An 85,668-nucleotide genomic window follows, 5' to 3' on the forward strand; every position below is an offset into this window, starting at 1 on the left:
TGACCGTCTGTCCAAGAATATTCGCGATTTCCTGATAGTCCAACTGGTCGTACTCCCGCAAAATAAGGGCAGACCTCTGTTTCTCCGGGAGATTGTTAATGGCTCTGCGGACCATCGAAACCTTCTCATTGCGAAGAACCGTCTGCTCGGGAAGTGTTTCCGAAGCAGCTTGCGGAGTATGTCCGCTTTGTTCCAGCGAAACCTTGACATGCTTATGCCTGCGAAGCTCGCTCAATACGGTATTCCGCGCAATGGTATATAACCAGGTGGAGAAGGAAGCTTCTACTTCGCGAAAAGTGGACAAGCTTCGATAAGCTTTGTAGAACGATTCTTGACACAAATCGTCTGCCATCGCTTCCAAGCCGGCGCTCTTGAGCATGTGAAACACAAATGTAAAAATCTTCCGTTCATAACGCTGCATTAATTCGGAATAAAGTTCCACATTTCCATCTTTAATTTCTCTAATCAACTGGGAATCGGTCATCACAAACGATCCTCCTTGCGATCCTCGTTCGTTAATCCCAGCCTCCTATCCTGTTGTACTCTGCTGGGGAGGAAAAAGTTGCGCACCACGATCAAAATTTTACGTTCATAGCTTCTGAAAAATGACAAAACTTCCGAAGCCCTGCCATTACTGTATGCTGACAGGGATCGGAGGATGTATAAGATTGCCACGGACAAATACATGTTGATATAGTTATTCGCGGTAAATTCAATAATTCCTTCTTTTTCGCCAACATTTTCAAAAAAAATGTAGAATTATATTGATTAAGCTTGCTGTAGATTAAACGCCTTTCCTCACGATGTGACCGAGATTCCCTTTGATCATGCACCAAGCCTATTTTCGACACTTTTATTAAACAAAAAAAAGAACCGCCGATTGAATCGGCGGCTGCACATCGTGCAAATATTCGGATAGGAGTGGAGAGAAACCATACTGTACTTTTATTATATGAATCCGTTTTCATTTTGTCAATGGTTTTTTTGAAAACGTTTTATATTTTTTTGTAATTAAAATAGCGCAACCTTCCAAGAACTTATTTCCCATGGAAAAAGCAGGCTTGTCCAAAGCCTGCTTTCTACCTATCCGGAAAACTATTGATGAACCGTATATTGCTCTTTGAGCAAATTTGCCGCTTTCTCATAATCCTTCTCATTATCGAAGGAAAGCCTGAGTACCCCGGGGACATCCGCGCGGCTTTCGATAATTTGAATGTTGCGCAGGTTGATTCCTTCATTACCGAGCTGTGTGGCTATACTGCCGACAATGCCCGGGTGATCGGGAACGTCCACATACAGATCATAGAGAGAGGTTAGAACTCCCTTGCGCCTCTCCGGAAGCTGCCCGCGAAATTGTCCGGCACGGATAAACTCCTGCTCGATCCCCGGCCCGTCCGCCGCCTCCAGCAATTGAACAAAATGCTCCATCTGCCGATTCCAATCCTTAAGCAAGTCCAGCAGAACCTTCCGATTATGAACGAGAATGTCCCTCCACATGACCGGATCTCCGGAGGCAATCCGGGTAATATCGCGGAATCCCCCGGCGGCCAGACGCTCATAATAAGGATTGTCCTTATTGTAGGCCGCAATTTGATTCACTAAAGCAACCGCAATAATATGCGGAAGATGGCTGATGGCGCCGACGATATCGTCGTGAAGCCCGGAATCCATCCGGACAACATGAGCCTTCGTCCAGCGCAGAAGGTTCTCCAGCCTGCCGTAAACCTCTTCAGGAGTGGATTCCAGGGGAGTTAGTACATAGAAAGCATTCTCGTACAAATAGCTGGAAGCGGCCTCCACCCCGGACCGCTCCGAGCCGGCCATCGGATGGCCCCCTATGAAATAAGCGTCCTTAAACTGCAGCTTGCGCGCGTAATCCATAACCGATGCTTTGGTGCTGCCTACATCGGTAATGATGCAGCCCGGCTTCAGCGGCAGGTTGCTTAAACGCTCCAGATAAGGCTCCAGTTGACCTACGGGAACGCATAGAAAAATATAGTCGGCATCGCAGGCCGCCTGCTCGAACGAAGTCGTTGCTTCATCGACGACTCCCCGTTCCAAATATTTGTTCACGGAGGCCGGATTGGGGGAATGGCCCACTACCCGCAGGCCCGGCTTTCCTTTAAAGCAAAGAGCCAGCGATCCCCCCATTAATCCGACGCCAAAGATCGAAATGGTCTTAGCTTCGTCCTTTATAAAGCCCACTTATGCTTCCACTCCGATTTCCGCCAATACGTTCTCGAGCGCCCGGATGAATTTCTCATTCTGCTCTTGGCTTCCTACGGTCACTCTAATTTTGGTCGGGAAATCCAACTGATGGCCCCCACGGACAATGAACCCTTGGCGCAGCAGTCCGTTGAATACGTCCGCAGCCGACCGCTTGACGTCTACCATGATGAAATTTCCATGCGCCGGATAATAGGACAAGCCCATCCGGTCAAATTCTCCGGTCAAATAACGAATGCCTGCCGCATTCTCCTTGCGGCAGCGGTCAATGAAAGCTTGATCCTTAACGGCAGCCAGAGCGGCCGCTTGACCGAATCGGGACGTATTGAAAGGCTCTCTCACTTGATTGATCGAACGAATGACATCCGGATGACCTACGCCGTATCCGATTCTTAGTGAAGCCAAACCGTATATTTTGGAAAAAGTGCGAAGCAAAATAAGATTCGGATAGGTCTTCAGAAGCCGGAAGCCGTCCGGGTATTCCGATGTCGTATTGTATTCGGCATAAGCTTCATCCAGCACAACCAATACGTTGGAAGGCGCCTTCTTCATAAACGCTTCAATCTGCTCATGCGTAACCATCGTTCCGGTCGGATTATTCGGATTACAGATCCAAACGACTTTCGTCCGCTCCGTAATCGCTTCGAGCATGGCTTCCAGATCATGGGTCCCGTCTTGAAGAGGAACCTCGATACAAACCGCTCCCTCGATTTCCGCATTGTGCTTATACTGCGGGAAGGTATGGGAAGCCATGACCGTTTCATCCCCGGCTTCAAAGTATGCGCGGGAGATCATCAAAATGACTTCATCCGAACCGGCGCCGAAAATGATCTGATTCGGCTCGACCCCGAGATGCTCGGCCAAAGCCGCGGTTAATTCAACAGCACCGCCGTCCGGATAAAGGCTTGTGTTTGCTATTTCCGAAGCTATCGCTTCCTTAGCTTTCTCGGAGCATCCGAACGGATTCTCGTTGGAAGCCAGCTTGATGACTTCCGTGAGCCCCAGTTCTCTCTTCACTTCTTCAATAGGTTTACCCGGCTGATAGACCGGTAAATGAACGATATTCTTCTTCGGCTGCACGGCCAACACCCCAATATGAAAAAATAAGTTACGCTTTTAATTGTCGCACAAATTCACGAATTTGCAAGAGACCGGCCGATTTTGTCTCTTCCTGGCTTAAAAGCGGGAGTGTTTCTTCGATTTTGCGGACAATCGCACTTCCGACCACGACTCCGTCACACTTTTTGGAAAAATTGTCGACCTGCTCCCGGGAAGAGATCCCGAACCCGATCGCTATCGGCACCTCGGTGGATCGCTTAACCGTATCAAGGAATGAATCAATACCCTCGAAAAATTGCGAACGGGTTCCGGTAACGCCCAGCGAAGAGACGCAATAGATAAAACCGGCGGCTTGCGAAGTAATTCGCTGGATCCGGTCATTGGAGGTCGGGGCGACGAGCGGAATCAGATGAATGTTATACTGTCTCGACAGCTCCAGCACCTGCCCGTTCTCTTCCAGCGGCAGATCCGGGATAATGATGCCGCTCACGTCGTTCTCGCGCAGCAATTCGAAAAATCTTTCCAGCCCAAGCTGCAGCACCGGATTGTAGTAGGTGAAAATAATAAACGGCAGCTTGCTGCCTCGATCGCGGCATTGCCGTGCAATGCGAATGCAGTCGACAATTGTGACCCGGTGCTGCAGCGCTCTCAGCGAGGAACGCTGAATCACCGGCCCGTCCGCCAACGGGTCTGAATAGGGGACACCCAGCTCGACCATATCGGCTCCCGCTTTTTCCAGCTCGAGAATAATGTCCACCGAAGTGGCCAAGTCCGGATCGCCAACGGATATGAACGGCATGAGGGCAGTTTGTCCCTTTTCCTTAAGTGACGAGAAACGTTCGTCGATAAGATTCATTGTCCATCCCCTCCCAAGTATTTCATGATCGACTCCACATCTTTATCGCCCCGGCCGGAGAGGCTGACAATAATCGTTTGATCAGGGGACATCGTCGGAGCTATTTTTACCGCCTGGGCTACTGCATGGGCGCTTTCCAGGGCGGGAATAATTCCTTCCTTGCGGCTGAGCAATTGCAGGGCATCCAATGCCTCCCGGTCCGTGATCGGCACGTATTCCGCCCGGCCGCTGTCCTTCAAGTAGGCATGCTCCGGTCCGATTCCCGGATAATCCAGTCCGGCGGAAATCGAATGAGCGGGCTGCACCTGGCCATATTCATCCTGAAGAACGAAGCTCAGCGAGCCCTGGAAGACCCCCGGCGTACCATTGGTCATCGTGGCCGCATGCTCATCGGTATCGATCCCGGCCCCTGCCGCCTCAACTCCCATCAAGCGAACCTCCGAATCCTGTACGAAAGGATAGAACATCCCCATCGCATTGCTTCCGCCGCCTACACAGGCGATGACCAAATCCGGAAGCCTTCCTTCCGTTTCCAATATCTGTTCCCTGGATTCATCGCCAATAATTCGCTGAAAATCGCGCACCATCTTCGGATACGGATGAGGGCCCGTGACGCTGCCCAGCACATAATACGTATCCTCTACATTTGCCGCCCAATAACGAAGGGTTTCGTTGCAGGCATCCTTCAACGTTCTCGAACCGGAAGTGACCGGAACGACCTCTGTGCCGAGCAATTTCATCCGGAACACATTCAGCTGCTGGCGCTTGGTATCTTCCTCGCCCATGAACACCTTGCATTCCAGCCCGAGAAGTGCGGCAATAGTCGCCGTAGCCACCCCGTGCTGACCGGCTCCCGTTTCGGCAATGATTTTCGTCTTCCCCATTCGCTTCGCCAGAACGGCCTGACCGATCGTATTGTTGATTTTATGTGCGCCGGTATGGTTCAAATCCTCGCGCTTCAAATAGATTTTGGCTCCGCCCAGATGTCCGGTTAACCTTTCCGCAAAGTACAGAGGTGTAGGTCTACCCGAGTACTGTTTAAGCAAATATCGGACCTCGCTTAAAAATTCGGGATCCTTCATGTAATGTGTAAAAGCTTCTTCCAGCTCCAGCAGTGCGTTCATTAATGTTTCGGGAACATAGCGTCCTCCGAATTTGCCATACCGGCCATATTGATCCGGGACCTGAGTCATCGGCTTTTCACCCTTTCCACAAACTGTTTGATTTTAGCTATATCCTTCTGTCCTTCCGTCTCCACCCCGCTGGAAACGTCCACTCCGTCAGGTTGGTATGCAGAGATCAGCCCGCTCACATTATCGGTGGTTAAGCCTCCTGCAACGATCAATTTCATTCCTGCGGCCCGGGTCAGCTCCAAATAGTCGGGAATGACCTTCCAGTTGAAGGTTTTCCCGCTGCCTCCACCATGTACAGGATCATATGTGTCCAATAATATGGCATCCACCGAGCCGGCGAAGGGCAATACGAAATCTGCGGGAGAAGCGGTCTGCGACATGGAAATCGAGACGGCTTTGAACAATCCTGTCCCGAATCTCTCCTTCACTTGATGGCAATATTCGGGGGATTCCCGTCCATGGAGCTGTATAACATCCAACGGAACGATCTTCAGTATCTCTTCAAGCTCTTCCGGTTCAGGATTGACGAAGACTCCAACAGATGCGGGAGCCGGTCTTCTCTGTTCCCGCTCCCTCACCAATTCCCCGGTCATCTCTGCGGCCTGGCGGCCGGTCACTCTTCTCTTGCTCGGGGCAAAAACAAAACCGATATACTCTATCGGCAAGGAAAGAATCGAGCGGACCGCTTCGATCGTCTGCAATCCGCAAATTTTAACCGCTGGGCGGATCATCTCGCCACCTCTTCGGTGCCGGGCTCTCCCATCAACTGTTTCACGGCCCATCCGATATTATGCTGCCTCATAAAATGCTCGCCCACCAAAACGGCATGAGCGCCGGACGCCAGCAAATAACGGATCTCCTCCGGACGGGATATGCCGCTTTCGCTGACGATTGTCGCTTCCTGCGGAATGTGGCGAATCAGCGACTCGGTCGCCGCCAGATCGGTAACGAAGGTCTTCAAATTGCGATTATTGATTCCAATCAAGGAAGCATCCAGCTCCAAGACCCGCTCCAGCTCTTCCCGGTCATGCACTTCCACCAGCGCATCCAATCCCAGGTCGCTGCTTATTTGCAGCATCTCCTTCATCTCTTCCGCTGTCAGAATTGCAGCTATCAGAAGGACCGCATCCGCACCGATCAGACGGGCCTCGTAAATTTGGCGGTAATCGATCGTGAAATCCTTGCGCAGGATAGGAAGCCGGACCGCCTCTCTAATCTCCTGCAAATAACGGTTGCTCCCTTGAAAATACTCTACATCCGTCAGAACGGACAAGCAGTCCGCCCCGGCCTCTTCATACGTCCGAGCTATATTAACAGGATGGAAATCCTCCCGGATCAGTCCCTTGGAAGGGGATGCCTTCTTCACTTCCGCAATCAAACCCATGGGACGGTTACGGCCTCTGGCAAGCTTCTCCCCAAAGCCTAAACAAGCAGGCAGTTCCGCTATTTGTCTCTCCGCTTCGGTAAGGGAGAATCGCTCCTTCAGCGCCGCGACTTCCATTCGTTTCGTCTCAACGATTCGATCAAGATACATGGCTCAATTCTCCTGTGCAATGAATTAATTCGTCCAGCTTGCGGCTGGCCCGGCGCGAATCGATAACCTCCGCTGCCAATTGTACACCATCCCGCAGGGAGGAACAACGCCCGGCCACATAGAAGCACGCTCCCGCGTTGGCCAGCACAATGTCCCGGTACGCTCCTTGACGACCATCCAGAATCGAATGGATAATCTGCGCATTCGTCTCCGCATCTCCTCCGGACACTTCTTGCAGCGGATAGGTCCGAAGCCCGAGCTCTTCCGGAGAAATCGTATAAGTCCGAACCTCTCCTTCCAATAACTCCGTTACCTGGGTCGGAGCGGAAATGCTGATTTCATCCAATCCATCGTAGCTCGCAACGACAAGTCCGCGCTTAAGCTGCAGTGCGTTCAATACATGTGCGAGCAGCTCGGTCTTGGAGCGGTCGAAGACACCGAGCAGCTGACGGTCGGCCCCCGCCGGGTTCGTGAGCGGCCCCAGAAGATTGAACACCGTTCTGACCCCGAGCTCTCGTCTCGGCCCAGCTGCATGCTTCATAGAAGGATGAAAATCCTGCGCAAACATGAAGCATATTCCGATCCGATTCAAGCAGTCGGCGGCCTGTACGCTGTTCAACTGTATGTTTACGCCGAGCTTCTCCAGCACATCCGCGCTTCCGCTGCGACTGGACATAGCCCGGTTGCCGTGCTTCGCCACCCGAATTCCGCCTGCGGCAGCGACGATCGCCGATGCCGTGGAAATATTGAACGTATTGGCGCCGTCTCCCCCCGTTCCGCAAGTATCGAGCAGATCGAATTGCTCCGTACGTACCCGGTTGGCCTTGCTGCGCATGGATTCCGCAAATCCGGTAATTTCATCGATCGTTTCGCCTTTCATCCGCATGGCGGTCATCAAGCTGCCGATCTGCGCGGAAGTGGCTTCCCCATCCATAATAGCCGACATGACCTCACTGGCTTCGGCCCGCTCCAGATGCTGGCCCGAAATGACTTTGGCTATCGCTTTCTTAATCTTTGCTTGATTATCCATCAACTCAATCCCCCCGCCTAATCGGATTATAAATTACTTCCGGAAGCATTCCCGGCATAATAATAGTCTTGGTTGGCCGCTGTTTCCCCGCCTCCGCCGCCGAACATCTCCTCCGCCATACGGATAGATTTCAGCAGCGCTGTAGCTTTATTCACCGTTTCCACATATTCGTTCTCCGGCACCGAATCTCCGACGATGCCCGCTCCGGCCTGCACATAAGCCTTGCCGTTCTTGAACACGATCGTCCGTATCGTAATGCAGGTATCCATGTTGCCGGCAAAGCCGAGGTAGCCGATGGCCCCTGCATACGTTCCCCTGGCCTCATTCTCCAGCTCGGCGATAATTTCCATCGCCCTTATCTTGGGAGATCCGGACACGGTTCCGGCGGGAAGGCAGGAGATGAAGGCATCGAAGAAATCTTTATCCCGGCGCAGCTTACCGGTGACATTCGAAACGATATGCATGACATGGGAGTAGCGCTCCACTTCCATGAAGGAGTCGCATTTCACCGACCCGAACTCCGAGACCCGGCCCAAATCGTTGCGTCCGAGATCAACGAGCATCAGGTGCTCCGCTCGCTCCTTCTCGTCGGCCAGCAGCTCCTTCTCCAGCGCCTGGTCCTCCTCTGGAGTAGCTCCCCTCGGCCTCGTTCCGGCGATCGGGCGCGTCTCCACCTTGTCTTCCTCCACCCGGACCAGCAATTCCGGAGAGGCACCGACGATGATCTCATCCTCCATTTTCAGATAATACATATAAGGGGACGGATTGACAGTTCGCAGCACCCGGTATACCTGCAAGGGGGAAACGTCCGTTTCGATTTCAAACCGTTGGGACAGAACTACCTGAAAAATATCTCCCGCACGAATGTAATCTTTGGCCTTCTCCACATTGTCCATGAACTCCGCTTTAGTCACATTGGATCGAATCTCTCCCAGCTCGACCTCCCGGACATTTACGTTCCGGGATGCCGGCAGTGAAGGAGACGGCCTCTGCAGTTTGCGGACGGTCTCGTCGATCTTGAGGCATGTCTTTCGATAGGCCTCCGCAATGTCGGACTCCGATGCTTGAGGAGGAATATGCACGTTCGCAATCACTTTGATTTGCTGTTTAAAATGGTCGAAAGCTATAACCTGATCGCAGAACATGAACTGAATATCGTTCATCTGTAAATCGTCCCGCCGATGTGCCGGAAGCTTCTCGTAATACTGAAGCAGATCGTAGCCGAAAAATCCGATCGCCCCTCCCGTGAAACGGGGCATATCCTCGAAATAAGGACTGGAAAAGGAGGATAAACATTCTTTCAAAACTTCCAGCGGCTTCTCCCTTAAAATCTCAGTCTCTTGGCCCTTGGTCACCCGGACCTTGCCGTTTTTCGCCTTTACGGTCATGAACGGATCGGTTCCAATGAAAGAATATCTGGCCCATTTGACCCCTCCCTCCACACTTTCAAGCAAGAAGGCATTCGGTTCGTTGACAAAATGCTGAAATAACCGGATAGGGGTTTCCACATCGGCCAACAGGCTGCGCGCGATGGGTATCAGGTTGAATTGCTCGGCCAGACGGGTAACTTCTTTCAATTCCGGACTATACATTCTCGATCTCTCCTCCGTTCATGTGTTAGGAACGACTCTGACGCCCAGTCATGCCACTTCGTACCAAGCTTGGACTGCTTACCGCTGTAATCTTTAGACAAAATAAAAACAGCCTTCTACTCACCGTAGAGGCTGTTAATGTACAATTTAAGCAAATGGAAGCGAACAAAGAATAGCAAACAAACATAATGAATCCAACGACTCATTATAGATGCGCGGCTCATTCTTGCTCTCTACTCAACTCTTCTCGGCTCAAACTGTTCTCAACTAGTCTCTACTCAATCTCTTCTAAGGTCTTTCCCAAAACTGGTTATCTCTCAATATACAGGAGAGCCGCTTGACTCGTCAACCCTTATTTTTTCCCGACAATATCCGGACGAAGCGCTTTGGCTCCGTTCAGGAACACGTGCCGGATTTCATCCTGCCGCTTGGTAGTGTTGACATGCACCATTAGACGGATACACATCGGCAAGCTGGGCTGAACCGGTATTTCAAGGCAGCACATCAAAGGAACGAGCTCCCAGCCCGGCATTTGGCGGATCGCTTTGGCCGGAAATGTAGCAGTCAGATCATGAGTCGTCGTGACCAGAATGCTGCCTATATCCTCGGGATGCACATCATTCTCGGCAATGAGCTCATTCATCAGCTCCGCCGTAGCCTGCAAAATTTCTTCTTCGTCGTTATTGTTTACGGTTGTCGCACCGCGAATTCCCCTAACCCACATCATCGTTTTATTCCTCCCGTTTCAATTGTTCCACTGTTTCCCTTACCCATTCGACCGAAATCTGGTGATTGATTTCGACCTTGCCTATCGCGGTAGGAATGATAAAGACCATCTTACCTTCTTTAAATTTCTTGTCATGCATCATGGCTGACATGATCTGTTCCGTGTCCATATGCTCCGGCAGTCTGACCGGCAGTCCGAATCGCGATAAAATCTCCTTGGTCTCGCGGTAGATCGATTCCGGATGGCCCAGCTTCATAGCCAGTCTGGCGGCCCCTACCATTCCTATCGATATGGCTTCGCCATGAAGAAGCTCATTATAGCCCGCCACAGCCTCCAGCGCATGCCCGATCGTATGCCCCAGGTTAAGGATAGCCCGCAAGCCGTTCTCCTTCTCATCCTGTGACACTACAGCCGCTTTGACCTTACAGCCGGTATAGAGTGCCGTCGCCAAAGCTTCCGGTTCGAGCGCCAGCAGACGATCGGCATGATCGCGACACCAATCTACGAACGCGGCATCCCAGATCAGGCCGTGCTTGATTACTTCCGAGAAGCCTGCACGAACCTCCCGATCCGGCAGCGTATTCAACGTTGACGTATCGTAGAGGACGAATTCCGGCTGGTGGAAAGCTCCGATGACGTTCTTGGCCAGCTTGTGATTGACGGCTACCTTGCCGCCGACACTGCTGTCGTGAGCCAGAATCGTTGTCGGTATCTGGACAAAGCGGATTCCGCGCATATAGCTTGCAGCCGCGAACCCGGCGAGGTCGCCGACAACTCCGCCCCCCAATGCGACGATACAGGAGCTGCGGTCCAGTCCCGCTTGTAAAGCATCGGTCACAATATCCTCCAATATGGCCAACGATTTGGATGTTTCTCCAGAGGGAACGATTTTGGTGACTACTTCAAATCCTCCAGCGCGCAAACCGTTCGCTACCGAATCCAGATGCCTGGCGGCAACATGCTCATCCGTAACGATCATAAGCGGCGAAGCCTTGCGGATTCCGTGCTTCTCAAAAAATCCGGAAATTCCGGATATCATTCCTTCACCAATATATATCGGATACGACCGTTCCCCTAAATCGACGATCAGCTCTTTCATAGCTGCCCCTCCTTGTCTCCCATGCTGTGCGCTCTTGCGCTTTAGCGCTTTTATGTGCTAATTATAGTACAGGGCACCCGCTTTGACAAGAAAAGTTCGTTTAGATCCAACGAACCTAAAATCATAGGAAAAGCCTGCTCCGATAGATTACCATTCCCTTGATTCTTTGCGGTCCGTCCGTTTCATTTGCAGTGCGACTGTCGGACATACCGCCGACCCAACATCCTTCCGCGAAAAAAAATAGCACGCCGGAATGACATATGGTCACCGGGCGTGCTGGTTAGCTGATCGCAAGTTTAAGACGTTCAACTGTTCATCGACTGCCTTGGAACGGGACGGGGCCGTTCTCCCCCGTTAGGAGCGCCAACCATTCCCATAATTTCCAAGGAATCGATCCCCAATATTTGAGCACATTCTTGTATCGTTATAAACCCTCTTTGATAGGCTTCGATAACTTTCCTTTTATCCAAGCGGATACCCTCCTTATCGTTCTGCCGTGGCAGAAACGGCTTTGTAAGCAAAGCGGACGCTTCCGGGAAAGCTGTTCTGATGCAAACATAGGCTGGATTCTTCACAAATCCTATAGACTTAAGAAGATTGGGCCCATACCTTCCGGAAACCAAGCCCGGAGCCGTCATGTGAACGGCTGCAGCTTGCCTGTCAGGAGCCTTTGCTCACAGTATTGGAGAGATTGGAAAAAATTATACTTAAAATCTTACAGTTTTTTTCGATAGAAGAAAGTGTCGGCCGGCTCCAACCCGAATTTGCCCGGTGAGAAAATTTGCTCCGTGCTGCCTACGAACAGGATGCCCCCCGGTCTGAGCGCATCCGAAAACTTCCGGTAAAGAAGCTGCTTCGCTTCCTCCGTGAAGTAAATCATGACATTTCGGCAAATAATCAAATCGAAATCGGGCTCAAACCGGTCTTCCAGCAGATTATGCCGGCGAAATTCCACCGTCCGAAACCGGTCCCTGATCAACCGGTAGCCCCCATTCTCCTTGACAAAATATTTATCCAGCAATGGCGCCGGAACCTCCCGTACCGATCGTTCGGAGAAGAAGCCCTCCCTGGCCTTGGCCAGCACTCCCTCATCCAGATCGGTAGCCAGAAGCGAAGTCGACGCCAAAGCGTTATGCTCGCTCAGGATCATGGCAAGCGTATAAGGCTCTTCGCCGGTAGAGCAAGCGGCGCTCCAGCATTTCAAGCGTCTTCCCTGCTTAAGCATCTCAGGCAAAAATTTGTGCTGTAAAGCGTCCCATCGGTTCGGATTACGAAAAAATTCCGATACATTAATCGTCATTCGATCAAGGAATTCGTTCAGAAGCCCCTTATCCGAAGACATCGCCACATACAGCTCCCGGAAGGTTGGAAAGCCCTTCTTCATCCGAAAGGTGGTCAGCCTGCGTTTCATTTGAGCTTCTTTATACTGCGACAAGTCTATCGCAGTCAAGCTTTTCACGTTTTCCATAAAGAGCGTAAAGTCTTTGTCCTCCAAGTCCGGCTCCTCTCCCATGGCCTGATGATTACAGATAAACCTTATCTTATATCCATTTATTCAATACTTTATCGTAGCCGGCGATTTCCTCAGGCTTAAAGAAGTTGTTGATTTCCCGTTCCGCACTTTCCGGCGAATCGGATCCGTGAATCAGATTCATTCCGGTATGGACGGCGAAATCTCCGCGAATGGTTCCCGGCTGCGCATCCAGAGTATTGGTCTTGCCCATCATGAGACGGGACAGGGCGATGACCTGATCTCCCTGCCACACCATGGCAAATACCGGTCCCGAAGTAATGAAGCTTACCAGGTCCTCGTAAAACGGCTTGCCCTTGTGCTCCGCATAGTGATATTCGGCCTGCTCACGGGAAATGACCATCAGCTTGCCGGCCACCAGTTGAAATCCTTTCTGCTCAAAGCGCTTAACGATCTCCCCGATCAATCCGCGTTGGACCCCATCAGGCTTTACCATCAAAAATGTTTTTTCCATTTCCATCACTCCTGTTTTGTATTATCAATCATTCAGTAAGAACGATTCCCAACAAAATGAGCTACTCTGATCAGATCTTTCTTGGCTTGAATTTCGGGAAGCGGGCCAAGCGCCTGTATCGCTCGGTCAATATATCGGGACGCAAGCTCCTCCGCTTGGCGGACTCCTTCGCTTCCCCGCACTATATCAAGGAAGCGACTGACATCGGTCTGGCCTTCCGCGGCGCGGATCCGGTTCAATTCTTCGAGAAGAGGTGCGCGGAGCTTGTCCTCCCTGAGAGCACACAGAATGGGCAAGGTAATGTTGCCCTGCTTGACATCGCTGCCCGGCGGTTTGCCCAGCTCCTTCTCGGTCCCGGTAATGTCCAGCAAATCATCCCGGATCTGGAACGCCATCCCTACGTTGTATCCGTACAGATACAATCGGTTGGAGATCGTCTCCGGAACCCCTGAGGCGATCGCCCCAAGCTGACAGCTAATCGCAATCAGCAAAGCCGTCTTTCTCTTGATCCTCAGCAAATAATTGCGGAGCGTTTGACCAGTATGGAAGAAATAACGAATCTGTTCCATCTCTCCGATACAAAGTTCGACGATGGCCTTGGACATGATTTGATGGATAGTGGGGTTCGACAATTGAGTCGCTACCCCTATCGCTTTAGCAAATATATAATCCCCCGTATACATCGCTATCCGATTATCCCATTTGGATTTCACGGTCAGCTGACCTCTGCGGGTATCGGCATCGTCGATCACATCGTCGTGAACGAGACTTGCCATATGAATAAGCTCCATTGGAATGGCTATGTATTTCAATTTATCCAAATCGTAATCCCCGAACTGCCCGGCCAGCAATACAAACACAGGCCGCAGACGCTTGCCTCCCGCCTTCAACAGGTGGCTGGACGTCTCCCGCAGCTCGGGATGATCGGAATGAACGCTTTTTAACAATTCTTTCTCGAGATAGTTTAAATCCTTCTTGATTCTGGCGTAAATATCAATTATTTTCATTCGTTCACCTGTATGACGGAATTATCGTGCCAGATTTTCAGCGATACGGGCTCCTCCAGCAATCCAAGCTCCCAACCATATTGGTAGTACAGCCGGAGGCCTTCCCATTGAGCGGGGCCAAAGTCGTAGGTTAGCTGCTGGAAATACTGCTTCCAGTACAATTCGCTTCCGCCGATCGACGACTGGGCGTCGCGGATCATCTCTTCCGGGCGGGCCATTCCCTGCTCCTTACTCCAGCAGAACGCCTCATAAATGCGCCGGACCACTTCCGGTCGTTCTCGCAGCGCCTGTTCCCGAACCGCCCAAACGGCGAAGGTCATTGATTTCCCCGTCCAGTGATTCCACAGCTGACCAAGATCAGTGACCTGGTAACCCGATCGGCTCCAACTGGCCCGAATGGCATCGTCTCCGATCAGCAATGCCGCATCGGACTCTTTCATCATATCATCTAACGATGGAGAAGCATAGAAATAGGTCGGCCGGCCCCCATAATATTTCGAAATAATGATTTTCAGCAGATTGACGGAACTTGCCGAAGTCGTGGGCAGCGCTATCGTTCCATGGACAATCTCCTCCAATGGCCGACGATGAAACAGCAGAATCGAATTGACTCTGCCGAAAGCGCTCACGGACAGATCGGGAAATAACACGCAGTCTTTAAAGTATTGCCCATAAGCGAAGGAAGAAATCGGCCCCATATCGATCTTACCTTCTGCCAATGCTTTATTCAAGCTCGTCGGCACCTGCAGAAGCTGCTCGGCCTCTTCTTGAAACTGCTCCATCGGAAAATAATAAAAGATCGGCCAAACATTCGTATAATTAATTCTGCCTATCCGAATTTTCTTTGTTTTGTTTTCCATTGCCTTCTCCCCATCTTATATACAGATCGTGTTCTATCTCCATGGAGTCCAAAACTTTGCCCACCATAAAATCGACCACTTCATCCAAAGATGAAGGCTTCTGGTAAAATCCCGGCATGGCCGGAATGATCCGGATCCCCATTCTCGCAAGAGTCAGCATATTTTCCAAGTGTATGGCGTGCAGCGGAGTTTCGCGGGGAACGAGAATCAGCTTCCTGCCTTCCTTCATCATGACATCGGCCGCTCTCTCCAGCAAATTATCGGATGAACCCCGGGCAATCCCAGACAAGGTTCCCATCGAGCACGGGATGACAACCATGCCCTTCGTCAGGAACGTTCCGCTGGCTACACTTGCTCCAATATCCTGTATGGGATGATAGATCAGTTCCCCCGGCAAATCTTTAAAGTGCTCCTTCAGCGTATCCCTCCTGCGCGGAGAAGCGCTCCAATCCAATTCATCATGCAGCACCCGCCATCCGGCATCCGTAATGATCAGATGAACCGTCTCTCCCCTTGCCAGCAGTTCCTCGCATAGACGGACTCCATAAATCACGCCACTGGCACCTGTCATTCCAACAATCCATTTCTCCCTGGCCATCTTACATCACCACCAGATCGATTAAAGTAAAGACGAATACAACGACGCTCAATACGCCGTTCATCGTGAAGAAAGCAGTATTTAAACGGGACAAATCTTTCGGGGAGACAATCCAATGCTCATAGAAAAGAATTAAATAAGAAATAATGAGACCGGCGAAATACCACCAGCTTAAGTCGGTAATGAAAAACAATGCGCTTAGTCCGATCGCGGTGATGACATGGAACGATTTAGCTATCCACAGGGCCTTAGCTACTCCAAAACGGCTGGGAATAGAATGCAATCCTTCCTCCCGGTCGAAATCCGTATCTTGGCAAGCATAGATGACATCGAACCCGGCTGTCCAGAAAGCAATCGCAATATAAAAAATAAACGCTGTCCAGGTAATCTCACCGGTGACCGCAACCCACCCGCCCAATGGGGCAAGGGCAATCGTCAATCCCAGGATAATGTGGCAGCTCCAGGTAAATCGTTTCGTATACGAGTAGAAAACAAGAAAAAAGACCGCTATGGGCAGCAGTTTCATCGCAAGCGCATTGAGTTGAGAGGCGGCAATAAATAGCAGGACAAAGGACACCACAATAAAAATATAAACTTCCTTCGACGTCAATAACCCCGCCGGTATGGCCCTTCCTGCGGTACGCGGATTCTTCTGGTCAATCGCTCTGTCGATCAGCCGGTTAAGGCCCATGGCGGCGCTTCTCGCCCCAACCATGGCCAAGGTAACCCATCCGATTTGCGCCCAGCTCGGAAATTCCCCGAACATAACAAAGGCTCCCAGCAGCGATCCCATATAAGCGAAGGGCAAGGCGAACAGCGTATGTTCGAACTTAATCATTTCAAGAAAAACTTTTACTTTATTCAACATTAAGGTTTCACCTGCGATTATTGGGTTTATCCCCTATATGTAAGGCAGCTATGCCTCCGGTTAAAGGATAGGTTTGGACGTTCTCCAGTCCTATTTCCTCAAAGATGGCCGCCAGCTGTTTATAGTCTGGAAAATGAACCAGGGATTCTGGAAGCCATTTGTACTGCTCATGCTTTCCGGCGATTAATTTCCCGAGAAGCGGTAGGATATTCTGAAAGTAAAAATAATAAATGCCCTTGAACGGCTGCCAAGTCGGCTTGGACAGCTCCAGTGAAACCACCTTGCCGCCGGGCTTCACCACCCGCTGCATTTCCCGAATGACCTGCTTGAAATCGGGGACATTCCGCAAAGCGAAGCCGATCGTGGCATAGTCAAAGGTGTTATCGTCAAATGGCAGCTCCATAGCGTTTCCTTGAACGAGCGAAATCTGCTTGTCCAAACCGAGCTTCTCTACCTTGGCCGCCCCATAATCCAGCATATTGCGGCTAAAGTCCAGCCCGACAATCTCTCCGGTTCCGCTGGCTTGAGCCAGACTGATCGTCCAGTCACAGGTTCCACAGCAGAGATCAATGGCGCTGTCTCCGGCTTGCACGTTCAGCTTGCGCATCGTAAATTTGCGCCAATGCTTATGTTGGTTAAAGCTGAGAATGCTGTTCATCATATCGTACTTCGGCGCTATGCTTTCAAAAACGGAATGGACAAATTCTTCCTTCGATTTCACTCTGCCTCACCTCATCTTTCTTCCAACAATTGCGGCATGCCGACAAACCTGTAGTAGGTTTCCTGCAGCCGGAAGAGCTCTTCGGTTAAATTCGACGGCTCCAGCTTCCGGATGATTTCTTTCAGATGCTCCAATTGTTCGTCCAGCATCTGGGAGAGCTTGCCGGCGATATTATACTTCTGCAGCATAGAACGGATCAGTCCTCCGTCGGTTTTGTCCGAGGAAAGATAAGATCGCTCCTCCTTGGTTCCAAACTGCAGCAAATGCCAAAAGCCCCAACTGTTGCGAAATTGGTGCAGCGAATCCGCTCGGAACATTTCTTTCACAAGCACCTCGCACTTTGTAAAGCCGGTTAATATTTCGGGCCAAACCTTCAGATATCCGTCCGAGATCATCTTGTTGAAGGACAGGAACAACTGTGTCTTGATATTGACGGATTGCTGCAAATATTCCTCCGCCGTCAGCTTCAGCTGCTTCATCTGCAGATAGAAATTCATCTTCATGCGGTTAACCTCGCAGATGGATAGAGACAGCTGCTTAATAATATCAATTTGTCCGGCCTGAGACAGAAGATTGTAAAATCTCGAACTGAAATAAGCGCCTGCCAGCACCTTTAATTGGCGTGAACGCGCTTCGTTCTGTTCTTTAAGCTCATTCGATTCCGGAACCTGGTCATGCGTATCCAGACCAACCTGAACGAGAGATGTCACTAGTGCAAATAAATTTCGGTTTTCTTCCTGAATTCCTTTGGCATTTAAAAAGGCTAGCAGCAGTCTTGTCCGGGCTTCCGGAAAGTCAGGCAGGGAAGTATGACTCTGGATCATATCATACTCCATGTACGGCTTCGCCATTTCTTGAATTCGAGATTTCGTCATACGCCGCCTCCGAACATACCAAGTGCATGATAAATACAACATATAATTATAGCATAACCTGACAGAGATCGTACAATCAACCGTCCGGCCAATTATTACGAAAAAGTGAACGAAAGAAAACCGGACGGGGCAGGCGTGCAGCGGCTGTTCTAACGAGCCTGACGACGCCCGCAGGCGATCCTTACTTACGTTATGGGCTGTCAATTTACTTTTATCAGAATGGCCCGTCAGTAGGCGTATACATCCTTCCATTTCTGCGTATAGGTGATACGGTATCGGGATTGCAAATATTGCCGGACATCCTGGCCGCTCAGCTCCTTCAGCGCTTCTTGTCCCTGAACCCTCTCCTTGCGCGCATCCATCGAGACAAGCAGCAGGCCGTTTCGTTCGCGGCTAACGCTGGAAGCTTCCATCACCCGTACTAGCACCTGATCTACATTGGTATGGTTTTGCAACCCGAATTTCGACAATTCGTAAAGATCATGATACACACGGCTGGCTGTCGATCCGGCGGGAGCTCCCAGATCGATCGACAAGATCGAGTTATTCCAATCTACCCGGCGGATGTTAAGCTGTAGAGGAAGCATGGTCATCTTATCTACCAGATTCTCATCGCTCAAGCGCGTTGAATGATTTTCCTTGAACACCGCCAGCTCGTTATCATTCATCAAATTGAACCTCTCCCACTGAGGCAGAGTGCTGAGAAACAATGCTATAGCGGCAGTAATCAGACAAACCGACAGAATGGCGGCTGGCCATTTCATTTGAAGAGACCTCCCTTTACCCGCATAAGGATTTTCAGGCGAATTACCTTGTCTTCATAAATGATTGCCTACCACCATTGTACAATGAAAAAAAGCAGGCTATGCCTGCTAACTGCATTTAATCGTCCGTCTCCATGACTCCGAACTTCGTCATAATGGTTGCTTTGCCCCTCACTTTAACCGCCGATGTATGCTCGGTAAACTGGGCGATCATAACCTCACCCTTGTCCAGCTTCTCCGTGTGGTGGAATCGGGTGTCGTTCCCTCTCGTCAACCCGATAACATGCACTCCATTATCCTTGGCCTTAATAATAAAAAAGTCACCTTGATTATTCAAGATCGGCATCCTCCCAAACATGAAGAATCTCTTCTGTTTCCTAATGATGCTAAAAAAACAGGACAATGTCAACCGGGGAAGTGAATCTTCGACTTCCAATCGATCAGCTCAATCTAGTTAGAGGCATTGCATCAAAAAGAAGCGAAGTGCAGGACATGCTGTTTTCAAAAATAGCGATCAATAAAGCAAAACCACTCTCCCCTGTGTACAAAGTACACTGAAGAAAGTGGTTATGGAACATAAAATCGGAGTAACAGGATTTGAACCTGCGACCTCACCCACCCCAAGGGTGCGCGCTACCAGGCTGCGCTATACCCCGATGCATAAGCTGCAAAAATTAGTATATCGCCTCCCAACCGGTAAGTCAAGACCTTATTCCTTATTTGTTGTATTCCTCCTGTCGGGCGGCTTCCACTGCCGCAGTGCCTAATGATTCGAAGCAAGGATAAACGGCTATCGTCCTTTGGGCAGGCGTGTTTAACGATGAAATGTAAAAAAGCTCCTAACAGAGCCATCTCGAAGATGATTAACCCGGTATTAGAGGAAGCTTTTTATGCCAATTAGAAAGTTTGTTCCATTTTAATGCATTATTGAACTTAAACTTTCTAATATAGTAAGAACAGGTATAGATGAAAATTTATACTTTTATAAGTTGAAAAAACCGTGCGCGACAAGGCGGCACGGTTTATGAAATCGGATATGTAAACAGGAGATTATTGAATTCCATCTCTCAAAGCTTTCCCTGGTTTGAACGCAGGTACTTTGCTGGCTGCGATATCGATTTCTTCACCCGTTTGCGGATTCCGTCCTTTACGCGCGGAACGCTCACGAACTTCAAAGTTTCCAAACCCTACCAATTGGACTTTATCACCGCTTTTCAGAGCTTCGGAAATAGCATCGAATACGGCTTCAACAGCCTTAGTAGCGTCTTTCTTGGACAGCTCCGACGTTTCAGCCACTTTAGCAATCAATTCGGATTTATTCATAGTCTTTCACCTCCTCCAACGATAATTAAATGTCCTTACTCCATGTGTTAACGGATTACTCGCAAAATATACGTATTTACAAGGAAAAACGAACAAATTTATAGTAATACACCTTTGTTGCATTTTCAAGTATTCTACAATCTTTTTTTAAAAAATAAAAATAAAGAACACTCCGGGGAGTGCTCTTTAAACCATGACCTGCTCTTATTTAAAGGATGATTGCGATCAAACCGCCAGAGCCTTCATTAATGATCCGGCCCAAAGTTTCCTGCAGTTTATAACGCGCATTATCCGGCATCATCGCCAATTTTCCTTGAATTCCTTCGCGTACGATGGAATGCAGCGACCGTCCAAAAATATCGGATTCCCATATCTTGAGCGGATTTTCCTCGAAATCCTGCATCAGGTAGCGCACCAATTCTTCGCTTTGCTTCTCGGTGCCGATGATCGGCGAGAATTCGGATTCCACGTCTACCCGAATCATGTGAATGGATGGCGCCGTTGCCCTCAGCCGAACACCGAAGCGAGAGCCCTGACGGATCAATTCGGGTTCGTCAAGCGCCATTTCCGCAAGAGTCGGCGGAGCGATGCCGTAGCCTGTAGTCTTCACCATTTCCAACGCTTCCGCAAATTGGTCATACTCCCTCTTCGCATGAGTGAATTCCTGCATCAATTGCAGCAGATGATCTTTGCCGCGGATTTCCACCCCGACGACTTCCATCAATATTTTGTCATATAATTCGTCCGGAGCGTACAAGTCGATCTCGGCGACGCCCTGACCCATGTTCATTCCGGCCAAAGCCGCCCTGTCAATAAAGTCATATTCCGAGAATTGCCCCACGACCCGGTCTACATCCCGCAGCCTGCGGATGTCCTGTACAGTCTCTCTGACCGAGCTCTCAAAGCTGGTGCGCAGCCAATGGTTTTCCTTCAGAACCATGACCCAGCTGGGCAGGTTGACGTTCACTTCGTGAACAGGGAATTCGTAGAGCACCTCGCGAAGAACGGACATACATTCTTCTTCGCCCATTGTCGCTACACTCATCGCCATAACCGGGATATCGTATTTGGCAGCCAATTCATGACGAAGCTCCTGTGCGGAATCACTGTATGGTTTCATCGTATTGATGATCAGGATGAACGGTTTGCCGACTTCCTTCAGCTCGGCGACGACCCTTTCCTCGGCCTCTACATAGGAGGAACGTGGAATTTCCGAAATGCTGCCGTCCGTTGTAATGACAACCCCGAGTGTGGAATGCTCTTGAATGACCTTGCGCGTGCCGATCTCGGCCGCTTCCTGGAACGGAATCGGATCGTCGAACCATGGGGTCGAAATCATTCTCGGGCCGTTCTCATCCTCGTATCCCTTGGCCCCTTCCACCGCATAACCGACGCAATCCACCAGGCGCACATTGACGTTTAACCCTTCCGTCACGGTGATTTGCACCGCATTGTTAGGAACGAACTTCGGCTCCGTCGTCATAATGGTTCTTCCAGCGGCGCTTTGCGGCAGCTCATCCGTCGCGCGCACACGGTCCGCCTCATTGCGAATATTTGGCAATACTCCTGCTTCCATAAACCGCTTGATGAATGTTGATTTCCCAGTGCGGACCGCTCCCACGACTCCTAGGTAGATGTCACCGCCGGTTCGTTCCGCGATGTCCTTAAAAATATCGATTTTCTCCAAAAAGATCCCCTCCTACAAGGTTTATTGACGAAGCACGCGCTTTGGACGAACCGGAGAACGTTCCCGGATCGGTTCGTGTGCGGCCACACTCGTACATACATTGGACTAGTACTACTATATGTACAGGTTTATGGATTATGACAACATTTAACCCCCTCGCTTCCTTTTCCTAAGGAGTTTTCGACCAACCCCCAATAAAAGAAGGCTACTTCTATCATATATGTGAGAGAGCAACAGGTTATTCTACAAAAAAAACTCTATAGTCATAGATCAATGACCATAGAGTTTATCGGAGCTTGGATTAAGCAGTTCGCGTAACAGCTTGCCTCTCTCAAATCGGCATTCAGCTCTGTCCGAAAGAGTTTACCAATTTGGGCATACCGTCAATCCATTTATAAGGTAGGGACCACGCCGGCACAAACAAGGATTCCGCAACAAGAATTTCGCGCAGATCCGTATCGGGACCGATCGTTTCCGAACCTTTCTTTTCCATTACCTTCATTATATCGAGTGCATAATCAATATAGACGTCACCCGTATCTTCCACCAAAACAGGAAGCGTCTGGCCGGAATTCGGGCTCTGGATCACCGGCTTCTTCATCCGTAACTGCTCAAAATCGAGCAAATAGACGCCTTCCGCAACCTTCTCCCCCTTAGGGAGCTTTCCCTGCTTGTCCCTATAAGCGAATACTTCTCGCTGAATATCCACCATTTGCTGATACAGGGGCAGATCCATCAGCTTCACCTTGGGCTCTGTTTCAACATCCACCAGAACGTAGATGGCGGTTCCTCCGTTCTCGAACGAATTCGTCGGAACCATGCTCAGCAGGTTGGACTGAGTCAGTTTGTTGAAATCAATGAAATACTTTTCGTATATTGGCGTATCGCTTTCCTTATTTTTGATAGGCAGTACTCCGGTTCTTTCTTTATACTGGTCAACGGCATTCTGCACAATGACAATAAATTCCCCCGAGGCCGGAGCATTCCGCTTCTTCACCTCGCCGGAATACATGCAGCCGCTAAGCAGCATAACCGTCAGTATCAGCATCAGACCGGTTAACGGCTGCCTCCAGCGTCTAGACCAACGCAAGTCAGCTATCATCTCATTCATCCTTTCCGGGCACGTTCAGCCCGTCCTCCTCCTGCCTCTCGGCTAACAGCTTGCGAACCGCTGCCTTGAGCGGATCCTCCGGGATATGAACCTCTACATTCCCGGCTACTCTAGCCTGACATGCCAGTCGGAATCCATCCCCAATCAGGGAGCCAAGCTTCTGCTTCTCGTTCAGGTTAGCAGGGGTAAGCCCAGACTGGTCCGGCACCTTGACTTTGCACATCAGGCAGGCGGCTCTTCCGCCGCAGCGTGTGCGTATATGGGCCTTGGCCCTGCGGCCCGCCTCCAGCAAAGTCGTTCCTGGACGAACGTTAATCTGCCTCTCATCAGGCCAAAACCGTACCTCGTTCATCCTATCTTCCTTTCCCGGCTTTATGCGACGGCATATTCCTGCCGAGCTTATCGGAGTGGATATTACCTTATTTTCAAACTTCTGTCAAACGGCTGATTTGCTCAACAACGGACGGAGTCAACCGATTATCTTCCACAATACGTTCCAAGGCGGGAAAGTATTGATCGGGAGCCTGCTTCATTCTCGCGGCAATTGGCTCATACCGATCCTCCCTCGCCCGGAGGACGTTAAAGACCAGCTCATGAGCCAGCGGCATCAAACGTACCTTACATCCGCCCAAGCCAACCTCCGGGCTGTAAGGAAACAAAGCGCCTACATTGACATGATAGCTGCCGGCAGCGGTTAAAATCCGAAAATCCGAGACCAGCTCTAGCGGCATGCCCGCGATATGGAAGTGAGCAAGCCGGGAGGAATAAATTTCCGTCTCACTCGGCCCAAGCTTGTCCGTCGCGAAATCGTTAAGCAGAGAATAAATCTCCTCCGCATCCTTCGAATCTGTGTATACATCAATATCTCTGGGCTGCCGCGATAAATCGACTCCCTGCAGCAGAAGTCCGCTGCTTCCTCCAAGCAGCCACACGGTGTCGTGGCGGGCTTCCTTCAGCTTCCCGGCCATAACTCTGATCGCGTATTCTACATTATCGTCAAGCTTCATCGTATACCGCGCCTTCCGGTCTAATCTCCAAACTAAACTTCTCAGCAGATTCTTACGATGTTAGACAGTATAACCATCTCATCTATAGGTTTCCATTCTTTATTCCGCACCTGCAGCTGAAAAGTGAAATGACCGGGGTCTTTCAGCAAGAGCCCGGGTTCGATTTCAATCATTCAAAATAGGTGGGGTCCGGCGGGATCGGATTTCTCCTCCGTTTCCTAGTGCGGACTTCTAGAAATAGGTCTTGTTGGTGGCCTTAATCGGTCCGATTTCTTTAATTCTGGCCTGACAGCCGAGGCGGAACCCCTCATCGAATTCCTCCGGATCCAGACGGGCAATTTCCGCTTCCGTAGGTTCCTCGAGTAATTCCATTCCTTGCGAAATGTAGCACCTGCAGCGGGCACAAGTCCCCCTTGTACAGGAAAATCCCCAGTCTACATTATTTTTAAGGGCCAGTTCAAGAATGGACAGGCCCGTTTCAGGTTGTACCGTTTTCTTCCCAAAGCGGCCCACAAGCTCGAGCATTCTTCGATTACCTCCAATGTCAGTTAAATCATGGAAAGCAGCATGTACAGCAAAATCGGAACAAAAAGAAGAAACGCAATAAGAGAAAGGATAAATCGGACAAAGCCTTTGGTTTTTTGTCTGGCATACGTAATCAGCACGGTAGCGACCAGCATCAAGCCCATCGCAACGAACGATGCCCACATTTTATCCAAACTGCTCAAGATTTGATAACCTCTCTTTCCAAAATCCGCATCTTATGTATTATATCATTCTGCTAATTGTTTTTGTAATCCGGTCTAACCAACAAATCGGTGACAATTGTGTGGACATCCAAGCTGTATACACGGCAGGGAAAATAAGAGCTCTTCGATTCCATGAGATTTAATAGCCCTGTTATTCCGCAAAAAATAAAGGACCGATTTCTCGGCCCCTATTCCTCAATCAAGATTATTTTTTGGATATCATTTTCATCAATTGCTCCAGGCTGTTCGGATTCACTTTGCTGCTTTTTACCGCTTGAATAATATCATTCATAGTGGATTCCGACACTTTCACATTGACCAGAGACGATACTTGGCGGATCAACTGCCGGAGCTGCTCTTCGCTCTGCAAGGTGGACGGCTTCACTCCACTGGCCAGCTTCTGAATATCTCTCTCGGAAATGGATTTTCCGGTCTTGTTCTTGACCACGTTCAATATGTCTTTGGGGCTTTGTTTGCCGCTCATCCTTTTCCCTCCCTTAGTCCAGTCTTCGTTGCACTAAGGTATAATATGTACGAAAAGCGGCAAATGTGTAGGCGGGGTACTATCTAATTCCAGCGAAGGTGTCCGCTCTGCGCCACTTCTTCCATTTCATGCGTTGGAACGCGGCCCATTAAATCCTCTACCGCATCTTTAGCCTGTTTGCCATTGAACAATACCTCATACAAAGCTGCCGTAATCGGCATCTCGACCTGGTATTTGCCGGATAGTGCGTAAGCGGCCTTGGTTGTCTTCACGCCTTCGACGACCATTCCCATAGTTTCCAGTACTTCTTCCAGAGCGGCTCCCTGTCCAAGCATATGGCCCGCGCGCCAATTCCGGCTGTGCCGGCTGGTGCAGGTGACGATCAAGTCGCCGACACCCGCCAGACCGGCGAACGTGAGAGGACTGGCACCCATCGCCGCGCCGAGCCGAGCGATCTCTGCCAACCCGCGGGTCATCAGCGCTGCCTTGGCATTGTCCCCAAAGCCGAGGCCATCCGACATCCCTGCTCCGAGAGCAATGATATTCTTCAGAGCGCCGCCGATTTCCACGCCGCTGACATCCGGATTCGTATAAACGCGAAAATACGAGTTATTCAGCAAATCTTGAGCCGCATATGCGGTCTCCAGACATTGAGCGGCCACTACCACGGTTGTAGGGCTCTTCTGAACCACTTCCTCGGCATGACTCGGACCGGACAATACGACAATTCGGTCATGGTCGTATTCCGGCAGCTCCTCGCTGATGACAGTGGACATGCGCTTGAGCGAATCCGCTTCGAAGCCTTTGGTTGCATGAATTAATAATGAATCGGGACGAAGCCAAGGACGGATTTGACGAACAACCTCCCGCATGCCATGCGAAGGCGAGACCACAAGAACAGCCCGCGAATCCCGGACCGCCTCTTCGATGGAGGTAGTGGCTGTAATATTGTCAGGCAGCACGGTATCCTTCAGAAACCGGCTGTTGCGATGAGTCCGGTTGATTTCCTCCGCCTGCTGTCCGGACCGGGTCCACAGGACGACCTCGTGGTTATTCGAAGCCAGAACCGTTGCAAGCGCCGTTCCCCAGCTTCCGGCTACAAGGACCGTTGTTTTGCTTTTTCCCATCGTATTCCTGCTCCTTCCTTCACGATCCCAGCGGATCATCGTTTGCTTCCCAGCTTGTTCTCCTGTCCGCGAATCAGCTTCATAATATTCGTCCGGTGACGGACAAAGGAAAATACGGCAATAAGCAAGCTGCCGATCAATACCGGTAGAGGTTCTCCCATTATCCATATAGAAATAGGAAGTAGGCCAGTAAAAATAAGAGAACCCAACGATACGTACCTTGTTATGAATATAGAGCCGATGGCAATAATACCGGCAAACAGAGCGGGCAGGAAGCAGAGGGTCGCCGTCACGCCGATAGCGGTCGCTATCCCTTTGCCCCCTTTAAAGCCGAAATATACCGGCCAGTTATGCCCTGCAATAACGGAAAGTCCGGCCCATACCGGCACCCAATCGTTTTCTCCTCCGAGCCATCGTCCTATCCATACTGCGGCGATTCCTTTAATCACATCCAGAGCAAGCACAGCGATGGCCGGTCCCTTGCCCAATATTCTCAAAGTATTGGTTGCCCCGGCGTTACCGCTTCCATGCTTGCGGATATCGATTCCCTTCAGCAGCTTCCCCGCAAGAAAGCTGAAGCTGATGGAACCAAGAAGATAACTGATAATCAATGCTGCAAAAACTTGCACTCGCGCTCCCCCTTAACCTTATTCATCCGAAGACTTTTTGCGAGTAATGATTCGTACCGGAGTCCCCTCGAAGTTAAACGACCCCCGTATTTTGTTCTCCAAATACCGCTCATAGGAAAAATGCATCAATTCGGGGTTGTTAACGAATATAACGAAAGTGGGAGGCTTGACAGCTACTTGAGTCACATAATTGATTCGCAGTCTTTTGCCTTTGTCGGTTGGCGGCGGATTAATCGCTACGGCATCCATAATGACATCATTCAACAGGTGCGTCGTTATGCGTGCCGCATGATTCTCAGCCACCTCAGACACAACCGGCATCAGCCTGTTCAGCCTCTGCTTCGTCTTCGCCGAAACGAAAAGCACCGGCGCATAAGGCATGAACAAAAAATGATCTCTTATTTTTTGCGTAAACTGCTGTGTAGATTTGTCGTCTTTCTCAATCGCATCCCACTTGTTGACAACGAAGATGCTGGCCTTGCCGGCCTCATGGGCGTACCCGGCAATATGCTTATCCTGCTCGATTATTCCCTCCTCCGCGTTAATGACAATCAGAGCCACGTCAGCGCGTTCTATCGCCTTCATCGCCCTCATGACGCTGTATTTCTCCGTTGTTTCATATACCTTGCCCCGCTTGCGCATTCCGGCCGTATCGATCAGCACATACTGCTGTCCGTCTTTCTCGAACGGGGTATCTATCGCATCGCGAGTCGTCCCGGCGACATCGCTGACAATGACCCTTTCTTCACCCAATATGGCATTAACCAGAGAAGATTTGCCGACGTTGGGGCGGCCGATCAAAGCAACCTTGATAACCTCATCGCCATAAGGATCCTCCGTCTCCGGGGGAAAATGTCGGGCTGCGGCTTCCAGCATGTCTCCCAATCCCAACCCGTGAGCACCCGAGATGGCAATCGGATCGCCGAAGCCCAGGCTGTAAAACTCATAAATGAGCTCCTGTCTCTGGATATTGTCCACTTTATTAACGGCCAGCACAACCGGCTTGCCCGATTTGAACAGGATGCGCGCGATTTCTTCATCGTCCGGCGTGACGCCTGCCTTGCCGTCCACCATGAACAGAATGACATCGGCCTCTTCTATCGCTAATTCGGCTTGAACCCGCACCGATCTAAGGATCGAATCTTCTCCATCCAATTCTATACCGCCGGTATCGATGACATTAAAGGATGTTCCGAGCCATTCACCGGTTCCGTATAGCCTGTCTCTTGTAATCCCGGGTTTATCTTCCACGATGGCCATCCGGTCGCCCACGATCCAATTGAAGATCGTTGACTTGCCGACATTGGGACGGCCAACGATGGCAATAACGGGTTTTGCCATTCCATCCACTCCCTATACTCCATGCTTACTCTTTTTTATCCATTCTCCATCATAGCAAAAATGCTTATAAATGGCTAATTAATGTTTAACGATGATCATCGTCCCGTTCTCTAAATCATGGGCCATGGCATCCAGTATTTTCTCCAGCTTGAAGGCTACCGTCTGCAGCTCCTCTTTATTTTCCGTAATAAATAAAGGGGCTCCGCCCGCGTTGACCTTGTCTTTGTGCATCGTTATAATTGCCAGAATCGGCTTGATGTCCATCGTCTTCATCATCCTTTCCAACTAACCGGTGATGGCAGGCTTTCTTGTCTTTCTTCGTTTTTCCTGCTGTACTTGCCTCCGCAAATCCGGATTATATTTTCGCCTGGTTGGGCATCTTTATCGCACTTTCCAGCAGTGGAACGTTGAGGAATACTTTCTCCGCCTTTGTCCCGTCTCTGTCGATAGGCATGAGGAAGACGCCCAGCCGGCCATCGTTAATGTCCAGCTTCGACAAGGGGATAAGGGACGGCTCTCCGGAATCGCGGTAAATCCCCAAGATGGTTGACAAGTCATGCAGCAGCGCCTGCCGCTGTCCAAGATTGGCCAGAGCTAACCGGCCGTTGGTGCTTCTCGGAGTGGCGATCAACCCCAATCCTCGCTTGGCAATCAGCTTCTGCGATTCCTCCAGGCCCACGTTCATGATATAAATGTCTCCGACATACAGATTGGGGCCTTCCACTCTCACTTCCGCACAGCGGACATCCGCAATAGCGCCTACCGTCTTGCCCGACCGGAACCGGAAGCTTATGAATAATGCCAACAAACCGAACAGAACTCCCCAATACCAGGCGAACAAAACACTGAGCAGCGTCGTCACGAATGCGGTAAAAATAACCAGGTAATTCCTCCCTTCGAATACCATCGCAATGCCTTCGATATAAGATGCTCCCCGTGGTACTAGCTCCATCTCATCCAGCTTGGACAAGGTTTCCCTCTCCATATTGCGGACGTCGCGAAACTGCTGAGCTGCCAGCGAGAGAAATGTAACGGCCGTATAATCTTTGCCGAGCAAAGAAGGGACCGCTACAGCACCAAGGCCTGCCGCAATCACTCCCAACGAAATATGGATTATCCGGCCGTGAGGATAAGTAGGATATTGACGGTAATCTGTACGAAGAAGCATGATACGGGTCAATACTCCGTATAAAACTCCTATGATTACCCCAGTCAGAAATTGGTTCTCGATAATTAAGCGCATGCTATTCTTTCTCCTTCCGGGCCTCTGTCCATTGCTGGAACCACGTTCTTGTCATCATAGCAATGTATCCCAACGCTGCCGTTATGATTCTCGCGCTGAAGGCAAACAGCCACCAATGATCCTTCATATGCCCGAAGCCGAGTCTATAACCGGCCAATGAAGCATGGGAATACATTTGCAGCAAACTGCCGGAAAGAATGCATAGGGTGATGCAGGCCAATTGGGCAATCGGATTTCGATACAGGCTGATGACAAGCAAACCGATGAGCAAGCCCAACCAAAGCTGGGAGCTTCCGGGCAGCCCGGCCAAAGATAGCGATATTCCGTTCGCAAGGAAATAAAACAGGCCGAGTGTAAGTCCGCAGGCCATCAAGTAGAAGACGGATATCTCTTCGGGAAGGGCCGACAGCAAGAAGAAGAACAAGATAACAAGTCCGGCGTAGGGTCCGCTTATTGTCCATTGCCCGAGAGAAAACTTCACTTCGGAAAGGGCAAACCAGCCGATGAAAAACAAAGTGATCGCTCTGGCGGAAACGCCTCTAAGCAGTGCATCCTTCCAACCGCTCACCAACAAGATAACGGTTATACAAATTAATATGTAGGACAAGTATCCCGGATTCATTTCGGCTCACCTGCGCTATATTTTTCCCTGACACTTGCAATTTTAGTATGGATCAATAGGCCGTTTCCCATCCTGCCCTTGTCCGAAATAGAAAAAAGCATCCTGGTACTGATCCAACTTTATGTCGGATCAGTACCAGGATGCTGAATGGCGAACTGCAAAGAAACAGACGGATCCGCAGACCCGTCTGTCGATGGTAGTATTACTTAAACTTGCTCAGCTTGTCGCCGAAACGCTCGCCGAGCGTCAGGCTCAGGCTTTGGTTAGGTTGAGCCACATAATCATTGGCAGAATCTTTCTCCTTGCGGGGCTTCTCCGATTTCGGCGGAGCGGCAGGAGCTTCTTCCGTTTCTTTAATGCTCAGGCTGACACGCTTTTCCGCAGGATTGAGGTCCAGAATTTTAACATTGATTTCCTGTCCTTCTTCCAGTACCTCATGCGGGGTTCCGATATGACGGTGAGCGATTTGAGAAATGTGGACAAGCCCCTCAACTCCCGGAGCAATCTCAACAAACGCTCCGAAGCTTACAAGACGCTTAACCGTACCGGGTACGATGGCCCCTGGTTGAATGTGATCGCCGAGCTGCTCCCAAGGTCCGGGTTGAACAGCCTTCATGCTCAGGCTGATCCGCTCGTTCTCCGGATCTACCTTAAGCACCTGCACCTTCACAATATCGCCTTCCTTAACAAGCTCGGATGCCTGCTCAACATGATGCCAAGCCATTTCCGAAATATGGACCAGCCCATCGATTCCGCCGATGTCTACGAATACGCCGAAAGGAGTCAGACGCTGAACGGCTCCTTCAATTTCCTGCCCTACTTCGATGCTGTTCAAAATTCTTTGCTTGTTGGCTTCGAATTCTTCATCCAGAACATCCTTCTGGGACAGGATGACTTTGTTCTTCTCGCGATCGAGCTCTTTCACTTTCAGGCGCAGGGTGCGTCCTTTATAGTCACTGAAATCTTCGACATAATGGCGCTCCACCATCGAGGCGGGAACAAAGCCGCGAAGTCCTACGTCTACGACAAGACCGCCTTTAACGACGTCGGCCACAGCGGCTTCGATCGTTTCCTGACTGTCCAGCTTAGCTTGCAATTCATCCCAAGCCTTCTCGCTGTCGACAGCACGCTTGGACAAGACGAGCTTCTCCTTCTCGTCATCAATCGTTACTACCTTCAATTCCACCTCTTGACCTACTTCTACGGCAGCAGCCGCATTTTCCAGCGGAATGGAAGACAGCTCGCGCAATGGGATGATTCCGTCATATTTGTAGCCGATATCGACAAATGCTTGATCGTTATCTACTTTAACGACTTTACCTTGTACGGTATCGCCTTTTTTCAGTGCGGTAATGTTGGCATATCCTGCTTCCGCCTCTGCGGTTTGCTCCGCGTTGGCCTCCGTGTTTTCTTCAGGTGTGTTCTCATGCATTTTTGTTTCCTCAGACATTGTCAATTACCTCCTCGTTTAGCAACCCATATATGTAAAGATGGGCATGATAGACAATTTTTTAAAAGCTGTATAATTCCAAGATACCATGTCCATGCGCAGCAATCAATTTTTCGCCGAATTTTTATGATCGGCGATCATCGCGCGAATCGTTGTCATGATCTTCTCGGTCGCTTTTTCCAAATCCTCCGAGCCGCCTTCAGCGAATTCGGTTAGATCAACTGGCGCCCCATAAAGCACGATCATTTTAGAAAAAGGAGCGTAGCTGCCGACGATGCCGACCGGAATGACGGTCGCCTGGGCTTTAATAGCCAGCATGGCGGCCCCTTTCTTCCCCATTCCCCCTGCATTCTTGCGGGTTCCTTCCGGAAAAATCCCGAGGACGTTGCCGTCTTTCAGCAGCTGAATGGACAGGCGGATCGATTCCTTGCTGACTCCTCCCCGTTTGACCGGGAAAGCCCCGAGCTTGTGAATGAGCCATCCGAATCCCGGAATGTTGAATAATTCCTGCTTCGCCATATAGTGGACCTTGCGGTTAACAGGTATGCCGACAACCGGAGGGTCGAAATTGCTGATATGATTGGCACACAGAATCACAGGACCGCTTTCCGGAATATTTTCCAGTCCCTTGGCTTCCAATCGGTACAGGACGGCAAAAATCCCCCTTAATAAGGCTCTGCATACACGATACAGCATTAATTACCTTCCCCCGTCACTTTAGATCGGCATAGCTTGAGCACCGCTTCAACCACCTCGTTCAAATCCATGTCCGAAGTGTCTAGAAGCACCGCATCTTCAGCTTGAACAAGCGGAGAATGTACCCGATTACGATCCATCTCGTCTCTTTGGCAAATTTGCTTCTCCAGCTCGTCCAGGTCGATTCCCGGCTGATTCATTTCCTTGAAGCGGCGTTCAGCACGAATTCTCGGACTTGCAGTTAAGAAAATCTTCACCTCGGCGTCGGGAAGCACTGAGGAACCTATATCTCTTCCATCCATGACGACCCCTTTGGCCGCGGCTATTTTCTTCTGCTTCTCCACAAGCAGCTGCCGCACTTCAGGAATTTGTGCAATGATGGATACGGCCCGGTTCACCTCTTGCGACCGGATAAGCTCTGTCACATTCTCTCCGTCCACATAAACCTGTTGTCCGGACTCGTGAGCGAACAATTCCAGTTTCATATTACGTGCGGTTTCGATAACCGCTTCTGTATCTTCAGGACGAATTCCAAGTTGAAGCGCTTTCCAGGTGATTGCCCGGTACATAGCTCCCGTATCGACGTAAATATAATCCATAGCTTTAGCCACGTGCCGAGCTACCGTGCTTTTGCCCGCTCCTGCAGGGCCGTCTAGAGCAACATTAATTTTCTCCAAAAGTAGTGCCTCCCATAAAATCTGCCAACCGCTTAATACTTTCCTTCTATATTGCACAGGTCCAATAGCAGCCCCGGGCAATAAGAAAGATACCAGACCGTTGACTATAACCTGGCAGATAAAGCTGGAAAAATCTCTTCTCTGCCCGATAATATAACCTGATCCGGTCATCCAAAACAGGCGCAAGAAGCCTGCCAACGCTCAAGATTATACCATAATCAAAGTCATCATTGCAAAAACATCACCTTTTACGGATATCGATCTGCTTTTTGAAGCAATATCGGATGATGCTCTGTCGATCCCGTTCGGCGATTTCCGCAAACTGTACTATAATGATTGGTTTTCCGTTCTCTGACTCTGCTCGCCGCACCATATGGCCTGCAAACCGGACTTCTTCCATTGACTGAGGCAGCTTAAGCCGACCCTCCACTAATCCTCCTTGGGAATAGGACAGTTCACCCGGACAACGGAAGGAAACTCCTCCACCGCTTATATCTTCCGTGATGGCACGAACCGCAGGCCGCCCTTGTACCTCCATAATCAACTCCAGCTGAGCGGGGACGCGAAGGAAGCTGCGCCGCTGAATTTTGCTCACTGTACCCGGTTCGGGTTTCTTCAATCTAATTAAGTCTATGTTATCTTTGCGGTAACCGAGGACGCGGGATGGAAAATAATATTTCATTCCTCCTTCGGCAATAAATACGATTTCCAATTCATCTCCTATATGTAGACGCTTTAAACGGCCGGTTGTTTCGTGAATAGGAATTTGGATATCCAGAGCATCGTCCGAAACATCGGCTATACGCGATTTATATTCTTGTCCGGTTCCATCCTCGCCACAGGACAGAATGTATAACGAAATAACTTGATTGATATCTGGAAGCAAGTCCTCCACCTCCTAATAGGTATTAATACCTAGTTCTATTATACCATTTTGTTCTTGACAAAAAAGCCCTTTACAAGCAAAAAAAAGAAGAAGCCCTGGAACTCAAGGACTCCTTCCCAATATTTACCGCCGGTTTTTATTGAGCTGCTACAACATCTTGCTGGCGCAGGGGCTCCACTTTTTCCTCAACACCGCTGTTTGCATTTATAAATATTTTATAGTTTGAGCCGTTAACTTTTCCAGTAAATTCATAGCTGAGCGTTTCCTGATCCATATCGTTGCGAATGAGACATAAACGGGTTCCCGTCACCTCAAATTGCGTATTTAACGATTTGCGTGCTTCTTCCTCGGTTAAGGATGGCTTCCCGATCTCCCTGTCCTTGTGCTCGAGAACATAATCGGCGGCATGCAGTCCAAGTACTTCCCCGTTGTCCAGGGCCACTTCAACAACCATCTTCTCGGGATACACCACTACGTCGTTAATCCGGTTGGCAAAGGTAAGACTCGCTACATTGGCATATTCGTCTACAGACACCGGAGCCATCGTAGAAAAGCCGTGATGATCCAGAAACTCCAATGCCGAATCGCGGGCCGCCCGAAGGTCTATCGTCTTCTCCGTAACTTCTCTCGGTGCCATATACCAGATCAACTGGCCGCCCTTCTTCGTGTAATCCAGATGAACTTCCCGGTCGGTACCCGGCTTCACGCCGGACACGGAGAAGGTGTTCGCCTCGGTGCCGGCTCCATTCTCATTAACCTGCAGGCTTCCGTCATCCTGAACTCCAAGAAATTGTACGGCCCGTTGCTTCACCTCTTCCGCTGTCACTTCGTCTCCCGATAAAGCGGAGAACGACTTGTCCTGGTTAACGGTAGCCATCGTCGGTCCCCAATCCACTTCCGGATATTGGCTTACCTTCTGGTCCACCAATTGAAAACCGTCCACAATGACGTTGTCCAGCTTCTGCCCTTGCGAAGCTACCGCCACCTCTACATCCATCCAGCGCAGATTGTTGGCGATAATCTGATCCTGGACGCCTCGCAGCTCGTCTCTGATCTCTTTGGCCCTTTCATATAGGGTAAACAAAGCCTTCGATTCTTCCTCATTCAGAGGCTGCTTGGATAGATCTCTTACAGCAGTACGGTACGAAAATTTGGAGATATTGTCCAGAAAAAGAGCCGTTTTATTGAAGGGCAGCAGTGTTAAAGGAAGCTGGCTGATTTCATTCTGCGCCTGACTGGTAATTCTCCAGACATTGACAAGCCCTTTCCGGTACATATCGTGGGATCCGGAATTCACTGCGAGCGTATTGCCAAGCTCGGTATGCAGTTTATCCATGTGAGCGGTCAGGTCATGGAACGCTCTCTGGTATTGATTCTCCGCCTTGATTAATACCGTATTCTTCTCCCGGTTCTCCTGGTAGCCCCACACCCCCGTTCCGATTAGAGCAATGAGTAGTATCGGGAACATTACAGCGCTCAATCGCTTATACATACTTATATTCTCTCCTTTTAAATCAGCATTAGATGCACATAGCTTTCGTTAAAAGGAAAGGCTTTATTCATGCCCGGAGGGATAGATTAATCGCCCTACCCACAGGCTATGGAAGGTCAAAACAACAAAACAGAGGCTTCACAGCCTCTGTTCTCAGTCGTAATCCAGTATGTCGATATCAAAATCTCTTTCATTATCGCACAAACAACGTTTGAACCCGGTTTCGATCCGTCCCTTCTCCCGGTTTCCCTTCAGCACGAACCGCTCACCGCACGCTTTGCAGCGGATGCTTACTTTGACACGTGGATGCAAGCCTCATCCATCCTTCCCGAAAGGTATTCAACTAATTCTGATATCCGTCATTATTAGCTGAATGTGGACATTTTAACCTCTTCCTGCGGATGAAGGTGCCGACGGGAGGATCTGTCATTCGCTTTGCGCACCTTGCGCAAGCTTCTTACCCACAAAAATACCATAAACACAGCGATCAAAAACATCCAGTTGGTTCTCAGCAGCAGGATGTAATCGAATAACCCGTGATACAATATAGGGATACATATGGCAAATAGTAGAAAGCGTTTCTCTCGCTGTTGGGAAAACTTCGCTCTGCCCAGATGATATCCCATGGATACTCCGAACAGAGCATGACCCGAAACGGGGAGCAAAGCCCGAAGGAGCAAATCCGAGAATGTGACAAAATTCAACAGCGCGTAAAAAACATTCTCCACCGTCGCAAAACCTGCCGATACGGCAACGGAATATACAATTCCATCGTAAGGCTCATCGAAAAACGCATGCTTGTATAGAACGAAGTAAAGCACGAACCATTTAAAAAACTCTTCAACTCCGGCAGAATATACGAAGGAATATAATACAGGACTCTCTCCCAATCCAAGGACAAGCGCCCGCTGCAGCACCATGGTCGGAAACACGAGCAGCGCCCCGAACAAAAACATTCTGGCCACCATGTGCACAGGCTCGGGATCATACCGGTCCTTAAGATAAAAGTAAACTAGGAGTGCCATTCCTGGCGCAATCGCAGCCGTCAGAAGCGACAGCCAGAGCATTTAGACCCAGCCCCGGAATTTCGCCGCTTCCGCCATTTTTCTTGCTCCTACCATATAAGCGGCCAATCTCATATCTACTCCGCGTGTCTGATGCAATTGATAAACGTTCTCGAAGCCTTGAATCATAACCTCATGAAGCTTCTTGTAAACCTCTTCCTCCGTCCAGTAATAGCCCTGATTGTTCTGGACCCACTCGAAATAAGATACGACTACGCCTCCGGCACTGGCCAGAACGTCAGGAACAAGAAGTATTCCCCGTTCCGTCAATATTTTGGTCGCCTCGAGCGTTGTCGGTCCGTTGGCGGCCTCAACGACAATTCCCGCTTTGATCAGATGGGCGTTCTCATGAGTAATCTGATTCTCGATCGCGGCAGGAACAAGTATATCGCAAGGCTGTTCGAGAAGCTCTTTATTCGAAATCGTGTTGCTGAATAATTTGGTGACTGTCCCGAAGGAATCTCTTCGATCGAGCAAATATTCTATATCCAGGCCCTTCTCGTCATAGAGCGCGCCATATACGTCTGAAATACCGAGCACTTTGGCTCCCGCTTCGTGCATCATCTTAGCCAGGTAGCTTCCCGCATTGCCGAATCCTTGGATAATGATCCGGGCATCCTTCACATCTATTCCCCGCTTCTTGAGCGCCTGATCGATCATGATGGTAACCCCTTTGGCCGTCGCCGTTTCCCTTCCCTGCGAGCCACCAAGCACAATCGGCTTTCCGGTAATGAATCCCGGAGCGTCAAATTCGCGAATCCGGCTGTATTCATCCAGCATCCAAGCCATGATCTGGGAGTTCGTCATCACATCGGGCGCCGGAATATCCTTGGTCGGTCCGACCAATTGGCTGATGGCTCTGACATAGCCGCGGCTCAGCCTCTCCAATTCGCCGAACGACATCTCTCTCGGGTCACAGATGATACCACCCTTACCCCCGCCGTACGGCAAGTTAACAATGCCGCACTTCAGACTCATCCAGATGGACAGAGCCTTCACTTCGTCCTCGGTCACGTCGGGATGAAAGCGAACTCCTCCTTTAGTGGGGCCTACGGCATCGTTATGCTGCGCCCGGTATCCGGTAAAGACTTTAATCTTGCCGTCATCCATCCGGACGGGAATGCGGACGGTAAGCATACGTAACGGTTCTTTGAGAAGCTCGAACATTTCCTCCGAATAACCCAGTTTGGTCAGTGCCTCTTTCACTACTACTTGAGTCGAATGCAACACATTTAAATTTTCTGTTCCTCCCATGGATTCCACTCCGTTCAAAGAATGATCGTGCTAAGCCGCCCCGCGGCCAATCACCGTCGTCTCTATCCAGCAGTCGCTGTTACTAGCATACCACCAAGCCTCAGGATGTTTCCACAAAATCAACCGGATTTCGACATTTTTTCAGGCTTGTCCACACAGGATGACGGGTCGTGTATAGGATTTGGAATGATGAACGCCCGCCGGTATCTGCCTGGTCCACGAGGATAATAAAGTTCTATATGGATCGAAGCCAAGTCTGGTTATACAGCGCTAAGCCCCGGGATTCCTGACGCAGCAAAAAGCATCCGTCAAAAACAGAAGTTTTTGAAGATGCCTGAAATATTTATGTCACTTGAAATGAGTACACAAAACTTGAATGGCGTCCTGCCGGATGACTGCTTTCCCGTATTCCTCCAATACAGCCGGAGTTACCGAAGCTGCGTCCCCATATTCCGACAAAACAGCAATAATCGCCTGGTAATTACTGTCTTTTTCATCCATTCCTGCAGGATCAAGCTGAAGAATCCATTTATTCTGGTAAGAGTAAAGCGTACCGCCGTCCTTAACGAGCGGGTTAATCACCTTCGCCATTCTGAGCAGCTCTTCAAAGTCATGGAAGACGTAGGAGATCGTATCGCTTTGCTCCAGTGTTACCTCCATCTCATAGATATCTTCCTCTTCATCCAAGAGAGAGTCCTGGGAATCGGAGCCGTTCATCTTCCCTCTCGTAACGATGACCACCATTCCTTGGGCAGGCAGTGCGAACACTTCTACAGCAAGGGGACCTGTCGCGTCGAACCCGAGTTCCGAATAAGCCTGCTCCATCATTTCGCTGAACAGTTCATGAACCTTGGGAATTTCTCGCCACATATCTTCCTTCTGAATACCGCGTTCGGTCAAATCGTCAAAGGTTAGGAAAATTCTTATTTTATCCGAACTTAACCGCTCAATCTTCATATAGGACCCCCCTTCTACTTTCACATCTGTCGTTTGGAACCCTAATAACAGATTATGAAAAATATGATTAATTGTGCTTTGGATTGTATAAAAGTTTATAGCACTATTATTATAGCATGTTCTTCTTCTTTATGGCCAATTTGTTGCAAAAAGATTGAGGGATAATAGTTTATTTCGGCAGCGTATTCCTTTCTTTGGTTTTACAATTGGGAGCCTAATAAATGATCTATAAAAAAAGCTCCTGACGGAGCCCTGAGGGAAAACCAGACGTCACATCCGGGTCGGTAAAGACATCGCAAAGACGAGCAAAACGGCGAAAATACATTAAAATTGTGCCTTTTTCCAAAAAGAAGGCGAAAGACGCTCAAATGTCAGGTCTTTTTCACAAAATGGAGCCATTTCGCAAAAATCGCTCCAAAGACGTGCATTATTGCTCTAGAATCAGGTATGTAGCAACTTTTCTCCAAAAAGATGTGCATTATCGCTTTAGAATAGGGCACTCCTTATACTTTCTAAAATGGCAAGGATAAACGGCTTTCGCCGTCCTTAGGACGGGGGCGCGTTTACCGATGAAATAAATATAGACTTTCTAATGTGGTAAAAAAACCTAGCGGGACAACTGAGGCTGTCGATTCATTATGGGAAAGGCGTTCAACTGATGTTGTACTAGTGAAGAGCCCAACAGCGGGACGGAACTGGAAGACCTTATTTCGTCAACATAGACGGTTTTTTTACGCTAACGGAAACAGTTGCGCTTATTGCTTGGAATTCCCCTGCTTTTGCGAGCATTTCTTGGGAATAAGGTCATCTGGTTCCGTTAAAATGACCGAAAGGCCCTTCTGAAGCGATTAAGGTCTCCAGGTTCCGTTATAACCAAACCATGCAGGGTACTCACATGATCTTAGTTGTACACCATTGATAGACAGCCTCCAACTTACCGCTAGGCTTGTGCTTATGAAGTCAGATTAAGAGCGAATAGGGCTGAATTCCGACTTTTGGTTCTGATTATGCTCCAATATTTCCTGCACCGTCGCTGTAAGCTCGGGATCCTTGCTAACAATTTCCTCAACGTCCTTGAGCTGATACTTGGACGTTAGCGTATGATCAGCGATGCTGCCGGCAGTCTTGGCTTCAGGCTGCTTTGGTTCGCTCGAAGCTCCGGTCTGGCTGGTTGCTGAAGCAAATCCGAAAACTTTGGAATTGGACATCATCTTCTGAGCTGAACCGGCAGCTTGGACAAGTCCGGACCAAACTTTATCGCGGTTGCGGCTGACATAGATGGCTGCCGCTGCTCCTGCAATTCCACCCATTAAAAAAGTGGCCATGCGCATTGATTTCGCCTCCCTAATAGTTACTTGATTCCGGTTCACAATTTATTGTTTGCCTGCTATATCAAACTTATCGCCGTGAAAAACAGGAAACCTCCGCCGGGCTGGGATTTCATGCCGATCTTAGTTACAATAGGGTAATCCGGTTTATTTTTACGCAGTTTAATTACGATTTTAATTAATCATGGGAGAGATATTTATGAAAAAGACTTGGATAGTTCTTACTCTGGGGACGGTTCTCCTCACGGCTTGCTCCGCTCCTTCCGCCGCGAACGGGCCGTCTGCTTCACCTGCGGATCCGATACCGTCCGCTACGCCGGTTCCGTCTCCGGAGCCGCCGGCAGATCCGACACCTGAGCCCGTTCCGGAGGCTCCTGCCATTGCCTATCGGATGAAAGACAATTACGCCCTGACTCCTTTAGATCCCGATGGAAACAAGAAGATGGTGCTGCTGACTTTTGACGATGGCCCGAAGGATAAGGAAATGATTGAATCCATGCTGGACACCCTCGACAAGCATGAGGCCAAAGCGATTTTTTTCGTCAATGGCTATCGGATTAAACAGAACCCCGAGCTGCTCCAGTTGATCCACGATCGGGGGCAAATCATTGGGAATCATTCTTGGGACCATATTGATTTGAAAAACGAAAGCAAGGAAACGATTGATCAGCAAATTGAAGACGTTCAGAAGATTGTCGCCGAGATGGTCGGCAGTGCGCCGAAGTTTTTCCGCCCTCCGTTCGGTTCGGCGAACGACTACGTGAAGGAGAAGGTGAAGGAAGAAGGAGCGCTCTTCATGACCTGGTCCAACGGCTCCCTGGACTGGGACGCATCGGCCAAGAACAAGCCGGAGGTCGTTATTCAAAATGTTCTGGACCAGCTTCATCCGGGAAGCAATATTCTCATGCATGAGCTCCCATGGACCGTTGAGGCGCTGGACACCTTGCTGGACAAACTCGAAGAGGAAGGCTACGGATTCATTGATCCCCGCACAATAGAAACGGATAGCCCTTGAGAGGCTATCCGCTGCCTGATGGCGGATTGCGGCGGAAGACAAGTCCGTTACGCCGCATCCTTCTTAAATCTTATTATACAGCCCATCACCAGATCGATTAGGAAATGGGCGATGATCGGGGTCCACAGCGTCCCGGTATGGATGAAGATCCAGCCCAGGCCGTAGCTGATGCAAAACACGAGGCCCGTCATCAGCCAATGCTGAAGATAGCGGACATGGATAGCCGCAAAGAGTATGCTGGTCCAATAAGGGCCCATCCAATGCTGCAGAGCCCCTCTAAACAGCAGCTCCTCACAAACCGCCACTATGAAGCACAAAATTAGAATATGCCATAGGGGCCTCCTGCCAAACATCTTCTCATTAATCCCGCCATCATCCGTCACTTCCTCCGGCACCCAGCGGGAAATCAGCATATCCGCCGCCAGGACAACCAACGCGAACCCCGCTCCCCAAAGGACGGCCTGAATAGGATCCGTAATACTCAGCAGGGACGACAACCCGTTGTTCTTCTGAAACAGGATAAGAATAAGAGCCAGCAGCAGGCACGCTAACTGAGTGAAATATAAATTTAGCAGAATCACCCGGTCATCCAGCCTGCTGATATCGACCTGCCCTACCTTCCATTTCTTAAATTTTAGCTTCCACTTTTTCATAGAATCCCTTTCGCGCTGTAACAGCTAGTCGTAAATAAAACCGCGGAGACCGGAAACTGCCGCCATCCCCCCAATTACATTAACGACATTCTCCAATCCGTTCTGCAGCAGGTAGCGGACGACCATCTCGCTTCTGACACCATGGGCGCATACAATATAAATCAGATTATCGGATGGAAGCTCCTTCATTCTTTCGGGAATACTATTCATTGGGATGTGTACCGCTTCCTCCAGGTGATAATAATCCCATTCCTCCTGCTCCCTGACATCGACAATAAGATCTGCAGCCAATTCCCCCGCCTTTAGCTTGCGGTCGAAATCTTCCGGTGTTATATTATGGTGAATCATGCGGATCTTCCTTTCTGCCAATGAGCTTTATGAAGCTTATTTGAAGGATAACGAAAAAAAAAGACGAATTCAAGCGGACAATGATTGCTTTTGCCGAGCAGCTTACTATAAAATAATAAACGGTAAGTTTCGGTAAAAGCCTTACATTCCAGTAGGAATGGTTAGAGTTTAAGGAGGAAAGAACATGTCAAATTTAGTCGTAGATGCTTTCATTGAAATTCCAACAGGAAGTCAGAACAAGTACGAGTACGATGAAGACAAGGGAGCCTTCATTCTGGACCGGGTGCTGTATTCTCCAATGCATTATCCGGCCGAATACGGTTATTTGAAGAACACACTGGCGCTGGACGGGGACCCGCTGGACATTCTCGTTCTGACTTCATTCCCGACGTTCCCCGGATGCGTAATCGAAGCCCGCGTGATCGGCGTCCTCATTATGACGGATGATAAAGGACCGGATGAGAAACTGTTAGGCGTTCCCGTGAACGATCCGCGCTTTGACGGCGTAAATTCGTTGGAGGATATCCCTCAGCACAAGCTTAAGGAAATCGCCCATTTCTTCGAGGTTTATAAAGATTTGGAAAATAAGAAGACCGTTATCGAAGGCTGGAAGGATGCCGCTTTCGCCGCCAATCTGTACCAGGAATGCCTGGATAGACACAGCGGGAAGTAAAGCGGAAGCCGGCCGGGAACAAGTTGACACAAAATTGTCTTTAATTAGTTGTTGACCTTTGCGGACTTGCATGGTACATTATGAAAAAATCAATAACGCAACATAACAGTGATGGAACCAAGCGTAAGGAAGCCTTCAGAGAGCCGATGGTCGGTGTGAATCGGCGGTGATAATTATGCGGAGCATTCCGGAGTTGCTGCGCTGAACAACGAGCGGATGAGAAGGATCCTATCCCCCATCATGCTTCGAAGTAGGTGCGGTCGGCAGAAGCCGTTATCTTCAAGGCCAGCGAATGGCCGCTGAGGCTGTCATGCGCAAGCATACAGCGAATAAGGGTGGCAACACGAAAGTTAACTCTCGTCCCTTCTGTACGGAATCCGTATAGAGGAGATGGGAGTTTTTTAATTTAAATACACGGCTGCTCCCAACCGCCGGGTATCTTACTGACTTAGAGGAGGACAATCAACCATGTACAAAGTGTTAGTTTCTGATCCAATCAGTGATTTGGGCATACGCCAGCTAAGTGAGGCTGACGATGTTATCGTAGACAAGAAGACGGGGCTTTCCGAGGATGAGCTGACAGCCATTATTGGCGAATACGATGCACTTCTCGTCCGCAGCCAGACCAAGGTTACCGCTAAAATCATGCAGGCGGCCGCCCGCTTGAAAGTGATCGGACGCGCAGGCGTCGGTGTGGATAATATCGATCTGGAAGCTGCCACCCAACGGGGCATTGTCGTAGTTAACGCTCCTGACGGTAACACCATTGCCACTTGCGAGCTTACATTCGCCATGCTCATGGCGGTTGCGCGGCAAATTCCGCAAGCCTATAAGAAGACCGTCTCCGGCGAATGGGACCGCAAATCGTTCGTAGGCGTCGAGCTGAGGAACAAAGTGCTCGGAGTTATCGGTATGGGCCGAATCGGCAGCGAGGTGGCCAAAAGAGCCAAAGTATTCGGAATGGAGATTGTAGGCTACGATCCGTTCCTTACCCAGGAGCGCGCCGACAAGCTCGGAGTCAAATTGGCCACGGTGGACGAAATTGCCTCGCAGGCTGATTTTATTACCGTCCATACTCCGCTGACGAATGAAACCCGCAACTTGATCGACCGTCCGCAATTCCAGCTTATGAAAAAGGGAGTGCGCATCGTGAACTGCGCACGCGGCGGAATTATTAACGAGCAGGCGCTGGTGGAAGCTATCGAGGAAGGTATCGTAGCGGGAGCGGGCTTTGACGTATTTGTAGAAGAACCGCCGGCTCCGGACCATCCGCTGTTGAACCATCCGAAAATCGTAGTCACCCCCCATCTGGGTGCTTCCACGGTGGAAGCCCAGGAGAACGTCGCTATCGATGTTTCGGAGGAGGTGCTGCATATTCTGCGCAACGAGCCGTTCAAGAACGCGGTGAATATGCCTCCTGTTCCACCGATCGTGCTGAACAAGCTGCAGCCGTACTTCGCGCTGAGCGAGAAGCTGGGCCGTTTCCTGGGTCAAATGACGGAAGGCCCCGCCCAGGAAATCACGGTAGGCTTCACCGGCGAGCTGGCCGACCTGGATACGACCCATCTCAACCGTTACATTGTCAAAGGCCTCCTCTCCAATCACCTGGGCGGAGATGTCAACATCGTCAATGCGATGCATATGGCCAAGCTGAGAGACATCAAAATTGTCGTAAAGAAATCGTCAGCTTCCGAAAGCTTCACTAATCTGATTACCGTAACCTTGAAGACGGATAAAGAAACCCGGACACTGGCGGGAACCGTTCTTGAAGGCTATGGCGAGAGAATTGTGAAGATTGACAAGTATACGGTGGATGCATCTCCGGAAGGCGCCATGCTTCTTATCTCGCATAATGACAAGCCGGGGATGGTCGGCCGGGTCGGAACGCTGCTCGGCATGAACGATGTCAACATCGCATCCATGCAAGTGGGACGGAAGGAAGCGGGCGGCTCCGCAATCATGGTTCTGGCCATTGACAAGCACGCTTCGGCGGAAGTCGTCAACGAATTAAGCAAACTGCCGGAAATTATGAAAGTAAAGCAAATCATTTTGTAAAACGGCACTGTTTGTTTCACGTACAACAAGATTAGTCTCGTTTTTTCAACAAAATCAGGCCTCTTCCACGAATGGAAGAGGCCTGATTTCGATTAATGGCTTACGATTCCGTCGGAAGCAGGATGGAAAAAGTCGTTCCCTGTCCAACGGTGCTTGTCGCGGAAATCGTTCCGCGATGCGCGTCGACAATGTTCTTGACGATGGCAAGCCCGAGACCGGTGCCGCCCGCCGCTCCTCTGGTCCTTGCCTTATCGGCTTTGTAGAACCGCTCGAAAATATAAGGCAGCGCGTCCGGCGGGATACCCTCGCCTTCATCCTCGATCTGGATCCTTACAGCCGAGGCTTTCATATATTCCGCTTTATCGCAGCGTAGAGTAATGGTTGAGCCTTCCGAGCTGTGGCGAATGGCATTATCCAGCAAGTTCGTCAGAACTTGCTCCAGCCGGTCTTCATCCGCACTGCGGAGCACCAAGTCATGACAGCGCAGGTCGGTTTCGAGCCGAATTCCCTGATCTTTGGAAAGCACAAGAAACTTGCGCTGCACACGCTGGATCAGTTCCATAATGTTAACCTCGCGGAGGTTCATCTCCATGTGGCCGTTTTCCATCCGCGCCAAGTCCAGCAAATCTTTAACAAGTCGCCCCATCCGCAAGGATTCATCATGAATTACCTGAGCGAGCTCCTTGCGTTCCTCCGGCGATGCCGCAATGTCATCCACCAGAGCCTCACTGTACCCTTGCAGCATGGACAACGGAGTTCTCAGCTCATGGGACACATTGGCTACGAAATCCGTTCTCAGCTTCTCCAGACGGGTTTCTTCGGTAACGTCACGGATCACCGCAACTACTCCCCGCACCTGCTCCTCCGAATACAGCGGAGCCATGACGACGGACCAGACACCGTTCTTGACATGGAGCCTGGAGCTGATGCCTTTCGTCTCTTTCACCACTTCATTAAACAGCTGGCGCAGAGGGTCCGGAATATGCCCTTTATAAGGGGCCATAGCATCTTCTTCCTGCTCGTCCCAATCCAGCCCGTTCCAATCCTCCATCATCATCTCGCCATGCGGATTGATAAATATGATATTTCCTTCCGGATCAAAGGAAATCACCGCGTCTTCCATACTGTGAAGAACGCTGGCCAGATTTTGCTTCTCATGGTTCAAATCCTTGATCGTCCCCTGAAGCCGGTCGGCCATCAGATTGAACGTTTGGGTCAGCTCGCCGATTTCATCGTTGGAGACGGGAGGAACTCTTTTGTCATACTGGCCGTAGGTGATGGAGTCGGCCGCTTTCTTCAGCTCGGTCAACGGCTTGGTTATCCGGGTAATAAGGAAGAAGGCGAAGAAGGTCGTCAGCAGAAAGCCCATTAAAGAAACGAGGGCAAACAGCCGCTTGACATATACTTGAGTATCCTCGACCGACTGCATGGATTGATAAACGATCATGACCGAGTACGGCTCGGCCTGCCCTTCGATATACAAGGGCATCGCCACATATACATATCCTCCATGCCATGGGTTCATCGAGACCGAAAATCGCTTGCGAATCGTTTCGCCCGCAAATGCTGCCTCCAGTTCTTCGGGCTTCAGCACTTCCTTGAGCTTGATCATTTTGTCGCCCGCCATGAACAGCGGCTCGTCCATGCTGATCGCCCCCCGTTCCAGAAGCTTCATCCCGGAATCCTGGGTTTCGAGCAATTCGGACAAGGCCTCGAAATAAGGGTTGTCGTTATGGTGGGCAGACGCTTCGGACGCGATCTTATTAGCAAGCCTCAACAGGTTCTCCTCTTGATTGCTTACATTCGGAAAGCTGGTATCGATGTAACGAAATAAGAAGAATCCGAGAATAAGAAGAACGACGGCCACCAGTCCGATAATCGTCATCCAAAGCTTGCCTACCACGCTCTTAATGATGAACACTATTTAGGCACCTCAAGCTTGTAACCGACGCCCCACACGGTAGTAATCATGGAAGCCGCCTCGGGGGAGACTTTGTTCAGCTTCTCCCGCAATCTCTTCACATGGGTGTCCACCGTCCGCAGGTCACCGAAAAATTCATAGTTCCAGACATCCTTCAGCAGCTCCTCACGGGAGAATACTTTATCCGGGGAGATAGCCAGGTAGTGCAGCAATTCATATTCTTTCGGAGTCAGTGTCACTTCCTGTCCTCCTGCCGTCACCCGGTGGGCATCATGCTCGATCACCAGATGGGGAAAGACGATATTATTGCTCGAGTTGGCATCCTTGGACAAGTAAGCCGTTGCGGACGAGCGTCGCAGTATCGCTTTCACCCGGTAGATAACTTCCCGCGGGCTGAAAGGCTTGACTACATAATCGTCCGTTCCTACCTCGAAGCCCTGCACCCGGTTGGCCTCCTCCCCTTTGGCTGTCAGCATGATGACTGGGGTCGATTTCACCTGCCGGAGTCTGGCGCATACCTCAATTCCGTCAATTCCGGGAAGCATCAAGTCAAGCAGGATCAGATCATAATCGTGATCCACCGCCTTCTGCAAAGCGATCTCCCCGTTCTCCGCTTCATCAATCTCGTAACCTTCCTTCTCCAGATACATTCTCAGGAGACGGCGAATGCGTTCTTCGTCATCGACCACCAAGATGGTTGTATTCGTTTCTGACATCGGTTGTCACTCCTTCCAGCATGTTCCTCGGCCGTAATGTCGGCCATTCGCTCCCATATATTATACACCGGCATACGAATGAAGTCCCGCAATGATCAGGTTAACCCCGACAAGCGTAAAGACAACCACTATAAAGCCAAGGACGGCGAGCCAGGACGAAGGCTTGCCCTGCCAGCCTTTGGATAAGCGCAAATGCAAGTAAGCGGCATAGAACAGCCAGGTGATGAGCGCCCAGACTTCCTTGGGATCCCAGCCCCAGAAGCGGCCCCAGGCCTCATGCGCCCAGATCATGGCGAAGATCAGCGCCCCCAGCGTAAAGACGGGATACCCGATAGCGACCGCCCGGTAACCGATCTCGTCCAAATCATCCGGATCGAGCCCCTGCAAAGACGGGGCGATCTTCGCTCCGAGCGGCTTGCGCAGAATCAGTCGCAGCAGTCCGTACAGAATTAATCCGCTAATGAAAGACCAGATGACCGTATTGAATTTGCGCCCCGCATCCTTGCCGTTCATCCAGGAAGGTGTGGAGAACAGCGGCTGCTTCATCCCGAGGAAGGGCTTCATCTCTACCGTCTCCATGCCGTGAGGCTTCACGATCGGAGGCAGGACATATACTTCCTTCTGGGTAGTCACCTGCTCTTTACCGGCAGCATCTACGGTCGTTACCTGCTTCTGAAACTCGGCTTTATAACCGGCTGCGTTAAAACCGAACGTGGCTCCGACGAAAGCAATGATCATGATAAGTGAGAAGATAGTGAATTCTACCCCTCTTCTCTCCCAGCGACCAATCTTCGTCTCCGACTTGAAATCGACCGTTCTCAGCAGGTGCATCAAGCCTCCCGCGAAAGCTACCGCGAAGAAGGCGTCCCCCAAAGCGGCCATGGTAACATGAATAGCCAGCCAATAGCTTTGCAGTGCCGGGATCAGCGGTTGAATTTCCCGCGGGAAGATGGAAGCATAGGCCATAATGACGATTGCTACCGGAATGGTGAATACTCCGATAACCGGCTTCTTGTAAATTAAATAAACGATTACAAAAGCAATGATAATCATCATCGCCAGACAAGTCATAAACTCGTACATGTTACTCGTCGGGATATGCCCTCCGGCATACCAGCGGGTGAAGAAAAACAGCAAATGCATGACCAATCCGGCAACTGTAACAATAAATCCCCGTTTGCCCCACCGGCGGGAATTTTCCTCAGGAGTGCGCCCGCTCCATCTTCTGCCTGTCAACCCCATGACGAACAGCAGGAAAGCAACAGTATACAGAATGAACGCGATCAAGAGATAATTGCCGCTATAGGAGCTGATGTTGTCTAAAAGTTGGCTCACGATTTTCTCCCTCCATAAGTATCTAACGATTTCGCGTCGACGGTCACACCGACCTTGCCTAACGCTTGGGCCACTTCATTGCGAAGACCGATCCAGTTCTTGTTCGTATGAGCGCCCAGGTTAAGCTCCCTGCCGTCAATTCGAAGCCATATCCGGCGGTGCTGCCAGTAGAAGTTCATGATGAGCCCAATCATGGATATGGCGGACGCCACCCAAATATAAGGCATGGCTTTATCGACACGAACGTTTAAATAACTGGTAAACTCGGCAATCTCGACATTTTCCATAGAGCCTGCGGAAATCTCTATTTTCTCGGCGATCGCACCGTTAATGTCATCCTGACGGAACGTTTCCTTATCTATCTGGCGAGGGAAATAGATGAATACCTCGCCATCGGGCGCCAAGTCGGGACCGGTAATCGTAAAGATGAAAGCCGGCTGATTGGGATTGGGCGACAGGGAAATCGGCGTCCCTTTGTCATCCAGTCCGAAATCCGGATAATATCCTTTCACCTGCAGGTGGTAAGGACCGGCTTCATAACTTGTCTCCGGCTCCAGCATCGACAATTCGAAGGGGCCGTACGATTCCCCCGTCTTTTTGTTCGTGATCGACGGCCTTACCGACAGTAAGGTAGGCGTCTGGGCGAAATCGAACTGATACATCAGCAAGTCCTTGTATTCCAGCGGCTTATTCACTACAATATCCTGGCGGTGCACTTCCTTCAATTCCGGTTTTGCAAATGGATCATCGTCGCAATTAGCGGTACATTCATACAGAATTCCTTTCGTTTCAAACTTCTTGTAAACGTTAATATCCTTCTCCCGGAACTTTTCCGTCATTTCTTCCTGGTCATAAAAATCGACGGTAAATTTCTCGTTCTTAAAATAATATGGCGTATCCGGAATCCGGACCGTCTGCCCCTCGAGAAAACCCATGTACTTGTCCATATGCCAGCCCGGAATCCCTCTCATAAGAACGGCAAGCAGGAAAATAATGAGGCCGATATGCAAAATGTAAGGACCCCAGCGGCTAAATCTGTATTTCTCCGCCATAAGGGCTGAACCGTCCGTATGGACCCGGTACCTCTTCTTGCGCAGCTGTGCAGCCATCTCGTCTACCCAAGCGGCCGCCGCCGTTTCATCTTCGGATGAAATGGGCAGTTCCGCAGAATAAGAAACCTTCTGCCGTTTGATAAAAATAAGGTGCTTGCGGATTTTCTGCTTGCTGAGCGCTCTGTACAGCGGAAGAACGCGGTCCAGACTGCAGACTACAAGCGAAGTCCCTATCATAAACAGCAAGGTGATAAACCACCAGGATTCATAAGTATGGGACAAGCCCAGCAAATAATAAATATGGCCGAGAGTGCCGTAGTTTTCTTTGTAATAGGTCGAAGGATCAAAATTGATAAATGTACTTTCCTGAGGGTATATCGTTCCGAGAATCGACAGCAAAAGAGTAATAATAATCAGATAGACTGCTATCTTCACGGAAGAGAAGAAATTCCAGATCCGGTCAATCCAGGACGGATTGGTCTTCTGCGACCTTCGCGCGACCCCGTCGTATCTCATCTCCAACGGCGCGTTGCCCGCGTCATCCATTAAAGGCTTCCCGCAAGATTCACAAAGTACGGTCCCCACATGATTCTGGTGACCGCACTCGCATTTCGTATTTTCAATCACCTGTTGCCACCTCCCGAAGCCAATGCTGATCTTTATTGCCGAGTATATAGCTTGGAGACGCTGTGTTCAATGAAAGGCTCGTCCATCATCCCGACCTTGATCTGATCGATCGTTCCGTCCGGCTTAACAAACACGGTGGACGGATACTGGGTGATTCCGTATTGTTTTCTCACCTTCTCATCGCTGTCGAGCAGGATCGGAAAGGTCACCTTGGCCTGATTGACGAAATTCTGCGCCTTGAGCTTGCTCTCTCCGGCGTTAACCCCTAGGACGATAACATCGGATGAAGCCCATTTCTCGTATTGCTTCTGCAGATCGGGCATTTCTTCGCGGCAGGGCTCACAGTAGGTCGCCCAGAAGTTAATCACGATGGCCTTTCCTTTCCAGTCCGCAAGACTCCGTTCATTTCCCTCCAGATCCATAAGCTTGAACTGGGGGGCGGGGCCTCCGGGTTCAGCCTTCAGCCCGCTGTCATTCACAGCAGAATATACGGTCCATCCGCCAAGAACAATAATGGAGCTCAGGATGATCATCTGCATCCATCTTCTATATTTTCCCAAACCGATCACCTTCATCCCGCAATAGCTAAACTCCCCCCTAATTATATCTAAAATGAAGGGAGCAGCTTATTTGCTATTTTGAACATTGTGTGACCGTAAAGCCGCGGCTTTCAACGCTTCCACCTCATGTTTGTCCAGATGGCGGTATTTCCCCCTGGGCAGTCCCGCAAGCAGTATCGGGCCGAATTGAATTCTCTTCAATTTGAGCACAGGAAAATGAACCGCCTCGAACATTCTTCGCACCTGGCGGTTCCTGCCTTCATAGATCGTTATTTGAATAACCGTCTGATTCTTCTCCGGATCTATATCATGATATTCGACTTCTGCGGGCGCCGTAGGGCCATCATCCAGCTCTACCCCCTGCTGCAGCTGCTCCAGAACCGTTCCGTGCGGGACCCCCTTCACCGTAGCCAGATACGTACGCGGCAGGTGATATTTAGGGTGCGTCAATAAATTCGCGAATTCGCCGTCGTTGGTGAGCAGCAGCAAGCCTTCCGTATCGTAATCCAATCTTCCGACCGGATAAACCCGTTCCTTGATGCCTTTAAGGAAGTCCGTGACCACCTTTCGCCCCTCGGGGTCCTTAACACTCGTTATGACTCCTCTCGGCTTGTTAAATAGCAGATACATTTTCTTCTGAAGGCGGATGGCTCGTCCGTCCACTTTGATCTCATCCTGCTCAGGATCGACCTTCACGCCCAGATGGGTCACTACGGCATCGTTAACCTCTACCCTTCCGGCGGTAATATATTCTTCACATTTTCTTCTCGAAGCTACACCCGCTTGGGCGAGCACTTTCTGCAATCTTTCCATATATGCCTTCACCTCAAAACTAATGATAACCATCCTGAAGTGAAATCACAAGGGAGTCCCAGGGAAAGTACGTTCCCGGGCAATGCAGGTGATGCCCATATAGCTGTCTGGAGGAAAATTCGAATTGTTCGTACAAACGAAGAATAAGGCGCTGGATGACAAATAACTGTTCCTGCACCTGCGGAGTCTGTCCGGAAGATTCGATATGGGAAAAGTCTCCTTCCAGACAAAGATGAATGTAATGGGGATCTGTCGGGGTGAAAGAAGGAATGATATCTCCTTCCGATGTAACCAGAAAATCATAGCCTTTGCCGTTAATGGAGGAGCAAGCCGAATGATGAATGATGATGCCGGAATACGGCCGCATGCCGTTCACCTCTCGATGTAAGAATGCTTTAGTATATGAGAACGGCATGGATTGGGTCACCCGAATACGAGATAGCAGACCAAGATGGAAGCAATAAAGCCCACCGCATCGGATATAAGGCCTACCTTGAGAGCGTAACCCGCTTTGCGGATGCCTACGGCACCGAAATAAACCGTCAGCACGTACAGCGTCGTATCCGTACTTCCTTGAATAGTCGAGGCGATACGTCCGATCAGCGAATCGGGCCCGAACTGCCCCATTAAATCAGCGGTGTATGCGAGCGAGCCGGAGCCGGTTAAGGGGCGCAGAATGGCCAAGGGCAGAACTTCGCCGGGCACCCCGATATAATCGAGGGCCGGGCGGATCAGCCCGATCATCATATCCATGGCTCCCGATGCGCGGAACACCGAAATCGCAACCATCATCCCGACCAGCTGCGGAATGATCGACACCGCTGTCTGGAAGCCGTCCTTCGCCCCTTCAACGAACGACTCATAGACGGGCACCTTTCGGTATGCGGCAAATAGCGGAATAAACGCAATGATTACCGGGATCGACCAAGCTGAAATCAGGGTGAGGATGGAATACAAGACGGCTCATCCTTTCAAGACGAATTAATGCTGCTGCGGCTTCTGTACCAGCGGTCGACGATAATTGCCGCGGCTGTAGCAATGGCGGTAGACAGCAGCGTCGTGCCGACAATCTCCGCCGGATTGGCGGATTGATAATTGAGGCGGATCGCGATCAACGTAGTCGGAATGAGAGTGATGCTGGCCGTGTTGATAGCGAGCAGGGTGGCCATTGCCGGGCTGGGAGAGTCCTTGTCCGGATTAAGCTTCTGCAGCTCCTGCATCGCTTTGATGCCCATGGGAGTCGCCGCATTCCCCAGCCCGAGCAAATTGGCGCTCATATTGGACATAATGTAGCCGAGGGCGGGGTGATTGTCCGGCACACTGGGAAACAAAAAGCGGACGACCGGCCTCAGCATGCGCGACAGTATCTTCAACAGGCCGGCATCTTCGGCAATCCTCATCATCCCCAGCCAAAAGACCAGAATGCTGATTAAGCCGAAGCAGATCGTCACCCCGGATTTGGCGCCGTCAAAGACGGCTTGGGTAACCGTCTCTATTCGGCCGTTGATGGCTGCGACAATAAATCCGGCAAGGATAAAAAAGAGCCAAATCCAATTAACCATCGTCCCCCTCCTCCTTGTCCTTCGGACTGAATCAATGGGATAAAGTAAATAAGGCGCTCCATACCTGCTTGAGCCTGTAGATAAATCCGCCGTTTCCGGATGCGGGACCGTCCTCTGTAAAGCGGAATGCGGAACGAACGCTTGTCGCCAATTGCGGGCTGCCTTCCGCATAGATGGGCACCGTACCAATCATTTGGCCGTCCATCAGAAGCTTCAGAATTCCCCTCTCGCCCAGCCGGTAAGAGGCTGTCCCTTCCTGCAGAAGCTCGGGCTCCATCGCAATCCGGGCTGCCTCCTCATCGGTCATCGGGTAATTGAAGGAAGCACCCAGCACCAAGCCGTCTCCCGCTTTATCCCCTTGCTTGACCAGCGGTTGAAGCGGATAATGCCGGAAGCCGTAATCAAGCATATTGCTGTGATCCAGCCAATCGTTCGGGTCGTTGAGCGTCACCGCGGCCAGCTGCTGTCCGTCCCGGGTGGCCGAGGAGATAAGCGTTCTTTTGGCCTGCTTCGTATAACCGGTCTTTACTCCGTCGGCACCGGGATAGATGTTCAACATCCGGTTTTTGTTATTCCATACGGCGTCCCATTTCTCCTCGGGTCTGGGCACCCTCTTCGTCTTGGTCTTCACGATTTCCTGGAACACGGAGTTTTTCAAGGCATAGGCCGTCAGCTTGGCCATATCATTGGCCGAAGAATAATGCCCTTCCATGTCCAGTCCGTGCGGATTCATGAAGTGCGTGTTATCCATGCCCAGCTCCTGCGCCTTCTGATTCATAAGAAAAGCAAAGCCCTCAATCGAACCGCCGATATGCTCGGCGATTGCCACTGCCGCATCATTCCCGGACCGCAGCATCAAGCCATAGAGCAAATGATGCAGGCTCATTTCCTCTCCAAGCTTTAAATATAGAGAGGAGCCTTCTTTGCCGAAAGCACTCTGGCCGATCTTGACCATATCGCTGAGGTTTCCGTTCTCAATAGCTACGATAGCCGTCATTACCTTCGTCAGGCTCGCAATTTTCATGGGCTTATCCCCTTGCTTGCTGTACAGTATTCTTCCGGATGTGACGTCGATCAGGGAAGCCGCCTCGGCGTAAGTGGATAATGCCGGCGGCTCGGCCTTAACTGCAGCGGGAGTAACTCCCCAGCCGGCCAGCAGCGAGCCGATGACGATCCATAAGACGATGGTTCTTCTCATAATTTCCCCCCCAATGGTCTTCAGCCGTTACTTGTCCGCAGACATATTTGGTTTATATATATGCAGGGGGTTCGGGGAACATGTCCGGCTTCGTGAGATGGGTCAGACTGCTGCCTTCCTTTCATAGGGGGGATACCGTTTTAATCTGGCTGATTTCCCTGTTTTTCCCGAAAAGACATCCACTTTTCGCATGTCCTCAACGGGATTGGCTTGATCCTCGCAAAAAAGCCATGCAGCTACTGCATGGCTTTGGTACAAACCTGCGACCCTAAGCTAACCCCCATACAGCATGTCCGTTTTCCTTCCTGATAAAGGCCAAACAAAAAAACCGCGTCATCCGACTGCGGCTTTACTCATGATTATGCGGAACTATTAAAACAATTTGGACAGTACTTTCTCCACCTTGGACAAATGCTCGTGCATGCGCTGAGAAGCGGTCGTTTCCTGCTGCTGTAAAATAGCCTCATAAATATCCTGATGCTCCTTAATGAGGCGGTTAGCCGTAGCTCTTTCTCCATAAAACCAAAGCAGCCTCGTCTCTTTAATGGTTTCCTCCAGCTTGTGAGTGAGGGATTCCATCATCTGCAGGAGCAGGGAGTTATGAGACGCTTTGGCAATCGCCAGATGAAAACGGATATCGGCTTCCTCCTCCTTCCGGTCGTCACCCGCATTCTCCTTCATGCTTCGCATAATAGCGGACAGCTCGGCCAGATCGTCTTCTGTCCGATAGCGGGCGGCGAGCGTGGCACAGCCCGTCTCCAGCACTTTGCGCACTTCCATCATCTCCTTCAACGAATCCGCCTGATGGAATAAGGCCGGGAAGCCCCCTTGAACGCTGCCGGACTCATCCCCGGCCGGAAGGGTCTGACTGACGAAGGTTCCTCCGCCCTGCCGGATTTCCAGGAAGCCCATAGCCTTCAGCGCGCTTAACGCCTCCCTCAGAGTCGAACGCCCGACTCCATAATCCGCCGCCAAATCTACAACCGACGGAAGCCGTTCCCCGGGCTTAAGCTCTCCGGAACGGATTCGCGAATGTATATCATCCATAACGATTTCGTAGCTCTTTTGCACCTTGACTTGTTTTACACTCATTTGCTTGGTTTCCTCCAGCCAATCTTTCATAACAACCATATACAATGATTTAATCATAAGCTATAATGATGGAAAAGTCATCAGATGACCTGATTAATTTTTATCCCGGGGAGGATACTCTTATGCTGGAGCAAAATGTTCGCCGGCAGCTCATCGACATCGTCGGCGAAGCCTATTTTAAAGACGATAATGAGGCGTTGGTCACTCATTCCTATGATGCAACCCCGATGGTCCAGGCCATGCCCGACGCCGTCATTTATCCGGAAAATAAGGAGCAGATCGCGCTAATTTTGAAGCTTGCCAACGAGCATCGCATTCCGATCGTAGGCCGGGGGGCCGGCACCAATCTCTGCGGAGGGACGGTTCCCGTCGAGGGCGGGATTGTACTCGTTATGAACCGGATGAATCGGCTCATCGAGATCGATCAAGACAACTTGACCGCCACCTTCCAGCCAGGATTGAATACGAAGCAGTTTCATATGGCTCTCGAAGAGCTTGGCCTGTTCTATCCGCCCGATCCGAGCAGCATGGTTATCTCCACGCTCGGCGGCAACATTATGGAATGTGCCGGAGGGCTGCGAGGGCTCAAGTACGGGACGACCAAGGATTACGTTCTTGCCTTGGAGGCCGTGCTTCCATCCGGGGAAATTATCCGAACGGGCGGTAAGCTCTACAAAGACGTGGCCGGATACGATTTGACGAAGCTGTTGGTCGGCTCGGAAGGAACCTTGGCCATCATTACCGAAGCGACCGTCAAGCTGCTGCCGGCACCGAAGTACAAGCAGACGATGCTTGCTATGTATAAAGATATCCATGCCGCCGCGCGAACGGTTTCCAAAATCGTCGGTAACCGGATCATTCCCGCGACGCTGGAATTTCTGGACAACGCCACGCTGCGGGTTGTAGCTGAATTTAACAAGCTGGACCTGCCGCTTGATATGGAAGCTATTCTGCTTATTGAGCAGGATGGGGACGACGAGGCTTCCATTCGCCGGGACATTGAACAAATCGTCGATATTTGCCGCCAGGAGGGGGCAGCGCAGGTACAGATGGCCCGTGATGCAGAGGAAGCTGATAAGCTAATGACCGCTAGGCGCAGCGCCTTATCGACATTGGCGCGCATTAGGCCGACTACCATTCTGGAGGACGCTACCGTCCCCCGCTCCAAAATTGCCGAAATGGTTCTGGCGATTAACGAAATCGCTCGGAAGTATAACGTTCATATCTGTACGTTCGGACATGCCGGAGACGGCAACCTTCATCCAACCTGTACAACCGATGCGCGAAATCATGAGGAAATTGAACGGGTGGAGCAGGCGTTCGCGGAAATTTTCGAGGCAGCGATCGAGCTGGGAGGCACGATTACCGGAGAGCATGGAGTTGGAATGGTCAAGGCCCCCTACTTGGAATGGAAGGTCGGGCCCGTTGGAATCGAAATTATGAAAGGGATCAAGCAGGTATTCGATCCCAACAACATTATGAATCCCGGTAAAATCTTTGCCAGGGAAACACGCAAAAGAGTGGTGGTGCAAAAATGAAACCGACAGCAGAAACCCGGCATACGTCAGCTTCCACACCTTCAGCCCCAATCCGTCCTGAGCATTCCGGGCCACCTCAGAAGCCAGTGAAAACGGTTAATCCGTTAGCGGAGGCGCTGCAATTGAAGCTCGACTATGAGGAGCTGACGAATTGCATGCGATGCGGCTTCTGCCAGCCGGCCTGCCCCACCTTTAACGAAACCGGTCTGGAGGCCGCCTCCCCGCGGGGCAGAATCGCCTTGATGAAGGCGGTGGCGGACGGCTTGATGGAGCCGGATCAAGCCTTCAAGGACCAGATGAATTTATGCCTGGGCTGCAGAGCTTGCGAGCCGGTGTGCCCGTCCGACGTCAAGTACGGGCATCTGCTCGAACAAGCCAGAGAGGCCATCGAGCAGCATACCCATCATCCGCCCCATATCCGATTTGTGCGAAGCGTCATGTTCAAGCATATGTTCCCTAAGCAAAGCCGGATGAAATTGCTCGGCAAGGGACTCAGGTTGTATCAGAAATCCGGCCTGCAGTGGCTGGCGCGGAAATCGGGAGTCATGAAGCTGTTCCCGGAATCCATGAGCCAGATGGAAAAAATACTGCCGGAAGCGAGCGCCAAGGGAGTTATTGAAACATTGGGCACCGTCTTCCCGGCAGAAGGCGAGAAAATAGCGCGAGTCGGCATGTTCCGCGGGTGCATTATGGATGTGCTGTTTACGGAAACCAACATTAATAGCGTCAAGCTGCTGGCGAAGGCCGGGTTTGAAGTAATTCTTCCCGAAGCGCAAAATTGCTGCGGGGCGCTTCATGCCCATAGCGGCGAGATGGAAGCGGCTAAGGAGCTGGCGAGGCGAAATATAGCGGCCTTCCGGGATGCCGGAGTCGATTATATCGTATCCAATGCTGGAGGCTGCGGGGCCCTGTTGATGGAGTATAATCATTTACTTCATGACGATCCGGAATGGGCCGAAGCGGCTCATTGGTTCGCGGAAAGAGTTGTCGATATCAGCGACCTTCTGTTCCGCCGGGGCCGGCTGCCCCGCTTCCACGGCGGTCATGCGGACGACGGGCCGGTTACCGTCACCTACCAGGACTCCTGCCACCTTCGGAACGTCATGAAGGGTGGCATCGCCCCCCGGCAGTTGATTAAACGCGCAGGGAACGTGAATTTCGTGGAATTGAAAAATGCCGACAAATGCTGCGGCTCCGCCGGGATTTATAATTTGGTCCAGCCGGACATGGCCAATGATATTCTCGAGCATAAGATGGAGCACGTGAAAAAAACCGAAGCCCGCTACCTTCTTACCAGCAATCCCGGCTGTCTGCTGCAGATGAAGCTCGGCATTGAGAAGGAGAAGCTAGGCTCCTCCATGAAAGCCGTTCATATCGTTGATTTCCTGTATGAGCGTATGAATGAGGATACAACCGACAGCGGATCCTAACCGCAAACCGGATGCCGGTCCAATGAGAAAACAGAATAAACCGGTCCAATCATAAAGGAAGAAGCCTTCGGAATCACTGTATAAGTGGAATGAAGGCTTCTTTTATACATCTTGCCGTTGGAAAACGAATTAGGTCGCTAGACTTTTCACAATGAGCACGGAAAAGGAACGCCCATTGACCTTCGAAAGGCCCCGCTTGGAGCCTTATCTTATCATTAGGAAAGCATGTTTTGACCTGCAGTTTGGTTCTGACCTTGCGTTGTGCTTGTTGTTGTGGTGGAATTCGGCGTAATAGCGGTGTTTGCAGCGTTTGTCTTCATCATGCTTTGAATTTTCTCTACAACCTGCGGAGCGGAATCGATCAGACGCTCGAACAAGTGGGTCTGATTATCCAACGGAACTATCCGCACCCCTTGCTGTCCGACTACGAGAAAAGCGATAGGCGTGATCGATATTCCGCCCCCGCTCCCCCCTCCGAACGGAAGAGAAACCTGTGCATGGTTAGCCTCATGAGGAGTCCCCGGCGTTCCGGCTCCCTGATCGGTAACAAATTCACTGCCACCCGCCGCAAATCCAAAGCCCACCTTGGAAATCGGCAAGATCACGCTGCCATCCGGAGTTTCCACCGGATCGCCTACGATCGTATTGACATCCACCATGTCGCGGATATTTTCCATGGCCGTCTTCATTAGGCCTTGGATAGGATGTTCTGCCATGTTTTGAATCCTCCCTTCACTTTCATCGTGCGAACCAGCAGCATTAGTCCTGCAACCATAGCATAACCCAGGCGAATTTTCGCTATGCACGTAACTTCCGTGGTAAATAGTGTCCGGTTATATTGTGGCTGAACCTGAATTTCGGGCTCCGTTTGGAGTCGGACATGTCTTAACAGATAACCGAGTAGAGTCGATTTCACGCTCCAGAGAACTCCCGTCAACAGGGCGGTTTCCGGGGCATCTCCTGCTCCGATTCGCGTTATCCAGACCATCTGGCTTATTTTGAAGCGGGATAGAGTCGATTTCATCCAGGCCGCAAAATTATCCACTTGGCTGAGGAATATTTTAAATTTGCGGTAAGCTTCCTGAATCTTCTCCCAATTGATTATTTCCTTGGTTTCGTTAAGGTGTTCGCTGCTTTTCTCATCCAGCCCCTTGGTCTGAACCTTCAGTCCTTTGTCCAAACCTTTAAACTTGATAACCGGCACTTCGTATCTTAACCGGATTATTCCGTATAGGGCATGAAGTTGAATATAGAGTCTATCGTTTTCCTTGACCCGGGAGGCGAATATTTTCACGGTCAAATGACTGAAGGAGACAATAACGGCGATGATGATCAGAGCAGCCGCTAATAGAATCCAAAAAACAAGCATGGGCAAGCCTCCTCAAATATAATCCCCCACAAAGTGACGTATGCCTTCGAAGCGTATTGCAAATAATTTGCGGGGAGCCCCGGAAAATTTCAATAATACCTAAAAAAACCCCGATGCGAAGAAGAATTCATCCCGAATCCATCACATGGAGTTTAGTATGTGCCTACAATATGAAAACATTCGTTTTACTCTTTATATTCTGACTTGATATCATCGAAGGTGAGCTGCTCAACCTCCAGCTTCTCGAACAGCAGTCTCGTTTCTTCTTCCAGATCGCCGCTCTGCCCGAAATGATCCATCTCCGGCAACTGTTCAATGCTCTTCAAGCCGAAATAATCCAGAAATTGCTTGGTCGTGCCATACAAAATGGGTCTGCCTATCGCCTCGGCCCGCCCCACCTCTTCAATCAGCTCTTTGGCCACCAAAGTATTCAGAGCGCGGTCGGATTTGACTCCCCGGATCTCCTCGATTTCCACCCGGGTGATCGGCTGTTTATAGGCAACGATCGCCAACGTTTCCAGTGCGGCCTGGGATAGGGAAGTTCGGGACGGCGAATAAGCTAGCCGTTCGAAAAAAGGAGCATGCTCGGGCAAGGTCGTCAATTGGTACGAACCCGCCATCTCCACGACTTGGATCCCTCTCTGCCCGGATTTGAATTCTTCCTTCATCTGCTCCAGGACTGCCGTCACCTGCCTGACATCCTGCTCAAGCACCTCAGCCAGTTGCTTTGCATCCAGACCCTCGTCCCCTGCCACAAAAAGCAAACCTTCAATAGCTGATTTCATCTGTTGTGTATTCATCGATTCCCTCACTCTCATCCTCTTTCGCCTGGATGACAATATCCTCAAACAGTTTGTGCTGATAGCACTGTATTTTTTTCATCTTCATCAGCTCAAGCAAGGCGAGGAAAGTAACGACGATATCCTCCCGGCTGTACCCCGTTTCCAACAATTTGGAAAATAACACTTTACCCCCGCGATTGCCCAGTATGGATACAATTTCAGTAATCCGGTCTTTGACGGATATTTCATCCCTGCGGATCTTGGCGACCCGGTTCCGTTCGGCCATCTTACGGAGCGCTTTCTGAAAGGCCCAGACCAAATCGGCGACGTGAAGCCCTTCCACCGGATTAACCTCCACCTTCGGAATGAAGGCCGTCAGGTCCTCCGGCTCCCTGGTATAGATCAGGCTGCGTTCCAATTCCCTGTCTTTCAAGTGCTCGGCGATTTCCTTATATTTGCGATATTCAATCAGCTTCCGGACCAACTCCGCCCGCGGATCTTCCCCTTCTTCCTCCTCCATTCCGTCCCAATCGAGCTCGATCACGGGAGGCTTGGGGAGCAGCATCTTGCTCTTGATGGACAGCAGTGTGGCGGCCATGACGAGAAATTCGCTGGTCACCTCCAGCTCAAGCTCCTGCATGGTGGATAGATAGTCCAGATATTGATCCGTTATTTCCTTAATCGGAATGTCGTAAATGTCTACCTCGGCCTGATCGATCAGATGCAGCAGCAAATCGAGGGGGCCTTCGAACGTTTCCAATTTGAAAGTGATCTTCATTCCTAGTCCCCCTCATCATACCGAATAACCTTTCATCAGCCATTGATTGACCAGTTGAAACAGCATTTCAAGCAACCGCTGCCCTGCCGGAAGCGCAAGAAGCGCAATGAGTACGAGCAGGCCCCATTTCTCATACTTGTCCAGATAGGCCGCCGCCCGCTCACCGGCCAGATGTCGCAGCAGCTTCCAGCCGTTCAACGGATAAATAGGCAGCAGATTAAGCAGAAATAGCATAACATTGACGATATAACAGTAGTGCAGAATTCCCTTAAACAAAGCCCCTGCCCATGAGCCCCCACCTGCCGCTACCGGAAGCTCCAGAAACAGCCAGCCGAACAGAAGCGCCAGCACCAGATGCAGCAGCGGCCCGGACAATGCCCACAGCGCCAGCTTCCCTTTGGCGGATTTCCCGAAGTGATCCGGATGGACCGGCACCGGCCGGTTCCATCCGTAGGGGCCGAACAGCACCATGACCGTTCCCAGAGGGTCGAGATGCTTGCCCGGATTTAAGCTGAGGCGGCCTTGCTCCCCGGCGGTTCTGTCCCCGAGCCAGCGGGAGAACAGGGCCATCCAGCAGCCATGCAACGTAACGGCAAGCAGGAAAGCTACCGCCCGAAACAACAGCGTATCCAGATCAATGTAAGACCCGAAGTCCATTAGGCCTGCAGCTGCTTGACAAGATTGACCATTTCAATAGCGGTCGTTGCGGCTTCCCAGCCCTTGTTGCCGGCTTTGGTGCCCGCTCTTTCCACGGCCTGCTCTATGGAATCGGTAGTCAGTACGCCGAACACCGTCGGAATACCGGTCTTTAGGTTGATTGCGGCCACTCCCTTGGAAACCTCGCTGCATACGTAATCGAAATGAGGCGTAGACCCCCGGATCACAGCACCCAAAGTAATGACGGCATCATACTTGCCGCTTTCCGCCATCTTCTGGGCGATCAGCGGGATTTCGAAAGCGCCCGGAACCCAGGCGATCTCGATCTCCTCCTCCAGCACCCCGTGGCGCTTAAGAGCGTCCAGAGCCCCCGACAGCAATTTGTTGGTGATAAATTCGTTAAACCGGCCTACCACGATTCCGTATTTTGCTTCTTTAGAAACTAAATGTCCTTCATACCATTTTGCCATGTTTGTTCGTCTCCTCTTCTGTGTCGTTTATAAAATGAAGCAAATGACCCAATTTTTCCTTCTTGGTGTGCAGATAGCGGGTATTGCTTTCGTTCTCTTCCATCTGAATCGGGACTCTTTCCACCACTTCCAGGCCGTAGCCCTCCAGACCTTTGATTTTGCGCGGGTTATTCGTTAACAGCTTCATCTTGCGCACTCCCAGGTCCTTCAGAATTTGCGCTCCGATTCCATATTCGCGCAAATCGGGGGCAAAGCCAAGCTTGAGATTGGCGTCAACCGTATCAAGTCCCTGCTCTTGAAGCTTATAGGCCTTCAATTTATTGATCAAGCCGATTCCGCGGCCCTCCTGCCTCATATAGAGCAGAACGCCGGAGCCTGCCTCGTCGATTTGCTTCAATGCAGCGGCAAGCTGCGGTCCGCAATCACAGCGTTGGGAGTGGAAGACGTCGCCGGTCAAGCATTCCGAGTGAACGCGGACAAGCGTCGGCCGGGAGCCGTCAATTTCCCCTTTGACAAGTGCGACATGCTCCTTGTTATCCACCTGATTTGTATAGGCGACCGCGGTAAACTGCCCGAAATCGGTAGGCATCTTCACCTCGACTTCGCGTTTGACCAGGTTTTCCTTCTCATTGCGGTAGCGAATCAAATCGCGGATCGTAATCAGCTTCAGGTCATGCTCTTTCGCAATCCGGGCCAAGTCCGGCACCCTGGCCATCGATCCGTCTTCCTTGATGACTTCGCAAATGACCGCTGCCGGGGACGAGCCGCACATCACCGCCAAATCGACGGCCGCCTCGGTATGGCCCGCTCTGCGCAGCACCCCGCCCTTCTTGGCGATCAGCGGGAAAATATGCCCGGGCCTGCGGAAATCCTCCGGCTTCGCCCGCGGGTCTATCAAGGCTTGAACCGTCAGAGAGCGCTCATGCGCGGAAATGCCCGTAGTCGTCTCTATATGGTCTATCGAAACGGTAAAAGCCGTACCGTGATAATCCGTATTATGATTGACCATCGGCGGCAAATTCAGCTCGCTCGCGCGCTCCTCCGTAATGGGCGCGCAGACAAGCCCTCTTCCTTCCTTGATCATGAAATTGATGACCTCGGGAGTTGCCCGTTCCGCCAACGCGATAAAATCGCCCTCGTTCTCCCGGTCCTCATCGTCCACCACGATTATTACCTTGCCTATGCTTAAATCATAAATCGCTTCTTCAATTTTATCAAATTGTACCGGATCCGCCATAGCGTATCCCCCCTTTTCCATTAATAAAATCCGTGATCGGCCAAAAAGCTTTCCGTCAATACCGGTTTCCTACCGGCGCGGCCCGCTGACTGCTCCCGGAAGGATAACAGTCTCTCCACATATTTGCCCAGGATATCGCATTCGATATTGACCGCTTCTCCCGGCTCCTTGTGCTGCAGAACCGTTTGCGCAAGCGTATGAGGAATTATCGAAACGGTAAAATAGTCGCTCTCCGCCTCGACGACGGTCAGGCTGATCCCGTCTATTGTTATCGAGCCTTTGGGAACGATGTATTTCATAATGGCCGGCTCCTCCGGCTCCAACCGGAAGACGACGGCGTTATCTTCCCTGCGTCTTGACGAGATAACCGCCGTCGAATCCACATGCCCTTGTACGATATGTCCGCCGAAACGGCTCTGCGCGGACATGGCCCGTTCCAGATTGACCCGTTTCCCGGGTGCGAGCTGATGAAGAGTCGATCTGCGGAACGTCTCGGGCATGACATCTGCGGTAAAAGATGCGTCGTCAAAGGCAATGACCGTCAAACAAACCCCATTGACCGCAATGCTGTCTCCAACCTGAATATCTTCCAGCACGCGTTTGCTTTCAATCGTTAAAATCATGGCCTCTCCCTGCCTGGAAATGCGGCGCAGGGTTCCGATTTCTTCCACAAGTCCGGTAAACAATTAACTTCCTCCTTTCCGATCTCTGCTGCATCTATTTATTTCTTCACCGGATATCCAACGATACAAATATCCTCATCAAATCTCTCCACCTTAAGCCTATCTATCGTGACGGCCTCGCTCATACGGTCAAAGCCGGGAAAGCTGAAATTGCCGGGTGCTTCGGGGCCTCCTATGATTTTCGGGGCATAGAACAGATAGCATTTATCAATGAGGCCCTGTTCCAGCATAGCCCCGTTCAACCTGCCGCCCCCTTCCAGCAGAATCGAACCGATTTCCCTCTCTCCCAGCATCCGCATCGCCAGCTCCAGATCGACCCTCGGACCGGGGCCTGCTTCCAGCAATACAATTCCGCGCCCCCGAAGCTCCTTGCGCTTCTCTTCGGGAGCGGCAGAAGTCGTAACGATAATCGTTTCCGCTTCTCCGTCAAGCACTCTCGCATTCGCAGGAACCCGCAAACGGGAATCGATAACGATGCGGACCGGATTTAGAGCGGGTACAGACAATCTCGTGGTTAACTGCGGATCATCGGCAATTACCGTCTCCACCCCTACCATAATTGCCTGATGGCGGTGCCGCAAAGTATGGACAAATTCGCGCGAACGCGCATTCGTTATCCATTTGCTGTCACCCGTTCGGCTGGCGATTTTACCGTCCAGGGTACTGGCGGTCTTCAGCGTGACAAAAGGCCGCCCGGTCACAATAAATTTATTGAAGGCTTCGTTCAATTCCCTCGCCTCGACCTCCAGAACCCCGACCTCGACTTCGATTCCGTGGCTTCGGAGCCGTTCCAGCCCCAATCCGGCCACCTTGGGATTCGGATCGGTGCATGCAACGACAACACGCGCCACTTTGGACTCGATGAGCCGTTCGGTGCAGGGAGGCGTCCGGCCATAATGATTGCACGGCTCCAGGGTCACATAGGCGACGCCGCCTTCGGCCTGCTCGCCCGCCATAGTCAATGCATGAACTTCCGCATGGGCCGTCCCCATCCGAAGATGCGCCCCGATCCCGACGATCCGCCCCTCTTTAACCACCACGCAGCCCACAACCGGATTGATGGCCGTCTGTCCTTGAGTTCCGCGTGCCAGCTCCAGCGCCAGCCTCATGTAATACTCATCGTTCAGCACATTCATATCCTTCCTTCTCTCCTCTAAATCCCGAATACGGAAAAAAGCCCCTTGAAAACCGGGAGCCGGCCGCTAGGTCGACAAGCCTCGTTCTTCAGGGGGCGGATTAAGGTACAAGGAAACAAGCAAATAAACGGATCTCACCGGCTTATTTTCACATTGTGGCAGAAGCATGCGAAACAAAGCACACTGTCGCCATAATCGATTAAAGAGGGGGCGTTGGGCGTCCTCCCATAAGAACAAAGATGCCTGATAAGTAATCAACGACCTGTCCTTATATAAGCACACCTGAAACCGCCTCTTTAACACATCGTCCAACATGTGAAAAAAAGCGCAAGGCCGAGCCGGCCACTTGCTTCTTTCTCCTTCTCCCATCCAGACTATACTGTCGGTTCCGGAATCTCACCGGATCCACCGTCTGCGCTCCGCAAAAGAGCATCATAGCAGCCGGGTCACGGACTTGCCCGCAGCCGCCCAATGGCCGCCCGGGATCACCGCCGGTAGGGAATTTCACCCAACCCCGAAGGAAATTGTATTCGATTATTAATTTCAGTTACTTAAGCTTCGCTTACTTTCACGCTTTCCATCCTGTCTCTTCCCTGGAAAGCATCCACATGCTCCATTCCTTTAACCACTTTGCCGAAGACGGTATGCACCCCGTCAAGGTGAGGCTGCGGAGCATAGCAGATATAGAATTGGCTGCCGCCCGTATTCGGACCTGCGTGAGCCATAGCAAGAGTCCCGCGTTCATGCTTGTTGGGATTAATTTCACAATTAATCGTATAGCCCGGACCGCCGGTACCCGTACCGTGGGGACATCCTCCTTGAGCAACGAAGCCGGGGATGACTCGATGGAAAACCAGACCGTTATAGAAACCGGAGTTAGCGAGCTTCTCGAAGTTCGCTACCGTGTTAGGAGCGTCCTTGTCAAACAGATCGATGACGACTTCTCCGCCGTTCTCCAATGTAATGGTCGCTTGCTTAGCCATAAGGTCACTCCTTTCTCTCAAATAGTAGACTACTCTTACATTGTAAACGACTTGGTCCAAAAACGCCAGCATCGGGTTCCGATGCGAAGCCGGCATATTCAGAACCGGGCTATTTTCACGCAAGACGGAAGGGATACCAAGCCTGCAATAAAAGGGGAGCATGGACTGCAAACGTCCATGCTCCCCTTTATTGATTTAGACCGTTCCTGCCGCCTTCTTCTGAAGCCGCTCCGGAATAACATCCAAATCCGTCAGATCGTCCAACGATTCCCGTTTGACAACCAGATCGGCCTGTCCGTCTTTGACGAAGACAACCGCAGGCCGGCGAATCCGGTTATAATTGCTTGCCATGGCATAATTGTACGCCCCCGTACATGATACCGCCAGAATATCCCCGCTCTGTACCTTGGGCAGCTCTAAATCCCAAATGAGCATATCTCCGCTTTCGCAGCATTTGCCGGCAATCGATACGGTCTCCGCGTTCGCATCCTTCCCCCGGTTGGCAAGCATGGCCTCGTATTTCGAATCATACAAGGCCGGACGCGGATTATCCGTCATTCCGCCATCTACGGCCACATATTTGCGCACTCCCGGAATTTCTTTGACCGTGCCGACGGTGTATAGAGTCGTTCCCGCATCTCCGACGATACTGCGTCCCGGCTCGATCCAGATTTCCGGAAGCGGATAGTTGTGGCTGCTAAAATAGGTTACAATTCCGTCTGTAATAGCTTTGACATAATCCCGCAACGGCAGCGGCGTATCCTCCTCCGTATATCGGATGCCGAAGCCTCCTCCCAGGTTAACTACGCGGAAGGTGACGTTCAGCCCGGAGCGAACCTCCGTTGCGAAGCCGATCATCTTCTCGACAGCCAGCTTGAAGCCGTCTACTTCGAAGATTTGGGAGCCGATATGGGAATGAATTCCGAGCAGCTCCAGATTAGGCTGTGCCACAGCCTCTTCAACTGCGCGATAAGCCGAACCGTTTCCTAAATCGAAGCCGAATTTGGAATCCGTCTGGCCTGTCGATATATATTCATGGGTGTGAGCCTCCACACCCGGGGTAATCCTTAACAGAATATTGACCTTCCGCTTCTTCTCGGCCGCGATCGCATTCAGCATTTGCAGCTCGATGAAGTTATCCACCACGAAGCAGCCGATGTTCGCGTCTATCGCCATCTCGATTTCCGCGGGCGTCTTGTTGTTGCCGTGGAAATGAATGCGCTCCGCGGGAAAACCGGCTTGCAGAGCGGTATACAGCTCTCCTTCGGAAACTACGTCGAGAGACATGCCTTCCTCTTCCGCAATACGGCACATGGCCATAACGCAAAAAGCTTTGCTGGCATAAGCAACCTGAAAGTTCAAACCGGACTCGCGAAAAGCATTAATATATTCCCGGCATCTTTGGCGAATCAACGCCTCATCCATAACATACAGCGGCGTTCCGAAGCGGGCCGCCAGGTCTACCGTATTGCAGCCACCTATTTCCAACTGCCCTTTATCATTAATTTGACTGGTACCATGTAGAAACATAATCGATACTTCCTCTCCCAATAGAATATCTTTGCACTGATGCAGAGAACCAGACTATAGATAAAGCAATAAAGTTGACTCTACGGAAGCAGGAATACAAAACCAAACCCCTAAGACACTCCATTGTCCCTTGCTTCCTAGGACACTTTACTGCAGATAATATATAACCTTTGATTATTGGCCGCAGCATCTCGTACCGGGACAACAACAGTAAATAAATGGAAACTAAATGATGTATATTTCCCTATACTATAAGCCATTGGACCTGATTGCTGCGATTATTATTCTTATAAAATTTATCATACTCCCTCTTAGAACACAATCCAAAAGAGGCTTATTGGGGACCTTAGCCTGATCTATATCTTTTTTCAGCGGGATAAAAAAAGCTTCTAACGAGGCATGTGGTAAAAAAAGCTTCTAACGAAGCCTTTTCGAATCCCTAAAACAGAAACCATTCCAGCAAGGAGCCAATGACCTTCCCGAAAATCATCGCCATCAAAAACAGGATGACATATTGTCCTAATCCGAGCCGTTTGGCCAGAATCGGCAGAACATTGATAATCTCGGTCAAGGCCGCCGCCAGCATGCCGACGAAGCCCCCAGCGAAAAAACCGAGAAACACAGCAGAAAAAGGAGTCATGGCCGCCTGCCAATCGAAAAAATCGGCAAACGTCCAGTATAAAGCCCCGCTAATGACGGCCCCTTCATACCAGTGAATGTACCGGTAGGATTTAGTCACCTGCGCGAGCCTCGGAATGATATCCAGCACGACCAGAAAAGCAACCATACCGCTGCCGACGGCCAGTCCTCCCGCCAGACCGATCAGGATCTGCAGGAGACTAACGAATACCGTCATCATAAGGCGCCGCTTCCTTGCCGCCCATTTTGGCATATTCTTCGGTAATAATATACTGGTTCATGCTTTCCTGGTACAGAAACATCTCCACCTCAAGCGGACTGGGCTCTTCGTTAAACTTCTTCTTGAACAAATGGTTGAAAAACAAAACCATTCCCACCCCGATCCCAAAAGAGTACGGAATCTGCAGCAGGTACGGTTTTTCAGTGGTGTTCCCGGTTAACAATTCGTAAATTCTCCGATGGACTGCAGGCATACTGACATCGACATGAAAGTTCATAATCGCCAACCCGGAGCCGATAAACAGCAGCACCCACACAAAAGCGATCACGAGCGGATGGGCTCGTCGCTCATCCTTAGAAATTTCGACCAGAACATGGGGTTCGCCATAGAGTTCGATTTGCGCCTCCGGAAGCAGCTGTTTTACTTTCCGGACTACGTGAATCATATCGATAAGCAGCATATTTCCGTCTTTAGGCTCCGGGAAACGGATCGGCAGGTCCTTTAGCCTCCCTTCCCATTCCGGTTCCGCAACGATTTGTGCAATCTGGCCGAGCACGATCGATTGTCCGGGCCTGCAGCGGATTCTTTTTCTAAAACGGATATAGATGACAGAATGATTGCGGCGTTCCATCTCGTCTCCCTCCCTTACGAATTTCCGTTCCCTGGCTTGCTTTATTATGTGAAGAACGGCGGCTCGCTAATCATTCCCAGGAAAAGCTAAGCCCCGGCCCTGGTCCTTTACACTTCACGAAACGGCAAAAAAGCCTTCGGGCCTATTCCATAGGCAATAGAGAACAAAAAAATGCGGCGAATCACGGAACTTTTACGCCACAGCCTTCGGCTCGTTCCTCTTCGCCACATTTTTATTTATCCCTCCGTACAATTTGGAGGTTTTTATCTTTAATTCATTTTAATTCCATCCGACGACAGATTAAAATATGTTTTGCTGCCGGGCAAAACAATTACTGCGCAATCTGATTTTTAATCGATTGCAGTATTTTTTTCTCCAGCCGGGATACTTGCACTTGCGAAATCCCCAGCCTTTCGGCCACTTCCGATTGTGTTTGGTCGCGGAAATACCGCAGATAAACGATCAACCGCTCCCGTTCGTTGAGCATTCCGATCGCCTCATTCAAGGCGAGCTTCTCGAACCATTTATCCTGGGATTCATCCGAAATTTGATCCATTAGAGTAATGGGATCGCCGTCATTCTCAAACACGGTTTCGTGAATGGAGGATGGCGGTTTGTTGGCTTCCTGGGCCATGACGACATCTTCCGGATCGATTTCGAGCGCGTCCGCCACCTCTTTGATCGTTGGCAGCCGCCCCATCGTCTTGGATAGCTCATCCTTCATCTTGCGTACTTTATTAGCCAATTCCTTGAGCGAGCGGCTGACCTTCACTGTCCCGTCATCACGCAGAAATCTTTGAATTTCACCTATTATCATCGGAACCGCATAGGTAGAAAATTTAACGTCATAGGATAAATCGAATTTATCCACCGACTTCAGCAAGCCGATGCAGCCGATTTGGAATAAATCCTCCGCCTCATATCCCCGGTTAAGAAACCGTTGAACGACCGACCAGACGAGCCTGATATTACAGTTCACCAGCGTATCCCTGGCAATCGGGTCGCCGGATTGGCTGAGGGCGATGAGCCGCTTTACTTCCGCATCGTCAAGATAGCTATGAGAGGCGTTCTTTAAATCGACATTCATATCCATTACCCCTAATCAAACGGCGCATTTTTTTGATTCTATCCGCTTTGTCATTGTAACCGTCGTTCCGCTGTCGACTTGCGTGGCAATTTCGATATTATCCATGAAATTTTCCATAATGGTAAAGCCCATCCCCGATCTTTCCAGCTCCGGCTTTGATGTATACAGCGGCTGTCTCGCCTGCTCCAAGTCGGTTATTCCACGGCCGTTGTCCTCTACAGAAATTCGCACGGTATCTTCCTCGATGGAACAGGTGATGGTGACTATCCCTTCAGGCCGTCCGTCATACCCATGGATGATCGCGTTCGTAACCGCCTCGGATACCACCGTCTTAATATCCGTCAATTCGTTCAGTGTAGGATCCAGCTGCGAGACGAACGCTGCAACCGCTACTCTGGCAAACGATTCATTCTCCGACCGGCTGGCAAATTGGAGTTTCATGTAATTGCTGCTCATGATACAACCTCCAAACTAGAGATCGCCTGTCTCTCGTTTTCTTCGATGGCCAATATTTTAAACAAGCCCGACATTTCGAAAAGACGATAGACGGATGGGTTAACCCCGCAGACGATCATTTTACCGCCCTTACCGGTAATCTGCTTGTAGCGCCCGAGAATAACGCCCAGCCCCGAGCTGTCCATAAAATTCAATTGCTCCAAACTGAGAATGATGTGATTGACGTCTTCATTGGCGATGGCTTCTTCCATGCGTGTCTTGACAATATCCGCCGTATGATGGTCGAGCTCCCCCGCCAGTCGGACAATGAGAGCTCTTCGCCCATGTTCCATTTCGATTTGTAGACTCATCTGTTCATTCCTCCTCCATCTTGCCCATTCAATTCTACGGGCTGCCGGGAAAATCCTGCCTCCCCGACAAAACTAGAAGAAAAGCGATAGAAGTAGAAGGAATGCGATAGAATCCGACAAAGCTTGGCATTTTGGATATCAATCGAGGAAGAATAACCCTCCCATGGTTCGCTTAAGCATATCCCACCAGTTGGCTTTGCCGATATCCATCGGAGAATAAAGCGGGAACTCTTTAATCTGCTGGTCTGCCTTGTACACAACAATCTTTCCGATTTCCTGTCCGGATTTGATCGGAGCCTTCAGCTCAGTATTTAACTGCACCTCATGCCGGATGCCTTCGCTTACTTCGCCCTTCTTAAGCAGCACACCATACTGATGCTTGGCGGTCAGAGGGATTAGCTTGTGCTTGCCTTTATTGACTTTCAGCTCGCCCAGGCTGTCTCCGGCTTTGATGATAGGATAATTCGTATACTGTGAGAAGGCGTAATCGAACAGCTTGGTCACTTCCGCATTGCGGGTTTTCGTATTTGGTTCTCCGAGAACGACGGCAATGACCCGGAAGTTGTCTTTCTTCGCAGTGGCCGACAAGCAGAATTTGGCTTCGCTTGTATAGCCCGTCTTAAGACCATCCACTCCTTCGTAGAAGCGGACCAGCTTGTTCGTATTGACCAGCCAGAAAGGCTTGGCCGTATCTTTGCGCAGGTAATCCTGATACATTCCGGTAAATTTCGTTATTTCCTCATGCTTCATCAATTCTCTGGACATGATGGCAATATCATGAGCAGTCGTATAATGCTCGGCCGCAGGCAGTCCGTTCGGATTGACGAAATGCGTGTTTTTCATCCCTAATTGCTTGGCTCTTTCATTCATTTTTTGCACGAAGGCTTCTTCGGAGCCGGAAATTTTCTCGGCAATGGCTACGGAAGCGTCATTCGCCGAGGCCATCGCGATTCCCTTAAGCATATCTTCCACAGTCATTTCTTCGCCGGCCTCCAGAAAAATCTGGGAGCCTCCCATGGAAGCCGCATATTCGCTGGTCCGCACCTTGTCGGTCATCTGCAGGCTGCCTTCGTCCAAAGCTTCCATAACCAGAAGCATGGTCATGATTTTAGTAATGCTTGCCGGGGGCAGCTTCTCATCTTTATTCTTTTCAAAGATGATCGTACCGGTATCGACATCCATTAATATAGCGGATCGGGCGCCGGGGGTTAAATCGATGGCCCCGCTCTGTTTCTCTTCGGCATTGGCGACAGGCATTAAGGCCGTAAATAACAAAGCCGCTCCCAGCGCACTAGAAATCCATTTTTTCAACATGAACATTCCCCTTCCTGGTTCTGCATGGCTCGAAGAAATCATTGTTTCTCCCATTGTTGACCAAAAAGACGCAAATTATTCCAGAGTAAGACCGAATTCAGTCACAGAGCGTTCATTTCTGAAGTGATCTGGATCACACGCGGGTAAACTATGAAACGTTATACTGAAATCAGTTCAATCCCTTGAAAGGAGAAGATACATTATGCTTAGTCAACAGACCATAGAGACGATTAAAGCCACCGTGCCTGTCCTGCAGGAACGCGGAGAGGAAATCACCGGGCGTTTTTATAAACTGATGTTTGCCAATCATCCGGAATTGTTAAACATCTTCAACCACGCGAATCAGCATAAAGGAAGACAGCAAGCGGCTCTCGCACAGGCCGTTCTGGCCGCCGCGCAAAATATCGATAAATTGGAGGCCATTCTTCCCGCCGTTATCCAGATCGCTCATAAGCACCGGAGTCTGGGCGTGCTTCCGGAGCATTATCCGATAGTCGGCAAGCATCTGCTGCTCGCCATTCAAGATGTTCTCGGGGAGCTGGCTAGCGAGGAAATAATTCAGGCGTGGACCGAGGCCTATGAAACGATTGCTCAGGCGTTCATTCAGGTGGAGAAAGGAATGTATGAGGAAAGCTCCCGGCAGCCGGGAGGCTGGGAGGGCTTCCGGGAGTTCAAAGTCATCCGGAAGATAAAGGAGAGCGAAGTGATTACCTCCTTCTATCTGCAGCCTGCCGACAATGGGGAACTGGCTTCCTTTGAACCGGGGCAATACGTCAGCGTGAAGCTGGAGATTCCGGGGCAGCAATATACCCATATCCGCCAGTACAGCCTGTCGGATAAGCCGGGAACCGGTTATTATCGGATCAGTGTCAAGAGAGAGGATGGGATTGACGGAAAACCTGACGGAGTGGTCTCCCATTACCTTCATCATTCTGTTCAAGAAGGAGACATATTGGCGCTTAGCGCTCCGGCCGGCCACTTTACAATGGATCGCCAATCGGAACGGCCGATCGTGCTGATCAGCGGAGGAGTCGGTCTGACCCCGATGATCTCCATGCTGAATTCGTTGGCCGCTTCACCTAATAACCGTCCGACGACGTTCTTCATCCATGCCGCCCGAAATTCGTCCACTCATGCCATGAAGGAGCATGTTGCCCGTCTGACCGCCGAGAACGACTGGCTTCGTTCCTATGTTTGCTATTCTCGGCCGACTGCGGAAGACCGGAGTAACGGGTTGTATGACAAGGATGGAAACATCGATCTTCCTTGGCTGCAAAGCATAGTTCCGGGAACGGACTGTGACTTTTATCTTTGCGGACCGGTGCCCATGCTTCGTACGGTTTACCGTGCGCTGGCAGAATGGGGAGTAGCCGCCGATAGAATCCACTATGAATGCTTCGGGCCGGATATTGCTTTGGCCAGCGAGGTTCGGACGGAAAGCGTCCGCTGATGAATCACCTATATTACCAATAAAAAGCCGTCTTAAGACTCCTGCTGTTCATTAGCTGGTTTCTTAAGACGGCTTATTTACAAGCTTTCCGTTTCGCAATAAAACGTTCTCTATCTTGGCAATAGGAACAGCTTGAAGGTTAATACTTTTTCCGCTTATATAATACCGACAAAACAGGTATCTGGCTACCATCAGAGGGAATGCTTCTTAAGTAATCTATTAACGGTTTCCCTACGGATACCGATCCATTGCCCGATTTCCTCTTGGGTCAGAACGTCACTGACCGGAACCTCTTGAATATACTCGGCGAACCAGTTCTGGAACATGCTCAGCCGATCCGAGGGAGAAATGGTGGTCAAATGATCCATTCGCTGCTGCATCATTCTTAGCTTTTGCTGCAGTAAAAGAGCGACCTCCCGGTACTTCTCCGGATTGCGCTCCAGCTTGCCATACCATTCCTCCGCCGGAATCGGCTCCACCTCGCTGGTTACGATCGCCACAGCCGTTCCGTGATACGGATTTTGGGAGATTAAAGAATGATGGGGTATCGTTTCCCCTGGAACAATGATATTCATCAACAATTCCGATCCATTCTGATGGACCCGGACGATCTTCAGCATCCCGCTCTTGAGATGATACAAGGACCCTGTCTCCCCTTGACGAAACAGCACCTCTCCTTTATGCAGCAGCAATGAAATCCCTCCCAATCTTTCGGCCAAGTCGTATCTGAATTAAGATCAACATGGAAAGACCAACCTTGCGGTTGGTCTGTAGGAATCCATGTTGTTGTCGTGCGTTATATTTTAATATGAATCGGGTGTCCGAGAGCGACCTCCGAAGCTTCCATCACAATTTCGCCTAATGTAGGATGGGCATGAATCGTCAGGGCGATGTCCTCGAGAGTTGCCCCCATTTCGATAGCCAGTCCCAGTTCTGCGATAATGTTGGATGCCTCCGCACCAACGACTTGTGCGCCAAGCACAAGACCATTTTCCTTGTTCGCAATCACTTTAACATATCCTTCCGTAGCGTTCAAGGACAATGCCCGTCCGTTAGCGGCAAACGGGAATTTGCCCACGGATACGTTGATTCCCTTTTCCTTGGCTTCGGATTCGCTCATGCCGACGCTGGCAATCTCGGGATCGGAGAATACGACCAGCGGAATCGCACGGTAATCTACAACGCTTGGCAAGCCGGCAATGGATTCTGCCGCCACTTTGCCCTCATACGAAGCTTTATGGGCAAGCGCCGGACCGGCAACGATGTCGCCGATAGCATAAATATGCGGAATGCTGGTTCTGCCTTGCTCGTCAACTTCGATCATGCCGCGATCCGTCATCTTGATTCCGATCAGATCCAGACCAAGCTCGCCATCGGTGTTCGGACGGCGGCCTACTGTCACCAGTACGTATTCGGCAGTAACCTGCTTTTCTTCTCCATTAACCGTAAATGTAACGGTAGCGTCCTTATCCGTTTGTTCGCAGCCTTGGGCCAGAGCGTTGGTATGAATATCGACGCCGGATTTCTTCAACTTGCGGGACACCAGCTGTGTCAAATCCTTCTCAAAACCTGGGAGAATCGTGTCCGAACCTTCCAGCACAGTTACCTTGGTACCGAACTTGGCGAACGTTTGGCCTAACTCGATTCCGATGTAGCCTCCTCCGATAACGACCAGGCTCTTCGGAATTTCACCGAGCTCCAGAGCTTCGGTAGAGGACAGGATACGCCCCCCGTATGGGAATGTCTTCAGTTCGATCGGACGAGAGCCCGTCGCAATGATGCAATGCTTGAAACGGTAACGGGGAGACTCGCTTTCGTTAAACAAGCGTGCTTCGTTCTCGTTGATGAACATAACTTCGCCGTTAAAGGTCTGAACCTTGTTCCCTTTAAGCAGGGAAGTGACTCCACCGGTCAGCTTGTTAACGACCGAGGACTTCCATTGCTGAACTTTCGCGAAATCAACCTTGATTCCTTCCGCCGAAATTCCGATATCGCCATTCTGCATCGTTTCATATTGATGGGCTGCAGAAATAAGCGCTTTGGATGGAATACATCCGCGGTTCAGACAAACGCCTCCGAAGTCAGACTTATCGGCGATCATCACGCTTTTACCTAACTGGGCAGCGCGGATGGCGGCTACATAACCGCCAGGCCCCGCACCAATAACTAGAACATCAATATCGATAGACGCATCTCCGACTACCATAGTTATTACACCTCCATGACCAGCAGCTCAGGATCGGACAACAGCTGCTTGATATAATTCATGCAATTTTGAGCGGTGGCTCCATCAATAATGCGATGGTCGAAGCTAAGCGACAATGCCATAACCGGTGCGGCTACAATCTCGCCATTCTTCACTACCGGCTTCTCGGATATCCGTCCGGTTCCGAGGATCGCCACTTCCGGGAAGTTGATAACCGGGGTGAAGAACATTCCTCCGGCAGAACCGATATTCGTGATCGAAATCGTGCTTCCCTTCATCTCGTGGGGTGCGAGCTTGCCTTCACGTCCGCGGGTGGCCAAATCTTTAATTTCCGAGGCGATCGTCCAGACATTCTTACGGTCTGCATCGTGAATCACCGGAACGAGCAAGCCGTTATCCGTATCGGTCGCAATCCCGATATTGTAGTACTTCTTGTACACAATTTCGTTCTTCTCTTCGTCGATCATCGCATTCATGACCGGGAACTGTCTGACCGCAGCCACAAGAGCCTTGACGATAAACGGAAGGTAAGTCAGCTTGACGCCCCTCTGCTCGGCGAGTGCCTTGCCTTTCTGACGCAGCGCCACAAGCTGGGATACGTCCACTTCGTCCATAATAGTGACATGAGGTGCCGTATATACCGACTTGGACATGGCGTTGGCGATCACTTTGCGGATACCTTTGAACGGAACGCGTTCTTCGATCCGGTCTCCCGCTACAACGGTCGCAGCCGCAGCACCTGCTGCCGGAGCAGCCGCCTCTGCCGGCTTGTCCGCGACAGCCTGGCCTCCGCCCGCTGCGAAAGCTTCCACATCCTCGCGGGTGACTCGCCCGTTCTTGCCGGTAGCCGGGACATCGGCGATATTAATACCTTTCTCCCTGGCCAGCTTGCGAACGCTAGGCGTTGCCAGCACCTCCTTCGCAGAAGCCGCCGGCTTGGCGTTCGTACCCTGTCCGGCCTGACCCTCGGAAGCATCCGCCTTGGCCGTATTCTCCACGTTGTCAACGACCGCTTCGCCTATATTATCTTCTACTTTTTCTTCAGCGGTTCCTTCCGTATCGCCATGATCCGGGGGAAGATCGCCTTCCGCATCGATGACAGCCACTACCTGACCGACTGTACATACTTGCCCTTCCTGTACTTTCACCTCAACGACGGTACCGTTAACCGGACAAGGCACCTCAACAACCGCCTTATCGTTCTGCACGTCCATAATGATATCATCGTCTGTTATTTTATCGCCAGGCTTGATGTGAAGCTTGACAATTTCACCTTCGTGCAGGCCTTCCCCGAGCTCAGGGAATCTGTATTGAAACATGGCCATGGCCCCTACCTCCTTGATCGTTATGCATGAAACTAATTCCGTTCGCCCCTATGTAGGGTTATTTAAACATTCTGCTCGGCTTCCTTGCCCATTCCGACTTCCTAGGTGCATTCCTGTGCAAGCAAGCGAAATTTAGACGCATCCGCATTCCTTCGGATACGTCTCTTACTGATAGAAAGGCTGACTTGTCCAATCCGGTTAAAATTCAAGAACTTCATTAATCCCTGCAATAATGCGAGCCGGATTCGGAAGCCATTGATCCTCGATAAGAGCGAAAGGATATACGGTATCCGGAGGCGCTACGCGCAGAACCGGCGCTTCCAGATGAAGAATCGCTTTTTCATTGATCTGCGCGATGACTTCTGCAGCTACGCCGGACGTTTTCTGTGCTTCCTGAACAACGATAGCGCGGTTCGTTTTCTTAATCGACTCCACAATGGTATCGATATCGATCGGCATGATTGTCCGCAGGTCGATAACCTCGACTTTAACCCCTTTCGTCTTCTCCAGCTCTTCCGCCGCCTTGAGCGAAGTATGAACCATCGCCCCGTAAGTAATAATGGTGGCGTCCGTTCCTTCGCGCACGACCTTGGCCTTTCCGAGCGGTACGGTATACTCTCCTTCCGGAACATCTTCCCGGAAAGCATGGTACAGATTCAGATGCTCCATGAAAAAGACCGGATCGTTGTCACGGATCGCCGAAATAAGAAGACCCTTGGCATCATACGGGTTGGAAGGCACAACGACCTTAATACCTGGAGTTTGTACAAGCAATCCTTCCAGAGAGTCAGTATGCAGCTCGGCCGCCTTGACACCTCCTCCAAAAGGAGTACGGAATACGATTGGTGCATGGTATCTTCCGCCGGAACGGTAACGCATGCGGGCAGCTTGCACACAGATTTGGTCCATTGCTTCAAATATGAAGCCGATAAACTGAATTTCGGCAATCGGCCGGAAACCTTGCGTTCCCAAGCCGACCGCCAATCCGCCGATAGCGGATTCCGCCAGTGGAGTATCGAACACCCGCTCTTCACCGAATTCTTCCTGCAGACCTTCGGACGCACGGAATACTCCGCCGACTTTACCGACGTCTTCCCCGAACAACAGAACGTTGGGATCGCGTTTAAGTTCGACGCGCATAGCGTCTCTGATTGCTTCTTTCAAGTTCATTTGAGCCATGACTAACCCGATTCCTCCTTAGAATACCTAATCAAGCTGTTATATATTGCGTAAAGGCCTGTTTCCGGTCTTATTTTTTATTGTAATAAGCTTTCTGCTCTTCTAAATGCTGCGGTGTCGACTCGAACATGCTGTCGATCAGTCCGGGCACCGTCATTTTCTCGATTTGCTCCGCCTTCTTGATATGCTCGGCAACTGCCGCTTTCGCTTCGTCTTTGACTCGGGCATCGTCTTCCTCTGTCCACAGGCCCTTCTTGTTCAAATATTTGCGCAAGCGTTCAATCGGATCCTTCTCGCTCCATACGCCTTCCTCGTCCTTGGTCCGGTATTTCGTCGTATCGTCAGACATCGAGTGAGGACGGAAACGGTAGGTCAGGCCTTCGATCAGCGTGGCTCCTTCCCCGTTCCGGCCGCGTTCGGCTGCATCGCGTACGGCTTTAATAACGGCGAACACGTCCATTCCATCCACCTGTACGCCCTTGATTCCCGCAGCTACTGCTTTATGGGCAACCGACTGAGCCGCAGTTTGTTTGGAGAATGGGGTCGTAATGGCATAACCGTTGTTCTGGACAAAATAAATGACCGGCAGCTTGAAGACACCTGCGAAGTTCAGGCCTTCGTAGAAATCGCCTTCGGAAGAACCTCCGTCTCCGGTATAAGTAATAACGACATTTTTCTTGCCGCGCTTCTTCAATCCCATACCAATTCCGGTCGCATGCAGGATCTGGGCACCGATAATAATTTGGGGCATGAGCACGTTGACTCCTTCCGGAATCTGTCCCCCATGCTGATGGCCGCGCGAATACAAGAACGCCTGATATAACGGCAGGCCATGCCATACCAATTGAGGCATATCGCGGTAACCGGGGCAAATATAGTCTTCTTTATCCAATGCGAACTCACTGCCGACCATTGTAGCTTCCTGACCGGATACCGGCGCATAGAAACCGAGACGGCCCTGACGTCCCAAATTGACAGCCCGCTCATCCCAGGTTCTGGTGAACACCATTCTCCGCATCAGCTCTTTCAGCTCATCATCGCTCAGCTCGGGCATTTCCGCTTCATTGATAATTTCTCCATCCGGGGAGAGGATGGACAGCGGCTGAACTTCCTCCGACTGTACTTCATAAGCCTTGCTAACCTCGGAAGCTTTATTCATTACGTGCACCTCACTACTCATTTGCTTCGCACCTCGCTAGTCAATAATTGTTACGAAGAGTAATCTGTTATACAATTATTATATTACTGTCTCACTAGAATTTCCACCAAAATATAAAGTTTGTTCGATTTATAGGCTTTACTGTTTTTAAACAGTTGAAAAAAAGTTATATAACAGATGGCCGGCTAATTCATTAAAACCCCATCTAATAGCTTAGCCTCAATATTATATCATTTACCTCCCCGTTGAAAAAAATAAGACGGGAGTATAACAGGAAGGATGAATGTATCATGACCAATCCATCTATTTACCATCGCACTATCCTCAAGAAACAAATTTATTCGGCTTCCCTTCAGACGGAGAGAGAGATCTGGGTGTATTTACCTCCCGGCTATAACGAGCTGCTGACCTATCCGGTCGTTTACTGCCAGGACGGGGTCGAATTTTTGAATTATGGCCGAATTGCAACAGCAACGAATCAGCTTGTCCTAGAGGAAGACATGGAGCCCCCTATTATTGTTGGAGTACATGTCGATCTGAAAAACCGGACAGAGGAGTATTCTCCGGACGGAGAACGCTTCTCGGCTTATTGCCGTTTCTGGACGGAAGAAATGATGCCGGAAATAGAACGAAGCTTCCCGATCCGGGCTTCCGCCGAGGAAAGAATACTGGCGGGGGATTCGCTGGGGGCCACTGTCAGTCTGCATCTGGCCCTCGATCACCCTCATCTGTTCCGCAAGCTGATTTCCTTGTCCGGCGCCTTCTTGCCACCTACGCGGCAGCGCCTGACGGGCGAATCGGATCTAAGCGGGCTCGACATGTATATGTTGATCGGTCTGCAGGAAACAGAAGTGAAAACTCAGAGAGGGACCTTCGATTTCCTGGAAGCCAATCGCCTGGCCAAAGAGCTGTTGACAAGTAAAGGGGCTAATGTTTATTACGAAGAAGACGAAGGAAAGCATCTATGGGGATTCTGGCAGAAGAAGCTTCCCTCGGCATTGTATCACTTTCTGGGCTAGAACGATTATCATATACGGCGGGAGCTGCGATTATTTAACGATCGTATCGGTTTTTGAGCAGTGTCATGGTCTGTTCGATTTCCGGATTCAGCAGCTCCGCCGGTCCGATTTCCCTTAAACATCCTCCTGCTTCACGGACAACCTCCACCGTTCGCTGAGCGAAGGCTTCTGCTGAAGGCACATTCGCCAACTCCGCCAGGCTGCCCATGCTCGTGTCGCTGACTCGGGGATAAGCCAGGGCGGAATCCCCTCGGGAGGCGATCTCATAGAATCTTCTGGCGACGGAGGCGCGGTCTGTTCCCCTGCCTTCTACAACGACGAAGGCTTGGATGACGAAGCCCCGGGCTTGGCGCCGCTGCGCTATCCCGCAAAATTTCCGCCCGCCTATCGCCAGATCGTAATCCCCGGGGCAATAGGACCCCCGGATTTCCCCATCCTGCACGGAATCGGTCCATGGCGAAATGACTTGGCGGAGCAGGGAAACCATGAAACGAAAATCTTGATGGAAGTCCATCTTCCCTTCCGGGTTGGGTAGAACAAGAGACAGGTTCACCACGCCGGCATCCAGAGGAACCGCCGCCCCGCCCGAATTGCGGACGGCCGTGTCATAGCCTTCCCCTCTAAGCCAGTCCATGGCCTGCTCCGCATAAGGAAGCTTCCTGTCCCTCAAGCCGACGACAAAAGCCCGGGGATGCCTCCATATATGGAGCAGCGGCCCCGATTTCTTCTCTATTTGTCTGCACATAACCTCATCCCATGCAAAGGGAAGCAATATCGGAAAAGAACCGCCGGCTTCCTTCGCTTGGGTATGAATAACCGTCACTTTTTTCAGCCAATCCGGCTGCAGCTGTATTTGTTCTTTAATGTTCAACCTTTTCATCCCGTTCTTTTGTAAAATAATTCGCTCGGCGCAAAGCTTGTACTTCCAGTTACCCAACAGAACTTGTGATTCATTTGTCTGACTGTATGTTTTTTTTCGTATAAAACGCACTCGTTCGATCACTCTTCGCGCATTTGTATCTCTACTGACTACGCTAGGTACGGTTACGATGAAGATACTGAGATTCTTTTTTCAACAGTCTGAGATTTTCCATCCAGTTTCCTCATATTACCTCCAGGGAGTAAACTAGCTGGATGATCTCCACTAAGCTATTCGCCCCCTACTGCCAAACCTTGTCCCCGCTTTGGACCCCGTCCTTGGTAACCACGGCATAAACGAGAGGCTTGGGCTCGACCGGCCGCTCCGCCAGCCTGAAGGCGGTAAGAACCTGCTTCCCGGCCGCTTCCGCTGCTTCAGCCCGGCCTGCAGACACATGAAGCTCCGCTAACGTGTCTCCCCGGACTACCCGTTCCCCGGACCGCTTATGAAGCACGATGCCTACGCCTAAGTCGATCTTGTCCTCCTTCGTGGCCCTACCGGCCCCCAGGTTCATAGCCGCCAAGCCGATTTCCTCCGCGGCGACACTCTCGATCCAGCCCTCCCCATCCGCATGAACAGGGATGATCGTATCGGCCGCCGGAAGCTGCTCCGGGAAATCGACGATATCCGCTTTCCCTCCCTGGGCTGCGATCATTTCCTTCAGCTTATTACAGGCCGCACCGCTTGTAATAGCCTCTTCCAAAATACCTACAGCCTGGACATAATCCTTCGCCTTGCCCCCCAGCAGTAGCATATGCGCGCCCAGCATCAAGGCGACCTTCCTCAGCGGAGTGCCGGTCTCTTCTCCTTTCAGCACCCGGATCGCTTCCTTCACTTCCAGAGCATTTCCGATGGAGCTGCCCAACGGCTCGTCCATACCGGTAATGACCGCTACCGTTTCGCGCCCTACCTGCGAGCCTATGGCAACCATCGCCTCGGCCAGCTCAATCGATTCCTCCAACGATTTCATGAAGGCGCCATTGCCGGTTTTGACGTCCAGCACTATAGCATCGGCACCCGAGGCAATTTTCTTGCTCATCACCGAACTGGCTATCAGCGGGATGGAGTTGACCGTCGCCGTCACATCCCTCAAGCTGTACAGCTTTTTGTCCGCGGGTGTAATATTCCCTGTTTGGCTGATAACGGCAGCGCCAACCCGGTTGACCTGCTCCACGAATTGCTCCTTGCTCAATTCCACCCGGTATCCGGGGATCGACTCCAGCTTGTCGATGGTGCCGCCGGTATGGCCCAACCCGCGCCCGGACATCTTGGCCACAGGAACTCCCGCCGCTGCGACAAGCGGAGCAAGAATAAGCGTAGTCGTATCCCCTACACCGCCAGTGCTGTGTTTATCCACTTTTATCCCATGAATGGCGCCGAGATCCATCTGATCCCCCGAACGGGCCATTTCCATAGTCAAATCAGCGGTCTCCCTGGCGTTCATCCCTTGGAAATAAACCGCCATAGCCCATGCCGACAATTGATAATCCGGTATGGACCCGTCTGTGCAGCCCCGGATTATAAAGGCGATTTCCTCCGAATTCAATTCCCCGCCGTCCCTTTTCTTACGGATTATATCGACCGTTCTCATTGTATCCCTCCGCAGCATATATTTATCAAGGCATAGCCATCTGTGAGTTCATCCTTATTATAAACGATTTTCCGGCTGGAATCTTGCACAACACTACAACACCGCTCCAACCGGGTAACCCGAAGGGATTAATCATTCTCGAAAATTTACCTCACATTAGTCAATTGTCAAAAAAGATACGAAGTGATTTTCATGAGATGAGCGTCTATTTTTCAATTGTGTCAAATTCGTGAACAAATATCAGATTAATTTGAAATCATCGTAAAATTGAAAACATTTTGTTACTTTTATCCGTCTATATTCATGTAAGCTTTAAATAAGCTTTTGGTTTAGACCATAAGGATAAGGGTTAAAGTAAAGATAAGAAGACTTTCTAACGGAAAGATTTCCGAAGATTGTTCTTTCAGCGCTATAGCAGCTTTTCACGCATGCACTTGATGCACAGATCTTTGTTCATAAAGGTCTTCCGATTAACATATGCTTGTACAAAAAAAGACACAAGCAGGTGCATGCTTGCGTCTAATCGCTTAGTATCCATTACAATACTCTCTTGGCTCCGACATAGCGCGGACCCCAATATTTGCTGTTAAGGCTATCTACCTTAACACCAGAAGACGTTGTAGACGAAATAAATTCGTTATTGCCAATGTAAACTCCGACATGCGAGATAGAGAAGTTCTTGGTGATCGAGAAAAAGACAAGATCCCCTTCCTTCAACTCGTTAACCGAAGTGCCTGCCTCATCGTACATACTCGCAGAAGTACGAGGCAGCTCAATTCCCTCGCTTGAAAACACATAACGGATAAATCCGGAACAGTCAAACCCGCTAGGCGTGGTTCCTCCCCACTGGTAAGGGGTTCCCAGATATTCCCTTGCCTTCTCGATAACTGCCGGAGTGGTGTCGACTACCTCTTCGGCGGCTTCGGGAGGAGCAGAATACCATGCCGGAGCATGATACTTTCCATCTGCCGCAATAATTGCTATATAATTAACGTCATCCCATTGCAGCATATAACCGAACGCTCCGGATAGGAAACGCACAGGAACATATACCTGTCCGTCAACAAAATCTACTTCGGAGTCCAAAGCTACAGGTTCGTCGTTCACAATCGCTTCTTTAGAGCCGGTAACCAAAGTGATCCTCCGGCTTTCGTTAAATACCTCAGTCGTTACTTTGTCCTGCTCCTTGGACCAGTTCAACTGGTAACCAAGCTTCTCGGCAACCGGACGCAGCGGCACCATTGTCGTCCCCGTGGCATCCAGATAAGGCTGTCCCTCTTGGAAAACGACCAATTCATCATTTATTTGTACTTTCACATCAATATTCGATTCAGCCGCATCAGCCTGATGCGAAACAAATAATCCAGATAACAATAACGCGAAAGATAATGCCAGTTTCTGGCCAAAATGATTGAGCCTCAGTGTTGCTTCCTCCTTATGCCTCCGGAGTTAGTTGTCGGGTTCGGGTCGAGGATTCCCTAGCTAAAGCGTGCACCCGCAATAGCATTCACCCCATAGTGATCCCCCGTACCAGCTTGTAATAGAGCTGGATTCGGCATTTTTTTCTTTTCTTTTCTTTTCTTTTCTTTTTTAAGCTACCACATGTTGGGCCGTTGCACAATGCAAAATTTGTAAACTTTCGATTTTTTGTCACGAATATGGGAAACCTGTGAACTCGTGAACCTCCCCCACTTACTCGCTATCGCGAGTTGAAGTCGGGGCTTCTTACCACTGGCAACTTCATGTACCTATTGTAGATAGGGTTTTGCCCCATCTACTCCATATCCAAGTACGGGGTATCTGTGAAGTTGTCTTAGTAAGCAACCGATGTCTCTTGTAGACATCGGGG

At 50.6% G+C, this 85,668-nt stretch carries 91 protein-coding genes, 1 tRNA gene, 2 riboswitches and 1 other annotated feature (1 of these 95 cut by a window edge); of the genes, 7 read left to right on the plus strand and 85 right to left on the minus strand.

Going from position 1 to position 85,668, the window contains the following annotated elements:
• The 47 genes from FS806_RS03895 to FS806_RS04115 all read right to left on the minus strand — a co-directional run.
• Positions 1 to 484 carry the 5' portion of an RNA polymerase sigma factor gene (locus tag FS806_RS03895; RefSeq protein WP_144933392.1) on the minus strand. 107 nt of this gene lie to the left of the window's left edge, so only the first 484 of its 591 coding nucleotides appear in the window; its start codon is at positions 482 to 484; its stop codon lies beyond the left edge, outside the window.
• Between the two features lie 611 nt (positions 485 to 1,095).
• Positions 1,096 to 2,205 carry a prephenate dehydrogenase gene (locus FS806_RS03900; RefSeq protein WP_260981968.1) on the minus strand — a complete coding sequence of 370 codons (1,110 nt, stop codon included), beginning with the start codon at positions 2,203 to 2,205 and terminating at the stop codon, positions 1,096 to 1,098.
• Entirely contained in the window at positions 2,206 to 3,306 is a 1,101-nt protein-coding gene (hisC, locus tag FS806_RS03905) for a histidinol-phosphate transaminase (RefSeq protein WP_144933306.1), read from the minus strand.
• Positions 3,307 to 3,334: 28 nt separating this feature from the next.
• Entirely contained in the window at positions 3,335 to 4,141 is an 807-nt protein-coding gene (trpA, locus tag FS806_RS03910; protein ID WP_144933307.1) for a tryptophan synthase subunit alpha, read from the minus strand.
• On the minus strand, positions 4,138 to 5,334 hold the full coding sequence (gene trpB / locus FS806_RS03915) for a tryptophan synthase subunit beta (protein WP_144933308.1): 1,197 nt from the start codon (positions 5,332 to 5,334) through the stop codon (positions 4,138 to 4,140). Before trpB ends, trpA begins: the two co-directional genes overlap by 4 nt.
• Positions 5,331 to 6,005 (minus strand): phosphoribosylanthranilate isomerase, encoded by a 675-nt coding sequence (locus FS806_RS03920; protein ID WP_144933309.1) that lies wholly within the window; start codon positions 6,003 to 6,005, stop codon positions 5,331 to 5,333. The genes trpB and FS806_RS03920 overlap by 4 nt, the downstream gene beginning before the upstream one ends.
• The gene (trpC, locus tag FS806_RS03925; RefSeq protein WP_144933310.1) at positions 6,002 to 6,808 is read right to left on the minus strand and encodes an indole-3-glycerol phosphate synthase TrpC; all 807 of its coding nucleotides are present in this window, start codon (positions 6,806 to 6,808) and stop codon (positions 6,002 to 6,004) included. Before trpC ends, FS806_RS03920 begins: the two co-directional genes overlap by 4 nt.
• A complete protein-coding gene (gene trpD / locus FS806_RS03930; protein WP_144933311.1) occupies positions 6,798 to 7,838 on the minus strand; it encodes an anthranilate phosphoribosyltransferase in 1,041 nt (346 codons plus the stop codon). Before trpD ends, trpC begins: the two co-directional genes overlap by 11 nt.
• Positions 7,839 to 7,864: 26 nt before the next feature.
• Positions 7,865 to 9,430: an anthranilate synthase component I gene (gene trpE / locus FS806_RS03935; protein WP_144933312.1), complete on the minus strand. Its 1,566-nt coding sequence runs from the start codon at positions 9,428 to 9,430 to the stop codon at positions 7,865 to 7,867.
• 352 nt (positions 9,431 to 9,782) lie between these two features.
• Complete coding sequence (aroH, locus tag FS806_RS03940; protein ID WP_144933394.1) at positions 9,783 to 10,154, minus strand: chorismate mutase; 372 nt, start codon at positions 10,152 to 10,154, stop codon at positions 9,783 to 9,785.
• Between the two features lie 7 nt (positions 10,155 to 10,161).
• Positions 10,162 to 11,256, minus strand: a complete 1,095-nt coding sequence (gene aroB / locus FS806_RS03945; RefSeq protein WP_144933313.1) for a 3-dehydroquinate synthase — start codon at positions 11,254 to 11,256, stop codon at positions 10,162 to 10,164.
• Positions 11,257 to 11,561: 305 nt separating this feature from the next.
• Complete coding sequence (locus FS806_RS25615; protein WP_186328189.1) at positions 11,562 to 11,726, minus strand: hypothetical protein; 165 nt, start codon at positions 11,724 to 11,726, stop codon at positions 11,562 to 11,564.
• Positions 11,727 to 11,971: 245 nt separating this feature from the next.
• Entirely contained in the window at positions 11,972 to 12,769 is a 798-nt protein-coding gene (locus FS806_RS03950; protein ID WP_144933314.1) for a CheR family methyltransferase, read from the minus strand.
• Between the two features lie 28 nt (positions 12,770 to 12,797).
• On the minus strand, positions 12,798 to 13,241 hold the full coding sequence (gene ndk, locus FS806_RS03955) for a nucleoside-diphosphate kinase (RefSeq protein ID WP_144933315.1): 444 nt from the start codon (positions 13,239 to 13,241) through the stop codon (positions 12,798 to 12,800).
• A gap of 32 nt (positions 13,242 to 13,273) precedes the next feature.
• The gene (locus tag FS806_RS03960; protein ID WP_144933316.1) at positions 13,274 to 14,248 is read right to left on the minus strand and encodes a polyprenyl synthetase family protein; all 975 of its coding nucleotides are present in this window, start codon (positions 14,246 to 14,248) and stop codon (positions 13,274 to 13,276) included.
• Positions 14,245 to 15,108, minus strand: a complete 864-nt coding sequence (locus FS806_RS03965) for a menaquinone biosynthetic enzyme MqnA/MqnD family protein (protein WP_144933317.1) — start codon at positions 15,106 to 15,108, stop codon at positions 14,245 to 14,247. The genes FS806_RS03960 and FS806_RS03965 overlap by 4 nt, the downstream gene beginning before the upstream one ends.
• A complete protein-coding gene (locus FS806_RS03970; protein WP_144933318.1) occupies positions 15,068 to 15,706 on the minus strand; it encodes a UbiX family flavin prenyltransferase in 639 nt (212 codons plus the stop codon). Before FS806_RS03970 ends, FS806_RS03965 begins: the two co-directional genes overlap by 41 nt.
• A 1-nt stretch (position 15,707) precedes the next feature.
• Complete coding sequence (locus FS806_RS03975; protein ID WP_144933319.1) at positions 15,708 to 16,574, minus strand: UbiA-like polyprenyltransferase; 867 nt, start codon at positions 16,572 to 16,574, stop codon at positions 15,708 to 15,710.
• Between the two features lie 7 nt (positions 16,575 to 16,581).
• The gene (locus FS806_RS03980) at positions 16,582 to 17,295 is read right to left on the minus strand and encodes a demethylmenaquinone methyltransferase (protein ID WP_144933320.1); all 714 of its coding nucleotides are present in this window, start codon (positions 17,293 to 17,295) and stop codon (positions 16,582 to 16,584) included.
• A gap of 11 nt (positions 17,296 to 17,306) precedes the next feature.
• Positions 17,307 to 18,170 (minus strand): heptaprenyl diphosphate synthase component 1, encoded by an 864-nt coding sequence (locus FS806_RS03985; protein WP_144933321.1) that lies wholly within the window; start codon positions 18,168 to 18,170, stop codon positions 17,307 to 17,309.
• A gap of 227 nt (positions 18,171 to 18,397) precedes the next feature.
• Positions 18,398 to 18,934, minus strand: coding sequence for a hypothetical protein (locus FS806_RS03990; protein WP_144933322.1), 537 nt, complete (start codon positions 18,932 to 18,934; stop codon positions 18,398 to 18,400).
• Between the two features lie 118 nt (positions 18,935 to 19,052).
• Positions 19,053 to 19,280, minus strand: a complete 228-nt coding sequence (gene mtrB, locus FS806_RS03995) for a trp RNA-binding attenuation protein MtrB (protein WP_186328195.1) — start codon at positions 19,278 to 19,280, stop codon at positions 19,053 to 19,055.
• Positions 19,281 to 19,516: 236 nt separating this feature from the next.
• Positions 19,517 to 19,590: transfer RNA gene (locus FS806_RS04000), tRNA-Pro, on the minus strand.
• A 394-nt stretch (positions 19,591 to 19,984) separates the two neighbouring features.
• A complete protein-coding gene (locus FS806_RS04005; RefSeq protein WP_144933323.1) occupies positions 19,985 to 20,257 on the minus strand; it encodes an HU family DNA-binding protein in 273 nt (90 codons plus the stop codon).
• 208 nt (positions 20,258 to 20,465) lie between these two features.
• Positions 20,466 to 21,944 carry a stage IV sporulation protein A gene (gene spoIVA, locus FS806_RS04010; RefSeq protein WP_144933324.1) on the minus strand — a complete coding sequence of 493 codons (1,479 nt, stop codon included), beginning with the start codon at positions 21,942 to 21,944 and terminating at the stop codon, positions 20,466 to 20,468.
• Between the two features lie 343 nt (positions 21,945 to 22,287).
• Positions 22,288 to 23,046, minus strand: coding sequence for a hypothetical protein (locus FS806_RS04015; RefSeq protein WP_144933325.1), 759 nt, complete (start codon positions 23,044 to 23,046; stop codon positions 22,288 to 22,290).
• A 1-nt stretch (position 23,047) separates the two neighbouring features.
• Positions 23,048 to 23,407: a 2Fe-2S iron-sulfur cluster-binding protein gene (locus tag FS806_RS04020; RefSeq protein ID WP_144933326.1), complete on the minus strand. Its 360-nt coding sequence runs from the start codon at positions 23,405 to 23,407 to the stop codon at positions 23,048 to 23,050.
• Between the two features lie 73 nt (positions 23,408 to 23,480).
• Entirely contained in the window at positions 23,481 to 24,062 is a 582-nt protein-coding gene (locus FS806_RS04025) for a nucleotidyltransferase domain-containing protein (RefSeq protein WP_144933327.1), read from the minus strand.
• 231 nt (positions 24,063 to 24,293) lie between these two features.
• Positions 24,294 to 24,587 carry a 2Fe-2S iron-sulfur cluster-binding protein gene (locus tag FS806_RS04030; protein WP_144933328.1) on the minus strand — a complete coding sequence of 98 codons (294 nt, stop codon included), beginning with the start codon at positions 24,585 to 24,587 and terminating at the stop codon, positions 24,294 to 24,296.
• A gap of 23 nt (positions 24,588 to 24,610) precedes the next feature.
• The gene (locus FS806_RS04035; protein WP_144933329.1) at positions 24,611 to 24,790 is read right to left on the minus strand and encodes a DUF2768 family protein; all 180 of its coding nucleotides are present in this window, start codon (positions 24,788 to 24,790) and stop codon (positions 24,611 to 24,613) included.
• 226 nt (positions 24,791 to 25,016) lie between these two features.
• On the minus strand, positions 25,017 to 25,295 hold the full coding sequence (locus FS806_RS04040; RefSeq protein ID WP_144933330.1) for a stage VI sporulation protein F: 279 nt from the start codon (positions 25,293 to 25,295) through the stop codon (positions 25,017 to 25,019).
• Between the two features lie 83 nt (positions 25,296 to 25,378).
• A complete protein-coding gene (locus FS806_RS04045) occupies positions 25,379 to 26,422 on the minus strand; it encodes an NAD(P)H-dependent glycerol-3-phosphate dehydrogenase (RefSeq protein ID WP_144933331.1) in 1,044 nt (347 codons plus the stop codon).
• A gap of 35 nt (positions 26,423 to 26,457) precedes the next feature.
• Positions 26,458 to 27,051, minus strand: coding sequence for a glycerol-3-phosphate 1-O-acyltransferase PlsY (plsY, locus tag FS806_RS04050; protein WP_144933332.1), 594 nt, complete (start codon positions 27,049 to 27,051; stop codon positions 26,458 to 26,460).
• 18 nt (positions 27,052 to 27,069) lie between these two features.
• Entirely contained in the window at positions 27,070 to 28,392 is a 1,323-nt protein-coding gene (gene der, locus FS806_RS04055; RefSeq protein ID WP_144933333.1) for a ribosome biogenesis GTPase Der, read from the minus strand.
• A 78-nt stretch (positions 28,393 to 28,470) separates the two neighbouring features.
• Entirely contained in the window at positions 28,471 to 28,668 is a 198-nt protein-coding gene (locus tag FS806_RS04060; protein ID WP_397346737.1) for a capping complex subunit for YIEGIA, read from the minus strand.
• A 79-nt stretch (positions 28,669 to 28,747) separates the two neighbouring features.
• Entirely contained in the window at positions 28,748 to 29,635 is an 888-nt protein-coding gene (locus tag FS806_RS04065; protein WP_144933334.1) for a YIEGIA family protein, read from the minus strand.
• A gap of 1 nt (position 29,636) precedes the next feature.
• A complete protein-coding gene (locus tag FS806_RS04070) occupies positions 29,637 to 30,257 on the minus strand; it encodes a hypothetical protein (protein WP_144933335.1) in 621 nt (206 codons plus the stop codon).
• Positions 30,258 to 30,459: 202 nt separating this feature from the next.
• The gene (gene rpsA / locus FS806_RS04075) at positions 30,460 to 31,707 is read right to left on the minus strand and encodes a 30S ribosomal protein S1 (protein ID WP_186328191.1); all 1,248 of its coding nucleotides are present in this window, start codon (positions 31,705 to 31,707) and stop codon (positions 30,460 to 30,462) included.
• 105 nt (positions 31,708 to 31,812) lie between these two features.
• Positions 31,813 to 32,403 carry a lysophospholipid acyltransferase family protein gene (locus FS806_RS04080; RefSeq protein WP_144933336.1) on the minus strand — a complete coding sequence of 197 codons (591 nt, stop codon included), beginning with the start codon at positions 32,401 to 32,403 and terminating at the stop codon, positions 31,813 to 31,815.
• A complete protein-coding gene (gene cmk, locus FS806_RS04085) occupies positions 32,403 to 33,080 on the minus strand; it encodes a (d)CMP kinase (RefSeq protein WP_144933337.1) in 678 nt (225 codons plus the stop codon). The genes FS806_RS04080 and cmk overlap by 1 nt, the downstream gene beginning before the upstream one ends.
• 241 nt (positions 33,081 to 33,321) lie before the next feature.
• Positions 33,322 to 33,966: a flagellar brake protein gene (locus FS806_RS04090; protein WP_186328192.1), complete on the minus strand. Its 645-nt coding sequence runs from the start codon at positions 33,964 to 33,966 to the stop codon at positions 33,322 to 33,324.
• A 136-nt stretch (positions 33,967 to 34,102) separates the two neighbouring features.
• Entirely contained in the window at positions 34,103 to 35,458 is a 1,356-nt protein-coding gene (gene ypeB, locus FS806_RS04095; RefSeq protein ID WP_144933339.1) for a germination protein YpeB, read from the minus strand.
• Positions 35,459 to 35,611: 153 nt separating this feature from the next.
• Positions 35,612 to 35,770, minus strand: coding sequence for a hypothetical protein (locus FS806_RS25620; RefSeq protein ID WP_186328193.1), 159 nt, complete (start codon positions 35,768 to 35,770; stop codon positions 35,612 to 35,614).
• Between the two features lie 53 nt (positions 35,771 to 35,823).
• Complete coding sequence (prsW, locus tag FS806_RS04100) at positions 35,824 to 36,525, minus strand: glutamic-type intramembrane protease PrsW (RefSeq protein WP_144933340.1); 702 nt, start codon at positions 36,523 to 36,525, stop codon at positions 35,824 to 35,826.
• Positions 36,526 to 37,776, minus strand: coding sequence for a Glu/Leu/Phe/Val family dehydrogenase (locus FS806_RS04105; protein WP_144933341.1), 1,251 nt, complete (start codon positions 37,774 to 37,776; stop codon positions 36,526 to 36,528).
• Between the two features lie 348 nt (positions 37,777 to 38,124).
• Positions 38,125 to 38,733, minus strand: coding sequence for a genetic competence negative regulator (locus tag FS806_RS04110; RefSeq protein ID WP_144933342.1), 609 nt, complete (start codon positions 38,731 to 38,733; stop codon positions 38,125 to 38,127).
• A gap of 965 nt (positions 38,734 to 39,698) precedes the next feature.
• The gene (locus tag FS806_RS04115; protein WP_144933343.1) at positions 39,699 to 40,064 is read right to left on the minus strand and encodes a hypothetical protein; all 366 of its coding nucleotides are present in this window, start codon (positions 40,062 to 40,064) and stop codon (positions 39,699 to 39,701) included.
• Positions 40,065 to 40,260: 196 nt separating this feature from the next.
• Here FS806_RS04115 and FS806_RS04120 point away from each other — a divergent pair, with 196 nt between their 5' ends.
• Positions 40,261 to 41,076 (plus strand): polysaccharide deacetylase family protein, encoded by an 816-nt coding sequence (locus FS806_RS04120; protein ID WP_144933344.1) that lies wholly within the window; start codon positions 40,261 to 40,263, stop codon positions 41,074 to 41,076.
• Between the two features lie 47 nt (positions 41,077 to 41,123).
• On the opposite strand, the gene FS806_RS04125 is transcribed toward FS806_RS04120, so the two are convergent.
• Both FS806_RS04125 and FS806_RS04130 read right to left on the minus strand, forming a co-directional pair.
• Positions 41,124 to 41,729 (minus strand): CPBP family intramembrane glutamic endopeptidase, encoded by a 606-nt coding sequence (locus FS806_RS04125; protein ID WP_144933345.1) that lies wholly within the window; start codon positions 41,727 to 41,729, stop codon positions 41,124 to 41,126.
• A gap of 24 nt (positions 41,730 to 41,753) precedes the next feature.
• Complete coding sequence (locus tag FS806_RS04130; protein ID WP_144933346.1) at positions 41,754 to 42,077, minus strand: rhodanese-like domain-containing protein; 324 nt, start codon at positions 42,075 to 42,077, stop codon at positions 41,754 to 41,756.
• Between the two features lie 184 nt (positions 42,078 to 42,261).
• On the opposite strand from FS806_RS04130, the gene FS806_RS04135 reads away from it, so the two are divergent.
• Both FS806_RS04135 and serA read left to right on the plus strand, forming a co-directional pair.
• Positions 42,262 to 42,750, plus strand: coding sequence for an inorganic diphosphatase (locus tag FS806_RS04135; RefSeq protein WP_144933347.1), 489 nt, complete (start codon positions 42,262 to 42,264; stop codon positions 42,748 to 42,750).
• A gap of 99 nt (positions 42,751 to 42,849) precedes the next feature.
• Positions 42,850 to 43,118 (plus strand) — a binding site (T-box leader).
• Positions 43,119 to 43,218: 100 nt separating this feature from the next.
• A complete protein-coding gene (gene serA / locus FS806_RS04140; RefSeq protein WP_144933348.1) occupies positions 43,219 to 44,805 on the plus strand; it encodes a phosphoglycerate dehydrogenase in 1,587 nt (528 codons plus the stop codon).
• A 100-nt stretch (positions 44,806 to 44,905) separates the two neighbouring features.
• Here the strand turns inward: serA and FS806_RS04145 are convergent, their stop codons facing one another.
• From FS806_RS04145 to FS806_RS04195, 11 genes are all read right to left on the minus strand, one after another.
• Positions 44,906 to 46,726, minus strand: a complete 1,821-nt coding sequence (locus FS806_RS04145) for an ATP-binding protein (RefSeq protein WP_144933349.1) — start codon at positions 46,724 to 46,726, stop codon at positions 44,906 to 44,908.
• Entirely contained in the window at positions 46,726 to 47,442 is a 717-nt protein-coding gene (locus FS806_RS04150; RefSeq protein WP_144933350.1) for a response regulator transcription factor, read from the minus strand. The genes FS806_RS04145 and FS806_RS04150 overlap by 1 nt, the downstream gene beginning before the upstream one ends.
• 60 nt (positions 47,443 to 47,502) lie before the next feature.
• Positions 47,503 to 48,777 (minus strand): cytochrome c biogenesis protein CcsA, encoded by a 1,275-nt coding sequence (ccsA, locus tag FS806_RS04155; RefSeq protein WP_313960560.1) that lies wholly within the window; start codon positions 48,775 to 48,777, stop codon positions 47,503 to 47,505.
• Positions 48,774 to 50,456: a cytochrome c biogenesis protein ResB gene (gene resB, locus FS806_RS04160; protein WP_144933351.1), complete on the minus strand. Its 1,683-nt coding sequence runs from the start codon at positions 50,454 to 50,456 to the stop codon at positions 48,774 to 48,776. Before resB ends, ccsA begins: the two co-directional genes overlap by 4 nt.
• Positions 50,457 to 50,488: 32 nt before the next feature.
• Entirely contained in the window at positions 50,489 to 51,031 is a 543-nt protein-coding gene (locus FS806_RS04165) for a redoxin domain-containing protein (RefSeq protein ID WP_260981969.1), read from the minus strand.
• A gap of 51 nt (positions 51,032 to 51,082) precedes the next feature.
• Entirely contained in the window at positions 51,083 to 51,829 is a 747-nt protein-coding gene (locus FS806_RS04170) for a pseudouridine synthase (protein ID WP_144933352.1), read from the minus strand.
• A 19-nt stretch (positions 51,830 to 51,848) separates the two neighbouring features.
• Positions 51,849 to 52,196 (minus strand): N-acetylmuramoyl-L-alanine amidase, encoded by a 348-nt coding sequence (locus FS806_RS04175; protein ID WP_144933353.1) that lies wholly within the window; start codon positions 52,194 to 52,196, stop codon positions 51,849 to 51,851.
• 56 nt (positions 52,197 to 52,252) lie between these two features.
• The gene (locus FS806_RS04180) at positions 52,253 to 52,786 is read right to left on the minus strand and encodes a spore maturation protein (RefSeq protein ID WP_144933354.1); all 534 of its coding nucleotides are present in this window, start codon (positions 52,784 to 52,786) and stop codon (positions 52,253 to 52,255) included.
• A 14-nt stretch (positions 52,787 to 52,800) separates the two neighbouring features.
• Positions 52,801 to 53,391 carry a nucleoside recognition domain-containing protein gene (locus tag FS806_RS04185; protein ID WP_144933355.1) on the minus strand — a complete coding sequence of 197 codons (591 nt, stop codon included), beginning with the start codon at positions 53,389 to 53,391 and terminating at the stop codon, positions 52,801 to 52,803.
• 31 nt (positions 53,392 to 53,422) lie between these two features.
• The gene (locus tag FS806_RS04190; RefSeq protein ID WP_144933356.1) at positions 53,423 to 54,589 is read right to left on the minus strand and encodes a D-alanyl-D-alanine carboxypeptidase family protein; all 1,167 of its coding nucleotides are present in this window, start codon (positions 54,587 to 54,589) and stop codon (positions 53,423 to 53,425) included.
• 372 nt (positions 54,590 to 54,961) lie between these two features.
• Entirely contained in the window at positions 54,962 to 55,738 is a 777-nt protein-coding gene (locus FS806_RS04195) for a FadR/GntR family transcriptional regulator (RefSeq protein ID WP_260981970.1), read from the minus strand.
• A gap of 65 nt (positions 55,739 to 55,803) precedes the next feature.
• On the opposite strand from FS806_RS04195, the gene FS806_RS04200 reads away from it, so the two are divergent.
• Together FS806_RS04200 and FS806_RS04205 are read left to right on the plus strand one after the other, a co-directional pair.
• A complete protein-coding gene (locus FS806_RS04200; protein ID WP_144933358.1) occupies positions 55,804 to 57,219 on the plus strand; it encodes an FAD-binding oxidoreductase in 1,416 nt (471 codons plus the stop codon).
• Positions 57,216 to 58,649 carry a (Fe-S)-binding protein gene (locus FS806_RS04205; protein ID WP_144933359.1) on the plus strand — a complete coding sequence of 478 codons (1,434 nt, stop codon included), beginning with the start codon at positions 57,216 to 57,218 and terminating at the stop codon, positions 58,647 to 58,649. Before FS806_RS04200 ends, FS806_RS04205 begins: the two co-directional genes overlap by 4 nt.
• A 215-nt stretch (positions 58,650 to 58,864) precedes the next feature.
• Here the strand turns inward: FS806_RS04205 and ytfJ are convergent, their stop codons facing one another.
• The 17 genes from ytfJ to FS806_RS04290 form a co-directional block, all read right to left on the minus strand.
• Entirely contained in the window at positions 58,865 to 59,365 is a 501-nt protein-coding gene (ytfJ, locus tag FS806_RS04210; RefSeq protein ID WP_144933360.1) for a GerW family sporulation protein, read from the minus strand.
• Positions 59,338 to 60,018 (minus strand): DUF2953 domain-containing protein, encoded by a 681-nt coding sequence (locus tag FS806_RS04215; RefSeq protein ID WP_144933361.1) that lies wholly within the window; start codon positions 60,016 to 60,018, stop codon positions 59,338 to 59,340. Before FS806_RS04215 ends, ytfJ begins: the two co-directional genes overlap by 28 nt.
• Before the next feature lie 185 nt (positions 60,019 to 60,203).
• Complete coding sequence (gene scpB / locus FS806_RS04220; RefSeq protein WP_144933362.1) at positions 60,204 to 60,818, minus strand: SMC-Scp complex subunit ScpB; 615 nt, start codon at positions 60,816 to 60,818, stop codon at positions 60,204 to 60,206.
• A complete protein-coding gene (locus FS806_RS04225; protein ID WP_144933363.1) occupies positions 60,787 to 61,578 on the minus strand; it encodes a segregation and condensation protein A in 792 nt (263 codons plus the stop codon). The genes scpB and FS806_RS04225 overlap by 32 nt, the downstream gene beginning before the upstream one ends.
• 15 nt (positions 61,579 to 61,593) lie before the next feature.
• Positions 61,594 to 62,235 (minus strand): site-2 protease family protein, encoded by a 642-nt coding sequence (locus FS806_RS04230; protein WP_144933364.1) that lies wholly within the window; start codon positions 62,233 to 62,235, stop codon positions 61,594 to 61,596.
• On the minus strand, positions 62,235 to 62,705 hold the full coding sequence (gene ribH, locus FS806_RS04235; RefSeq protein ID WP_144933365.1) for a 6,7-dimethyl-8-ribityllumazine synthase: 471 nt from the start codon (positions 62,703 to 62,705) through the stop codon (positions 62,235 to 62,237). The genes FS806_RS04230 and ribH overlap by 1 nt, the downstream gene beginning before the upstream one ends.
• Positions 62,689 to 63,942, minus strand: coding sequence for a bifunctional 3,4-dihydroxy-2-butanone-4-phosphate synthase/GTP cyclohydrolase II (locus FS806_RS04240; RefSeq protein ID WP_144933366.1), 1,254 nt, complete (start codon positions 63,940 to 63,942; stop codon positions 62,689 to 62,691). Before FS806_RS04240 ends, ribH begins: the two co-directional genes overlap by 17 nt.
• A 20-nt stretch (positions 63,943 to 63,962) precedes the next feature.
• Positions 63,963 to 64,628, minus strand: a complete 666-nt coding sequence (gene ribE / locus FS806_RS04245; protein ID WP_144933367.1) for a riboflavin synthase — start codon at positions 64,626 to 64,628, stop codon at positions 63,963 to 63,965.
• A 35-nt stretch (positions 64,629 to 64,663) separates the two neighbouring features.
• Positions 64,664 to 65,761 (minus strand): bifunctional diaminohydroxyphosphoribosylaminopyrimidine deaminase/5-amino-6-(5-phosphoribosylamino)uracil reductase RibD, encoded by a 1,098-nt coding sequence (gene ribD, locus FS806_RS04250; RefSeq protein ID WP_144933368.1) that lies wholly within the window; start codon positions 65,759 to 65,761, stop codon positions 64,664 to 64,666.
• Between the two features lie 353 nt (positions 65,762 to 66,114).
• Positions 66,115 to 66,287, minus strand: a riboswitch (FMN riboswitch).
• A gap of 25 nt (positions 66,288 to 66,312) precedes the next feature.
• On the minus strand, positions 66,313 to 66,744 hold the full coding sequence (locus FS806_RS04255) for a peptidylprolyl isomerase (RefSeq protein ID WP_144933369.1): 432 nt from the start codon (positions 66,742 to 66,744) through the stop codon (positions 66,313 to 66,315).
• A 195-nt stretch (positions 66,745 to 66,939) separates the two neighbouring features.
• Positions 66,940 to 68,274 carry a diaminopimelate decarboxylase gene (gene lysA / locus FS806_RS04260; RefSeq protein ID WP_144933370.1) on the minus strand — a complete coding sequence of 445 codons (1,335 nt, stop codon included), beginning with the start codon at positions 68,272 to 68,274 and terminating at the stop codon, positions 66,940 to 66,942.
• Positions 68,275 to 68,713: 439 nt separating this feature from the next.
• On the minus strand, positions 68,714 to 69,133 hold the full coding sequence (locus FS806_RS04265) for a stage V sporulation protein AB (RefSeq protein ID WP_144933371.1): 420 nt from the start codon (positions 69,131 to 69,133) through the stop codon (positions 68,714 to 68,716).
• A complete protein-coding gene (locus FS806_RS04270; protein WP_144933372.1) occupies positions 69,114 to 69,764 on the minus strand; it encodes a stage V sporulation protein AA in 651 nt (216 codons plus the stop codon). Before FS806_RS04270 ends, FS806_RS04265 begins: the two co-directional genes overlap by 20 nt.
• Positions 69,765 to 70,095: 331 nt before the next feature.
• The gene (gene sigF, locus FS806_RS04275; protein WP_144933373.1) at positions 70,096 to 70,851 is read right to left on the minus strand and encodes an RNA polymerase sporulation sigma factor SigF; all 756 of its coding nucleotides are present in this window, start codon (positions 70,849 to 70,851) and stop codon (positions 70,096 to 70,098) included.
• Positions 70,852 to 70,866: 15 nt separating this feature from the next.
• Positions 70,867 to 71,307: an anti-sigma F factor gene (gene spoIIAB, locus FS806_RS04280; protein WP_144933374.1), complete on the minus strand. Its 441-nt coding sequence runs from the start codon at positions 71,305 to 71,307 to the stop codon at positions 70,867 to 70,869.
• Positions 71,304 to 71,657, minus strand: coding sequence for an anti-sigma F factor antagonist (gene spoIIAA / locus FS806_RS04285; protein ID WP_144933375.1), 354 nt, complete (start codon positions 71,655 to 71,657; stop codon positions 71,304 to 71,306). The genes spoIIAB and spoIIAA overlap by 4 nt, the downstream gene beginning before the upstream one ends.
• A gap of 138 nt (positions 71,658 to 71,795) precedes the next feature.
• The gene (locus tag FS806_RS04290) at positions 71,796 to 72,971 is read right to left on the minus strand and encodes a D-alanyl-D-alanine carboxypeptidase family protein (RefSeq protein ID WP_144933376.1); all 1,176 of its coding nucleotides are present in this window, start codon (positions 72,969 to 72,971) and stop codon (positions 71,796 to 71,798) included.
• Between the two features lie 202 nt (positions 72,972 to 73,173).
• Here FS806_RS04290 and hmpA point away from each other — a divergent pair, with 202 nt between their 5' ends.
• Positions 73,174 to 74,421 carry an NO-inducible flavohemoprotein gene (hmpA, locus tag FS806_RS04295; RefSeq protein ID WP_144933377.1) on the plus strand — a complete coding sequence of 416 codons (1,248 nt, stop codon included), beginning with the start codon at positions 73,174 to 73,176 and terminating at the stop codon, positions 74,419 to 74,421.
• A 191-nt stretch (positions 74,422 to 74,612) separates the two neighbouring features.
• Here the strand turns inward: hmpA and FS806_RS04300 are convergent, their stop codons facing one another.
• The 5 genes from FS806_RS04300 to pdhA all read right to left on the minus strand — a co-directional run bounded on the left by FS806_RS04300 (position 74,613) and on the right by pdhA (position 80,290).
• Positions 74,613 to 75,113 (minus strand): Crp/Fnr family transcriptional regulator, encoded by a 501-nt coding sequence (locus FS806_RS04300; protein ID WP_144933378.1) that lies wholly within the window; start codon positions 75,111 to 75,113, stop codon positions 74,613 to 74,615.
• 104 nt (positions 75,114 to 75,217) lie between these two features.
• Positions 75,218 to 76,627 carry a dihydrolipoyl dehydrogenase gene (gene lpdA, locus FS806_RS04305; protein ID WP_144933379.1) on the minus strand — a complete coding sequence of 470 codons (1,410 nt, stop codon included), beginning with the start codon at positions 76,625 to 76,627 and terminating at the stop codon, positions 75,218 to 75,220.
• A gap of 5 nt (positions 76,628 to 76,632) precedes the next feature.
• A complete protein-coding gene (locus FS806_RS04310) occupies positions 76,633 to 77,952 on the minus strand; it encodes a dihydrolipoamide acetyltransferase family protein (protein WP_144933380.1) in 1,320 nt (439 codons plus the stop codon).
• A 198-nt stretch (positions 77,953 to 78,150) separates the two neighbouring features.
• A complete protein-coding gene (locus FS806_RS04315; RefSeq protein ID WP_144933381.1) occupies positions 78,151 to 79,131 on the minus strand; it encodes an alpha-ketoacid dehydrogenase subunit beta in 981 nt (326 codons plus the stop codon).
• Between the two features lie 70 nt (positions 79,132 to 79,201).
• Positions 79,202 to 80,290, minus strand: a complete 1,089-nt coding sequence (gene pdhA, locus FS806_RS04320; protein WP_144933382.1) for a pyruvate dehydrogenase (acetyl-transferring) E1 component subunit alpha — start codon at positions 80,288 to 80,290, stop codon at positions 79,202 to 79,204.
• Positions 80,291 to 80,580: 290 nt separating this feature from the next.
• Between pdhA and FS806_RS04325 the strand changes: the two genes are divergently transcribed.
• Positions 80,581 to 81,309, plus strand: a complete 729-nt coding sequence (locus tag FS806_RS04325) for an alpha/beta hydrolase (RefSeq protein ID WP_144933383.1) — start codon at positions 80,581 to 80,583, stop codon at positions 81,307 to 81,309.
• A gap of 34 nt (positions 81,310 to 81,343) precedes the next feature.
• On the opposite strand, the gene FS806_RS04330 is transcribed toward FS806_RS04325, so the two are convergent.
• The 3 genes from FS806_RS04330 to FS806_RS04340 form a co-directional block, all read right to left on the minus strand.
• Positions 81,344 to 82,180: a lipoate--protein ligase family protein gene (locus FS806_RS04330; RefSeq protein ID WP_186328194.1), complete on the minus strand. Its 837-nt coding sequence runs from the start codon at positions 82,178 to 82,180 to the stop codon at positions 81,344 to 81,346.
• Positions 82,181 to 82,469: 289 nt separating this feature from the next.
• Positions 82,470 to 83,819 (minus strand): pyrimidine-nucleoside phosphorylase, encoded by a 1,350-nt coding sequence (locus FS806_RS04335; RefSeq protein WP_144933385.1) that lies wholly within the window; start codon positions 83,817 to 83,819, stop codon positions 82,470 to 82,472.
• A 537-nt stretch (positions 83,820 to 84,356) separates the two neighbouring features.
• Positions 84,357 to 85,136 carry a C40 family peptidase gene (locus FS806_RS04340; protein WP_260981971.1) on the minus strand — a complete coding sequence of 260 codons (780 nt, stop codon included), beginning with the start codon at positions 85,134 to 85,136 and terminating at the stop codon, positions 84,357 to 84,359.
• Positions 85,137 to 85,241: 105 nt separating this feature from the next.
• A riboswitch (cyclic di-AMP (ydaO/yuaA leader) is annotated at positions 85,242 to 85,387 on the minus strand.
• Between the last annotated feature and the right edge of the window lie 281 nt (positions 85,388 to 85,668).

This window comes from Paenibacillus sp. 32O-W, assembly GCF_007679495.1.
Taxonomy (GTDB): domain Bacteria; phylum Bacillota; class Bacilli; order Paenibacillales; family NBRC-103111; genus Paenibacillus_L; species Paenibacillus_L residui.

Excerpts from the sequence above, each read along its gene's own strand:
- ribH (WP_144933365.1), bottom strand. The coding sequence starts at position 62,705 with ATGGCAAAATGGTATGAAGGACATTTAGTTTCTAAAGAAGCAAAATAC.
- FS806_RS03985 (WP_144933321.1), bottom strand. The coding sequence starts at position 18,170 with ATGACGAAATCTCGAATTCAAGAAATGGCGAAGCCGTACATGGAGTAT.
- lysA (WP_144933370.1), bottom strand. The coding sequence starts at position 68,274 with ATGTTTCTACATGGTACCAGTCAAATTAATGATAAAGGGCAGTTGGAA.
- FS806_RS03970 (WP_144933318.1), bottom strand. The coding sequence starts at position 15,706 with ATGGCCAGGGAGAAATGGATTGTTGGAATGACAGGTGCCAGTGGCGTG.
- FS806_RS04115 (WP_144933343.1), bottom strand. The coding sequence starts at position 40,064 with ATGCGCATGGCCACTTTTTTAATGGGTGGAATTGCAGGAGCAGCGGCA.
- FS806_RS04185 (WP_144933355.1), bottom strand. The coding sequence starts at position 53,391 with ATGGTTAATTGGATTTGGCTCTTTTTTATCCTTGCCGGATTTATTGTC.
- trpA (WP_144933307.1), bottom strand. The coding sequence starts at position 4,141 with ATGAATCTTATCGACGAACGTTTCTCGTCACTTAAGGAAAAGGGACAA.
- FS806_RS04015 (WP_144933325.1), bottom strand. The coding sequence starts at position 23,046 with ATGATAGCTGACTTGCGTTGGTCTAGACGCTGGAGGCAGCCGTTAACC.
- FS806_RS03920 (WP_144933309.1), bottom strand. The coding sequence starts at position 6,005 with ATGATCCGCCCAGCGGTTAAAATTTGCGGATTGCAGACGATCGAAGCG.
- FS806_RS04335 (WP_144933385.1), bottom strand. The coding sequence starts at position 83,819 with ATGAGAACGGTCGATATAATCCGTAAGAAAAGGGACGGCGGGGAATTG.
- FS806_RS04195 (WP_260981970.1), bottom strand. The coding sequence starts at position 55,738 with ATGATTAAATCATTGTATATGGTTGTTATGAAAGATTGGCTGGAGGAA.
- lpdA (WP_144933379.1), bottom strand. The coding sequence starts at position 76,627 with ATGGTAGTCGGAGATGCGTCTATCGATATTGATGTTCTAGTTATTGGT.
- FS806_RS04265 (WP_144933371.1), bottom strand. The coding sequence starts at position 69,133 with ATGATGACGGTATTCGTTAGTCTCCTGCAGATCCTGATCGGTCTGGCG.
- ytfJ (WP_144933360.1), bottom strand. The coding sequence starts at position 59,365 with ATGGCAGAACATCCTATCCAAGGCCTAATGAAGACGGCCATGGAAAAT.
- FS806_RS04110 (WP_144933342.1), bottom strand. The coding sequence starts at position 38,733 with ATGAAGATTGAGCGGTTAAGTTCGGATAAAATAAGAATTTTCCTAACC.
- trpE (WP_144933312.1), bottom strand. The coding sequence starts at position 9,430 with ATGTATAGTCCGGAATTGAAAGAAGTTACCCGTCTGGCCGAGCAATTC.
- FS806_RS04200 (WP_144933358.1), top strand. The coding sequence starts at position 55,804 with ATGCTGGAGCAAAATGTTCGCCGGCAGCTCATCGACATCGTCGGCGAA.
- FS806_RS04150 (WP_144933350.1), bottom strand. The coding sequence starts at position 47,442 with ATGTCAGAAACGAATACAACCATCTTGGTGGTCGATGACGAAGAACGC.
- rpsA (WP_186328191.1), bottom strand. The coding sequence starts at position 31,707 with ATGTCTGAGGAAACAAAAATGCATGAGAACACACCTGAAGAAAACACG.
- trpC (WP_144933310.1), bottom strand. The coding sequence starts at position 6,808 with ATGTATCTTGATCGAATCGTTGAGACGAAACGAATGGAAGTCGCGGCG.
- prsW (WP_144933340.1), bottom strand. The coding sequence starts at position 36,525 with ATGCTCTGGCTGTCGCTTCTGACGGCTGCGATTGCGCCAGGAATGGCA.
- der (WP_144933333.1), bottom strand. The coding sequence starts at position 28,392 with ATGGCAAAACCCGTTATTGCCATCGTTGGCCGTCCCAATGTCGGCAAG.
- FS806_RS04240 (WP_144933366.1), bottom strand. The coding sequence starts at position 63,942 with ATGGCGGATCCGGTACAATTTGATAAAATTGAAGAAGCGATTTATGAT.
- trpB (WP_144933308.1), bottom strand. The coding sequence starts at position 5,334 with ATGACTCAGGTCCCGGATCAATATGGCCGGTATGGCAAATTCGGAGGA.
- FS806_RS04230 (WP_144933364.1), bottom strand. The coding sequence starts at position 62,235 with ATGGACTTCGGGTCTTACATTGATCTGGATACGCTGTTGTTTCGGGCG.
- ribD (WP_144933368.1), bottom strand. The coding sequence starts at position 65,761 with ATGAATGTGCTGAACGATGAGTATTACATGAGGCTGGCGCTGGAGCTG.
- FS806_RS03960 (WP_144933316.1), bottom strand. The coding sequence starts at position 14,248 with ATGAAAATAATTGATATTTACGCCAGAATCAAGAAGGATTTAAACTAT.
- spoIIAA (WP_144933375.1), bottom strand. The coding sequence starts at position 71,657 with ATGAGTCTACAAATCGAAATGGAACATGGGCGAAGAGCTCTCATTGTC.
- sigF (WP_144933373.1), bottom strand. The coding sequence starts at position 70,851 with ATGAATGTCGATTTAAAGAACGCCTCTCATAGCTATCTTGACGATGCG.
- FS806_RS04310 (WP_144933380.1), bottom strand. The coding sequence starts at position 77,952 with ATGGCCATGTTTCAATACAGATTCCCTGAGCTCGGGGAAGGCCTGCAC.
- FS806_RS04170 (WP_144933352.1), bottom strand. The coding sequence starts at position 51,829 with ATGGAAAGATTGCAGAAAGTGCTCGCCCAAGCGGGTGTAGCTTCGAGA.
- FS806_RS04130 (WP_144933346.1), bottom strand. The coding sequence starts at position 42,077 with ATGATTCACCATAATATAACACCGGAAGATTTCGACCGCAAGCTAAAG.
- FS806_RS04070 (WP_144933335.1), bottom strand. The coding sequence starts at position 30,257 with ATGAATCCGGGATACTTGTCCTACATATTAATTTGTATAACCGTTATC.
- aroH (WP_144933394.1), bottom strand. The coding sequence starts at position 10,154 with ATGTGGGTTAGGGGAATTCGCGGTGCGACAACCGTAAACAATAACGAC.
- FS806_RS03950 (WP_144933314.1), bottom strand. The coding sequence starts at position 12,769 with ATGGGAGAGGAGCCGGACTTGGAGGACAAAGACTTTACGCTCTTTATG.
- scpB (WP_144933362.1), bottom strand. The coding sequence starts at position 60,818 with ATGAATACACAACAGATGAAATCAGCTATTGAAGGTTTGCTTTTTGTG.
- FS806_RS04060 (WP_397346737.1), bottom strand. The coding sequence starts at position 28,668 with ATGATGAAGACGATGGACATCAAGCCGATTCTGGCAATTATAACGATG.
- hmpA (WP_144933377.1), top strand. The coding sequence starts at position 73,174 with ATGCTTAGTCAACAGACCATAGAGACGATTAAAGCCACCGTGCCTGTC.
- aroB (WP_144933313.1), bottom strand. The coding sequence starts at position 11,256 with ATGAAAGAGCTGATCGTCGATTTAGGGGAACGGTCGTATCCGATATAT.
- FS806_RS04025 (WP_144933327.1), bottom strand. The coding sequence starts at position 24,062 with ATGAAGCTTGACGATAATGTAGAATACGCGATCAGAGTTATGGCCGGG.
- trpD (WP_144933311.1), bottom strand. The coding sequence starts at position 7,838 with ATGGATAATCAAGCAAAGATTAAGAAAGCGATAGCCAAAGTCATTTCG.
- FS806_RS03965 (WP_144933317.1), bottom strand. The coding sequence starts at position 15,108 with ATGGAAAACAAAACAAAGAAAATTCGGATAGGCAGAATTAATTATACG.
- FS806_RS04165 (WP_260981969.1), bottom strand. The coding sequence starts at position 51,031 with ATGAAGGTGATCGGTTTGGGAAAATATAGAAGATGGATGCAGATGATC.
- FS806_RS04255 (WP_144933369.1), bottom strand. The coding sequence starts at position 66,744 with ATGGCTAAGCAAGCGACCATTACATTGGAGAACGGCGGAGAAGTCGTC.
- ypeB (WP_144933339.1), bottom strand. The coding sequence starts at position 35,458 with ATGTATAAGCGATTGAGCGCTGTAATGTTCCCGATACTACTCATTGCT.
- FS806_RS04175 (WP_144933353.1), bottom strand. The coding sequence starts at position 52,196 with ATGCGGCCGTATTCCGGCATCATCATTCATCATTCGGCTTGCTCCTCC.
- FS806_RS04125 (WP_144933345.1), bottom strand. The coding sequence starts at position 41,729 with ATGAAAAAGTGGAAGCTAAAATTTAAGAAATGGAAGGTAGGGCAGGTC.
- mtrB (WP_186328195.1), bottom strand. The coding sequence starts at position 19,280 with ATGCCGATCTTGAATAATCAAGGTGACTTTTTTATTATTAAGGCCAAG.
- FS806_RS04080 (WP_144933336.1), bottom strand. The coding sequence starts at position 32,403 with ATGCTGTATCGTGTATGCAGAGCCTTATTAAGGGGGATTTTTGCCGTC.
- FS806_RS03990 (WP_144933322.1), bottom strand. The coding sequence starts at position 18,934 with ATGAAATGGCCAGCCGCCATTCTGTCGGTTTGTCTGATTACTGCCGCT.
- FS806_RS04120 (WP_144933344.1), top strand. The coding sequence starts at position 40,261 with ATGAAAAAGACTTGGATAGTTCTTACTCTGGGGACGGTTCTCCTCACG.
- FS806_RS04215 (WP_144933361.1), bottom strand. The coding sequence starts at position 60,018 with ATGCTTGTTTTTTGGATTCTATTAGCGGCTGCTCTGATCATCATCGCC.
- pdhA (WP_144933382.1), bottom strand. The coding sequence starts at position 80,290 with ATGAATAAAGCTTCCGAGGTTAGCAAGGCTTATGAAGTACAGTCGGAG.
- FS806_RS04020 (WP_144933326.1), bottom strand. The coding sequence starts at position 23,407 with ATGAACGAGGTACGGTTTTGGCCTGATGAGAGGCAGATTAACGTTCGT.
- FS806_RS04325 (WP_144933383.1), top strand. The coding sequence starts at position 80,581 with ATGACCAATCCATCTATTTACCATCGCACTATCCTCAAGAAACAAATT.
- FS806_RS04105 (WP_144933341.1), bottom strand. The coding sequence starts at position 37,776 with ATGGGAGGAACAGAAAATTTAAATGTGTTGCATTCGACTCAAGTAGTA.
- FS806_RS04030 (WP_144933328.1), bottom strand. The coding sequence starts at position 24,587 with ATGCTCGAGCTTGTGGGCCGCTTTGGGAAGAAAACGGTACAACCTGAA.
- spoIIAB (WP_144933374.1), bottom strand. The coding sequence starts at position 71,307 with ATGAGCAGCAATTACATGAAACTCCAATTTGCCAGCCGGTCGGAGAAT.
- FS806_RS04005 (WP_144933323.1), bottom strand. The coding sequence starts at position 20,257 with ATGAATAAATCCGAATTGATTGCTAAAGTGGCTGAAACGTCGGAGCTG.
- FS806_RS03975 (WP_144933319.1), bottom strand. The coding sequence starts at position 16,574 with ATGTTGAATAAAGTAAAAGTTTTTCTTGAAATGATTAAGTTCGAACAT.
- FS806_RS04045 (WP_144933331.1), bottom strand. The coding sequence starts at position 26,422 with ATGGGAAAAAGCAAAACAACGGTCCTTGTAGCCGGAAGCTGGGGAACG.
- FS806_RS04190 (WP_144933356.1), bottom strand. The coding sequence starts at position 54,589 with ATGAGAAGAACCATCGTCTTATGGATCGTCATCGGCTCGCTGCTGGCC.
- FS806_RS04040 (WP_144933330.1), bottom strand. The coding sequence starts at position 25,295 with ATGAGCGGCAAACAAAGCCCCAAAGACATATTGAACGTGGTCAAGAAC.
- FS806_RS04065 (WP_144933334.1), bottom strand. The coding sequence starts at position 29,635 with ATGCGCTTAATTATCGAGAACCAATTTCTGACTGGGGTAATCATAGGA.
- FS806_RS04290 (WP_144933376.1), bottom strand. The coding sequence starts at position 72,971 with ATGTTGAAAAAATGGATTTCTAGTGCGCTGGGAGCGGCTTTGTTATTT.
- serA (WP_144933348.1), top strand. The coding sequence starts at position 43,219 with ATGTACAAAGTGTTAGTTTCTGATCCAATCAGTGATTTGGGCATACGC.
- FS806_RS04135 (WP_144933347.1), top strand. The coding sequence starts at position 42,262 with ATGTCAAATTTAGTCGTAGATGCTTTCATTGAAATTCCAACAGGAAGT.
- ndk (WP_144933315.1), bottom strand. The coding sequence starts at position 13,241 with ATGGAAAAAACATTTTTGATGGTAAAGCCTGATGGGGTCCAACGCGGA.
- FS806_RS04205 (WP_144933359.1), top strand. The coding sequence starts at position 57,216 with ATGAAACCGACAGCAGAAACCCGGCATACGTCAGCTTCCACACCTTCA.
- FS806_RS04315 (WP_144933381.1), bottom strand. The coding sequence starts at position 79,131 with ATGGCTCAAATGAACTTGAAAGAAGCAATCAGAGACGCTATGCGCGTC.
- FS806_RS04270 (WP_144933372.1), bottom strand. The coding sequence starts at position 69,764 with ATGGAACGCCGCAATCATTCTGTCATCTATATCCGTTTTAGAAAAAGA.
- FS806_RS04225 (WP_144933363.1), bottom strand. The coding sequence starts at position 61,578 with ATGAAGATCACTTTCAAATTGGAAACGTTCGAAGGCCCCCTCGATTTG.